General features: G+C 67.0%; 110 protein-coding genes (1 of these 110 cut by a window edge). 41 read left to right on the top strand and 69 right to left on the bottom strand.

Features of this window, described 5'->3' with window-relative positions; all coding sequences use genetic code 11:
- Together ABR323_RS00550 and ABR323_RS00545 are read left to right on the top strand one after the other, a co-directional pair.
- Positions 1-1,602, top strand: the 3' portion of a protein-coding gene (locus tag ABR323_RS00550; RefSeq protein WP_439447848.1) for a TonB-dependent receptor. It extends 537 nt beyond the left edge of the window; 1,602 of the gene's 2,139 nt are visible here — the last part of the coding sequence; its start codon lies beyond the left edge, outside the window; it ends in the stop codon at positions 1,600-1,602.
- A gap of 11 nt (positions 1,603-1,613) precedes the next feature.
- Complete coding sequence (locus ABR323_RS00545; protein WP_439447847.1) at positions 1,614-3,119, top strand: PepSY domain-containing protein; 1,506 nt, start codon at positions 1,614-1,616, stop codon at positions 3,117-3,119.
- Positions 3,120-3,128: 9 nt separating this feature from the next.
- Here ABR323_RS00545 and ABR323_RS00540 read toward each other — a convergent pair whose 3' ends face one another.
- Positions 3,129-4,262 carry an MFS transporter gene (locus ABR323_RS00540; RefSeq protein ID WP_439447846.1) on the bottom strand — a complete coding sequence of 378 codons (1,134 nt, stop codon included), beginning with the start codon at positions 4,260-4,262 and terminating at the stop codon, positions 3,129-3,131.
- Between the two features lie 11 nt (positions 4,263-4,273).
- Entirely contained in the window at positions 4,274-5,050 is a 777-nt protein-coding gene (locus ABR323_RS00535) for a DeoR/GlpR family DNA-binding transcription regulator (protein ID WP_439447845.1), read from the bottom strand.
- Between the two features lie 159 nt (positions 5,051-5,209).
- Between ABR323_RS00535 and smqnr the strand changes: the two genes are divergently transcribed.
- On the top strand, positions 5,210-5,857 hold the full coding sequence (gene smqnr, locus ABR323_RS00530) for a SmQnr family pentapeptide repeat protein (RefSeq protein ID WP_439447844.1): 648 nt from the start codon (positions 5,210-5,212) through the stop codon (positions 5,855-5,857).
- Positions 5,858-5,860: 3 nt separating this feature from the next.
- Here smqnr and ABR323_RS00525 read toward each other — a convergent pair whose 3' ends face one another.
- On the bottom strand, positions 5,861-6,535 hold the full coding sequence (locus ABR323_RS00525; protein WP_439447843.1) for a methyltransferase domain-containing protein: 675 nt from the start codon (positions 6,533-6,535) through the stop codon (positions 5,861-5,863).
- 186 nt (positions 6,536-6,721) lie between these two features.
- Positions 6,722-8,149 carry a PLP-dependent aminotransferase family protein gene (locus ABR323_RS00520; RefSeq protein WP_439447842.1) on the bottom strand — a complete coding sequence of 476 codons (1,428 nt, stop codon included), beginning with the start codon at positions 8,147-8,149 and terminating at the stop codon, positions 6,722-6,724.
- Between the two features lie 132 nt (positions 8,150-8,281).
- On the opposite strand from ABR323_RS00520, the gene ABR323_RS00515 reads away from it, so the two are divergent.
- The 3 genes from ABR323_RS00515 to ABR323_RS00505 all read left to right on the top strand — a co-directional run bounded on the left by ABR323_RS00515 (position 8,282) and on the right by ABR323_RS00505 (position 11,102).
- Positions 8,282-9,145, top strand: a complete 864-nt coding sequence (locus ABR323_RS00515; protein ID WP_439448162.1) for a DMT family transporter — start codon at positions 8,282-8,284, stop codon at positions 9,143-9,145.
- Between the two features lie 158 nt (positions 9,146-9,303).
- Positions 9,304-10,185, top strand: coding sequence for an SDR family NAD(P)-dependent oxidoreductase (locus ABR323_RS00510; RefSeq protein WP_439447841.1), 882 nt, complete (start codon positions 9,304-9,306; stop codon positions 10,183-10,185).
- 38 nt (positions 10,186-10,223) lie between these two features.
- On the top strand, positions 10,224-11,102 hold the full coding sequence (locus tag ABR323_RS00505; RefSeq protein WP_439447840.1) for a LysR family transcriptional regulator: 879 nt from the start codon (positions 10,224-10,226) through the stop codon (positions 11,100-11,102).
- A gap of 13 nt (positions 11,103-11,115) precedes the next feature.
- Here ABR323_RS00505 and ABR323_RS00500 read toward each other — a convergent pair whose 3' ends face one another.
- Entirely contained in the window at positions 11,116-12,015 is a 900-nt protein-coding gene (locus ABR323_RS00500; RefSeq protein WP_439448161.1) for a LysR substrate-binding domain-containing protein, read from the bottom strand.
- Positions 12,016-12,121: 106 nt separating this feature from the next.
- On the opposite strand from ABR323_RS00500, the gene ABR323_RS00495 reads away from it, so the two are divergent.
- Positions 12,122-13,639, top strand: a complete 1,518-nt coding sequence (locus tag ABR323_RS00495; protein ID WP_439447839.1) for an MFS transporter — start codon at positions 12,122-12,124, stop codon at positions 13,637-13,639.
- Here the strand turns inward: ABR323_RS00495 and ABR323_RS00490 are convergent.
- The 3 genes from ABR323_RS00490 to ABR323_RS00480 all read right to left on the bottom strand — a co-directional run bounded on the left by ABR323_RS00490 (position 13,623) and on the right by ABR323_RS00480 (position 17,859).
- The gene (locus ABR323_RS00490) at positions 13,623-15,716 is read right to left on the bottom strand and encodes a TonB-dependent siderophore receptor (RefSeq protein WP_439447838.1); all 2,094 of its coding nucleotides are present in this window, start codon (positions 15,714-15,716) and stop codon (positions 13,623-13,625) included. The two genes, ABR323_RS00495 and ABR323_RS00490, sit on opposite strands and share 17 nt — an antisense overlap.
- A gap of 99 nt (positions 15,717-15,815) precedes the next feature.
- Entirely contained in the window at positions 15,816-17,198 is a 1,383-nt protein-coding gene (locus ABR323_RS00485; protein WP_439447837.1) for a sensor histidine kinase, read from the bottom strand.
- Complete coding sequence (locus tag ABR323_RS00480) at positions 17,176-17,859, bottom strand: response regulator transcription factor (protein WP_439447836.1); 684 nt, start codon at positions 17,857-17,859, stop codon at positions 17,176-17,178. Before ABR323_RS00480 ends, ABR323_RS00485 begins: the two co-directional genes overlap by 23 nt.
- 152 nt (positions 17,860-18,011) lie before the next feature.
- On the opposite strand from ABR323_RS00480, the gene ABR323_RS00475 reads away from it, so the two are divergent.
- Positions 18,012-19,190: an efflux RND transporter periplasmic adaptor subunit gene (locus ABR323_RS00475; protein WP_439447835.1), complete on the top strand. Its 1,179-nt coding sequence runs from the start codon at positions 18,012-18,014 to the stop codon at positions 19,188-19,190.
- A gap of 4 nt (positions 19,191-19,194) precedes the next feature.
- A complete protein-coding gene (locus ABR323_RS00470) occupies positions 19,195-22,296 on the top strand; it encodes an efflux RND transporter permease subunit (protein ID WP_439447834.1) in 3,102 nt (1,033 codons plus the stop codon).
- A gap of 274 nt (positions 22,297-22,570) precedes the next feature.
- Here the strand turns inward: ABR323_RS00470 and ABR323_RS00465 are convergent, their stop codons facing one another.
- The gene (locus ABR323_RS00465; RefSeq protein WP_439447833.1) at positions 22,571-22,975 is read right to left on the bottom strand and encodes a GFA family protein; all 405 of its coding nucleotides are present in this window, start codon (positions 22,973-22,975) and stop codon (positions 22,571-22,573) included.
- A gap of 172 nt (positions 22,976-23,147) precedes the next feature.
- On the opposite strand from ABR323_RS00465, the gene ABR323_RS00460 reads away from it, so the two are divergent.
- Positions 23,148-24,122 carry an Lnb N-terminal periplasmic domain-containing protein gene (locus ABR323_RS00460; protein ID WP_439448160.1) on the top strand — a complete coding sequence of 325 codons (975 nt, stop codon included), beginning with the start codon at positions 23,148-23,150 and terminating at the stop codon, positions 24,120-24,122.
- Positions 24,122-26,143, top strand: coding sequence for an esterase/lipase family protein (locus tag ABR323_RS00455; RefSeq protein ID WP_439447832.1), 2,022 nt, complete (start codon positions 24,122-24,124; stop codon positions 26,141-26,143). Before ABR323_RS00460 ends, ABR323_RS00455 begins: the two co-directional genes overlap by 1 nt.
- Positions 26,144-26,235: 92 nt before the next feature.
- Here the strand turns inward: ABR323_RS00455 and ABR323_RS00450 are convergent, their stop codons facing one another.
- On the bottom strand, positions 26,236-27,657 hold the full coding sequence (locus ABR323_RS00450) for an MFS transporter (RefSeq protein WP_439447831.1): 1,422 nt from the start codon (positions 27,655-27,657) through the stop codon (positions 26,236-26,238).
- Positions 27,658-27,686: 29 nt separating this feature from the next.
- Here ABR323_RS00450 and soxR point away from each other — a divergent pair, with 29 nt between their 5' ends.
- Positions 27,687-28,121, top strand: a complete 435-nt coding sequence (gene soxR / locus ABR323_RS00445; protein ID WP_439447830.1) for a redox-sensitive transcriptional activator SoxR — start codon at positions 27,687-27,689, stop codon at positions 28,119-28,121.
- 50 nt (positions 28,122-28,171) lie between these two features.
- Here soxR and ABR323_RS00440 read toward each other — a convergent pair whose 3' ends face one another.
- On the bottom strand, positions 28,172-28,774 hold the full coding sequence (locus tag ABR323_RS00440) for a short chain dehydrogenase (RefSeq protein WP_439447829.1): 603 nt from the start codon (positions 28,772-28,774) through the stop codon (positions 28,172-28,174).
- 99 nt (positions 28,775-28,873) lie between these two features.
- Here ABR323_RS00440 and ABR323_RS00435 point away from each other — a divergent pair, with 99 nt between their 5' ends.
- Positions 28,874-29,749 (top strand): LysR family transcriptional regulator, encoded by an 876-nt coding sequence (locus tag ABR323_RS00435; RefSeq protein ID WP_439447828.1) that lies wholly within the window; start codon positions 28,874-28,876, stop codon positions 29,747-29,749.
- Positions 29,750-30,192: 443 nt separating this feature from the next.
- Here the strand turns inward: ABR323_RS00435 and proC are convergent, their stop codons facing one another.
- Both proC and ABR323_RS00425 read right to left on the bottom strand, forming a co-directional pair.
- Entirely contained in the window at positions 30,193-31,014 is an 822-nt protein-coding gene (gene proC / locus ABR323_RS00430) for a pyrroline-5-carboxylate reductase (protein ID WP_439447827.1), read from the bottom strand.
- A gap of 18 nt (positions 31,015-31,032) precedes the next feature.
- Complete coding sequence (locus ABR323_RS00425) at positions 31,033-31,710, bottom strand: YggS family pyridoxal phosphate-dependent enzyme (protein ID WP_439447826.1); 678 nt, start codon at positions 31,708-31,710, stop codon at positions 31,033-31,035.
- Between the two features lie 87 nt (positions 31,711-31,797).
- Here ABR323_RS00425 and ABR323_RS00420 point away from each other — a divergent pair, with 87 nt between their 5' ends.
- From ABR323_RS00420 to ABR323_RS00410, 3 genes are all read left to right on the top strand, one after another.
- The gene (locus ABR323_RS00420; protein WP_004147099.1) at positions 31,798-32,835 is read left to right on the top strand and encodes a type IV pilus twitching motility protein PilT; all 1,038 of its coding nucleotides are present in this window, start codon (positions 31,798-31,800) and stop codon (positions 32,833-32,835) included.
- 100 nt (positions 32,836-32,935) lie between these two features.
- Complete coding sequence (locus ABR323_RS00415) at positions 32,936-34,078, top strand: PilT/PilU family type 4a pilus ATPase (protein WP_197583698.1); 1,143 nt, start codon at positions 32,936-32,938, stop codon at positions 34,076-34,078.
- A 187-nt stretch (positions 34,079-34,265) separates the two neighbouring features.
- A complete protein-coding gene (locus ABR323_RS00410; RefSeq protein WP_439447825.1) occupies positions 34,266-35,249 on the top strand; it encodes an aldo/keto reductase in 984 nt (327 codons plus the stop codon).
- 59 nt (positions 35,250-35,308) lie between these two features.
- On the opposite strand, the gene ABR323_RS00405 is transcribed toward ABR323_RS00410, so the two are convergent.
- Positions 35,309-36,205, bottom strand: a complete 897-nt coding sequence (locus ABR323_RS00405) for a LysR family transcriptional regulator (RefSeq protein ID WP_439447824.1) — start codon at positions 36,203-36,205, stop codon at positions 35,309-35,311.
- Between the two features lie 136 nt (positions 36,206-36,341).
- On the opposite strand from ABR323_RS00405, the gene ABR323_RS00400 reads away from it, so the two are divergent.
- The 3 genes from ABR323_RS00400 to ABR323_RS00390 all read left to right on the top strand — a co-directional run bounded on the left by ABR323_RS00400 (position 36,342) and on the right by ABR323_RS00390 (position 37,899).
- Positions 36,342-36,554: a DUF4287 domain-containing protein gene (locus ABR323_RS00400; RefSeq protein ID WP_439447823.1), complete on the top strand. Its 213-nt coding sequence runs from the start codon at positions 36,342-36,344 to the stop codon at positions 36,552-36,554.
- A 95-nt stretch (positions 36,555-36,649) separates the two neighbouring features.
- The gene (locus ABR323_RS00395) at positions 36,650-37,099 is read left to right on the top strand and encodes a GNAT family N-acetyltransferase (RefSeq protein WP_439447822.1); all 450 of its coding nucleotides are present in this window, start codon (positions 36,650-36,652) and stop codon (positions 37,097-37,099) included.
- Positions 37,100-37,191: 92 nt separating this feature from the next.
- Positions 37,192-37,899, top strand: coding sequence for a YitT family protein (locus ABR323_RS00390; protein ID WP_024956077.1), 708 nt, complete (start codon positions 37,192-37,194; stop codon positions 37,897-37,899).
- Positions 37,900-37,984: 85 nt separating this feature from the next.
- On the opposite strand, the gene ABR323_RS00385 is transcribed toward ABR323_RS00390, so the two are convergent.
- Complete coding sequence (locus ABR323_RS00385; protein ID WP_439447821.1) at positions 37,985-38,530, bottom strand: DNA-3-methyladenine glycosylase I; 546 nt, start codon at positions 38,528-38,530, stop codon at positions 37,985-37,987.
- Positions 38,527-40,314, bottom strand: a complete 1,788-nt coding sequence (locus ABR323_RS00380) for a DUF4153 domain-containing protein (RefSeq protein ID WP_439447820.1) — start codon at positions 40,312-40,314, stop codon at positions 38,527-38,529. Before ABR323_RS00380 ends, ABR323_RS00385 begins: the two co-directional genes overlap by 4 nt.
- Positions 40,315-40,405: 91 nt before the next feature.
- On the opposite strand from ABR323_RS00380, the gene ABR323_RS00375 reads away from it, so the two are divergent.
- The 4 genes from ABR323_RS00375 (at position 40,406) to ABR323_RS00360 (ending at position 43,083) form a co-directional block, all read left to right on the top strand.
- A complete protein-coding gene (locus tag ABR323_RS00375; RefSeq protein WP_135272588.1) occupies positions 40,406-40,972 on the top strand; it encodes a YqgE/AlgH family protein in 567 nt (188 codons plus the stop codon).
- Positions 40,965-41,459, top strand: coding sequence for a Holliday junction resolvase RuvX (gene ruvX, locus ABR323_RS00370; RefSeq protein ID WP_439447819.1), 495 nt, complete (start codon positions 40,965-40,967; stop codon positions 41,457-41,459). Before ABR323_RS00375 ends, ruvX begins: the two co-directional genes overlap by 8 nt.
- 15 nt (positions 41,460-41,474) lie before the next feature.
- Positions 41,475-42,425: an aspartate carbamoyltransferase catalytic subunit gene (locus ABR323_RS00365; protein WP_439447818.1), complete on the top strand. Its 951-nt coding sequence runs from the start codon at positions 41,475-41,477 to the stop codon at positions 42,423-42,425.
- 166 nt (positions 42,426-42,591) lie between these two features.
- Positions 42,592-43,083: an REP-associated tyrosine transposase gene (locus ABR323_RS00360; RefSeq protein ID WP_439447817.1), complete on the top strand. Its 492-nt coding sequence runs from the start codon at positions 42,592-42,594 to the stop codon at positions 43,081-43,083.
- A 102-nt stretch (positions 43,084-43,185) separates the two neighbouring features.
- Here the strand turns inward: ABR323_RS00360 and ABR323_RS00355 are convergent, their stop codons facing one another.
- The 16 genes from ABR323_RS00355 to ABR323_RS00280 all read right to left on the bottom strand — a co-directional run bounded on the left by ABR323_RS00355 (position 43,186) and on the right by ABR323_RS00280 (position 56,397).
- Positions 43,186-44,007 carry a prolyl oligopeptidase family serine peptidase gene (locus tag ABR323_RS00355; RefSeq protein ID WP_439447816.1) on the bottom strand — a complete coding sequence of 274 codons (822 nt, stop codon included), beginning with the start codon at positions 44,005-44,007 and terminating at the stop codon, positions 43,186-43,188.
- Between the two features lie 71 nt (positions 44,008-44,078).
- Positions 44,079-44,345: a hypothetical protein gene (locus tag ABR323_RS00350; RefSeq protein ID WP_057499388.1), complete on the bottom strand. Its 267-nt coding sequence runs from the start codon at positions 44,343-44,345 to the stop codon at positions 44,079-44,081.
- Between the two features lie 63 nt (positions 44,346-44,408).
- Positions 44,409-45,770, bottom strand: coding sequence for a magnesium transporter (gene mgtE / locus ABR323_RS00345; protein WP_135272592.1), 1,362 nt, complete (start codon positions 45,768-45,770; stop codon positions 44,409-44,411).
- Positions 45,771-45,954: 184 nt separating this feature from the next.
- Positions 45,955-47,724 (bottom strand): phosphoenolpyruvate--protein phosphotransferase, encoded by a 1,770-nt coding sequence (gene ptsP, locus ABR323_RS00340; protein WP_439447815.1) that lies wholly within the window; start codon positions 47,722-47,724, stop codon positions 45,955-45,957.
- A gap of 2 nt (positions 47,725-47,726) precedes the next feature.
- Complete coding sequence (locus ABR323_RS00335; protein WP_439447814.1) at positions 47,727-47,996, bottom strand: HPr family phosphocarrier protein; 270 nt, start codon at positions 47,994-47,996, stop codon at positions 47,727-47,729.
- Positions 47,989-48,381: a PTS sugar transporter subunit IIA gene (locus ABR323_RS00330; protein ID WP_010483657.1), complete on the bottom strand. Its 393-nt coding sequence runs from the start codon at positions 48,379-48,381 to the stop codon at positions 47,989-47,991. The genes ABR323_RS00335 and ABR323_RS00330 overlap by 8 nt, the downstream gene beginning before the upstream one ends.
- 272 nt (positions 48,382-48,653) lie before the next feature.
- Positions 48,654-49,538, bottom strand: a complete 885-nt coding sequence (gene rapZ, locus ABR323_RS00325) for an RNase adapter RapZ (RefSeq protein WP_135272595.1) — start codon at positions 49,536-49,538, stop codon at positions 48,654-48,656.
- A gap of 27 nt (positions 49,539-49,565) precedes the next feature.
- Positions 49,566-50,516, bottom strand: coding sequence for an HPr(Ser) kinase/phosphatase (gene hprK, locus ABR323_RS00320; RefSeq protein ID WP_004147299.1), 951 nt, complete (start codon positions 50,514-50,516; stop codon positions 49,566-49,568).
- A complete protein-coding gene (locus ABR323_RS00315) occupies positions 50,513-50,965 on the bottom strand; it encodes a PTS sugar transporter subunit IIA (RefSeq protein WP_032130191.1) in 453 nt (150 codons plus the stop codon). The genes hprK and ABR323_RS00315 overlap by 4 nt, the downstream gene beginning before the upstream one ends.
- Positions 50,966-50,986: 21 nt before the next feature.
- On the bottom strand, positions 50,987-51,304 hold the full coding sequence (gene hpf / locus ABR323_RS00310; protein WP_004147311.1) for a ribosome hibernation-promoting factor, HPF/YfiA family: 318 nt from the start codon (positions 51,302-51,304) through the stop codon (positions 50,987-50,989).
- A 58-nt stretch (positions 51,305-51,362) separates the two neighbouring features.
- The gene (locus ABR323_RS00305; protein WP_439447813.1) at positions 51,363-52,793 is read right to left on the bottom strand and encodes an RNA polymerase factor sigma-54; all 1,431 of its coding nucleotides are present in this window, start codon (positions 52,791-52,793) and stop codon (positions 51,363-51,365) included.
- Positions 52,794-52,833: 40 nt separating this feature from the next.
- Positions 52,834-53,553, bottom strand: coding sequence for an LPS export ABC transporter ATP-binding protein (gene lptB, locus ABR323_RS00300; RefSeq protein ID WP_135272597.1), 720 nt, complete (start codon positions 53,551-53,553; stop codon positions 52,834-52,836).
- Entirely contained in the window at positions 53,553-54,104 is a 552-nt protein-coding gene (gene lptA, locus ABR323_RS00295; RefSeq protein WP_135272598.1) for a lipopolysaccharide transport periplasmic protein LptA, read from the bottom strand. The genes lptB and lptA overlap by 1 nt, the downstream gene beginning before the upstream one ends.
- A gap of 104 nt (positions 54,105-54,208) precedes the next feature.
- Positions 54,209-54,784, bottom strand: a complete 576-nt coding sequence (gene lptC, locus ABR323_RS00290) for an LPS export ABC transporter periplasmic protein LptC (RefSeq protein WP_439447812.1) — start codon at positions 54,782-54,784, stop codon at positions 54,209-54,211.
- Positions 54,781-55,329 (bottom strand): KdsC family phosphatase, encoded by a 549-nt coding sequence (locus ABR323_RS00285; RefSeq protein ID WP_439447811.1) that lies wholly within the window; start codon positions 55,327-55,329, stop codon positions 54,781-54,783. Before ABR323_RS00285 ends, lptC begins: the two co-directional genes overlap by 4 nt.
- Positions 55,330-55,395: 66 nt before the next feature.
- On the bottom strand, positions 55,396-56,397 hold the full coding sequence (locus tag ABR323_RS00280; protein WP_439447810.1) for a KpsF/GutQ family sugar-phosphate isomerase: 1,002 nt from the start codon (positions 56,395-56,397) through the stop codon (positions 55,396-55,398).
- A 54-nt stretch (positions 56,398-56,451) separates the two neighbouring features.
- Between ABR323_RS00280 and ABR323_RS00275 the strand changes: the two genes are divergently transcribed.
- Genes ABR323_RS00275 through ABR323_RS00265 form a run of 3 tightly spaced genes read left to right on the top strand, consistent with a single transcriptional unit; the run spans position 56,452 to position 58,298 of the window.
- Positions 56,452-56,682, top strand: a complete 231-nt coding sequence (locus ABR323_RS00275) for a BolA family protein (RefSeq protein ID WP_005408396.1) — start codon at positions 56,452-56,454, stop codon at positions 56,680-56,682.
- 21 nt (positions 56,683-56,703) lie between these two features.
- On the top strand, positions 56,704-57,975 hold the full coding sequence (gene murA, locus ABR323_RS00270) for a UDP-N-acetylglucosamine 1-carboxyvinyltransferase (protein WP_439447809.1): 1,272 nt from the start codon (positions 56,704-56,706) through the stop codon (positions 57,973-57,975).
- Positions 57,972-58,298 (top strand): EF-hand domain-containing protein, encoded by a 327-nt coding sequence (locus ABR323_RS00265; RefSeq protein WP_439447808.1) that lies wholly within the window; start codon positions 57,972-57,974, stop codon positions 58,296-58,298. Before murA ends, ABR323_RS00265 begins: the two co-directional genes overlap by 4 nt.
- A gap of 113 nt (positions 58,299-58,411) precedes the next feature.
- Here ABR323_RS00265 and ABR323_RS00260 read toward each other — a convergent pair whose 3' ends face one another.
- The 7 genes from ABR323_RS00260 to purM all read right to left on the bottom strand — a co-directional run bounded on the left by ABR323_RS00260 (position 58,412) and on the right by purM (position 63,335).
- Entirely contained in the window at positions 58,412-59,095 is a 684-nt protein-coding gene (locus ABR323_RS00260) for a DUF3108 domain-containing protein (RefSeq protein ID WP_439447807.1), read from the bottom strand.
- A 2-nt stretch (positions 59,096-59,097) separates the two neighbouring features.
- On the bottom strand, positions 59,098-59,919 hold the full coding sequence (locus tag ABR323_RS00255) for a DUF3108 domain-containing protein (RefSeq protein WP_439447806.1): 822 nt from the start codon (positions 59,917-59,919) through the stop codon (positions 59,098-59,100).
- A gap of 67 nt (positions 59,920-59,986) precedes the next feature.
- Positions 59,987-60,646, bottom strand: coding sequence for a phosphoribosylglycinamide formyltransferase (purN, locus tag ABR323_RS00250; protein ID WP_439447805.1), 660 nt, complete (start codon positions 60,644-60,646; stop codon positions 59,987-59,989).
- Positions 60,643-61,305, bottom strand: coding sequence for a DUF2238 domain-containing protein (locus ABR323_RS00245; protein ID WP_439447804.1), 663 nt, complete (start codon positions 61,303-61,305; stop codon positions 60,643-60,645). Before ABR323_RS00245 ends, purN begins: the two co-directional genes overlap by 4 nt.
- 41 nt (positions 61,306-61,346) lie before the next feature.
- On the bottom strand, positions 61,347-61,769 hold the full coding sequence (locus ABR323_RS00240; protein WP_135272608.1) for a hypothetical protein: 423 nt from the start codon (positions 61,767-61,769) through the stop codon (positions 61,347-61,349).
- Positions 61,766-62,254, bottom strand: coding sequence for a hypothetical protein (locus ABR323_RS00235; RefSeq protein WP_126930498.1), 489 nt, complete (start codon positions 62,252-62,254; stop codon positions 61,766-61,768). The genes ABR323_RS00240 and ABR323_RS00235 overlap by 4 nt, the downstream gene beginning before the upstream one ends.
- A 22-nt stretch (positions 62,255-62,276) precedes the next feature.
- Complete coding sequence (gene purM / locus ABR323_RS00230) at positions 62,277-63,335, bottom strand: phosphoribosylformylglycinamidine cyclo-ligase (RefSeq protein ID WP_135272610.1); 1,059 nt, start codon at positions 63,333-63,335, stop codon at positions 62,277-62,279.
- A 99-nt stretch (positions 63,336-63,434) separates the two neighbouring features.
- Between purM and ABR323_RS00225 the strand changes: the two genes are divergently transcribed.
- Genes ABR323_RS00225 through hda form a run of 3 tightly spaced genes read left to right on the top strand, consistent with a single transcriptional unit; the run spans position 63,435 to position 66,447 of the window.
- Entirely contained in the window at positions 63,435-64,574 is a 1,140-nt protein-coding gene (locus ABR323_RS00225) for a DUF2066 domain-containing protein (protein WP_439447803.1), read from the top strand.
- A complete protein-coding gene (locus ABR323_RS00220; protein ID WP_135272612.1) occupies positions 64,571-65,740 on the top strand; it encodes an AI-2E family transporter in 1,170 nt (389 codons plus the stop codon). The genes ABR323_RS00225 and ABR323_RS00220 overlap by 4 nt, the downstream gene beginning before the upstream one ends.
- Positions 65,740-66,447, top strand: coding sequence for a DnaA regulatory inactivator Hda (hda, locus tag ABR323_RS00215; protein ID WP_439447802.1), 708 nt, complete (start codon positions 65,740-65,742; stop codon positions 66,445-66,447). The genes ABR323_RS00220 and hda overlap by 1 nt, the downstream gene beginning before the upstream one ends.
- Positions 66,448-67,054: 607 nt before the next feature.
- Here the strand turns inward: hda and murU are convergent.
- The 4 genes from murU to ABR323_RS00195 all read right to left on the bottom strand — a co-directional run bounded on the left by murU (position 67,055) and on the right by ABR323_RS00195 (position 70,685).
- A complete protein-coding gene (gene murU / locus ABR323_RS00210; RefSeq protein WP_439447801.1) occupies positions 67,055-67,765 on the bottom strand; it encodes an N-acetylmuramate alpha-1-phosphate uridylyltransferase MurU in 711 nt (236 codons plus the stop codon).
- A complete protein-coding gene (locus tag ABR323_RS00205; RefSeq protein ID WP_439447800.1) occupies positions 67,762-68,787 on the bottom strand; it encodes an aminoglycoside phosphotransferase family protein in 1,026 nt (341 codons plus the stop codon). The genes murU and ABR323_RS00205 overlap by 4 nt, the downstream gene beginning before the upstream one ends.
- Before the next feature lie 64 nt (positions 68,788-68,851).
- The gene (locus tag ABR323_RS00200; RefSeq protein ID WP_439447799.1) at positions 68,852-69,121 is read right to left on the bottom strand and encodes a GlsB/YeaQ/YmgE family stress response membrane protein; all 270 of its coding nucleotides are present in this window, start codon (positions 69,119-69,121) and stop codon (positions 68,852-68,854) included.
- Between the two features lie 70 nt (positions 69,122-69,191).
- Complete coding sequence (locus ABR323_RS00195) at positions 69,192-70,685, bottom strand: M20 family metallopeptidase (protein WP_135272822.1); 1,494 nt, start codon at positions 70,683-70,685, stop codon at positions 69,192-69,194.
- A gap of 199 nt (positions 70,686-70,884) precedes the next feature.
- On the opposite strand from ABR323_RS00195, the gene ABR323_RS00190 reads away from it, so the two are divergent.
- The 4 genes from ABR323_RS00190 to ABR323_RS00175 all read left to right on the top strand — a co-directional run bounded on the left by ABR323_RS00190 (position 70,885) and on the right by ABR323_RS00175 (position 74,035).
- Entirely contained in the window at positions 70,885-71,211 is a 327-nt protein-coding gene (locus ABR323_RS00190; RefSeq protein WP_439447798.1) for a ComEA family DNA-binding protein, read from the top strand.
- Positions 71,212-71,563: 352 nt separating this feature from the next.
- On the top strand, positions 71,564-72,649 hold the full coding sequence (locus ABR323_RS00185) for a L,D-transpeptidase (protein WP_439447797.1): 1,086 nt from the start codon (positions 71,564-71,566) through the stop codon (positions 72,647-72,649).
- 17 nt (positions 72,650-72,666) lie between these two features.
- Positions 72,667-73,392 (top strand): murein L,D-transpeptidase catalytic domain family protein, encoded by a 726-nt coding sequence (locus ABR323_RS00180; RefSeq protein ID WP_439447796.1) that lies wholly within the window; start codon positions 72,667-72,669, stop codon positions 73,390-73,392.
- Between the two features lie 34 nt (positions 73,393-73,426).
- Positions 73,427-74,035, top strand: coding sequence for a HutD/Ves family protein (locus ABR323_RS00175; protein ID WP_439447795.1), 609 nt, complete (start codon positions 73,427-73,429; stop codon positions 74,033-74,035).
- Between the two features lie 445 nt (positions 74,036-74,480).
- On the opposite strand, the gene ABR323_RS00170 is transcribed toward ABR323_RS00175, so the two are convergent.
- From ABR323_RS00170 to ABR323_RS00110, 13 genes are all read right to left on the bottom strand, one after another.
- Positions 74,481-76,085 (bottom strand): sulfite reductase subunit alpha, encoded by a 1,605-nt coding sequence (locus tag ABR323_RS00170; RefSeq protein WP_439447794.1) that lies wholly within the window; start codon positions 76,083-76,085, stop codon positions 74,481-74,483.
- Positions 76,082-77,053: an FAD:protein FMN transferase gene (locus ABR323_RS00165; protein ID WP_439447793.1), complete on the bottom strand. Its 972-nt coding sequence runs from the start codon at positions 77,051-77,053 to the stop codon at positions 76,082-76,084. The genes ABR323_RS00170 and ABR323_RS00165 overlap by 4 nt, the downstream gene beginning before the upstream one ends.
- A 54-nt stretch (positions 77,054-77,107) precedes the next feature.
- Positions 77,108-77,911, bottom strand: coding sequence for a DUF4198 domain-containing protein (locus tag ABR323_RS00160; RefSeq protein ID WP_197644143.1), 804 nt, complete (start codon positions 77,909-77,911; stop codon positions 77,108-77,110).
- Between the two features lie 120 nt (positions 77,912-78,031).
- Positions 78,032-78,550 carry a DUF2271 domain-containing protein gene (locus ABR323_RS00155; protein ID WP_004147429.1) on the bottom strand — a complete coding sequence of 173 codons (519 nt, stop codon included), beginning with the start codon at positions 78,548-78,550 and terminating at the stop codon, positions 78,032-78,034.
- Between the two features lie 39 nt (positions 78,551-78,589).
- Positions 78,590-79,228, bottom strand: coding sequence for a PepSY-associated TM helix domain-containing protein (locus tag ABR323_RS00150; RefSeq protein ID WP_295553257.1), 639 nt, complete (start codon positions 79,226-79,228; stop codon positions 78,590-78,592).
- Between the two features lie 232 nt (positions 79,229-79,460).
- Positions 79,461-81,881 (bottom strand): TonB-dependent receptor domain-containing protein, encoded by a 2,421-nt coding sequence (locus ABR323_RS00145; protein ID WP_439447792.1) that lies wholly within the window; start codon positions 81,879-81,881, stop codon positions 79,461-79,463.
- 146 nt (positions 81,882-82,027) lie between these two features.
- Positions 82,028-82,426, bottom strand: a complete 399-nt coding sequence (locus ABR323_RS00140) for a hypothetical protein (RefSeq protein ID WP_439447791.1) — start codon at positions 82,424-82,426, stop codon at positions 82,028-82,030.
- A 164-nt stretch (positions 82,427-82,590) separates the two neighbouring features.
- Positions 82,591-83,268 (bottom strand): Fe2+-dependent dioxygenase, encoded by a 678-nt coding sequence (locus ABR323_RS00135; protein ID WP_439447790.1) that lies wholly within the window; start codon positions 83,266-83,268, stop codon positions 82,591-82,593.
- Positions 83,269-83,278: 10 nt separating this feature from the next.
- Entirely contained in the window at positions 83,279-83,998 is a 720-nt protein-coding gene (locus tag ABR323_RS00130) for a tetratricopeptide repeat protein (RefSeq protein WP_439447789.1), read from the bottom strand.
- A 68-nt stretch (positions 83,999-84,066) separates the two neighbouring features.
- Positions 84,067-86,367, bottom strand: coding sequence for a TonB-dependent receptor (locus ABR323_RS00125; protein ID WP_439447788.1), 2,301 nt, complete (start codon positions 86,365-86,367; stop codon positions 84,067-84,069).
- Positions 86,368-86,517: 150 nt separating this feature from the next.
- The gene (locus tag ABR323_RS00120) at positions 86,518-86,922 is read right to left on the bottom strand and encodes a hypothetical protein (protein ID WP_439447787.1); all 405 of its coding nucleotides are present in this window, start codon (positions 86,920-86,922) and stop codon (positions 86,518-86,520) included.
- Between the two features lie 203 nt (positions 86,923-87,125).
- A complete protein-coding gene (locus ABR323_RS00115; RefSeq protein WP_135272630.1) occupies positions 87,126-87,458 on the bottom strand; it encodes a non-heme iron oxygenase ferredoxin subunit in 333 nt (110 codons plus the stop codon).
- Positions 87,455-87,994, bottom strand: coding sequence for a GNAT family N-acetyltransferase (locus ABR323_RS00110; RefSeq protein WP_439447786.1), 540 nt, complete (start codon positions 87,992-87,994; stop codon positions 87,455-87,457). Before ABR323_RS00110 ends, ABR323_RS00115 begins: the two co-directional genes overlap by 4 nt.
- 102 nt (positions 87,995-88,096) lie before the next feature.
- On the opposite strand from ABR323_RS00110, the gene ABR323_RS00105 reads away from it, so the two are divergent.
- Entirely contained in the window at positions 88,097-88,549 is a 453-nt protein-coding gene (locus ABR323_RS00105) for a hypothetical protein (protein ID WP_439447785.1), read from the top strand.
- A 54-nt stretch (positions 88,550-88,603) separates the two neighbouring features.
- Here ABR323_RS00105 and ABR323_RS00100 read toward each other — a convergent pair whose 3' ends face one another.
- The 5 genes from ABR323_RS00100 to ABR323_RS00080 all read right to left on the bottom strand — a co-directional run bounded on the left by ABR323_RS00100 (position 88,604) and on the right by ABR323_RS00080 (position 93,906).
- Entirely contained in the window at positions 88,604-89,860 is a 1,257-nt protein-coding gene (locus tag ABR323_RS00100; protein WP_439447784.1) for a cysteine desulfurase, read from the bottom strand.
- Entirely contained in the window at positions 89,857-91,119 is a 1,263-nt protein-coding gene (gene sufD, locus ABR323_RS00095; protein WP_439447783.1) for a Fe-S cluster assembly protein SufD, read from the bottom strand. The genes ABR323_RS00100 and sufD overlap by 4 nt, the downstream gene beginning before the upstream one ends.
- Positions 91,119-91,883 carry a Fe-S cluster assembly ATPase SufC gene (sufC, locus tag ABR323_RS00090; protein ID WP_135272634.1) on the bottom strand — a complete coding sequence of 255 codons (765 nt, stop codon included), beginning with the start codon at positions 91,881-91,883 and terminating at the stop codon, positions 91,119-91,121. Before sufC ends, sufD begins: the two co-directional genes overlap by 1 nt.
- A gap of 74 nt (positions 91,884-91,957) precedes the next feature.
- Entirely contained in the window at positions 91,958-93,433 is a 1,476-nt protein-coding gene (gene sufB / locus ABR323_RS00085; RefSeq protein ID WP_439447782.1) for a Fe-S cluster assembly protein SufB, read from the bottom strand.
- A 17-nt stretch (positions 93,434-93,450) separates the two neighbouring features.
- Positions 93,451-93,906, bottom strand: a complete 456-nt coding sequence (locus ABR323_RS00080) for an SUF system Fe-S cluster assembly regulator (protein WP_012510324.1) — start codon at positions 93,904-93,906, stop codon at positions 93,451-93,453.
- A 210-nt stretch (positions 93,907-94,116) separates the two neighbouring features.
- On the opposite strand from ABR323_RS00080, the gene ABR323_RS00075 reads away from it, so the two are divergent.
- A complete protein-coding gene (locus ABR323_RS00075) occupies positions 94,117-94,584 on the top strand; it encodes an SET domain-containing protein (protein WP_010483549.1) in 468 nt (155 codons plus the stop codon).
- A gap of 72 nt (positions 94,585-94,656) precedes the next feature.
- On the opposite strand, the gene ABR323_RS00070 is transcribed toward ABR323_RS00075, so the two are convergent.
- The 4 genes from ABR323_RS00070 to ABR323_RS00055 all read right to left on the bottom strand — a co-directional run bounded on the left by ABR323_RS00070 (position 94,657) and on the right by ABR323_RS00055 (position 96,889).
- Entirely contained in the window at positions 94,657-95,253 is a 597-nt protein-coding gene (locus ABR323_RS00070) for a DUF1439 domain-containing protein (protein WP_012510326.1), read from the bottom strand.
- Between the two features lie 81 nt (positions 95,254-95,334).
- Positions 95,335-95,871, bottom strand: coding sequence for a hypothetical protein (locus ABR323_RS00065; protein WP_439447781.1), 537 nt, complete (start codon positions 95,869-95,871; stop codon positions 95,335-95,337).
- 56 nt (positions 95,872-95,927) lie between these two features.
- Positions 95,928-96,236 (bottom strand): DUF3861 family protein, encoded by a 309-nt coding sequence (locus ABR323_RS00060; protein ID WP_135272637.1) that lies wholly within the window; start codon positions 96,234-96,236, stop codon positions 95,928-95,930.
- A gap of 254 nt (positions 96,237-96,490) precedes the next feature.
- Entirely contained in the window at positions 96,491-96,889 is a 399-nt protein-coding gene (locus ABR323_RS00055) for an HU family DNA-binding protein (RefSeq protein WP_012510328.1), read from the bottom strand.
- Positions 96,890-97,259: 370 nt separating this feature from the next.
- Here ABR323_RS00055 and ABR323_RS00050 point away from each other — a divergent pair, with 370 nt between their 5' ends.
- Complete coding sequence (locus ABR323_RS00050) at positions 97,260-97,691, top strand: OsmC family protein (protein WP_014646276.1); 432 nt, start codon at positions 97,260-97,262, stop codon at positions 97,689-97,691.
- 46 nt (positions 97,692-97,737) lie between these two features.
- On the opposite strand, the gene ABR323_RS00045 is transcribed toward ABR323_RS00050, so the two are convergent.
- Together ABR323_RS00045 and ABR323_RS00040 are read right to left on the bottom strand one after the other, a co-directional pair.
- Positions 97,738-98,616, bottom strand: a complete 879-nt coding sequence (locus ABR323_RS00045) for a PhzF family phenazine biosynthesis protein (RefSeq protein ID WP_439447780.1) — start codon at positions 98,614-98,616, stop codon at positions 97,738-97,740.
- A gap of 94 nt (positions 98,617-98,710) precedes the next feature.
- A complete protein-coding gene (locus ABR323_RS00040) occupies positions 98,711-99,583 on the bottom strand; it encodes a PhzF family phenazine biosynthesis protein (RefSeq protein ID WP_439447779.1) in 873 nt (290 codons plus the stop codon).
- Between the two features lie 75 nt (positions 99,584-99,658).
- Between ABR323_RS00040 and ABR323_RS00035 the strand changes: the two genes are divergently transcribed.
- From ABR323_RS00035 to murD, 3 genes are all read left to right on the top strand, one after another.
- A complete protein-coding gene (locus ABR323_RS00035; RefSeq protein ID WP_439447778.1) occupies positions 99,659-102,253 on the top strand; it encodes a bifunctional aspartate kinase/diaminopimelate decarboxylase in 2,595 nt (864 codons plus the stop codon).
- An 87-nt stretch (positions 102,254-102,340) separates the two neighbouring features.
- The gene (gene murL / locus ABR323_RS00030; protein ID WP_439447777.1) at positions 102,341-103,693 is read left to right on the top strand and encodes a UDP-N-acetyl-alpha-D-muramoyl-L-alanyl-L-glutamate epimerase; all 1,353 of its coding nucleotides are present in this window, start codon (positions 102,341-102,343) and stop codon (positions 103,691-103,693) included.
- Positions 103,674-105,083 carry a UDP-N-acetylmuramoyl-L-alanine--D-glutamate ligase gene (murD, locus tag ABR323_RS00025; RefSeq protein ID WP_439447776.1) on the top strand — a complete coding sequence of 470 codons (1,410 nt, stop codon included), beginning with the start codon at positions 103,674-103,676 and terminating at the stop codon, positions 105,081-105,083. The genes murL and murD overlap by 20 nt, the downstream gene beginning before the upstream one ends.
- 60 nt (positions 105,084-105,143) lie before the next feature.
- Here the strand turns inward: murD and ABR323_RS00020 are convergent, their stop codons facing one another.
- Entirely contained in the window at positions 105,144-105,728 is a 585-nt protein-coding gene (locus ABR323_RS00020; protein WP_439447775.1) for an SMI1/KNR4 family protein, read from the bottom strand.
- Between the two features lie 132 nt (positions 105,729-105,860).
- Here ABR323_RS00020 and ABR323_RS00015 point away from each other — a divergent pair, with 132 nt between their 5' ends.
- Positions 105,861-106,652: a dienelactone hydrolase family protein gene (locus tag ABR323_RS00015; protein ID WP_439447774.1), complete on the top strand. Its 792-nt coding sequence runs from the start codon at positions 105,861-105,863 to the stop codon at positions 106,650-106,652.
- 96 nt (positions 106,653-106,748) lie between these two features.
- Here ABR323_RS00015 and ABR323_RS00010 read toward each other — a convergent pair whose 3' ends face one another.
- Entirely contained in the window at positions 106,749-107,747 is a 999-nt protein-coding gene (locus ABR323_RS00010; protein ID WP_135272645.1) for a polyprenyl synthetase family protein, read from the bottom strand.
- Between the two features lie 213 nt (positions 107,748-107,960).
- Between ABR323_RS00010 and ABR323_RS00005 the strand changes: the two genes are divergently transcribed.
- Positions 107,961-109,574, top strand: a complete 1,614-nt coding sequence (locus tag ABR323_RS00005; protein ID WP_439447773.1) for an alpha-glucosidase — start codon at positions 107,961-107,963, stop codon at positions 109,572-109,574.
- Positions 109,575-109,804 lie beyond the last annotated feature (230 nt).

Raw genomic sequence — 109,804 nt, 5'->3', positions numbered from 1 at the left:
GGCGCCATCGAGAACGAGATCAGCGTAACCGTGGGCAGCGAGGACACCGCGCGCCTGGGCTTCGGCAGTGGCGGTGCGTTGACCCCGGACCTGGCCTATCGGCTGGATGTGAGTGGCAACTACAGCGGTGGCTGGGTTGATCGTGGGCGCAACAGCGACGCGACTTTTTCCGGTGCGTTGCTGTGGCAGCTGCGCCCGGACCTGCAGCTGACCCTCACCCATGCGCAGGGCTACCAGAAGCCGATGCGCTACTTCGGCACGCCGTTGGTCGAGGGTCGCCAGCTGGAGGCGTTGCGCCACCGCAACTACAACGTGGACGACAGCGAGATCCGCTACCGCGACCGCTGGACCCAGCTTGATGCGCTGTGGACACCGAACGCGAACGTGGAATGGCGCACGCGCCTCTACCAGATCGACAGCCAGCGCGATTGGCGCAATGCCGAGGCCTATGTCTACAACCGCGCTACCGGCTTGATCGATCGCTCGGGCAATACCGAGATCACCCACAACCAGGACCAGACCGGACTGACCTCGACGCTGCGTGTGCAGGGCAATGTGGGCGGATGGGCGAACAACTTCGCGGTGGGCCTGGACGCCAACCGCGCGCACTTCAAGCACACCAACAACACCTATGCCGGCAGCTCGGGCCCGGTCGATCCGTTCGATCCGGTGCCAGGCCAGTTCGCCAGCGATGCGCCCAACCTGCCGCGCTACCGTAACCGTGCCGAGCAGTACGCGTTGTTCGTGGAAGATCGTCTGGCGTTGAGCGAACGCTGGTCGGTACTGGGTGGGCTGCGTCACGACCGCGCGCGCATCGATCGCACCGATCTGATCAGCGGCCAGAACGCGTTCTCGAAGACCTATAGCAGCACCGGCTGGCGTGCAGGCACGGTGTTCGCGCTGCAGCCGACGCTCAGCCTCTATGCGCAGTATTCGCAGGCGGCGGACCCGGTCAGTGGCCTGCTGATGATCAGCCCCGCCAATGGAGCGTTCGATCTGGCCAAGGGGCGGCAGATCGAGGTGGGCCTGAAGCAGGCCTTCGATGGTGGCGAGTGGACGCTGGCGGCGTATCGCATCCGCAAGACCGGGCTGCTCAGCCGCGATCCGCTGGTCCCGGATCGCCGGGTGCAGGTGGGCGCGCAGACCTCGCGTGGCATTGAGGCGTCCTTGAACTGGAACTTCGCGCCGCACTGGTCGCTGGATGCCAATGCCACGGTGCTGAAGGCCGAGTTCGAGGACTTCCTGGAAACCACCGGTTCGCCGGCGGTGCTGGTGTCGCGTGATGGCAACGTGCCACCGAACGTGGCCGAGCGCCTGGCCAATGCATGGTTGAGCTGGCAGTTCCTGCCCGACTGGAGCGCAGCGGCGGGCATCCGCTATGTCGGCAAGCGTTACGCCGACAATGCCAACACACTGGAATTGCCCGGCTACAGCACCACTGACGTTGCGCTGACCTGGCAGGCGGCACCGCGCACGCGGCTGTCCGCGCGGCTGTTCAACGTGTTCGACAAGGCGTACTACGCCACCGCGTACTACACCAGCACGCAGTGGCTGCTGGGTGCAGACCGCCGCGTCGAATTCACCGTCGATCATCGCTTCTGAGGACGCCGGCCATGACGCTGCGATCCACCGCCAAGCGCTGGACCTATCTGGTGCATCGCTGGCTGGGCATCGGTGGGTGCCTGCTGATGCTGCTGTGGTTCGTCAGCGGCATGGTGATGCTGTTCATCGGTTACCCGAAGTTGACGCCGGGTGAGCGGCTGGCGGCGTTGCCGGTGCTGGGGGATGCGCGCCACTGGCAGGGGCTGTCGGCATTGCCGGCCGCCGTGCAGAACGAGCCGGAGGCCGTGGCACTGACGACGCTGCGTGGCGAGCCGGCGTATGTGGTGCGAAGTGGCAGCAACGTGGGCGCCTGGTCGGCGTACACCGGCCAGGCCCTGCTGCCGGTGTCGGCACAGCGCGCCGAAGCATCCGCTGCGCAGTTCGCCGGCGGTCAGGCGTTCGTCGGCGCGATGCGTGTGGACGAAGATCGCTGGACGCATTCGCGTGCGCTGGATGCGCATCGGCCGCTGTACCGGGTGGAGGTGGGCGGCGCGCAGCCGGGTGATCTCTATGTGTCCTCGCGTACCGGCGAAGTGGTGCTGGACGCACCGCATGTGCAGCAGCGCTGGAACTATGTGGGTGCCTGGCTGCACTGGCTGTACTTCCTGCGCATGCAGTCGGTGGACCCGGTGTGGACGTGGGTGGTGATCGTGCTGTCCGCGCTGTGCACGCTGGCGGCGATCAGCGGCATCGTGGTGGGGGTGTGGCGCTGGCGTTTCCGTGGGCACTATCGTTCCGGTGCGAAGACGCCGTACGTCGAGCCGTGGATGCGCTGGCACCATCTGATCGGATTGTGTGCTGCGGCCTTCGTGTTCACCTGGATCTTCAGCGGCCTGATGTCGATGAACCCGCTGCAGGTATTCAGCACTACGGCAGGTGCAGTGGATGCCGCGCGCTATCGCGGCGGGGCTGTGTCGCTCGATACCGCCGTCGCGCAGCCGCAGGATCTGCTGCGTGCAGCGGCGAAGCAGGGCTTCGCGCCGGTGGAGATCCAGTGGCGTCGCATCGGCGGCGAATTGTTCGCGGTGCTGCTGGACGGGCAGGGCGGTACGCGCATCGTTTCGCAGGCAGAGGGGCGGCTGCAGGTCGCCCAGACCCTGTCGACCGCGTGGCTGCAGCAGCACGCGCAGGCGATGGCGGCGGCACCGTTGCTTGGGTTCTCGATCCTGCGCACGCCCGACGCGTATTTCTACCCGCGCGCCCCCGAGGCGATGAACGGTGCGGCGGTGCGACGCTTCCCCGTAGCGGTGGCCGATTTCGGCGACGAGCACGCCACGCGCGTCTACTTCGATCTGGCCACCGGCGATCCGTTGCTGACCATGGGGCATCGCGAGCGGGTGGGGCGCTGGCTGTTCTATTTCCTGCACAGCTGGGACCTGCCTGCGATGCTGCGTCATGACACCACCCGGCTAGGTATATTGCTGCTGCTGAGTGTTGCGGGTACTGCATTGTGTGCGACGGCCACGGTGATCGGCTATCGGCGTTTGCGGATGAAGCTGCGGCGTGGGCGGCGCTGATGCCCTGGACTACACCCGCAACCAGCGCGTGGACACTGCAACCAGCAACAATGCCGTGGCCACGCCGATGAACGCGGCGATCAGGCCGAAGTGGTTGGCAGCAAAACCGATCAGCGCCGGTCCGGCAAGGATGCCGGCAAAGCCCAGCGTGGAAACGGCGGTGATTGCCAGGGCCCCGGGCATGCGGGTCTGGTGGCCGGCCAGCGAGAACAGCGCGGGCGCGATGTTGGCGCAACCGAGGCCGACCAGCACATAGCCGATCAGCGACGCCTGCCACGGCGTGACCAGAGTCAGCACCAGCACCCCGGCAGCGGCGAGCAGAGCACCGAACACGATCGCGCGCTGGCGACCCACGCGTGCCACCAGTGCATCGCCGAACAGTCGTGCGACCGTCATGGTCAGGGTGAAGGTCACATAGCCGATACCGGCGAGGCTGGCGTCGACGCGACGCACATCGCTGAGAAACACCGCGCTCCAGTCCAGCATCGCACCTTCGCCGAGAAAGGCGACGAAGGCCAGCACACCGATGAACAGCACAATGCCATGCGGCAGGGCCAGCATCGGCGTGTCATGTGGCATGCGCTCGCTATGCCAGTACGATGCCGACAACAGCATCACCAGCAGCATGGCGCCCACGCCGATCAGCACCGATGTCAGTGGCGACAGCTGTGCGGACAGCAGCACGGTCATGGTGGCCGCGCCGAGGAAACCGCCGATGCTGAAGAAGGCATGGAAACCGGACATCATCACGCGCCGCGCTTCGCGCTCGACGATGACGGCCTGTACGTTCATCGTGCAGTCCATCGCGCCCACGGCGGCACCAAACACGAACAGCACCAACCCCAGCGCCCAGGACGAACCGGCCAGGGCCAGGCCGGGCACAGTCAGGCAGATCAGCAGGCTGCTGGCCACCATCACCCGGCGGCAACCGAGGCGCGCGGCCAGCACGCCGGACAACGGCATCGCCAGCAGCGAACCGGCACCGAGGCAGAGCAGCACCAACCCCAGCGTGGCGTCGTTGATCTCGGTGCGTGCCTTTGCGAACGGCACCAGGGTGGCCCACAGCGCGGTGGCGAAGCCGGGAATGAAGAATGCAGCGCGGGTCGCGTGCTGTTCGGCACGCGCGCGGTTGGCAAGGGACATGAGCGGTACGGTCAGGGGGGAGTGGGGTGCACTGCGATACCGGCGGCGCGGAAGCGTGCTGCCAGGGCGGGCGGTGCGGTGGTGGTCAGCACCAGGTCGTCAATCTCGTCCAGGCTGGCGATCTGCCAGTTGCCACGGGCACCGAGCTTTTCAGTGGTGGCGGCGACGATGACGCGGCTGCTGCAGGCCACCATCGCGCGCTTCAGCGTGGCTTCTTCCGCATCCATCGCCCACACGCCGGTGTCGCCGTCCACCGCGCAAGGGCCGGGCAGGTACACATCGGCACGCAGGCGCTGCACTTGGGCCAGCGCTTCAGCGCCGACGGCACCGCCACCGCTGGCCAGGCGGCCGCCGATCAGCTGCACCGAGGTACCTTCAAGCAGGCTGGCGGCGGTGGCGATCTGCGGGGCATTGGTGATCACCGTCAAGCCGAGGGCGGTCGGCAACTGCTGGGCGATCGCCAGGTTGGTCGAGCCGGCATCGAGCAGTACGACCTGGCCGGGTTGCAGCAGCGCGCAGACGCGGGCGGCCAGCTCGGCCTTGTCGCCGCGGTCGCGGGTGAGCCGCTCGCGCAGCGGCCGTTCCTTTGGCGGCGGCAGCACGGCGCCCCCGTAGACACGCTGGCACAGCCCCTGTGCGGCCAGTTCGCGCAGGTCGCGGCGGATCGAATCTTCAGAGACGGCATAGCGGCGCGCCAGTTCGGCGGCGACCACGCGGCCCTGCTGGCGCAGTTCCTCGAGGATCTGCCGGGTGCGCTGGGCGGGGAGGGGGCTGGGATCGGAGCTCATGATGCAAGTCTGCATGTTCGTGCATCAACGTGCAACAACGTGCATTGGGTGAAAGCGGGCACAGGACGGCTGGACTGCTGGTGAACCCGCCCGCGACCGGGTCTATGGATCACCCTCGCGGCCCGGCATCATGGCAGGGCACCTGGCATGGAATCCCTGATGTCCCCCACCGTTCACCGCAAGCTGCGCATCGGCGCGGACCAGTACACCGGCCAGAAAGTGGTCGATCAGCAGTTCCACGAGTGCGATTTCTCCGGCGCGGACCTGACCGCCACCGAGTTCATCAACTGCAGCTTCTACGATGCGGACAGCCGCGCCGGCTGCCGCTTCAACGGCGCCACGCTGAAGGAAGCCAGCTTCCGCAGCTGCGACATCAGCATGTGCCACTTCAACTTCATCAAGGCGTTGGGCCTGGAGATCAGCGAGTGCCGCGCGCAGGGCGCGGATTTCAGCAACGCCAGCTTCATGAACCAGATCACCACGCGCAGCTGGTTCTGCAGCGCCTTCATCAAGAAGTCGAACCTGCGCTATGCCAATTTCTCGCGGGTGACGTTGGAGAAGTGCGAGCTATGGGAAAACCGTTGGGATGGCGCGAATGTGAGCGGCGCCAGCTTCGCCGGCTCGGACCTGTCCGGCGGCCAGTTCGAGGGCATCGACTGGAACAGCGCCAACTTCACCGACTGCGATCTGACCAACTCCGAGTTGGGCGAGCTGGACCTGCGCAGCACCAACCTGCGTGGCGCCACGCTGGATGTGCAGCAGGTGGCGCAGTTGATGCAGCGCATCGGCATCACCGTGGTGCCGTAGGCATCACCCGGCGTACGCCACCCAGCCCTTGAAGCTGAAGCCGGCATAGAACAGTTCCATGCCGTCGAAACCGGCCTCCTGCAGCAGTGCGACCTCCTGCTCGGGCGCCAGCAGCGGCAATCGTTCGGCAATGGCTTCGATCGCGCGCTGCGCATCGGCGCGGGCAACCCCCGAGGCTTCGGCGAACGCTGCGTAGCGCTGCAACCAGCGCAGCTTGCCGACCGGATCCTGCGGCACGCTGTGGTGCGCCACTACCAGCGGCGCGCCGGGCTGCAGGCGCCGGTGCAGTTCGCGCAGTGTGTGCAGGCGCTGCCCGGCATCGAGAAAGTGCAGGGTCAGCAGGCAGCTGGCGCCATCGAAGCGCAGGTCGGGGGCATCATCGATGTACCCCTCCAGCAGCTCCACGCGCGCCATCAGCGGACCCAGTGTCTGTTCGGCCAGGGCCAGCATCGGTGCAGCCGGGTCCACGCCCAGCAACTGCCAGCCCGGTTGTGCTTCAGCGAAGGCCTTCAGTTCCAACCCGCCACCGGCACCCAGCACCAGCACGCGACCCTGCGCAGGGACTCGTTCGGCCAGCAGCAGCCTGCTCATCTGCTGCAGGGCGAGGAAGCCCGGCACCTGGCGCAGCGGCGCTTCGGCATAGCGGGCCACTGCCTGCGGGTCGGAGAACGTGGACATGCGCGGATTCCTGCGGCGGGGGACATACCACTGTAGCGCGACGCGCAAGGGGCATCGTGCGCCGGCGCCGCGTTTCCCAGGGTGCGCGCCTGTCTGGAACTGCAGGACACTGCGAATGGAACATCGCCCACCGCCAATGCCCTCGACCGGGGCCTTCGGACTTGCGTTGTCGTTGCCGGCGGAAACCTACATGAGTGACGACTGACAGACGACGCTGACCGGCCGCTGGTCAGCTCGGCGTAGTTCCCGCGCCAGTACCTGCCAGATCCGCGGGTCCTGGCACTGCGAGACGTTGAAGCGCAGATAGTCGGCCGCGCGCTGCGACTGGCTGAAGGCATTGCCCGGGGCCAGTACGATGCCTTCGCGCAGGCATTGCCGCGCCAGTGCGGCGGCATCGCGACCATCGGGCAGCTGGCACCACAGGAACAGGCCGGCTTCCGGTTGCAGCCAGGGTGTGATGCCCAGTGGCTGCAGCTGCCGCAGCGCATGCTTGCGGGCATCGGCCAGCCGCGTGCGCACCGATTGCATGTGGCGACGGTAGCCGCTGTCGGTCAGCGCGATGTGCATCAACTGCATCGCCAGGTGACCGCCACCGAAACTGGTGGCCAGCTTCAGATCGGTCAATGCCTCGATCCAGTCGTGGCGTGCAGCGATGTAGCCGCAGCGCGAGGCCGCCGACAGCGTCTTGGAGAAGCTGCCGACGTGGATCACCCGTGACAGTCCATCAAGCGCGGCCAGCCGTGGCGCGGGGCGCAGCTCGAAATCGGCGAAGATGTCGTCCTCGACGATGATCAGCTCACTGCGTTCGGCCATGCCAAGCAGACGATGGGCGGTGCTGGCCGAAAGTACTGCGCCGGTCGGGTTGTGCAGGCCGGAGTTGGTGATGTACAGCCGTGGCGAATGGTCCTGCAATGCGCGTTCGAACGCTTCAAGGTCCGTGCCGTTGTGCGTGTACGGCACGCCCACCGCCTGCACCTGGTGTGCCTTCAGCAGTGCGTGGTAGTTGAAGTAGCTGGGATCGTCGACCAGCACGCAGTCGCCCGGCTTGAGCAGGAAACGACAGATCAGCTCGACCGCATGCGTGCCCGATTCAGTCAGCAGGATCTGTTCCATCGGCGCATCGATGCCTACTGCGGCTGAGCGCCGCTGCAGCAACTGGCGCAGCGCTGGCAGACCGAGCGGACCGGCGTAGTCGACCAGGTGCGATGCATTGGCGCGCGCCAGCTGGCGCAGGCCGCGGCGCATGCCGTCGTGGTACAGCCAGTCGCTGGGCATCCAGCCGCAACCAGGCTTGAGGTGCCCTGGCGGCGTTTCCAGCGACTGCCGCGACACCCACAACGGGTCCACCGCGCGGTCCGGCCGTGGATCCATCTCGGCCAGCGCCAGCGGCGCGGCCGGTCCGCTGACGTAGAAACCGGAACCCGCACGCGCGCTGATCACGCCTTCAGCGGCCAGGCGTTCATAGGCCTCAACCACCGTGGAGACGGAAACCCCCATGGCGGTGGCCTGTGCACGGACCGAGGGCAGGCGTGAGCCGGGGCCATCGATGCGCGCGCTGATGCGGGTACGCACCGCCTGGATGACCGAATCGATGCGGGTGAGGGGGCGGGCCATGGCAGGACTGTAGTGGAAGTGTGGGCAGTACAGTTTCTTGCGACTGTACTGGATTGTAGCTGGGGCCGTGCGGTCGCGGATGCTTCCATGGAGATCCCGCCGGGCGCCGCCCGGCACGACAGGAGTGCAGGTGTGGAACGGTCGGCGAGTGGTTGGGTCAATGGCTTCATCGGCGTGGTGATTTTCGCGGGCTCGTTGCCCGCCACCCGTCTGGCGGTGCTGGAGCTGGATGCCGGATTCGTCACTGCTGCGCGAGCCACCATCGCCGCTGTGCTTGGCGTCAGCTTGTTGCTGCTGCTGCGCCAGCCGCGTCCGCAGCGCAGCGACCTCGCGGGCTTGGCCGTGGTCAGCCTCGGCGTGGTGGTTGGCTTTCCATTGCTGACCGCACTGGCCCTTCGCCACGCATCGTCGGCACACACCATCGTGTTCCTCGGCCTGCTGCCGCTGAGCACCGCGGTATTCGGTGTACTGCGCGGTGGCGAGCGGCCACGCCCCGCTTTCTGGTTGTTCTCGCTGCTGGGCAGTGCCTGCGTGGTCGGCTACGCGGCACGCAATGGCATCGAAGCGTCGCTGCAGGCCGATCTGCTGATGCTGGCGGCGATTGTGGTGTGCGGGCTCGGCTATGCCGAAGGCGGGCGACTGGCACGTCACCTTGGCGGTTGGCAGGTGATCAGCTGGGCGCTGCTGCTTGCGCTGCCGGTGATGTTGCCGCTGGCGGTGCTGATGCGCCCCGCGTCGTTCGCGGCGGTCGGTGCCTCCGCATGGTGGGGACTGGGTTATGTGGCGGTGTTCAGCATGCTGCTCGGCTTCCTGTTCTGGTATCGCGGCCTGGCCCAGGGCGGCATTGCCGCCGTCGGCCAGCTGCAACTGCTGCAGCCCTTCTTCGGCCTTGCGCTGGCCGCGCTGCTGCTGCATGAGTCGGTCAGCCTCAGCATGGTGCTGGTGACCGTGGTCGCAGTGATCTGCGTGGCGGGCGCACGCCGCTTCAGCCGCTGAGCGAAAAAGGGGACGGAGGGGATTAAGTCGTTTCAGGCACGGTAGGGCGAGTTACGACTTAATCCCCTCCGTCCCCTTTTCCGGTGATAGCCGGGGCGTATCGTGGGCTGTGGTCAACGGTATTGGCCGGGGCGGTGCGCTTGGCCGAAGCTGTGCGCATGAAGCCGATTTCCCGTATTTCCTTCGAGGGCCAGGTGGGCCTGGTGACCGGTGCCGCCGGTGGGCTGGGCCTGGCCTACAGCCGCCTGCTGGCCGAGCGCGGTGCGCAGGTGGTGATGCATGACGTCGGTGCCGGTACCGATGGGCGTGGCTGTGACCCACAGCGCATCCTGCGCAGCGTAGAAGCGCTGCAGGGGCAGGGTCTGCCGGTGCGGGCCGCAAGTGGTCCCATCGACCATCGCGCGGGTTGCCACGCGCTGGTGCAGGATCTGTTGCAGCTACATGGCCGCATCGATTTCCTGATCCACAACGCGGGCTGGGTCGAGTACCAGACGCTGGAAGCGATCGAGGACGCAGCGCTGGAGCAGATGCTGTGCCTGGCGGCGAAGACGCCGCTGTGGTTGGCGCAGGCGGTGTGGCCGGCGATGCGCGAGGCGGGTGGCGGGCGCATCGTCATCACCACCTCCGATCGCGCGCTGTATCCGCAGTACGCACAGCGCGGACTGTCCGCCTATGCGATGGGCAAGCTGGCCGCGCTTGGCCTGGTCAATGTGCTGGCGCTGGAAGGTGCCGAGCACGGCATCGTGGTCAATGCGGTTTCGCCGGTGGCGAAGACGCGCATGTGGGGCATCGACGGTGAGCCCGACGAACTGCATCCGGACGCGGTCGCGCAGGGCGTGGCCTATCTTGCGTCCACGCGCTGCCACGAGGGTGGCTGGGTGCTGCGCGCAAGCAATGGCCAGTTCCATGCGTTGCGCCTGCAGGAGGCCGAGCACGTGGCGTATCCGCGTGATCTGCGCGCAGTCAGCGCCGACAGCATCGAGTCGGTGGCACTGCAGTGGCCGGCCATTGCCCGCGCCAGCGTGGACGCGCGCGGCTGAGGGCGTACTCTAGGTGGGTTCCCATTGCTTGCATCGAGATGATCGACCTGCGCCTGCTTCGCCAGTTCGTGGCCGTGGCCGAAGAGCTGCATTTCCACCGTGCCGCAGCCCGCCTGCATATGTCGCAGCCACCGCTGACCGCGGCGATCCGACGGCTGGAAGACGAACTCGGAAGTGAACTGATCGTGCGCGGCAACCGTACTCTGGGCCTGACCGTGGCCGGGCAGACGCTGCTGGTGGAGGCGCGGGCAACGCTGCAGCAGGCCGAGCAGGCGTTGCAGCGCACGCGCGAGGCTGCTGCCGGGCAGTCCGGCAGCCTGCGCGTAGGCTATGTAGGCAGTGCGCTGTATGGGCGCCTGCCAGGCTTGATCCGCCGCTTCCGCCAGCAGTACCCGCAGGTACAACTGCACCTGCAGGAAGCCACATCGCGCCAGCAGCAACTGTGGCTGCGTGAGCAGCGCATCGACGTCGGCGTGCTGATTCCACCGATTCCCTCCGCCGAGCTGGTGCTGCACGACTTCGACCACGACCGCCTGGCCATCGCGCTGCCGCGTGCACATGCGCTGGCCGACGCGCCGGACGTCGGTGTGGCGATGCTGGCTGACGAGCCGTTCGTTTCATGGCCTGCAGGCGAGGGCATTGGCTTCCACGCGCAGGTGCTGGGCCTGTGCACCGCGGCGGGCTTCACCCCGCGCGTGGTGCAGGAAGCGCAGGGCATGCACGCGGTGCTGTCGCTGGTGGCGGTGGAGGCGGGGGTGGCGATCGTGCCAGCCAGCATGGCCAGTTTCCGCCCGGAAGAAGTTGTGTACCGCCTGATCGACGGCGCCGAGGCCGGCTTCGAACTGCAGTTCTGCATGCGTCCGGAGGCACCATCACCCGTGCTGGGAAATTTCCTGGATGTTGCCACCGCGAGCTGATCCGGCGGATCAGCTACGCCTTACCGCCGCGGAACAGATGCGCAACGGCATAGTCGATGAACACCCGCAGGCGTGCACTGGGATGCCGCCCGCCGGGCCATAGCAGCGAGAACTGCCCTTTGTGCGTGGGCAGTGCAGGCAGCACCTGTTGCAGGCGACCATCGGCCAGCGCGTCGGCTGCGAGGAAGTCAGGCATCCAGGCCAGGCCCATGCAACCGATCGCAGCGGCCAACAATGCCTCCATGTTGTTGCAGGTCATCGCCGTGGGAAGGCGCGCTCCGGCATCGCCTTCGATGCCCGGCAGCTGCCACGGATGCAGTTTTCCGGTGGTGGGGTAACGGAAGCGCAGCGCGGTATGCAGGCGCAGGTCGCCCACATCGCCGGGAGTACCGTGCGCCTGCAGGTAACCAGGCGCCGCACAGAGCACGAAACGAAAGCCGCCCAGCCGCCGTGCAGTCAGGCTGGAATCGGCCAGTTCACCACTGCGTATCACCGCGTCGAGACCTTCGCTGACCACATCGACGATGCGGTCGTTGAAGTCCAGTTCCAGCTGCACCTGCGGGTAGCGCTGCTGGAAGCCGGGAAGCACTGGTAGCAGGAAACGGTAGCCGATGGTGGGCAGGCCGATGCGCAGCAGTCCACTGGGCGCGTGCTGTCGCTGTGCCAGGTCTGCCTGTGCTTCGGAAAGTTCGTCCAATGCACGCCGGCAGCGCTGCAGCAGCAGTTCGCCTTCGTCGGTGAGATGCACGCGGCGGGTGGTGCGCTGGAACAGGCGCGTGCCGAGTTCCTGTTCAAGGCGGGCGATGCGCTTGCCGACCGCCGACGCGGACAGGCCGAGTACACGTGCAGCACCAACGATGCTGCCGGCCTCCGCGGTGCGGACGAAGGCGAGCAGGGCAGAGATGGAGTCCATGTAGGCATGATTGCGGAACATCTGGCCGTAATCAACGTCCATCCAGCCTGTTTTTCAGGAATAGCGGCCTGCTCATCATCAATGCCCCTGATGGATGGAGGCCCGCATGGCCCCGGTTTCGATGCTCCCCGTACCTGTCCAGACGCAGCAGCGCTGGACGCTGCTTGCCGTCTGCCTGGCCGCACTGGCGTTGCCGTTGTCCTTCTCGGCCGGTGCGGTCGCGGTGCCCGCGCTGGCCCGCTCCGCGGCGTCGTCGCCAACGGCGCTGGCCTGGGTGACCAACGCCTTCATGCTCACCTTCGGCAGCTTGTTGCTCGCTGCCGGTGGCCTGGCCGACCGCTATGGCCGACGGCGATTGTTCCTGCTGGGCACGGCGGGTTTCACCATCGCCACGGTTGTCGTCTGCCTTGCTCCCACGCTGCCCTGGCTGGATCTGGCGCGCGGGTTGCAGGGCGTTGCCGCCGCAGCGGCGTTGGCATCGGGCACGGCTGCGCTCGCGCATGCCTGGCAGGGGCCGGTGCGTGTTCGCGTCTTCGCTCTGCTGGGCACCACATTCGGTGCGGGGTTGGCGCTGGGGCCGCTGCTTGCGGGTCTGCTTCTGCAGGCGTTGGGATGGCGCAGTGTGTTCGCCGCGGGCGGAGTGCTGACGTTGGCGGCCTTCGCACTGGGCGCGCGCGTGTTGCCCGAAAGCCATGGCGAACGCGGGCGGTTGGATATCGGCGGCATGCTGGGCTTCAGCCTGATGCTGGCGGCATTGACGCTGGCCCTGCTGTGGCTGGGGGAGTTTGGCCCGCACGCCGTGCGCGTGCAGTTGGCGCTGTTGGCGACGCTGCTGATGGGCGGGGCGTTCGTCTACATCGAACGACTGCACCGCTCACCCTTGCTGGACCTCTCGTTGTTCTCGCAACCGGCCTTCCTCGGTGTCCAGCTGCTGCCGGTGGCGACCTGCTTCGGCTACGTGGTGCTGCTGGTCGTACTGCCGCTCCAACTGCTGGGCGTGCATGGCCAGAGCGCGACGCTGGTGGGGCTGCAGATGCTGGCGCTGTCCGCGCCGATGCTGGTGCTGCCGATGCTGGCCGCGCGCTGGGCCGAGCGCGTGGGAAGTGCGCGGCTGTGCACGCTGGGACTGCTGGTCTGTGCCTCTGGCCTGTACCTGTTGTCGCGCCACGCGTCGCAGCCGTCGCCGTCGCAGTGGGTGCCGTTGCTGATGCTGGTCGGTGCGGGGACGGCCTTGCCATGGGGGCTGATGGATGGGCTGTCGGTGAGCGTGGTACCGGTGCAACGTGCGGGCATGGCCGCGGGCATCTTCGGAACCGTGCGCGTGGCCGGTGAAGGCATCGCATTGGCCGCAGTCACTGCCTTGCTTGCGCTGCTGATCGGCCACCAGCTGCAGGGGGCGTCGCCCGCGTCACTGGCGCGTGCCGGTGCCTATCTGGCCACGGGGGCGCAGGCACAGGCGCAGGCACTGCTTCCGGCGATGAGCGGCGCGCAGCTGCAGCAGGCCAGTGCCGAGGCGCTGGCGATACTGCTGCGTGTCCTGGCGCTGCTGACCGCCGCATGCGCGGTGCTGCTGCACCTGCTGCTGCGGCGGTCAGCGCTGGGAATACTCAGAACCGATAGCTGATGGTGCCGGTGACCACGCGCGGGTAGCCGGCGAAGCAGTCGCCAAACGTGCGGCACGGGGCGTAGTAGCGCTTGTCGGTGAGGTTGGTGATGTTCAATGCCATCGTCCAGTCGGTCACCTGCACTTCCACCAAGGCATCGGCCAACGTGTAGCTGGGGGTGATGATGCGCCCGCCATTACCCAGCGACGCCGTGTTGCCGACATGGCGCACGCCCAGCCCCAGGCGCAGGCGTGCGGCATCGTCCAGCTGGAAGCCCTTGGACACCCAGGCCGAGGCCAGGTCCTGTGGGGTGTCGTTGAGGCGCTGGCCCACTTCCAGCGCGAAGTTGCTGCGGCTGACCTCGGCCTCGTTGCGCGCAACGGCGGCGGTGATCGTCAGGTCGTTGGCGAACTGGAACTGGCCTTCCAGTTCCACGCCCTTGGAGCGGATCTGCCCGGTCTGCACCACGTTCAATACGTTGTCCGGGTCGTTGGTCTGCCGGTTGGTTTCTGTGATGCGGTATGCCGCCATCGTCAGCAGCAGGTTGCGTGCCGGTTGCCACTTGATGCCGGCTTCGCTCTGGCGGCCACGCATCGGCTTGAAGGCCTGGCCGAACAGATCCTGGCCAGTAACCGGCAGGAACGATTCGCTGTAGCTCAGGTAGGGGGAGACCCCGCCGCCGAGGTCACCGATCACGCCGGCGCGGTAGGTGGTGGCGTTGTCGGTCTGGCTGGGTTGGCCTTCGGTCCTGGAGCGTGCATGGTCGCGGCGTGCGCCCAGCACCAGCGAGACGCGGTCGGCCCAGCGGATCTGGTCCTGCACATAGACACCCAGCTGGGTGGAGGTCTGGTCCGGCTGACGATCCCAGCCACGCACGATCGGTGCGACCGATAGCGGGGTGTAGATGTCGATCGGCGTGCCCGTGGCGTCCAGCCGCTGCAGCTGCTCCTTGTACTGGCTGTAGTCCACCCCGGCCAGCAGCAGGTGCTGGAAGGCACCGGTGGCGAAGTCGAACTGCAGCGCATTGTCGGCACTGAAGATCTGCACGTCGGGGCGGGTGCCGTAGGCGGTGCGGTTGACCACGCGGCGGCCGGCATCGATGAAGGGATCTGCCGGATTGCTGTAGCTGTCCACGTACATCTGCTGCAGGGTGGTCCTGCCGTCGATGTAGCGCACCGCCGAGCGCAGGCTGAGCACATCATTGAAGCTGTGGTCGAACAGCGCGGTCAGGCTGTAGACGCGCGAATCGATGCGATCAAAGCCGGGGTGGCCGATGAAGGTGGAGGTGTCCAGGCGACGGCCCGGCGGTGCCAGCAGGGTCGCTGCCAGTGGCAGGAACTGCTGGCTGGAGCCGGTCCTGTCGTGCTGGTAGCTGGCCAGCAGGGTCAGCGTGCTGCGTTCGCCGCGCCAGCTGATCGACGGCGCAAGGTAGATGCGATCGTCCTTCAGTACATCGGTCTGCATGTTCGATTCACGCACCAGCCCGACGAAGCGGCCGGCAAGCGTACCGGCATCGTTCAACGCGCCGCCGATGTCACCCTGAAGCTGCCTGCGGTCGAAGCTGCCGAACTGCACGCCCACCTCGCCAGTGAGGGCGCCGAAGGTCGGGCGCTTGCTCATCGCATTGATGATGCCGCCGGTGGCGCCGGCACCGTACAGCACCGAGGACGGGCCGCGCAGTACTTCCACCCGTTCCAGGCCATAGATTTCCGGGCGGGCGAGCGGGCTGAACCCGTAGCTGCGGCGCAGGCCATCCTGGTATTGCACCGGGTCCAGGCCGCGCACCGAGGTCGCATCGTTGCGGGTATCCAGGCCCCAGGCATCGGCGGTGACGCCGGCGCTGTAGCGCAGCACTTCCTGCAGGTTGTGCGCACCGCGATCGGTGAACAGCTGCTGGGTGACCACGCTGATCGCCTGAGGCGTTTCGGTCAGGGCGGTGTCGGTCTTGGTTGCGGTGCTGGCCCGCTCGGCCACCACGGTCACCTTGTCCAGGGTGCGTGCCGCCGAGCCGTCCTGGGCGTGGGCGATGGCCGAGGCCAGCAGAGTGGGCAGGGCGAGCGTGTACAGCAACGGGCGGCGCGGCGACAGGGCGGGCATCGTCAGGAATCCGGGAAGGGCGGTGACGGCGGATTATCCGGATGCCTGTTCGTAAATACAAATGATTCCCAAGTGCGATTGCGCCTGCCGGGCCTTGTCTCAGGGCAGGCCGTCTGTTGCGCAGCGGATGCTCATCCAGGCGCCGCCGCCGGGGGCGGTGCCGGCACGGACGCGGTAGCCGTGCAGGCCGGCAATGGCGGCCACGATCGACAGGCCCAGGCCGAATCCAGGTCCCTGGCCGGCGCTGCTGCCACGGAAGAAGCGCTGGTAGATCAGCGTGCGGTCCTTCGGCGGAATCCCCGGCCCGTTGTCGATCACATCGACCCTGGGGACGCCATGGTCATCGACTGCGCGCAGCAGGATGCGGCCCTGCGCCGGTGTGAACTGCAGGGCGTTGGACAGCAGGTTGGCCAGCGCTTCGAACAGCAGTTCGCGGTCGCCACGCAGTGGGCCGATCTTCGGGTCCACCTGCAGCTCCAGCAACTGCTGCTTTTCTTCGGCCAGCGGCAGGTAGAACTGGTGGAGTTCCTGCAGCAGATCGGCAATGTCGACCTCGTCGAAGGCCGAGCGCCGCTGGTGGCTCTCAAGCTCCGACACCCGCAGCAGCGCAGCGAAGCGCGCCATCAGCATGTCCGTCTCGGCCAGTGCTTTGTCCAGGGGATCGGCATGCGGATTCAGTTCGTCCAGACCCACGCGCATGCGATAGAGGTGCGCGCGCAGGCGGGTGAGCGGGGTGCGCAGATCGTGGGCGATGCTGTCGCACACGCCCTTGACCTCGGTCATCAGCTGTTCGATGCGCTCCAGCATGGCGTTGACGATGCTCGACAGCCGATCAATCTCGTCGCGGCGGTCGGATACCGGCAGGCGCTGGCTGAGATCGCCGGCAACGATGCGGTTGGTGACCGCTTCGATCTGCTGGATCCGCTTCAACGGGCGCCGGCGCAGCAGATGCCAGCCCACCAGGCCGGGGATGATGGTCAGACACACGCCCCACAGCAGTGCATCGAGGATGATGCTGTTGACCGCCATGAGTTTGCCGTTCTGGCGCACGAACACCAGCGACCGGCCGTCCCGGGTTGCCACGCCGAGCGCACTGCCTCCGTTCTCGTGGCGGCCATTGGCCAGCGTCCAACCGTCCACCGGATGTGAGTTGCCATCCAGCGGCAGTCCTTCGGGAATGGCCGTCAGCGGGCCCGCCATCGGCAGGCCGCGGTTGTCGAACAGCCCGTACGTATAGACCTGGTGCAGATCGAAGCGCTGGCTGTCGCGCAGCGCGTCGTCCAGCGCCGGGCCTTCGAAGCTCATGAACAGATGGGCGCGCTGCTGCAGGCCCGACTCGGTCAGGTCGTTCAGGTAATCCGAAATGCGCCAGTACATCACGCCCAGCAGCAGGCTGGACCAGGCCACGAACAGGATGCAGTACAGGCCCAGCAGCCTGCTGCTGGAGGAGCGCCAGTGGTCAGGATTGCGCGTCGAAGACATAGCCGGTCCCACGTACGGTCATGATCGGTTGCGGCCTGCCGGGTTGCTCGATGCGCTTGCGCACACGGCCGATGTGCACGTCGATCAGGTTGGTGCCCGGATCGAAGTGATAGCCCCAGACTTCCTGGAACAGCATGCTGCGGGTGACCACCTGGCCGGCGTTGCGGACCAGGAATTCGAGCAGCTTGAACTCGGTCGGCAGCAGCGCAATCTCATGGCCGCCGCGTCGTGCTGAACGGGTCATCAGGTCCAGTTCCAGGTCGCCGGCGCGCAGCACGTTGTCGATGGCAGAGGCCTGCCCCTGGCGCCGGATCAGTACTTCCACGCGTGCGGCCATCTCATCGGAGGCGAAGGGCTTGGTCAGGTAGTCATCGCCGCCGGCGCGCAGGCCACGCACGCGTTCATCCACGTCCGACAGCGCACTGATCATCAGCACCGGCGTGGTGATGCCTTCGCGGCGCAGCGTGGTGACCAGGGCCAGGCCATCGATGCCGGGCAGCATGCGGTCCAGGGTGATCACCGCGTAGTCGCCTGCACGTGCCAACGCCAGGCCATTGCTGCCGTCGCTGGCCAGGTCCACGTCGAAGCCGTGGCTGCGCAGTTCAGTGGCGATTTCCTCTGCGGTGACAAGATCGTCCTCGATGGTGAGTACGCGCGGCATGGGCCAGTGTGCAGAGTGGGACAGGGGCATCCTCGCAATCGCGGGCAGCGACTGCAAATGAAAAATGTTTCATGCGCCATTTAGCAGGATCGTGCCGCCGCGTCTTCTATATTCGGCGCCGAACGCTCCCCCACGCGTGGAACCTGCAGCCGATGATCCTTCCGAACCCCTCCCGTCCGTATCGCGCCTGGTGGCTGCCCCGAACCGCCGGTCTTCCGCTGCTGGCGCTTGCCCTGGCCGGCCTGCTGAGCGCCTGCGGAAAGGATGCACCCAAGCCGGGCGCGACGACGCCTGAGGTGACGGTGCTGACCCTTCGCAGCCAGCCGCTGGCACTGCAGCAGGAACTGCCTGGGCGCAGCGTCGCCTCGCAGGAATCGGATGTGCGCCCGCAGGTGGATGGCGTGCTGGTGAAGCGGCTGTTCGAGCAGGGCCAGTGGGTGAAGGCCGGGCAGCCGCTGTTCCAGATCGAGCCGGCGCTGTACCAGGCGGCACTGAACGAGGCACAGGCCAACCTGAAAACCGCCGAGGCCGCGGCGGTGACCGCGCGCCTGCGGGCGCAGCGCATGCAGGCGCTGGGCAAGGACCAGCTGGCCGCGCGCCAGGACGTGGACGATGCGATCGCCGGCAACCAGCAGGCCGCCGCCGCCGCGCAGGCCGCACAGGCCGCACGTGACACGGCCAGCACACGGCTGGGATTTGCCACGGTGACGTCGCCGATCGCCGGGCGCATCGGCCGCGCGCTGTTCACGCCAGGCGCGCTGGTCACCTCCGGCCAGGCCGATCCACTGGCACGGGTGCAGCAGATGGACCCGATGAACGTGGACATCACCCAGTCCAGCAATGAGTACCTGGCACTGCGCCGCGCCATCGCCGACGGTGGCGTGCAGGCCGATACGGCGCCGGTGCGGCTGCGCCTGTCCGATGGCACCGATTACCCGTTGCCGGGGACGCTGGAATTCGCCGATATCGATGTACAGCAGGAAACCGGCAGCATCACCCTGCGTGCACGTTTTCCCAACCCGGACGGGCAGCTGCTGCCGGGCATGTACGTGCGTGCACTGGTGGGGCAGGGCACCCGTCAGCAGGCGCTGCTGGTGCCACAGGCGGCGGTGGACCGCAGTCCGAAGGGCGAGGCGCAGGCGTGGCTGGTGGACAAGGACGGCAAGGCCCGCCTGCGCCTGTTCCGCACCGCACGTGCGGTCGGCGACCAGTGGCTGGTGCTCGACGGCCTGGCCGCCGGCGAACAGGTGGTGGTGGCCGGCGCGCAGGGCCTGGCCGATGGCATGACGGTGCGGGTGAAGGCTGCGCCAGCACCGACCGGAAAGGGCTGAGCAGATGCTGCCGCGCTTCTTCATCCATCGCCCGGTATTCGCCTGGGTCCTGGCGATCTGCATCATGGCCTTTGGCACCATCGCGGTGACCCAGCTGCCGGTGGAGCAGTACCCGGACATCGCACCGCCGCAGGTCAACATCACCGCGAACTACACCGGTGCCTCGGCGCAGACCGTGGAAGACAGCGTCACCCAGGTGATCGAGCAGCAGATCAAGGGCATCGACCACCTGCTGTACTTCTCGTCCACCAGTTCGTCGTCCGGGCAGGCGCGGATCACGGTCACCTTCGACCAGAGCGCCAATCCCGATATCGCCCAGGTGCAGGTGCAGAACAGCGTCAACCAGGCCATCAACCGGCTGCCGCAGGAAGTGCAGCAGCAGGGCGTGACCGTGGCCAAATCGCAGGGCGACTCGCTGATGGTGGTGTCCCTGTACGACACCAGCCGGCGCATGGAACGGGTGGACGTCTCCGATTTCCTGGTCAGCAACGTGCAGGACCCGATCAGCCGCATTCCCGGTGTTGGCGAGATCAACGTGTTCGGCTCGGCCTACGCGATGCGGGTCTGGCTGGACCCGCACAAGCTGCGCGCCTATGACCTGATGCCCTCGGACGTGCGCAGCGCGATCCAGGCGCAGAACACGCAGGTGACCGCCGGCGAACTGGGCGCGATGCCGTCCAGCCCGACGCAGAGTCTCAACGCCACGGTGACCGCGCAGTCGCGCCTGCAGACTCCCGAACAGTTCCGCGCCATCATCCTGCGCACCTTGCCGAACGGTGCAGCAGTCGTGCTGGGGGACGTCGCAAGGGTCGAGATCGGCGCGGAAAACTACCAGACCAGCAGCTATCTCAACGGTTATCCCGCAGCCGGTTTCTCGGTGACCCTGGCCTCCGGCGCCAATGCGCTGGCCACCGCCGACGCGGTGCGCGCAGAGATCGAGCGGCTGCGGCCAACGTTCCCGCCGGGGCTGCAGGTAGCCTATCCGCGTGACAGCACGCCGTTCGTGCGGGTCTCGATCGAGGGTGTCATCCACACCCTGATCGAAGCCATCGTGCTGGTGGTGGTGGTGATGTTCCTGTTCCTGCAGAACCTGCGCGCGACCTTGATTCCGGCGATCACGGTGCCGGTGGTGCTGCTGGGCACCTTCGGCGTGCTGGCCGTCGCCGGATTCACCATCAATACGCTGACGCTGTTTGCGATGGTGCTGGCGATCGGCCTGCTGGTCGATGATGCGATCGTGGTGGTGGAGAACGTGGAGCGCATCATCCACGATGAGCATCTGTCGCCACGGGAAGCCACCGAGAAATCGATGGGCGAGATCACCGGCGCGCTGATCGGCATCACCGTGGTGTTGGGCGCGGTGTTCCTGCCGATGGCCCTGTTCGGTGGTTCCACCGGCATCATCTACCGCCAGTTCTCGATCACCATCGCCTCGGCCATGGCGCTGTCGGCGCTGGTCGCGCTGACCCTCACGCCGGCTTTGTGCGCGACCCTGCTCAAGCCGTCTTCGGCGCAGAAGCCGCAGGGCCGCTTCTTCAGGGCATTCAACCGTGGGGTCGAGCGCAGCCAGTTGGCCTACCAGGGAAAGCTGGGTGGCGTCGTTACCCGACCGCGGCGCTGGATGGCGTTTTACCTGCTGTTGGTGATCGCGATGATTGCCTTGTATGCGCGCATGCCGACCGGCTTCCTGCCGGTGGAAGACCAGGGCCAGGTGACGTTCCAGTTCTCCACACCGGAGGGCACGCCGATGGCGCGCACCGAAGCGCTGGGTGAGCAGATCAGCCGCTACTTCATGGAGCACGAGAAGCAGAACCTGGACGTGGTGTTCGTGGTGGTCGGGCGCAACAATGCCGGCACCGGGCAGAACGCAGGGCAGGGCTTCCTTGCACTCAAGCCATGGGATGAGCGCAAGGGTGACAACACCGCTGCGGCGATCATCACCCGTGCCAATGCCTACTTCCGTGCGCTTCCCGATGCCAAGGTCAATGTGCTGGCACCGCCAGCAGTGCGTGGGCTGGGCCAATCCAGTGGTTTCGAGCTGTGGTTGCAGGACACCAGCGCTGCCGGTCGCGTGGCCCTGCAGGCGGCGCAGGAACAGGTGGTGCGCGCAGCCGGCGAAGACGATGGACTCACCTCGGTGCGCTTGAACGGGCTGGGCGACAAGGCCGAATTGCGGCTGGACATCGACCATGCCCAGGCCAGCGCGCTGGGCCTGGCCCAGGCCGACATCAATTCCACGTTGTCCGCAGCCTGGGGCGGCAGCTACATCAACGACTTCCTCGATCGTGGCCGGGTCAAGCGGGTCTACATGCAGGGCGACCAGCCCTACCGCAGCGTGCCCGACGACATTGGCCAGTGGTACGTGCGCGGTGGCAATGGCCAGATGGCCTCGTTCGCCAGCTTCGCCATCAGCCACTGGGCGCGCGGCCCGCAGCTGCAGCAGCGCTTCAACGGCCTGCCGGCGATGCAGATCCAGGGCAGTGCCGCCGAAGGTCGCAGTTCGGGTGAAGCGATGCAGCGGATGCAGGCGCTGGTTGCCGATCAGCCCGGATTCGACCTGCAGTGGAGTGGCCTGTCCTACCAGGAACAGTTGGCCAGCAACCAGACGTTGTGGCTGTACACCGCCTCGATCGCCTTCATCTTCCTGTGCCTGGCCGCGCTCTATGAAAGCTGGACGGTGCCGGTGGCGGTGGTGCTGGTCATTCCGCTGGGCGTGATCGGAACCGTGCTGGCGACCACGGCGGCGGGCTTCGTCAACGACATCTACTTCCAGGTGGGTCTGCTGACCACCATCGGACTGTCGGCCAAGAATGCGATCCTGATCGTGGAGTTCGCCGAAGCCCGCTATCGTGCCGGCAGTTCTGCGGTGGAGGCCGCACTGCAGGGCGCGCGCCTGCGCCTGCGTCCGATCGTGATGACGTCGCTGGCGTTCGTCGCCGGCGTCATTCCGTTGGCGCTGGCCACCGGTGCTGGTGCGGTCAGTCGCCGTGAGATCGGCATGAGCGTGATCGGCGGCATGGTGTCCGGCACGGTGCTGGCGGTGGTGCTGGTGCCGCTGTTCTTCGTGCTCGTGCGCCGCCTGGGACGGTCAAGGCCGCTGCACTGACGGGGGCGGCGACTGTCATCTGACTGCCGCACGGCCCTCACCGGTTCTTTGCCCATGCATCGCTAGCGTACAGGTCCCCGTCCCCCACGGAGACCCGCCATGTGGCTGTTCGACCATCTCTGGCCAGGCCGCAGGCCGTTACCTGTCCCGGTCGAAGCACCGCCACAGGCTGCGCCCCGCCGGCCTTGGCTGAAGCGCCCGGTACGCGCCGGGCGCAGTGGCATGGCACCGTGGCAGAAGGTTGCCGCACCGCCACGGCGCACGCGCCACTAGCCTAGTCGCTGCGGTCGGCCGGGTGGTTGACCCCATCGTTGACCGGAATGATGCCCAGTGCGAACGGGTCGATGCCTTCCAGGCACGCCACGTTGTAACCGTACTGGTCCGGGTTGGAGCGGCGCCGGTGGTGGGTGTAGATGCCGCACACACCGCAGAAGTAGTGTTCGGCTACATGGGTGTTGAACTGGTACAGCCGCAGGTGATTCTGCCCGCGCACCACCTGCAGGCCGTCGCGGCTGACGCTGGCGGCAATGGCGCCACGGCGCCGGCACATCGAGCAGTCGCAGCGGCGCGGTTCGACAATGCCGTCCGGCAGCTCCAGCAGCAGCTCGACCGTGCCGCAGTGGCAGGTCGCGCGGTGCTGGGGTTGGACCGGAACGCCGGCCACGGAAGTAATGCCCATCAGTGCTCCTGTGAGGTGAAACGAAGCCGCAGAGGCCGCCGCCGACGGTGCGCCGGCCTGCCTGAACGGGCCGTAGATGCCACGGTGAACCCGCTTGTGGCTAACTATGCGGCTTCAAGACCGCGACAGGATGCCAGTGAAAGCCGCAGGACGATGGATGACAGGAAGTGCCATGGCGCTGCTGGCGCTGTGGATGACCGGGCTGCTGGCCTATCAGTTGCCGGGGCCGGGCTGGCTGGCCACCGGCGTCGCCGGGCTGTGGCTGCTGGTGGCGCTGTGGGCGTCGTGGCGGGTCGCGCGGGGCCGTGCCTCGCGCCGCCTGGGCCTGGTCTTCGGTGCGGTGCTGGCGCTGGCTGGCCTGTGGTGGCTGCTGCTGACCCCGCGGCAGGACCGCGAGTGGGCCGATGATGTGGCCCAGCGCCTGCATGTGGTGTCCTTCGATGGCCGCCACGTGGTGCTGGACAACGTACGCGACTTCACCTGGCGCAGCGAAACCGACTACGACGCGCACTGGGTGCGTCGCGAATACGACCTGGACCAGCTGCGCTCGGCCGACCTGGTGCTGTCGTACTGGATGGGCCCGGCGATCGCCCACACCCTGATCTCGTTCGGCTTCGACGACGGTCGCCACGTGGTGTTCTCGCTGGAGATCCGCAAGGAGCGTGGCGAGTCGTTCTCTGCACTGGGCGGCTTCTTCCGCAAGTTCGAGATGACACTGGTGGCCTCGGAAGAGACCGACATCATCCGCACCCGCACCAACGCGCGCGGCGAGGATGTCTATCTGTACCGCCTGTACGGCATGGACCGTGCGCAGCTCAAGGAACTGTTCGCCGCCTACATCGCGCAGGCGCGGGAGCTGGATGCCAGGCCGGGCTTCTACAACACGCTCACCAGCAACTGCACCACCATCGTGTTCGACCTCGCCCGGCATATCGCGCCGCGCCTGCCGCTGGATTACCGCCTGCTGCTGTCCGGTTACCTGGCCGAGTACGCGCAGGAGGTCGGCGCGCTGGCGCCGGGCGTGCCGTACGCCGAGCTGCATGACAAGGGCCGCATCACCCAGCGTGCGCTGGACCTGGGTGACGGCGACCACTACTCCACCGTGATCCGCCAGGGCGTGCCCGGCACCGAGCAGGACCCGCAGTAATGACTCGACTCCTCATGACCCGCTGGCAGCGTGCGCTGCCGGTGTTGTTCGCCGCCTTCCTGCTTCTGGGCAGCAGCGGCTGCGCGATGGTCACCGTCAAGCAGGTGAAGTCCAGCGATTCGCTGGTCAACAAGCGTGCCGACGTGCTCAACACCGGCAAGCTCAGCCCTGCTGCGCGCGAGACGCTCAGCGCCGCAGGCCTGGACGAATCGCAGTGCGACAAGGACTTCCTGGTCTGCCGCAGCACGTTGCTGATGACCGACGATCTCAATGTCGAACAGCGGCTGTCAGCGCTGTCCGAGCTGTGGGTGAAGGCCGCGCTGGCGATGACACCGAAGAAGACCGCCGCTGGCGAACCGCCGATGAGCGACGCGGCGCTGGATGCGTGGCTGGAAGCCGCGCGCTATGCGTATGCGTACCTGTTCTACAGCGGCCGCTCGCCGTCCGACCGTGCCTTCGAGGACCGGCAGACGCAGGTGCGTGACTACTACAACTACGCCGCTGAAAAGGCGGCGGTGGTGCTGTTCGTGCGTGCGCGTGCGGCGGCACTCGCCGGCGAGGACTACACGAAGCCGATCTCGGTTGGCAGCTGGTCGCTGGCGTCCAACTACCAGCAGCTGGGTCTGAAGAGCATCCCCGCGCAGCTGGTGCCGGCCGGTACCGTCAGCTTCGTCGGCCTGCGCAGCACCTATCGCCGCGATGGTTTCGGTGCCGAGCTGGTGATGGTGATGGATCCACCGAAACTGGTCGCCCCGGTGATCGCGCCGGATGGTCCGAAGGCTGAAACCACGCAGGACGACGAAGATGGCGCACGTCGTGGTCGCCATCGCCATGACGATTCGGTGCCCGAGTTCAGTGAGATGTCCTCGATCAACGTCACCGCGCTGCTGCGTTTCGAAGGCAGCAGCCTGGAAGACGTGATGCGTACGCGCCGGGTCGAGCTGGATGCCTACTCGCCGGAAGCCACCGAGCGCATCACCCTGCACGGCGAGCAGGTGCCGCTGGCCGGCAACTTCACTGCGGCCTACGGTCTGTGGCTGGCACAGAGTGGCTTCGCCCGGCAGTCGCTGCGCACCCTGTTCGGCATGAGCGAAGGTATCGGCGAGCCGCACATCTACCTGATGCAGCCGTGGGATCCGAACCGCCGCATCATCTTCATGCTGCACGGCCTGGCCAGCAGCCCGGAAGCGTGGGTGAACCTGGCCAATGAGATCATGGGCGACCCCGAACTGCGCCAGCAGTTCCAGGTGTGGCAGGTCTATTACCCGACCAATGCACCGATCGCGTTGAACCGTTACGAGATCGCCAACGCGTTCAACGATACGCTGGAGCACTTCGATCCCAACGGCAGCACGCGAGCATCGAAGGACATGGTCTACATCGGCCACAGCATGGGCGGGGTGCTGGCACGCCTGCTGGTGAGCGATTCGGGCGACGTGCTGTGGAATGACCTGCTGGCCAACTACGACCTGAAGGGCGAGCGCCTGAAGCGGGTGCAGAACAAGCTGGGCCCGCTGCTGCATTTCAAGGCACAGCCAAACGTGGAACGCGCGATCTTCATCGCCGCGCCGCACCAGGGCACGGATATCGCCGGCAACAAGGTCGGGCGCCTGATCGGTCGTCTGGTGCGCCTGCCGCTGACCATCCTCGGCAAGTTCGAGGACGTGTTCATGGCACTGGCGCAGGCCGAACAGCAGGTCGATGGCACGGCCAAGCCGAAGATTCCGAACAGCATCGACAACCTGAAGGCGAGCGACCCGTTCGTGAAGGCCGCCGCGCAGCTGCCGATCGAAGCGGGCCTGAAGTACCACTCGATCATCGCCCAGCGCAAACCGGAGCTGCCGGTGGAGAAGTCCGATGACGGGCTGGTGCCGTACTGGAGCGCGCACCTGCCGGGCGCGCTGTCGGAAAAGGTGATCATTTCCGGCCACAGCGTGCAGGAGACCCCGCAGGCGGTGCTGGAAGTGCGGCGCATCCTGCATCGCGACGTCGATGACGTGGGGACCGCTGCGACGCCCTGACCGCTGCGCTCGCCGGGCAGGGTCCGGCGCTACCACGCGCGCATCCATCGGTAGCGCCGGGCCATGCCCGGCGGAAGCGCAATGCTGAGGCGCTAGACGCGTCGCGCGATCACCGTGGCCAGCACCGCCAGGCCGAAGGTGATGGCCAGGCACAGCAGGTAGCCGGTGTGGGGCGCGGCTTCAACGAACAGCGCGAACAGCGCGCCGGAGACCGCCAGCGCGGTGGTCACCGACAACGCCTCGCTCAGCTGCAGGGCCGAGGTGTTGGCCCCCTGCTCATGCGCTGCTGACAGCGACAGGGTCAGCACCGACAGGCTGGCGTAGATCATGCCCATGCCGAAGCCGGTCACCGCCCAGCCGACCAGGGCGACCGGCAGCGGTACCGCGTTGAACAGTACCGCCAGGGTGGCAGCGATACCAATCATCATCAGCGGCGTGCCCACGCGCAGCAGTTGCTGGCGCGACCAGCCGCGCTGCTGGTGGCCCTGCAGCCAGGAACCGGCAAACCAGCCCAGCGCACCGAGGCTGAGCACCGCGCCGGCCCAACTGGGCGAGAGCCCCCGCTCGCGCTGCAGCAGCAGGGGCAGGTAGGCCTCGCAGGCGAAGAAAGCCGCTGCAGCAATGCCGCGCAGCGCGATCACGCTGGGCAGACCGCGGCGTAGCAGCAGCGTGCCGGCCGGCAGCAGCCGGTGCACGCAGAACAGCAGCGCCAGCAGTGCCACGCCGATGCTGAGCAGGGCCGGCACACCGCGTTGCTGGCCACCGAAGTACAGCAGCAGCGCCGCCAGCGAGGCGCCACTGGCCCAGCGCACCACGTTGCCACGCCCGTCGTCGCTGCTGCCCGCGCCGGTGGGCTGCTTGCGTGCCAGCGCCGGGCGCAGCAGCAGCGCGGCCGGTATCGCCAGCAGCGGCACCGCCAGGAACACCCAGCGCCAGCCAAGGTGCTGCACGATCAGCCCGCTCAACGCTGGGCCGATCATCGACGGCACCACCCAGCCTGCGGAGAACGCGGCAAACACCTTGGGCCGCAGGTGCTCGGGGTAGCTGCGCCCCACCATCACGTATAGAGATACCGAGATCGCGCCTGCGCCCAGGCCCTGCAGCAGGCGGCCGGCCACCAGCATGCCCATGCGTATCGCAAAGCCGGCCAGCAGCAGGCCCAGCACAAAACAGGCCAGGCCATGCCACAGCGGTCGTGCCGGCCCCTGGCGGTCGGCCCAGCGCCCGGCCAGGGTCATGCCGATCACGCTGGTGGCCAGCGTTCCACCGAACGCCAGCGCATACAGGCGCAGGCCATCCAGCGCCTCGGCCACGGTCGGCATGGCCGCCGCCACCGCCAGGGCTTCGAAGGCATGCAGCGCCACCAGCGCGACCATGCCGATGGTGGTGGCGCGGTAGCGTGCGGACAGGATCGAAGTGTCGGCCGGCGCATTGGCGTCGGCGGGGGAGAGGGTCGGGGTCATACGGGTCAGATGCGGGCCGCGCTTGTCAACTGGCGGCGAAGATAGCAGCATGACACCTCAACAGCAGTTGAGGTCAAGCAATGGTGTCCCAGGAACTGAGCGTGGGCGACGTCGCCGAGCGCAGTGGCGTGGCCGTTTCCGCGCTGCATTTCTACGAGCGCAAGGGCCTGATCAGCAGCCTGCGTACCTCGGGCAACCAGCGCCGCTACAGCCGCGACGTGCTGCGCCGGCTGGCGGTGATCCGTGTGGCGCAGCGGGTGGGCATGCCATTGGAAGCGGTCGGCCGCGCCTTCGAGAGCCTGCCTGAAGGTCGCGCGCCGACCAAGGCGGACTGGGCCAAGCTGTCCGCGCGCTGGCGTACCGAACTGGAAGAGCGCATCCACATGCTGCAGCTGCTGCGCGACGAACTGACCGGCTGCATCGGCTGTGGCTGCCTGTCGCTGCAGCATTGCCGCCTGGCCAACCCTGGCGACGTGCTTGGCGAACGCGGCGACGGACCGATGCGTTGGGAATGACGCACGGGAAAGGGCCCGGCTCCGGGTAGCGCCGGGCCATGCCCGGCGGATCACCAGACGGTGATCGTCTCGCCGCTCAGGATGCCTTCCACTGCACGCTGGAAGGCCAGCGCCGCACGCTGTGCGCTCACCGCTTCAAAGCCCGGGAAGTAGGGTCCGTAGGCGTCCAGCGCTTCGATCAGCACGTTCGGGCTGACCACGTTGATGCGCAGGCCGCGTGGCAGCAGTTCCAGTGCCGCCGCACGCACGAAACCTTCCAGCGCTGCATTCACCGAAGTAGCGTTGACGCCATCACGGATCGGTTGCGCGCTGATGATGCCGCTGGTCAGAGTGATCGAGCCGCCGGCGTTGATGTGGTGCTGGGCGGCCAGTGCCAGGCGCACCTGTCCCAGCAGCTTGTCCTGCAGGCCGATGCTGAACTGCGCCGGCGTCATTTCCTTCAGTGGGCCGAAGTGCACCGAGCCGGTGGTGGAAATCACCGCATCCACCGGGCCTGTGCGCGCGAACAGCTCGGCAACGCTGGCATCGTCGGTCAGGTCCACGCGCAGCTCGCCGCTGTGGCGGCCGGCGCTGAGGATCTGATGCTGTTGGCCGAGCTGGCGCGCGACTGCCTGGCCGAGAGTGCCGCTGGCACCGACGAGGAGGATCTTCATGGCCGTTCCTTGTGAAGGGGGAATGGATGCAGTCTGCGCTCTCACATTGAGGTTAGGTAAGCGGCGTATGCTTCGCAGATTCCTAACTCTGGATTCGTAATGGATACCCTTCGCTGCATGCAGGCCTTCGTTGCCGTAGCCGAGTGCGGCAGCTTTGCCGGCGCCGCCGAGCAGCTGCAGGTCTCGGCGGTGATGGTGGGCAAGTACATCCAGCAGCTGGAAGCGCATCTGGGCACCGCGCTGCTGCAAAGGAACACCCGCCGCCAGCGCCTGACCGAAGCCGGCGGTGCCTACCTGGCCGGATGCCGGCAGGTACTGGAGCAGGTGCAGCAGGCCGAGGCCGATGTGGCCGGTCTGCAGGTACAGCCACGCGGCCTGCTGCGGGTCAGTGCGCCGACCACCTGGGGCAGCTGCGTGCTGGCGCCGCAGCTGGCGGGACTGCTGCGTGCACAGCCGCAGTTGAACATCGAACTGGACCTGAGCAATCGTCGTGTGGATCTGATCGAGGACGGCTTCGACGTGGCGATCCGGGTCGGGCCGCTGCCATCGCAGGAGGTGGTGGCGCGGCCGTTGCCGCCGTATGCGATGAGCCTGTGCGCGGCGCCGTCTTATCTGCGCAGGCGTGGCACGCCACGTACACCCGGGGATCTGCAAGGGCACGACTGCCTGAGCCATCTGGCCTGGCGCGGCGGCCACGGTTGGCAGCTGGCCAATGGTCACCAAGTGGACTGGGAGGCGCGGCTGAGCTGCAACGATGGCCTTGCGCTGCGAGAGGCTGCCGTGGCCGGCGCGGGGCTGGTGCTGCAGCCGACCGCGCTGCTGGCCGGCGAGATCGCGGCAGGGCGGTTGAAGCCGCTGCTGCGCGACTACCTGCCCGAACCGCGACCGATGCATCTGATCTATCTGCCCGATCGCAGGCCGCGCCCACGATTGCAATGCTTCGTCGATTTCATCATGACCACATTGGGGCAATGAGCATCCACGCATGGCGTGGATCTACCGAAGAGCACCGTGCATTCCAGCGTGGATGACGGTGTGTGCCGACCGTTGGTCGGCACGCATCGGGATAAATCATTCGCCGCAGACAGCAGAGCGCGGTGCATTCCAGCGGCGACAGGTATCAGTAGATCCACGCCATGCGTGGATGACGTTGTGTGCCGACCGTTGGTCGGCACACATCGGGATCAATCATTCGCCGCAGACAGCAGAGCGCGGTGCATTCCAGCGGCGACAGGTATCAGTAGATCCACGCCATGCGTGGATGACGGTGTGTGCCGACCGTTGGTCGGCACACATCGGGATCAATCATTCGCCGCAGACAGCAGAGCGCGGTGCATTCCAGCGGCGACAGGTATCAGTAGATCCACGCCATGCGTGGATGATGGTAGGTGCCGACCGTTGTTCGACACACATCGGGATCAATCATTCGCCGCAGACAGCGCCTGCCCACGCACCTGCGCGGCACGCAGTGCGGTGTCCACCAGCGCTTCGAAACCACCGGCCTGGAAGCTCTCGATCGCGGCCTGCGTGGTGCCGTTTGGCGAGGTCACGCGGCGGCGCAGTTCGGCCGGGCTCTCGCCGGCCTCATCCAGCATGCGCGAGGCGCCCAGCAGGGTCTGCACCACCAGCGTGCGCGCGGCGTCGGCCGGCAGGCCCTGGGCAATACCCGCCGCTTCCATCGCTTCTGCCAGCAGGAACACATAGGCCGGTCCGCTGCCGGATACAGCAGTCACCGAATCCATCAGCGACTCGCTGTCGATCCACACCGTGCGCCCGGCACTGGCCAGTACCTGTTCGGCCTGTGCGTGCTGCTGCGCATCCACCGATGGTGTGGCGTACAGGCCGGTCACGCCGGCGCCGAGCAGGGCGGGGGTGTTGGGCATCGCGCGCACCACCGGCAGGTTGCCGCCCAGCCAGCGTTCCAGCTGCGCGCTGGTGATGCCGGCGGCGATCGACACCACCAGCGGCCGGTCCGCCTGTGCCAGTGCCTGCAGTGACTGGCAGACATCGCGCAGCACCTGCGGCTTCACTGCCAGCAGCCAGGTGCGGCCCTGCGCGGCGGCATCGGCCGCGTTGTCGTGCACCTGCACGCCGAAGTCCGCAGCCAGCGACTCGCGCAGTGCGGCCACCGGTTCGGCCACGTGGATGTGCGCGGCGGGCACGCCCTGGCGGATCAGGCCGGCGATCAGGCTGCGGGCCATGTTGCCGCCGCCGATGAAAGTGATGGAATCAGCTGCCATGGAAATCTCCTTGGAAAATCAGGCCGGGCGCGGGCGCGCGCCGAACAGGGCGGTGCCGATGCGCACCAGGGTGGCGCCCTCGGCGATGGCTTCGGCGTAGTCGCTGCTCATGCCCATCGACAGCGTGTCGACCTGTGCGTGCCGGGTGGCCAGCGACTGGAAAAGTGTGCGCATGCGCACGAACGCATCCCGACGGCGCTCTGCCTCGGGCCACGGTGCGGGAATTGCCATCAGGCCGCGCAGGCGCAGCAGGGGTTCGGCGGCAATCGCGGCGGCCAGCGCGTCCACATCCTCAGGAGCACAGCCGTGCTTGCTGGATTCGTCGTCGATGTTGACCTGGATCAGTACGTTCAGCGGGCCGCGCGTGGCCGGGCGATGGCGCGCCAGTGCGGTCACCAGCTTGGGCCGGTCCACGCTCTGCACCCAGTCGAAATGGCTGGCCACGGCATCGGCCTTGTTCGACTGCAGGTGGCCGATCAGGTGCCATTCCAGTGCCAGGTGCTGCAGCGCCTGCATCTTGGCCAGCGCTTCCTGCACGTAGTTCTCGCCGAAGGCGTGCTGGCCCTGTGCGGCCAGCGCGGCCACGGCGTCGGCCGGCTGGGTCTTGGACACCGCCAGCAGGCGTGGATCGGGCCTGCCCGCGGCCTCGGCGGCGGCATGCAGGTTGCTCAGGATCTGGGGCAGGGGAGTGGCCACGTAACGCGTTCCATTGAATCAGGAGGCTATACTGCCGCCCGGGGAAAGATCCTTCCAGTCGAAGCCGTTATTGGGGAGTAGCCGCTCATGGATATCGCCGAGCTGTTGGCGTTTTCCGTAAAGAACAAAGCGTCCGACCTGCATCTGTCCGCAGGCCTGCCGCCGATGATCCGCGTGGACGGCGACGTTCGCCGGATCAACATCCCAGCCCTGGACCACAAGCAGGTCCATGCGCTGGTGTACGACATCATGTCCGACAAGCAGCGCCGCGACTACGAGGAATTCCTCGAAGTGGACTTCTCCTTCGAGATCCCGTCGCTGGCGCGCTTCCGTGTGAATGCGTTCAACCAGAACCGTGGCGCCGGTGCGGTGTTCCGTACCATTCCGTCCGAGGTGCTCACCCTCGAGGACCTGGCCTGTCCGCCGCTGTTCCGCGAAGTGATCCAGCAGCCGCAGGGCCTGATCCTGGTGACCGGGCCGACCGGCTCGGGCAAGTCGACCACGCTGGCGGCGATGATCGACTACATCAACAAGAACGAATACGGCCACATCCTCACCGTCGAGGATCCGATCGAATTCGTGCACACCTCGCAGAAGTGCCTGATCAACCAGCGCGAAGTGCACCGCGATACGCACGGCTTCAATGAAGCACTGCGCTCGGCGCTGCGTGAGGATCCGGACATCATCCTGGTCGGCGAACTTCGCGACCTGGAAACCATCCGCCTGGCGCTGACCGCCGCCGAAACCGGCCACCTGGTGTTCGGTACCCTGCACACCAGCTCGGCGGCCAAGACCATCGACCGCATCATCGACGTGTTCCCGGCCGGCGAAAAGCCGATGGTGCGCTCGATGCTGTCCGAATCGCTGCGCGCGGTAATCTCGCAGGCGCTGCTGAAGAAGGTCGGTGGCGGTCGTACCGCAGCCTGGGAAATCATGGTCGGCACCCCGGCCATCCGCAACCTGATCCGTGAGGACAAGGTGGCGCAGATGTACTCGGCCATCCAGACCGGCCAGCAGTACGGCATGATGACCCTGGACCAGCACCTGCAGGACCTGGTCAAGCGCAGCCTGATCACCCGCAACCAGGCCCGCGAGTACGCCAAGGACAAGCGCCTGTTCGAGTAAGGCGGGGCAGCAACGGGGCGGCGTGCGCCAGTGCGCCGCCGTTCCCGCGCCGTTTCCTCAACCGACCGTTTCCTGGTACATGCCCCATTGGGAGCCCGCCGTGAACACCACCGCGACCACCATCGATTTCACTTCGTTCCTCAAGCTGATGGCGCACCAGCGCGCCTCGGACCTGTTCATCACCGCCGGCATGCCGCCGGCGATGAAGGTCAATGGCAAGATTTCGCCAATCACGCAGACCCCGCTCACGCCGCAGCAGAGCCGCGACCTGGTGCTGAACGTGATGACGCCGGCACAGCGCGAAGAGTTCGAGAAGACCCACGAATGCAATTTCGCCATCGGCCTGTCCGGTGTCGGCCGCTTCCGCGTGAGCTGCTTCTACCAGCGCAACCAGGTGGGCATGGTGCTGCGTCGCATCGAGACGCGCATTCCGACCGTGGAAGAACTGAGCCTGCCGCCGATCATCAAGACGCTGGCGATGACCAAGCGCGGCATCATCCTGTTCGTCGGCGCCACCGGTACCGGTAAATCGACCTCGCTGGCGGCGATGATCGGTTACCGAAACCACAACTCGACCGGCCACATCATCACCATCGAAGACCCGATCGAGTTCGTGCACAAGCACGAGGGCTGCATCATCACCCAGCGTGAAGTCGGCATCGATACCGACAGCTGGGAAGCCGCGCTGAAGAACACCCTGCGCCAGGCGCCGGACGTGATCATGATCGGCGAGGTGCGTACCCGCGAAGGCATGGACCACGCCATCGCGTTCGCCGAAACCGGCCACCTGGTGCTGTGCACCCTGCATGCCAACAACGCCAACCAGGCGATGGACCGCATCGTCAACTTCTTCCCGGAAGACCGCCGCAACCAGCTGCTGATGGACCTGTCGCTGAACCTCAAGGGCGTGGTCGCGCAGCAGCTGGTGCCATCGCCCGATGGTCGCTCGCGCAAGGTGGCGATGGAAATCCTGCTGGGCACGCCGCTGGTGCAGGACTACATCCGCGATGGCGAGATCCACAAACTGAAGGAAGTGATGAAGGACTCGGTCCAGCTGGGCATGAAGACCTTCGACCAGAGCCTGTTCGAGCTGTACCAGGCCGGCGAGATCAGTTACGAGGACGCGCTGCGTTACGCCGACTCGCAGAACGAGGTGCGCCTGCGCATCAAGCTCAGCCAGGGCGGCGACGCGCGCACCCTGTCGCAGGGGCTGGATGGCGTGGAGATCTCCGAGATCCGTTGATTCGTTGACCTGCGTTTTTCGCAGAGTCGAGCTTCCTCGACCCGGGAAGAACAGTCGAGCAAGCTCGACTCTACGGGCAGCACCTCCGCACATTGATGAATTCCAGTCATGACCGACTGCCATCCAGTCGGTTCAATCCATCGCCACTGCAGGCGTATCGTCAGCGTTCCCCCTCTGGAGCGCGACGATGCAGACACGTGAACTCGGCCGCAGTGGCCTGAAGGTTTCCGCCCTCGGCCTGGGTTGCATGGGCCTGAGCCATGGCTACGGCCAGCCGGTGGAGCAGGGCCAGGGTATTGCCCTGTTGCACGCCGCCGTCGAGCGCGGCGTGACCTTCTTCGACACCGCCGAAGTGTATGGCCCGTACACCAATGAAGACCTGCTCGGCCAGGCGCTGGCGCCGTACCGCGACACGCTGGTGATCGCCACCAAGTTCGGCTTCAAGGACGCGCGCGTCGATACCGGACTGGACAGCCGCCCGGAGAACATCCGTGCAGTGGCCGAAGCCAGCCTCAAGCGCCTGCGCACCGACCATATCGACCTGTTCTACCAGCACCGGGTCGATCCGAACGTGCCGATCGAGGATGTGGCCGGCACCGTGCGCGACCTGATCGCCGAGGGCAAGGTCGGCCACTTCGGCCTGTCCGAGGCCAGTGCCGCCACCGTGCGCCGCGCGCATGCGGTGCAGCCGGTCACCGCCGTGCAGAGCGAGTACTCACTGTGGTGGCGTGAGCCGGAGCGCGAGCTGCTACCGACCCTGCAGGAGCTGGGCATCGGCTTCGTGCCGTTCAGTCCGCTGGGGCGCGGCTTCCTGACCGGCGCGATCAACGCCGACACCACCTTCGACGCCAACGACTTCCGCAACACCGTGCCGCGTTTCGAGGTGGAGGCGCGCCGCGCCAACCAGGCACTGGTCGATCGCATCAGCACCATTGCTGCCGCACGTGGTGCGACCCCGGCGCAGGTAGCGCTGGCTTGGCTGCTGGCGCAGGCGCCGTGGATCGTGCCGATTCCGGGCACCACCAAGATCCATCGCCTGGAAGAAAACCTGGGTGCGGCCGACCTGCAGCTGGCGCCTGAGGAGCTGCAGCGCATCGCGCAGGCGCTGGAAGAAGTATCGATTGTCGGCGAGCGCTACAACGCCCAGCGTGCAGCCCAGGCCAAGGGCTGACCATCAGGTGAGGGTGGACCGCAGGTGGGTGCGGACCGTTGGTCCGCACTCCTCAACCCTCACCCCATGGGCCCACGCAGCGCATCAAGCACCGTGCGCATCGCCACGGTGACGTGGCGGCGCGACGGGTAATACGCGTAGTAGCCATCGAAGTGCGGGCACCAGTCGTCCAGCACCGACTGCAGGCGGCCGTCGTCCAGCATCGGTTGTACCTGGTCTTCCGGCAGCCAGGCCAATCCGCTGCCGGCCAGCGCAGCCGCGCGGGTCATGCCCATGGTGTTGAAGGTCCACTGGCCGCTCACGCGCACGCTCAGTTCGTTGCCGTCCTGGCCGAAATCCCACGGCATCAGCCCGCCATGCGTGGGCAGGCGCAGGGTCACGCAGTTGTGGTCTGCCAGCTCGTTCGGATGCCGTGGCACCACATGCTGGCGGAAGTAGCTGGGTGCACCAACCACGTGCATGCGCAGCGGCGGGCTGATCGGTACCGCGATCATGTCGCGCGCCAGCCGCTCCCCCAGGCGGATGCCGATGTCGTAGCGCTCGGCCACGATGTCAGCCAGCCCGTAGTCGGCGGCCAGTTCCACCTTCAGATCCGGATACTGCTGCAGCAGAGGCGCCAGCCGTGGCCACGCGATGTACTCGGCGGCATGGCCGGTGGCATTGATGCGGATGGTGCCGGCCGGGCGTTCGCGATACTCGGCCAGCGCGGCCAGCCCGTCCTCGATCTCGGCCAGGCGTGGGCCAAGTGTTTCAAGCAGGCGGGCGCCGGCTTCGGTGGTGGACACGCTGCGGGTGGTGCGGGTCAGCAGGCGCACGCCCAGGCGCTGTTCCAGGCCGCGCATGGCATGGCTGAGCGCGGACTGGGACACCCCCAGCTGGGCGGCAGCCTTGGTGAAGCTGCCCTCGCGGGCGACGTGGACGAAGGCCTGCAGGTCGTTGAGGTTTTCGCGGGGCATGCTGGGATCATACGGCTCCCTGGAACCTGTAGATCCACGCCATGCGTGGAGGGATGCCAACGCACACTCGACAGGCCTGTCGATTTCCCGTACTCCGGTTCGTCGTACCGGTACATCCAACGCAAGGAGCTTCCGCATGAGCACTGACACCCAGCCCAAGGGCCCGGCCTCGTACTTCCCCTCCATCGAGAAGACCTATGGACAGCCGGTCGCCCACTGGTTCGGGCTGCTGGCAGGGAAGAAGGGCCTGAAACACATGGAACTGGTCAGCTTTCTGAAGAGTGAACATGGGCTGGGCCATGGCCATGCCAACGCGCTGGTGGCGCACCATCTGGCCGGCAAAGGCTGAGCAGGCAACCCCGCGCTGAACGATTGTCGGCGGCCTCGCCCCACGGGATGCAGGGGCGGGCAGACTGGGTGCCCATCCTCAGGCAGGACGCCCGCATGCAGGTCACGCTGGAAGCGATCACCCCCGACAACTACGAGGCGGTGTGCGACCTCGACGTCAGTGAGGCGCAGCAGGGCTTCGTGGCCAGCAATACCTGGTCGCTGGTGCAGGCGGCGTTCCATCCCGGCTACCAGACCCGCGCCATCCGTGCCGATGGCGAGTGGGTCGGATTCTTCATGTGGGTGCCGGAGACGCCGCAGCGGATGTCGATCTGGCGCTTCATGGTCGATCAACGCTGGCAGGGCCGTGGCATCGGTCGACGCGCGCTGGAACTGGCGCTGGCGCAGATCCGGGGCACACCCGGGCTGGCCGAGATCGAGATCTGCTACAACCCGCGCAATCCGGTGGCCGGCGCCTTCTACGGCAGCTTCGGATTCGTCGAGACCGGGATGGACGACGACGGAGAGGACATGCTGGCCGTGCTGCCAGCAGTTGTCCCGAAATAACCTGAATGGGCGAGGGTGGCTGAACGATTTCATCTGCAACTGTCATGCAGATCGTGTCTAATACCGCTCCCCACCTGCTGTTCCCCACCCGAATGTCCCTTCCTTCCCATGGCCCAGCGCCGTGCGACGACGCTGACGGCCACCTGGTCACCGCTGGTCCGCTGACCCCGCCGCCCGACAGTGCCGGCACCACCGCCGATGAGAAAGCGCTGCGCCACTCGATCGCCGAGGACGTGCAGGGCATGGTGCTGGCCACGATGGTGGCCTCGCTGGGCCTGGCCATCTTCGCCAAGGGCGGGCTGATGATCGGCGGCATGGCCGGCATGGCGTTCCTCCTGCACTACTCGATGGGCTGGAACTTCGGCCTGGTGTTCGTGCTGGTCAACCTGCCGTTCTACTGGGTGGCGTTGCGACGCATGGGCTGGGAATTCACCCTGAAGACCTTCGCTGCGGTCACCGCCTGCGGTGTGCTGACCGATCTGCTGCCGCGCTGGATCGACTTCTCGCACATCAACCCGCTGTATTCGGCGATCGTGGGTGGTGCGTTGTCCGGCCTGGGCATCCTGTTCTTCATCCGCCACCGTGCAAGCCTCGGTGGCATCGGCATCCTGGCGGTGTACCTGCAGCGCACCCGTGGCTGGAGCGCGGGCAAGGTGCAGATGTCCTACGACGCCTGCCTGATGGTGGCCGCGTTCTTCGTGTTGTCGCCGTCGAAGGTGCTGTACTCGGCCATCGGCGCGGTGGTGCTCAGCCTGGTGCTGATGTTCAACCACCGCCCCGGTCGCTACATGGGCGTGTGACTGCGGGTACCGCGTTCGCCGGGCATGGCCCGGCGCTACCACGTGGTGGTTCCGGTAGCGCCGGGCCATGCCCGGCGGATATCCATCAGCGGGCGTCGGCCTGCACCCACGGCGGCGACAACTTCAGCAGCCGCGCATGCACCGGGCAATCCTCGGCGTGCGCACCGGGCAGGTAGCCCAGGCTCATCAGGAACTCGCCGGTGATCTCGCCGCCGGTGAAGCGGAACGTCTTCTTGAACAGCTTCACCCAGTCGGCCTTGCTGCGCGGGTGGTGCGCGTCCAGCCACGCCGCGAAGCTGCCATGGCTGGCCCGCAGCTGCTGGATCACCTGCGCATTGTGGATCGCCGCCAGCACCTTCAGCCGGTTGCGGATGATGCCCGCGTCCGACAGCAGGCGTTCGATGTCCTGCTCGGCATACGCCGCCACGCGGTCCACATCGAAGCCGTCATAGGCGGTGCGGAAGCCCTCGCGCTTCTTCAGGATCGTCTCCCAGCTGAGGCCAGCCTGGTTGATTTCCAGCACCAGCCGCTCGAACAGTTCGCGCTCGTCACGCTGCGGGAAGCCGTACTCGTTGGCGTGGTAGTAGTCGTGCACCGGATGGCCCGGGGCGATGAGGCAGTAGCCGCTCATGGGGAAGACTCGTTGGATTCGGGCTCGGGATCGATGGCCAGCGCAGGGCGCCCGCCGATGGACAGCATCGGCCAGCGCGGCGGTTCGAGAGTGAGTTCGCCATCACGCAGGGCCTGGTTGATCGCAATGGCCTGGCCGCTGACGGTGCCGAACAGCGAACCGGCCCGGCGCCAGTGGGAATCCCTGCCACGTGCGTACAGCACGCAGTCCGGGCCACGGTGGGTGTACAGCTCGCACAGCAGCACTTCGCCGGTACCATCGCCGTCCAGGTCGCGATGCACGATCAGGCAGTCACGCTCGCTTCCGGCACAGGATTCGCCGTTGATCGCGCGCGTGGCCAGTGCCTTCCACCAATCGTCCGGCGGCGAAGTGGATCCCTTGGCCACCTTCAGCGCGCGCTGCAGGGCGGCGACGTCCTGCGGCCCCTTGTCGAGGCGGTGCCCGTCGTCCCAGCGCGAGGTACGCGCCAGCGCTGCAGCGATCACCTGCGGCGCGTTGGCATCGGCGGCGATGGCCGGATCATGCTGTAGTTCGCGCAGTGCCTGCACGCCACGGCGGCCGAGATCGAAGCGCAGCACGTTGACGTCGCTGCTGGTGATCGCCGGCGGGTCCGCACGCAGGCGCGCCAGCTGGCTGGACAGGGTCAGGTGCACCGGGTCCAGCAGCGGCGAGTTGCCCAGCAATGCCAGTGCCAGCACCCCCCAGCACATCCAGCGGTTGACCGGCTCCAGCGTCTGCAGCCAGCGCCCCTGTCGGCGCAGCACCGCCAGTGCGTATCCCACCGCATAGCCGGCCATGGCCACTGCGGTCAGCACCGCCCAGAAGCGGTCCACGGTCCAGCCGTACTGCACCACGCGCAGGCCCAGTGCATACAGCGCCAACGCCGCGTAGACCGGCAGCGCCAGCAGGCTGGCTTCAACCAGCCTGCGCAGCAGGACCGGATAAGGCGCGGTGTCGTCGCCCTGCTGGTAGACCGCATTGGTGAACGACACCAGCAGCAGCGACAGCACCAGCAGCAGACTGGCGGCCGAACGGGTCTTCCACAGCGGCTCGAGCCCGGTGAGCGGCAGGCTCAGCACGAACAGCACCGCGATGAACGAGAGCAGCGGCAGCAGCCCGCGGCAGATCGCGAACAGCACCTGGCGGGTGATCTGGATCGCGCGGTGCTGGGTGCGCCCGATCAGCACGCCAAACCCTGCCAGGCTGCCCGTGGCCAAGGCGATGAACGCGTCCTGCCGGAACAGGTCGCGGAAGAACGTCACCTCCAGCAGCTGGAACAGCGCCGCCCACAGCCACAGCAGCAGCCAGGTCAGCCCGGTGAACAGTGCGGCGAGGGCCAGGGTCAAACCGTTCTGCCAGGCGCGCTCGAACAACTCCGGGTAGCTGGCACGCCAATGCCCGTGCTGCAGCTGGAACTGCCACCAGGGCAGGGCCACGAACACCGCCACGGCCATGCCCAGGGTCAGCGGGAACTGCAGCGCGCCCGATTCCAGTGCGGTCTCGCCGTTGAGGTTCCAGCCGATCCAGGCGGCCAGCAGCAGTACCACCGAAGAGCCAAGCGCGGCCTGCAGCCACAGGCGGCGCTGGCCCAGCTCGACCAGGCTCAGCGCCACCGCGCTGGGAATGGCCAGCACCCAGGCGTACCAGCAGTAGCGCCAGCCGATATCGCGGAACGGCCATGCATCGGACAGCTCCTGCGCGGCGTACAGCATCAGGCCCTGCAGCAGGGCGATCAGGACGATGGCGCTGCGTGCCGGCAGGGTCAGGGGTGAAGAGGGCTGCATCGATGACCTTCCATGGCAAAGCGCCATCCTAGCCCATCGCTGCACGCGCCCATCGCGCGACCATATCGGCCCCAGCAGGTAGAATGGGCCCATGCCTGTAACGCCGACCTCCCTTGCCGATCACCTGCTCGTCGCGCTGCCGTCGCTGCTTGACGCGACCTTTGCCCGCAGCGTCGCGCTGATCTGCCAGCACGACGAGAACGGTGCGATGGGCGTGCTGGTCAACCAGCCTTCCGAGTACACGCTGGGCGAAGTGCTCGCGCAGATGGACATCACCACCGGTGATGGCAACCTGCAGGCACGCATGGTGCTCAACGGCGGCCCGGTGCATCCCGAACGCGGCTTCGTCATCCATGACGATGCACGGGCGTGGGATTCCAGCCTGTCCGTGGGCGACGGCCTGTACCTGACCACCTCGCGCGACATCCTCGAAGCGATGGCGCGCGGCGAAGGTCCGGCCAATGCCGTGGTCACCCTCGGCTGTGCCGGTTGGGGCGCAGGGCAGCTGGAAAGCGAATTGTCCGAGAACAGCTGGCTGACCGTGCCGGCCGACGCCGAACTGGTATTCCAGTTGCCGCTGGAGCAGCGCTGGCAGGGCGCGGCCGCACGCATCGGCGTGGACCTGTTCCGCCTGACCGATTACAGCGGCCATGTCTGAACCCATCACGCCCGCGCCGGATTCTGCTGCCCCGGCGATCCGCCGTGATGGCACCGTTTTGGGTTTCGATGTCGGCTCGCGCCGGATCGGCGTAGCCATCGGCAGTGCCTTCGCCGCACATGCGCGTGCGGTGGCGGTGGTTGATGTGCACGGCAACGGCCCGGACTGGACCGCCATCGAGCGCCTGATCAAGGAATGGAAGCCCGACGGCGTGGTGGTCGGCGACCCGCTGACCCTGGACGGCCAGGACCAGCCCAACCGCAAGCGTGCGCAGGGCTTCGCCCGCCAGCTGCGGGAACGTTTCAAGCTGCCGGTGGTGATGATCGACGAGCGTTCCAGCTCGGTCGAGGCCGCCCGCCGCTTCGCCGTCGAGCGCGCCGAAGGGCGCAAGCGCCGCCGCGATGCGGCCGCCCTCGATGCCGTGGCCGCGGCGGTGATCATCGACCGCTGGCTGTCGTCGCCGGACGACGCCACCCCCATTCCCTGACTGCCCGACACCGCCATGACCGCCCAGCAACTCGATGCCTCCGGACGCCTGCGCCACCTGCTGACCCTCGAGGGCCTGCCGCGCGAAACCCTGCTGCAGCTGCTCGACCGCGCTGGCCAGATCCGCGACGCGGCCGTCGGTCGTGTTGGCAACAAGCGCCACGTGCTGGCCGGTTCGGCGGTGTGCACGCTGTTCTTCGAGCCGTCCACCCGCACTCGCAGCTCGTTCCAGCTGGCTGCACAGCGACTGGGCGCCGACGTACTGAACTTTGATGCCTCGACCTCGTCCACGCGCAAGGGCGAAACCGCCTGCGACACGCTGCGCAACCTGGAAGCGATGGGCGTGCGCGGTTTCGTGGTGCGTCACCCCGATGATGGCGCCGTTGCCGCACTGGCCGAAGCGGCGGGCGAGGGCACTGCACTGATCAACGCCGGTGACGGCCGCAGCGGGCACCCGACCCAGGGCCTGCTGGACATGCTGACCCTGCGTCAGGCCAAGGGCCCGGATTTTTCGAAGATGAAGGTGGTGATCGTCGGCGACGTGAAGCATTCGCGCGTGGCCCGCACCGACCTGCATGCGCTGCGTACGCTGGGCGTGGGCGAGATCCGCGTGTGCGGCCCGCAGTCGCTGCTGCCGGACGATGAGACCCTGAAGGGCTGCGTGGTCGGCGATGATTTCGACGCGATGCTGGAAGGCGTCGACGCGCTGATGATGCTGCGCCTGCAGCGCGAGCGCATGGAAGAAGGCCTGGTGCCGTCGCTGGAGCAGTACCACGCACAGTACGGCCTGAATGCTGCACGCCTGGCGCGGGCCGGCAAGGATGCAGCGGTGCTGCACCCGGGCCCGATCAACCGCGGCGTGGAAGTGACCGACGAGGTGGCAGATGGCCCGCAGTCGTGGGTGCTGCGCCAGGTAGCCAACGGCGTTGCCGTGCGCATGGCCGTGCTGGAAACCCTGCTGGGCTGATCTGCCCTGGTGGGTGCCAACCTTGGTTGGTACTGCTGGTGTGGTGGGTGCCAACCTGGTTGGTATTGCTGGTGTGGTGGGTGCCAACCTTGGTTGGCACTGGCCTACCCGGGCGAAGGTGATTTCCCTATGTTCAGGGATCATGCGCCCGCCCATGCTCTTCTGCATGAACAGCACCCGCCTCCTGCTAGGCCGTCATTCCAGTATCGGCCAGAGCTACATCCTCACGACGAACGTGCATGGCCGGGCGGCTCTGTTTGCCAATGACACCGTTGCGGTTACCGCCATGCAGGAGTTCCAGCGTCTGGATCTGGAAGGTCTGACCCATTCGATCGCCTACGTGGTCATGCCGGATCACGTCCACTGGTTGATGCAGCTGCGTGCGGCATCGCTCGACGTTGTCATGAAGCGCTTCAAATCGCGTACGGCCGTGCACGCAAACCGGGTACTGGGAAGGGTGGGGCGCTTCTGGCAGTCCTGCTATCACGATCACGCGATCCGCTCTGATGAATCGCTGTTCCGGCACGCAATGTATGTGATGGCGAATCCGATCAGGGCGGGGCTGGCAACGCAGCTTGGCGAGTACCCGCATGCGTGGTGTAAGTGGGAACTCGAAGGTTCCTGTGCCAAGGCGGAGGTCATGGGCGCGGATAGATAGTGCCAACCAAGGTTGGCACCCACCGAAACCAGGTTCCAACCTTGGCGGTCACCCACCGAAGCCAGGTTCCAACCAAGGTTGGCAACTACCAGAAGCTGTGGCTCAGCGCTTCTGCGCGAACAGCCATTCCCACATCGCCGGGTCGGCGTAGGTGGCGTCCCAGGCATTGTGGTTGCCTTCCGGGTATTCGGTGTAGCGCACGTCGCGTGCAGTGGCGTTCTGGAATGCGGCGTGCAGCCTGCGGTCGTCGTCCGGTGGCACCACATCATCCAGCGCGCCGTGGAAGATCCAGATCGGCGTGTGCTGCAGTCGCTTGGCGATCACCGTATACGGGTCGGCCTCCTGCGCGACCTGCTCGACGAACAGGGTCGGCCGCTTCGCGCGTGGTGCCAGCACGGCGCCACACACTGGCACGATCGCGGCGAAGCGGCGTGGGTCGTCCAGGGCGATGTTCCAGCTGCCGTAGCCGCCCATCGACATGCCGGTCAGGTACTGCCGTGCCGGGTCGGCGCCGAATTCAGCGATCGTCGCGTCCAGTGCGGCCACCGCCATGCGGTTGTTGCGGCCGCTCCACTCCGAATGGCGCGGTGCCTGCGGGAAGACCACCAGCGCCGGGAAGTCAGGGTGCTCACGCAGGTAGGGCCCCAGTCCGGAATAGGTCTGCTTGACGCCATCGGCGCCGCGCTCGCCCGAGCCGTGCAGGAACAGGACGACCGGGACATTGGAGGCTGCAGGCGTCTGCTCGCCAGGGCTGCGAGCACTTAGCCCTGCGGGAATGAACACCTGGTAGTAGGCCGTCTGCCCGTCCACCTTCACTGCGCGCGCTTCGAAGCGGCCGCGCGCGCTGTCCGGCAGCGATGTGGCGCAGCCGGTCATCATCAGAATGGCCAGCCATGGCAGCCAGCGCGACATCGAACGGACCATGGGATTTCCCGAGGGGGCAGGTGTAACTGCATCCTAGTCCGCCACACGTCAATGCGGCATCGTGCGCCGCGTCACTGCGGGCGCGGGAAGCTGGCGATGATGTCCAGCTGCTCCTGCGCCTCGGCGTTGCCTTCGGCCGCAGCTGCCTGTACCTGCGTCATGTCCGGATGCAGAACCACCAGCATCGGGTTCTCGCAGACCGGGCAGTCGTACTCGGTGGCATCCTCGTCCAGCTCCATCACCATGGCACGCGAGCAGCCCTTCCATTCGCAGGCCGGGCAGGTGTGCTGCTGGTCGCGCCAGCCGGGCTGGAAGTAGTTTTCGATCGTTGTTGCCATGGGATGTTCCAGGAATGGAGGCGGGTCGGAGCCCTGCGTCGCAGGAATCCGGCCCTGCAGGAATCAGTGCAGCAGGACCATGGTGGCCAGGCCGAGGAAGGTGAAGAAGCCCATCGAGTCGGTCACTGCAGTCAGGAAGATGCCGCTGGCCAGTGCAGGATCGAAGCCGAAGCGCTTCAGCGTCAACGGCACCAGCACGCCGGCCAGGGCCGCGAACAGCAGGTTGCAGGTCAGCGCGATGGCGATGACTGCCGATAGCCCGGGCGAGTGGAACCACGCCAGCACGATCAGGCCCAGCACCGAGCCGAGCACCACGCCGTTGAGCAGGGCGACCCGCACTTCCTTCCAAAGCAGTGTGCGCGCGTTGGAGCTGCCGACCTGGCCCAGTGCCAGGCCGCGCACCATCAGCGCCAGCACCTGGGTGCCCGCATTGCCGCCGAGGCCGGCGACGATCGGCATCAGTACGGCCAGCGCGACCAGCTTGTCGATCGTGCCTTCGAAGTGACCGACCACGCTGGAGGCCAGGAAGGCCGTGCACAGGTTCACCGACAGCCACATCAGGCGGCGGCGCATGGCACGCCAGACCGGGCTGAACAGATCCTCGTCCTCGTCCAGGCCGGCGGCGCCCAGCGCCTGATGCTCGGCCTGGCCGCGGATGATGTCGACCACGTCATCGATGGTGATGCGGCCGATCAGGATGTTGTTGTCATCCACCACCGGGGCGGAGATCCAGTCATGGTCGGAGAACTGGCGGGCCACTTCCTGGTCGCTTTCGCCGACATCGATGGCCGGCTGCTCGTCGTCGATCAGCCGGTTGATCGGGGTGGTGTCCTCGTGGGTCACCAGCGAGGCGAGCGACACGCGGCCCAGGTACTGGTGCCGGCGGCTGACCACGAACAGGTGATCGGTGTGGTCGGGCAGTTCGCCGCGCAGGCGCAGGTAGCGCAGTACCACGTCGACGTTGACGTCGGCGCGCACGGTCACCACGTCCGGGTTCATCAGGCGGCCGGCACTGTCCTCGGGGTAGGACAGCACCTGTTCCAGGCGCTCGCGGTTCTCGCGGTCCATCGACTTGAGGACTTCGTCGATGACCGTGTCCGGCAGGTCTTCGACCAGGTCGGCCAGGTCGTCGATGTCCAGGTCTTCGACCGCGGCGATGATCTCGTCCGGGTCCATGTCCGCGAGCAGGCTCTCGCGCACGTCGTCACCGACGTGGACCAGCACCTCGCCATCGTCTTCCGGATCGACCAGGCCCCAGACGATTTCGCGTTTGCCCGGCGGCAGCGATTCGAGCAGGTTGCCGATCTCGGCCGGTGCCAGGGTATTGACCAGGCGGCGTACCGGGCCCAGCCGGCCACTGTCCAGTGCATCGGACAGCATCCGCAACTGGCGCGCAGTCTTGTCGTGGCGTACAGCCTCAGCCATCGCAGCTCCCGCGGGGATAAGAAATGCCGCGATCCTGGGAAGGATGCGGCAACAGGGGTGTTCAGCGCGTCATTATCGCAAGCGGATGTTGCAACGCATACCCCGCCGGGCATGGCCCGGCGCTACCGGGGACGCGTTGCGGTGGTAGCGCCGGGCCGTGCCCGGCGAGCGCGTAGCGCGGCGCTCAGGCGGTTTCGGCCACCAGCGCCAGCCAGCGCTCGATGGCGCGGCGGTCGCGGGCGGCCAGCAGTTTCGGCGCGCGGGCGCGCAGCACCGACAGGTCGGCCTCGCGGATCGCACGACGCACCTCCAGCAGGGTGCCGGGGTGCAGGCTGAACTCGGTCAGGCCCAGTGCCAGCAGCAGCGGGGTCATCCGTGCGTCGCCGGCGATCTCACCACACACCGCCACCGGGATACGGTGGCGCGCGCCCGTCTCGATCACCATCTGCAGCAGCCGCAGTACCGCCGGGTGCAGCGGCGAGTACAGCTCGCCCAGCGCTTCGTTGTTGCGATCGGCAGCCAACAGGTACTGCACCAGATCGTTGGTGCCGATCGACAGGAAGTCGACCAGATCGATGAAGCTCTCCAGCGCCAGCGCAGCGGCGGGTACCTCGATCATCGCGCCCAGTGGCACATGGTCGGACACCATGTGGCCTTCGCCGCGCAGCTGCTCGGTCAGCTTGAGCATGCGCCGGCGCACCGCCAGCAACTCTTCGCGGGTGCTGACCATGGGCACCAGCACGCGCAGCTTTCCATAGGCCGAGGCGCGCAGGATCGCGCGCAACTGGGTGTCGGCCACCTTCGGCCGCGCCAGCGACAGGCGCACGCCGCGCAGGCCCAGTGCCGGGTTCTCTTCATTGCTCAGGGTCAGGCCGGTGCGATCGGCCTTGTCCGCGCCCAGGTCGAGGGTACGGATGGTCACCGGTCGTCCGCTCATGCCCAGTGCGGCATCGCGGTAGGTCTGGAACTGTTCTTCTTCGTCCGGCAGCTCGTTGCGCTGCAGGAACAGGAATTCGGTGCGGTACAGGCCGAGCCCGTGCGCGCCCAGCGCATGCGCCTGGGTCACGTCCTCCAGCGATTCGGCATTGGCCAGCAGGGCGATGTCGACCTGGTCGCGGGTGCGGCTGGGCTTGCTGCGCAGGCGGCCGAGCTCGCGCTGTTCGCGCGCGTGCTCCTTCAGGCGTGCACGGTAGTCGCGCAGGTTGTCGGCCTGCGGGTTGGCGGTGATGCTGCCGTCGGCGCCGTCGATGATCAGCACGTCGCCATCGGCGATGCGGCTGAGCAGCTGCGGCACGTTGACGATCAAGGGCAGGTGCAGGCTGCGCGCCAGGATCGCACTGTGCGACAGCGCGCTGCCGGCGGCGGTGACGATGCCGACCACACCCTGCGCCTGCAGCTGCGCCAGTTCGGAAGGCGCGATGTTGTCGCAGACCAGAATTTCGCCCGCCAGGCCTTTCACGGCTGGCGGCCGCTCGGGCTGCAGGAAAGCGTGGATGCGGCCGATCACATGGTCGAGGTCGTCCATGCGGCTCTTCAGATAGGCATCGTCCATGCCATCGAAGACCTTGGCCAGGCGATCACGCTGCAGGCGCAGCGCATAGCCAGCGCTGTAGGGGCCACTGCGGATCAGCTCGTCCAGCCCGAACAGCAGCTCGGGATCGTCCAGCAGCAGCGCATGCAGGTCGAGGAATTCGCCCACTTCCTGGTTCAGTGCACCATGCAGGCGCTGTCGCAGCTCGTGCATTTCCATGCGTGCGGCATCCACCGCACGATGCAGGCGGGCCAGTTCGGCCTCGACCTGGTGGGCGGCGACGCGTTGTTCGGCGACTTCAAGCGCATGTGGCAGGCGTACGCGGGCCCGGCCCATCGCGGTGCCACGGGCCGCACCATGGCCGGCCAGCAGCTGTACCGGCCGTTGGCCGGAAATGACCTGGCCGGCGCGTGCGCGTGGCACGCTCAGTTGTCCTCGTCGAAGCGGCGCTCGAACAGGCCGACCACTGCGTCCATGGCCGCGGCTTCATCCTCGCCGTTGATGCGCACCGTGACCGGGGTGCCCTGGCCGGCGGCCAGCAGCATCACGCCCATGATGCTCTTGGCGTTGATCTCACGGCCCTTGGCGGCCATGGTCACGTTGCAGCGGAACGGCGCCAGGGTCTGCACCAGCTTGGCGGTGGCCCGGGCATGCAGGCCCAGGCGGTTGCTGACGGTGAGTTCTCGTTCAAGCATCGTCGACTATCGCTCCATTACGGGTACCCGCCGCGGCTGTGGCGGGCAGTTGATCCAGTCCCTGTTCCGGATAATTCATCACCCGCAGCAACATCGGCAGGCTCAGCGCCGACACCCGGCGAACCGGGGTCCCCAGCCGGGCCAGCTGCCCGGCAAGGTTGGCGGGGCTGGCACCGTACAGGTCGGTCAGGATCAGCACGCCTTCCCCTCCATCGACCCGCCGCAGGGCGGCCGAGGCGAGCGGAAGCAAGGCGTCCAGGTCTGCGTCGAACGGTACTTCGAAAGCTTCTGTTTTCAGCGGCAACTGCCGCAGGAGCCGGGTCGCCACGTCAAGCAGGGCGGTCCCGACCCCAGGATGTGTTACGAGGAGAATGCCACAGGTCATTACTGCACGTTAACAGGTCAAGGTGAATTGGCGATAGCAGCAGAAGAGGGGCACTGTGTCCCGTATTCATGTATTCCGCCCAGTAGATCCACGCCATGCGTGGATGGATCCTGCGCGCAGGGTCCAAACGCCCCGGAGCAGCTCCGGCAGGCGATCAACTTCGGCCAAAAGGGGGCGTGGACAGCAGCCGGCTACGGATGCTTGTGCCGCCCTGTGGGCGGTCTCCACGCATGGCGTGGATCTACGCCCATTGTTCCGTCTTCGCCCGAAGGTCAATCCTGTTCGCGGTGATAGGTCGCCACGTCTTCCCAGCCCATCTCACGAGCGTGGCGCGCCATGCGTTCGGCCAGGAACACCGAACGGTGCTTGCCGCCGGTGCAGCCGAAGGCCACAGTTACGTAGCTGCGGGTGCCATCACCCAGCTTCGGCAGCCACGTGTCGAGAAAATCCATCAGCTGGGCCAGGTAGCGCTGCACGTCCGGTTGCGCTTCCAGGTAATCACGCACGCCCGGTTCGCGGCCGCTCAGCGCGCGCAGGTCCGGGTCCCAGTGCGGGTTCGGCAGCACGCGTGCATCAAACACGAAGTCCGCTTCAGCCGGCACGCCACGCTTGTAGGCGAACGATTCGAACAGCAGCGACAGGCGTGTGGCGTGGTCCAGCGCGAACTCGGTGATGATCCGCCGCCGCAACTGGTGCACGTTGAGCGCGCTGGTGTCGATCACCGCATCGGCTTCACGGCGCAACGGTGCGGTCAGCTCGCGCTCGCGTGCGATCGCTTCGGGCAACGAAAGGCCCAGTTGGCTCAGCGGGTGACGGCGGCGCGTGTCGGCATAGCGCTTGAGCACCGTTTCGTCGCTGGCTTCGAAGAACAGCACCTTCACTTCCACGCCGGCGTCGGTGGCCAGCTGCCGCCAGTTGCCCAGCTGGCTCAGGTCGGACTGGCCGCGCACATCGATACCGACTGCCAGGCGGCGCCGGCCGGCACCGTCATGGTTGACCAGCACGCTGCGCACGAAGTCCGGCAGCAGCTGGATCGGCAGGTTGTCCGAGCAGTAGTAGTCCTGGTCCTCGAAGGTCTTCAGGGCGACGGATTTACCCGAGCCGGACAGGCCGCTGACGATGATCAGGGTCGGGGCGGAGGGGGTTGCGGTGCTCATGGACAGGCTCTTCGAGGGACAGGGGAATCAGGGCGTTCGCCGTTCCAGCAGGTTGCTGTGGCGGGCGATGAACATGGCCGCTGGATCGATGCCTTTGGTGCGCAGGATGTGCAGGCGGGTGGCCGCCTCGGTCAGCACGGCCAGGTTGCGGCCGGGCATCACCGGCAGGGTGATCAGCGGAACATCCAGGTCCAGCACATGGCGGGTTCCGGAATCGCCGGTCAGGCGTTCGTAGCCATGCGGGGTCGGTTCGGTCATCGGCTTGGTCAGGTGGACGATCAGCCGAAGGTACTTGTTCTTCTTTACAGCCGTGTCGCCGAACATCTCGCGCACGTTCAGCACGCCCAGGCCGCGCACTTCCAGCAGGTCCTGCAGCAGTTCGGGGCAGGTGCCGTCCAGCACGTCCGGGGCGATCTGGGTGAACTCCGGTGCATCGTCGGCAACAAGGCGGTGGCCGCGGCTGAGCAGTTCCAGCGCCAGTTCGCTCTTGCCCGAACCAGCCTCACCGGTGATCAGCACGCCGATCGAGTAGATCTCCATGAACACGCCATGCAGGATCACCCGTGGTGCCAGCGTGCGTGCCAGATGGTAGGACAGGTGGTTGAGCAGTTCGTGGCCGCGCTTGGGCGACAGCCACAGCGGCGTACCGGATTCGTCCGCCGCAGCGCGCAGGTCTTCCGGGCAGGGCTGGTTGCGGGTCAGCACCAGCGCCAGCGGATGCGACTGCATGATCTTCTCGATGGTCTCCCAGCGCTGGCGCGGTTCCAGCGCATCCAGCCAGGACAGTTCCTCGGTGCCGAGGATCTGCACCTTGTTGGGATAGATCGCGTTGAGGTAGCCAGCCAGCGAGGGCCGCCGGGAGACCGTATTGCCGGCCTCCAGTTCACGCTTCTCGCCGGACTTGCCCGCGGCCCAGCGCAGCCCCAGCCGCTCGCGCTGCTGTTCGAACAGTTCACGGGCGGTGATGCTGGTATTCATGCGGCGCTCGCAGGTGGGGTCATGTCCAGCGCCTCGCGCAGTGCCCGTGCATCCCCCGCTTCGCGCAGCGCCTGGCGGATATCCGGCGCGGAAAACAGCTCGGCAAGTTCAGACAGCAGCATCAGGTGCTGGTGGGTGTAGTGGGCGGGGACGGCCATGGCGAACACCAAGTCCACCGGCTCGTCGCCACCGAAGTCGACCGGGGTGGCCAGCCGCAGCAGGGCGCCACGAGGGCGGTCCAGGGTCGGCGCGCGGCCGTGGGGAATGGCGATGCCGTGTCCGATCGCAGTGCTGCCCAGCGCTTCGCGCTGGCACAGGTTCAGGTAGATCTGTTCGGCGTTGGCCTGGCGGCAGGCCAGCAACCCGGCGGCGGCCTGCAGGACGCTGTCGCGGTCGGTGGCCGTGCAGAGCTGGGTCTGCACGGCCGCCAGGAGGTCAGTCAGGGGCATGTCTGCGGGGAACGGTGGCGATCAGCCACCATTGTCGCCCACCGGCAGCGGCGCGTGCTGCTGTTTTTTCTCCTTGTGCTTGATCACCAGGCGGTCAAGCTTGTCCGCAAGCAGGTCGATCGCGGCATACATGGTCTGGGCATTGGCCTCAGCGTGCAGGGTCTGGCCGGGAATGTTGAGGCTGGCGTCGACGTGGTGTTCGGTCTTCTGCAGCTTGAGGGTCACCCGCGCTTCGCAGTGCTGGTCGAAGTGTTTGCCGATCCGGGCCAGCTTCTCCTCTACATAGGACTGCAGGGCCGGGGTGACTTCGACATCTTTGCCAAACGTTTCGATGCGCATCGGGTTTCTCCTGTGTTCGGATGTGCCAATGAACCTCTCCGCCGGGCGCGGCGGCGCGTCAAGCGATTCTGACCCTTTCGTGCGAGGCGGAGATGTTCATGGCTTCACGATACTTCGCCACGGTGCGCCGCGCTACTGGAATTCCCGACGATTTGAGCAGGTCAGCCAGCTTGGCGTCAGAAAGCGGCTTGCGCGGGTTCTCGTCGTCGATCAGGCGCCGGATCATCGCCTGGATGGCCGTGCTGGACGCCTCGCCACCGCCTTCGGTGTCGATGCCGGAGGCGAAGAAGGCGCGCAGCGGCAGGGTGCCGCGCGGTGTACGCACGTGCTTGCGGGCGATCGCGCGCGACACCGTCGATTCATGCAGGCCGAGCTCGGCGGCGATCTCGCGCAGGGTCAGCGGGCGCAGCGCCTGTTCGCCGAATTCAAGGAAACCGGCCTGCTGCAGGATCAGGCTGCGTACTACCCGCAGCAGGGTGTCGCCGCGCTGCTGCAGGCCCTTCAGCAGCCAGCGTGCTTCCTGCAGCTGCGCACGCAGGTAGCCGGCATCGGCCTCGCCACAGCGTCGGATCAGCTGTTCGTAGCCGCGATGGATCACCACCTTCGGCCCGGCATGCGCGGCCAGCGCGGCGCGCCACACGCCGTTCTGCCGCCATACCACCACGTCCGGCACCACATAGGTGTCCTGCGACAGCGGTGCGATCTGCGTGACCGGGCGCGGGTCCAGCGAGCGCAGCAGCGTCACTGCGGTCTCGACCTCGGCCAGCGGCTGCTTCAACTCGTGGGCCAGCCCGGCGACGCCGCTGCGCGGCAAACGCTCCAGTGGGCCTGCGGCAATCTGTCGCGCCAATGCCAGGCCCGGCGTTGCGTCGGCCAGCACGTCCAATTGCAGCAGCAGGCATTCACCCAGCGTGCGTGCAGCCGTACCCACCGGGTCGAAGCGCTGGATGCGATGCAACACCGCGAGAATCTCGTCCTCGTCGGCGTGGATTGCCGGCAACAGGGTTTCGGCGATGCCGGCCAGCGGCTCGCGCAGGTAGCCGTCATCGTCCAGTGCATCGATCAGCGCAGCGCCGATGCTGCGATCACGGGCGGACAGATGCGACAGGTGCAGCTGCCACAGCAGATGGTCGGCCAGCGTTTCGGTTTCGGCGACGCGCTCGGCCGCGCTGCCGTTGTCGTCGTCATCGTCGAAGCTGCCGCCGCTGCCGGTGGCGCTCCAATCCAGTTCGGCCGGCGCCCAGTCGTCGCCGTTGTCGGCACGCTCCGCAGGGGCGTCGCCGTCGTTGCCATCAGCATCGCCGCCTTCGTTGGCGGCACTGCTGCTGTCACTGCTGTCGGCCCAGTCCAGCAGTGGATTGCTTTCCACTGCCTGCGCGATCTCCAGTTCCAGCTCGGTGCTGGACATCTGCAGCAGCTTGATCGCCTGTTGCAGCTGGGGCGTAAGCACCAGCTGCTGTCCCAACGATGTCTGCAGCCGAGTCTTCATGCCTGTGCCGAAAGGAAGGAGAGGGACCCGGCGCTTGCCGTCACAGCTTGAAGGAATCCCCAAGGTAGACGCGACGCACGTCGGCGTTGTCCAGGATCGCTTCCGGCGAGCCCTGGGCCAGTACGCTGCCCTCGGCGAGAATATACGCGCGGTCGCAGATTCCCAAGGTCTCGCGCACGTTGTGGTCGGTGATCAGCACGCCGATGCCGCGCTGCTTGAGATGGGTGACGATGCGCTGGATCTCGCCGACCGAAATCGGATCGACGCCGGCGAACGGTTCGTCGAGCAGGATCAGGCGCGGTTGTGCGGCCAGTGCACGGGCAATCTCGCAACGGCGCCGCTCGCCGCCGGACAGGCTGGCACCGAGCTGGTCGGCGACATGGCCCAGCTGCAGTTCGTCGAGCAGGCTGTTCAATTCGCGCTCGCGGCCCTTCGAATCGAGGTCCTCGCGCAGTTCCAGCACCAGGCGGATGTTGTCGGCCACGCTCAGCTTGCGGAACACCGACGGTTCCTGCGGCAGGTAGCCCACGCCCTGCTTGGCGCGGGTGTACATCGGGTCGCCGGTGATGTCCTTGCCATCGAGCACGATGCTGCCGGCATCGGCGGCGACCAGGCCGACGATCATGTAGAAGCAGGTGGTCTTGCCGGCGCCGTTGGGGCCGAGCAGGCCGACCACTTCACCGGCATCCAGGGTCAACCCGAAGTCCTTGACGACTTCGCGCTGCTTGTACTTCTTGCGCAGGCCTTTGGCGACAAGCATTACTTCTTGCTCCCGGCCGATGCTGCCGGCGTGGTGGCCTTGGGCTGTGCCGCAGGCGCCGCCGGGGTCTTGTTCTTCGGCGGAATGACGGTACGCACGCGGCTGCCGTCGCCGCCGGAGTTCATTTCACCGCTGCGGGTGTTGTAGACCATGCGCTGGCCGGCATTGGTGCCGCGCGCGCTGGTGACCTTGTAGTTGCCGGTCAGGGTGATGATCTCGGTCTTGATGTCGTAGTCGATGCGGTCGGCCAGCGCGTCCATCCAGGTGCCGTCATCGAGCTGCTGCTTCATCTTGGCCTGTTTGCCGGTGAACACCACCCGCACCGCTTCGCCATCCTTGAGGTAGATCTCGGCCTCGGACGAACGCAGGTCCAGTGTGCCCTGGGTGATGACCACGCCCTGCGACAGCACGGTCTTGCCGTCGCCGGTGAGCATGCCCGACTGGGCGCCGGAATCGATATGCATGTCTTCGTTGCGGTCGGTGGACTTGGCGAAGGCGGCGCTGGGAGCAAGAAGACCAAGCGCGAGTACGGCGGCAAAGGGAATCTTCATCGGGGTCCGTTCTACCGGTGGGGGCCTCCCGGCTGGACCGGGGGCGTGCGGGTGGGGCTGCCGGCCTTGCGCCTGTCCGGAGACGTCGCAGGCTGGCGGCGGAATCAGCGCTTGGGCGTGTAGCGGCCCTTGGACTGGCTGAGGAAATGATACGTGTTGTTCTTCGAATCCACTTCGAAACCGACGCCGGACTGTTCCATGCCCGGGCGGGTCATGGTCACCAGTGCATCGGTGCGGGCGCGGTTTTCCTTGGGGAACACGTCCAGATGATCGGTGCGGAAGGTGGTCGGCACCGTGCCCGGGCCGGCCGGGCTGTCGCCGGCGACATTGCCGCGCAGCTTCATCTCATCGCCCTTGGCGCTGAGCCAGCCGGTCTCGGCCCGCAGGGTCCAGTGCTTGCCATCCTTGTCCGGCATCTCGAACAGCGGGGTGGCGATGTTGATGGTCTGGTCGCCGCGCTGGCGCTCCAGCAGCGGTGCGCGCAGGGTGGTCGATTCCTTGCCGTGCTCATCCAGGGCGACGATCTGGAAGTCATGCAGGATGTAATCCACGCCAACCTCCTGACCGTCCTTGGCGGGCCCCTTGTCACGGTTGCGCAGCGCCGCCCAGCTGCTGAGCAGGGCGGCCAGCAGCAGGCCGATACCGAGGATCGTGCGCCAGTTGAGCGAAGGAGCATTCATGCGCCAAACCTCGCCAGGACCGCATCCACGCGGCCCTGGGCGGCCAGCAGGATGTCGCACAGCTCGCGCGCGGCCCCCCGCCCACCGTCGGCACGGGTCTGCCAGTGCACGCGTTCGGCGATCCACGGATGGGCGTTGGCCGGGGCGACGGCCAGCCCGACCGCGCCCAGCGGTGCCAGGTCCGGCAGGTCATCGCCCATGAAGGCCACCTGTTCCAGGCCGATGCCATGCTGGGCACACAGGGCCTGCACGCTGGCCAGTTTGTCGCCCACGGCGATCTGGGTATCGATGCCGAGGTCGGCGCCGCGCTTGAGCGCGGACTGGCTGTTGCGCGCGGTGATCAGCACCGGATGGATGCCGTGCTGCTGCAGCAGTTTCAGGCCCAGACCGTCCTGCACGAAGTACGCCTTGCTCTCGTTGCCGTCCTTGTCGTAGTACAGCCGACCGTCGGTGAGGGTGCCGTCCACGTCGAAGCAGGCCAGGCGGATACGGGCCGCGGCGGCATGCAGGTGGGCGGGGAAGGCGGGCAGGGGGGACCAGGGCATCAGGGCGGCAGGCTCGTTGGGGGCAGGTGCGGCGTTACAGACTGAATGGGGTCTACGGACTGTCGGTTAAACCACCCGGGCCCGCAACAGGTCATGAATGTTCAGGGCGCCGACTGCCCGGCCCTGGCCATCGACCACGATCAGGCCGGTGATCTTGTGGGTCTCCATCAGGCGGGCGGCCTCGACCGCCAGCTGGTCGGCACCGATGGTGCGCGGGTTGCGGGTCATCACATCGGCGATCTTCGCCGTGCGCACGTCCAGCGCGCTGTCCAGGGCACGGCGCAGGTCGCCATCGGTGAACAGGCCGATCAGGACGCCGTCTGCGTCGACCACGGCGGTCATGCCCAGCCGTTTGCGGCTCATTTCCATCAGCGCTTCGCTGAGACTGGCGTCGGCGCCCACGCTTGGCAGGTCATCGCCGGTGTGCATGACGTCGGTGATGTGCAGCAGCAGGCGGCGGCCGAGGCTGCCGGCCGGGTGCGAACGGGCGAAGTCGTCGGCGGTGAATCCACGTGCATCGAGCAGGGCCACGGCCAGCGCATCGCCCATCGCCAGCGAGGCGGTGGTGCTGGAGGTCGGTGCCAGCGCCAGCGGGCAGGCCTCGGCTGGCACGCTTACGTCCAGATGGATGTCGGCGGCCGTACCCAGGCTCGACTGCGGCCGGCCGGTCATGGAAATCAGCACGTTGCCCTGGCGCTTGAGCACCGGCAGCAGCATCAGCACTTCGTCCGATTCACCCGAGTAGGACAGGGCCAGCACCACGTCGTCTTCGGTGATCATGCCAAGATCGCCGTGGCCGGCTTCGCCGGGGTGCACGTAGAAGGCCGGGGTGCCGGTCGAGGCCAGCGTGGCAGCGATCTTGCGCGCAATGTGCCCGGACTTGCCCATGCCGGTGGCCACCACCCGGCCGCGGCTGGCCAGGATCGCCTGGCAGGCCTGCTGGAAGGCCTCGCCGAGGCGGTCTGCCACGGCATCCAGCGCCTGCCTCTCGATCTCGAAGACGCGGCGGCCGCTGGCGACCAGGCCTGCAGGGTCGACGGAACGGGGGGGCAACAGGGATTCGGCCATGCGGACGCCACGCAGCGGAAGTAGAATGGACGCACATTTTATTAGGAAAGCCCGTTGGACGCTGACACCATCCGCAATCTGATCGAAACCGGCCTGCCTGGCGCCCGCGCCGACGTGCAGGGCGATGATGGCGTGCATTTCGAAGCGACCGTGGTCTGCGAGGCCTTCGCCGGCAAGATGCCGCTGGCCCGCCACCGGATGGTCTATGCGACCCTGGGCGACCTGATGGGCGGCGCGATCCACGCACTGGCGCTGAAAACCGTGACCCCGGCCGAAGCCGGCTGAACCGCAGAAGATCCCGAATACATGGCCAAGATCGTTGTGACCGGCGGCGCTGCGCTGCACGGTGAAGTGAGCATCTCCGGCGCGAAGAACGCCGTCCTCCCCATTCTCTGCGCGACCCTGCTGGCCGATGAGCCGGTGGAGATCACCAATGTGCCGCACCTGCACGACGTGGTCACCACGGTGAAGCTGCTGGGCGAACTGGGCGCCAAGGTCACCATCGACCAGGGCACGCTGTCGCGCGGCAGCGCGATCGTGGTCGACCCGCGTTCGGTCAACCAGCACGTGGCACCGTATGAGCTGGTCAAGACCATGCGCGCCTCGATCCTGGTGCTGGGCCCGCTGCTGGCCCGCTTCGGTGCGGCCGAAGTGTCGCTGCCCGGCGGCTGCGCGATCGGCTCGCGTCCGGTCGACCAGCACATCAAGGGCCTGCAGGCGCTGGGTGCCGAGATCGTGGTCGAGAACGGCTTCATCAAGGCCACCGCCAAGCGCCTGAAGGGTGGCCACTTCACCTTCGACATGGTCAGCGTCACCGGTACCGAGAACGTGCTGATGGCAGCGGTGCTGGCCGAAGGCACCACCATCCTCGACAACGCGGCGATGGAACCGGAAGTGACCGACCTGGCGCACTGCCTGATCGCACTGGGCGCGAAGATCGAAGGCCTGGGCACCGCCCGCCTGGTCATCGAAGGCGTCGAGCGCCTGTCCGGTGGCCGCCACGAAGTGCTGCCCGACCGCATCGAGACCGGTACCTTCCTGGTGGCCGCGGCGATGACCGGCGGCAAGGTCACGGTCAACCGTGCGCGCCCGAACACCATGGACGCCGTGCTGTCCAAGCTGGTCGAAGCGGGTGCGACGATCGAGACCACCGAAGACACCATTACCCTGGACATGCAGGGCAAGCGGCCGAAGGCGGTCAACCTGACCACCGCGCCGTACCCGGCGTTCCCGACCGACATGCAGGCGCAGTTCATGGCGCTCAACTGCGTGGCCGATGGCGTCGGCGTGATCAACGAAACGATCTTCGAGAACCGTTTCATGCACGTCAACGAACTGCTGCGCCTGGGTGCGGACATCCAGGTCGAAGGGCATACCGCCATCGTGCGTGGCAATGAACACCTGAGCGGTGCACCGGTGATGGCCACCGACCTGCGTGCGTCGGCCTCGCTGATCCTGGCCGGGCTGATGGCCAGCGGCGAAACCACCATCGACCGCATCTACCACCTTGATCGTGGCTACGAGAACATCGAAGAGAAGTTGTCTTCGCTCGGCGCCACCATCCGGCGCGTGCCATGATCCTGCGCGGCAAATTCAGCCCGCGTCGCAAGGCGCTGCTGGCGCTGGTGCTGATCGTGCTGGCGTGGCTGGGCTATGCCTGGTACGCCAACCTTGCCATCACCCAGGGCATCGAGCAGAAGGACATGGACTGGAACGGCGACGGCACGGTCTCGCGCGATGAGATCATCCAGTCGTTCTATGCGGTGTCGGTGAACGACAGCCAGGACAGCAACCGTCATTGCCGCACCTTCATCTGGCGCAGCAGCGGCGAGCAGATCCGCGTGGACTGCCGCACCGAGTTCAAGGCGGCCGAAGAGAAACCGGCCGAAGCGAAGAAATAAGAGAACGCCCGCGCAAGCGGGCGTTTTTTTGGGATACACCCATCCACGCATGGCGTGGATCTACTGGAACGTGAAGTAGATCCACGCCATGCGTGGATGACGTGGATCTCCGATCAGTTCATCGCCCTGATGGTCAGGTCCAGCGCATCGCGGCCGCCCTCACGCTGCAGCATGCGCGCCGGTACCGGGAACTCCGGCACGATCCAGGCGATCAGCTCCTTGTTGCCGTCGGCGCGCGAAACCTTGGTGGCTTCATAGCTCTTGCCGCCCACGGTGATCGACTCCTTGCCGATCACGCGGTAGGTCATGTTCTTGATGCGGCCTTCGTCGACCATGCGATAGGTCAGCGGCTTGCCGGCGGCGAGGTCACGGGCGATCGCCAGGTTGATCAGCAGCGCGTCCATGTCGCCCGCCTTCAACGCGATCGGCCCTGCGCGGTCCGGCTTGATGTCGCCGGTCCAGGTGGCCTGGTTGCTGGTCCAGTTGTAGTTGGCCTGCACGTTGCGCTTCTTCACCAGCAGCGCCGAACGGTCCTGGCTGCTGAGCGGGCGCAGCTGGCCGCGCACTTCCTCGAACACCGTGCTCTGGCTGAGGTCGGCCAGCTGGTTCTTCACCTGCAGGCTGTAGCGCCATTTGTTGGCCCCTTCGCTGGCCAGGGTCATGGTGCCGTTGGCCTGCATGCCCATGTAGCTGGCCAGGTAATCGGCCTTGAACGGTTCCAGCGCCATGGCTGGCAGGCTGGCCACAGTCAGCGCGGCCGCTGCGATCCAGGTGAGGGGGCGGGTCAGGGTGTTCATGCTCAGACTCCTTGGTATTCGATCAGGCGCAGATCGACGCGATCTTCGCCGTCTTCGCGTTGCAGGATGCGCACCGGGGTGGGGACACCGTTGGCGATCCAGAGAATGGTTTCGTTTCTGCCACCGTTGGTCCGGTAGACCCGCAGTGCGTTGTAGGACAGGTCGCCGACCTCGACGTTTTCGGTCTGCGCCGCGGCCTGGTAGTCGTGTTCGCGGACCTTGCCCATGTCCACGTAGCGATAGTGCATTGCGGCGCCGGGGCGGGCATCGCGCATGATCGCCAGGTTGATCAGCAGCGCACTCTGGTCGCCCGCCTGCAGCGGAATCGGCTGCGCACGTTCCTTCTTGACGTCACCGGTCCACTGCGCGGTGCCGGCCTGCCAGTTGTAGGTGCCCACGGCCTTCTTGCCAAGGAACAGGCCCTTGCGCACGGTGCTCTGGCTCAGCGGCGCATAGATGCCACTGCGCTCCTCGAACACCGTGCTCTGCTCGATGTTCAGGCCGAGCACGCTGGCGAAGCCGCGGCGGCCGACCACCTGCATGTCGACCCGCCACTGGCTGCCGCCGGTATGGGTGACCTGCATGCTGGCATCGCCGGCCTCCTTGCCCTTGTAGAAGGCCTGGTAGGTGGCGCTGAACGGCTGCAGCGGCGGCGGCTCCCACGCCAGCGCCGCCGGCATGGGTACGGCCGGTTCAGCCGGCGGCTGTACGACGGGCACCGGTGCAGGCGAAGCGGCAGGTGCCTGCGCCTGGCCCCTGCCCACGGCGGGAAGCACGGCAAGCGACAGCAGCAATGAAGTGGACAGCAGCGTCGTGGTCTTCATGGAGGACAGGGACCGCAGGGGGGAGCAGGATGCCAGCCCCGCAGTCAGCAGGGCGTGTGCACGGGGACTACCGGTTCAGGTTCCCGGCGGAATCTAGGGCCAACGGGCTAAACAGGGGGTGACCGTCGAGCCAGGGCTGTCCTTCCCGTTCAGCCAGGCGGCCGCCACACAGCAACTGCAGCGTGGCGATCAACAGTGAGTGCTCCACCGCCAGCACGCGCGCGGCCAGGCGGTGCGGGTCATCGCCAGGCAGCACCGGCACCCGCACCTGGGCCAGCACTGCGCCCGCGTCCAGCTCGGGCACGACCAGATGCACGCTGGCACCGTGCTCGGCGTCGCCGGCCTCCAATGCCCGCGCATGCGTGTCCAGGCCCTTGTGCAGTGGCAGCAGCGACGGATGGATGTTGACCAGGCGGCCATTGAAGCGCTGCACGAAGGCCGCGCCGAGGATGCGCATGTAGCCGGCGCAGACGATCCAGTCCGGCTGTACTGCGGCAAGCGCATCGCCGAGCGCCTGCTCGTAGCTGGCGCGGTCGCTGAATTCTTTCGGTGCATGCGCCCAGCGCAGGCTCGGTGCGACGCGCTGCAGGGCCTCCGCGGCGGGGCGGTCGGAAAACACGCCGACTACCTCGGCGGGCAGGCGGCCGTCGGCAATGGCATCGAGGATGGCCTGCAGGTTGCTGCCACGACCGGAGGCGAGCACGGCAATGCGGGTGGGCGCGGTCACGGCTGGGTGCTCCGGCGGATCAGCGGCCAGACCAGTAGGCTGCCGAGGGTGGCCATCAGCATGTCGGCGTGCGCGTCCCACATGTCGCCCTGCTGCCCGTTGTAGGCCTCGGCGGCATCGGGCGACAGGGCAAGCGCGATGGCCCACTCGAACCATTCGTAGACCAGGCTGGCACACATCACCGTCATCACAGCCAGGGTGAAGGCCTGGCCCAGGCGCAGCGCAGGCCACGCATGACGGGCCAGCTGCAGCAGCGCGGGGGTGAAGCAGACACCGAACAGGAAGTGGATCAGGCGGTCGAAATGATTGCGCTGCCAGCCGAAGGCCGCATTCGGCGACCAGCCGGTCAGCGTCTGCGCCCAGGCGTCGTAGGGCACGTTGGAATACAGCCAGCGCGCAGCCACGCAGTGCAGGGCGATGAAGCCGCAGATGGCGATGAAGGCGCCGTTGCCCAGCCAGCCGCCGCGACGGTCGACCCACAGCAGCGCGGCCAGCCCGATCACGGTCAGGGTGCTGTGCAGGGCCTGCTCGGTGGGCCACAGCGGGTGGATCCAGCTGATCGCGAACACCGCCAGCACGGCGGCAAAGGCCAGCTTCTTGGGGGCCGAGAAACGGGAGGCGGTGGGCGAAGCGATCGTCGGGAGGGCAGGCGCGGACATGGGAAATCGATCAGAAAAGGACGGGGCGTCTGCCGGCAGGTTCAGACACTGAGGTGGTCGCCGCGGTCGAACAGCGCGGCCATTCCAGGCTTGGACAGGAACACCCAGGCATAGGCGGCCAAGGCCATGCCCAGCGGGCCGGCCAGCACACCCAGCCAGGCCGCGCGCTGGCACCAGCCCAACCCGGTGCGATGCGACAGCTGGCGCGCGGTGTACAACTGCACGATCCCCAGTACGGCTGCCAGCACGGCGATTGACGCATAGACCGTAGTCAGCATCCAGGCATCGTCCAGCCCGCGGGACTGGGCCACCCAGCCGCTGAGACCGAGGAAGGCCACCGTGGCGACCCAGTGGAAGCCGGCCAACGCGTAGAACAGCACGGTCAGCGTCTGCAGGTGGCTGGCCAACTGCAACTGCGCCAGGGCCTGATGCGGCAGCGGTGGCGGATTGCCGGGGGCGGTCATGCGGTCGCGGCAGGAAGGTCGAAGGCGGCCTTGACCTGCGGGCGCACCAGGGTGATCAGGCTGAACACCCCCAGCGCGGTGCCGATCGGCGCGAACAGGCAGGCCAGGCCGGCCACGATCAGGCACAGCAGGTAGCGGCGGCGCCGGGTCAGGCAGCGGCCGGCGTAGGCCACGAACGCGCCCAGGGTCACGCCACCGAACACGATGACGCAGCCGACGATGGTGAACATCCAGCCGAACAGGCGCTCCTCGGCCGGCGACGACGGCTGGCCGCCGGAATTCAGCGGCAGGTTGCCGGTGAGCGCGGTGATGCCCAGCACGATGTGGATGATGAAGATCAGCGAGAACAGTGCGATCAGGGCGCCGACCACGTAGTGCGCGATGGCCAGCATGCGCAGGTGGTCGGCATCCTGCGCGCTGAACACCGGTACCGTCGCCAGCGGCGGCGGCACGGGGGCGGGTGACAAGGGGGGCGTTGCGTCCATGCGGGCTCCTGGGTTGCCGGGATCAGCCGATGTGGACGCGCTCGGCGCCTTCGGCGGTGACCACCTGGCCGATGGTCCAGTGCTCCAGGCCCTGCGCCTTGACCGCATCGGACACTGCAGCCACCTGGTCCGCTGCGACGATCAGCACGAAACCGATGCCGCAGTTGAAGGTGCGCCACATTTCGCTGTCGGCCACCGCGCCTTCCTTCTGCAGCCACTGGAACACCGGCGGCAGGGTCCAGGACGAGGCCTGGATGTCGAGGCCGAGGCCTTCGGGCACCACGCGGATGATGTTCTCGGTCAGGCCGCCACCGGTGATGTGGGCCATGCCGTGGATGGCCTCGCCGTGCGACTTCAGCAGCGACAGGATCGGCTTGACGTACAGGCGGGTCGGCGCCATCAGCGCATCGACCAGCTTCACGCCGCCTTCCAGTTCCAGCTCGGCCGGGCGGCCGGCACGGTCGTAGATCCGGCGCACCAGCGAGTAGCCGTTGGAGTGCGGGCCGGACGAGGCGATGCCGATCAGCACGTCACCGGCCGTCACCTTGGCGCCGTCCTTCAGCTCGCTCTTCTCGACCGCGGCCACCGTGAAACCGGCCAGGTCGTACTCGCCCGGGGCGTACATGTCGGGCATTTCAGCGGTTTCGCCGCCGATCAGCGCGCAGCCGGCCTCGGTGCAGCCGTTGGCGATGCCGCCCACGACCGCCGCAGCGGTGTCGATGTCCAGCTTGCCGGTGGCGAAGTAGTCCAGGAAGAACAGCGGCTCGGCGCCCTGCACCAGCACGTCGTTCACGCACATGGCGACCAGGTCGATGCCGATCGTATCGTGGCGGTTCAGCTGGTGGGCCAGCTTCAGCTTGGTGCCCACACCGTCGGTGCCCGACACCAGCACCGGCTCGCGGTACTTGTTGGACAGGTCGAACAAGGCGCCGAAGCCACCCAGGCCGCCCATCACTTCCGGGCGGAAGCTGCGCTTGACCAGGGGCTTGATCCGCTCGACCAGCTCGTTGCCGGCGTCGATGTCGACACCCGCATCACGGTAGGTGAGGGGGGAAGGGGCGGAAGACGGGCTGTTGGTCACGGGCGTCGGCGCTGGCAGGGGTTGAACGGGCGATTTTAACAGGCCGCATTGGCGCAAAGGCCGTATTCGGGCAACAATTCCCCCGGATACGTCGAGCCAATGGATGTCCTGATGCGCCGCAGCCTGATTTTGACCCTGCTCCTTGCGCTGAGCCTGCCGGTGGCCACGATGGCCCAGAGCGGCCTTCGCACCGAGGGTGATGTCGCCACCGCCAGTGGTGCGTACGAGGCCGAAGTGCCCGTCAACAGCCAAGCCGAAGCCGATCGCAACGGCGCCCTGGCCCGCGCGTTGAGCGTTGTACTGGGCAAATTGTCCGGCGATCGCAGCGTGATGTCGCGCCCGGGCGTGGCGCAGGCGTTGCGCAATGCCAAGGATTACGTGGCCAGCTACGACTACAAGCAGGACCAGAGCGTGGGCGCTGGCGGTGCCCCGAGCTTCCGGACCCTGCTGGTGGCCCGCTTCCGCGAGGATGACGTTGATTCGCTGGTGTCGGCACTGGGCCTGCCGCTGTGGCCGCAGCCGCGGCCGAAGCCGGTACTGTGGCTGGCCGTCGACGATGGCAGCGGCCCGCGACTGGTCAGCGTGCAGCAGGCCAACGCCGCGCGCCCCTTGCTGAACCGCGCCATCGAGCGCGGTTACAAGCTGGGCCTGCCCACGGGCGGCGCCGCCGAACAGGCCCTGGCCGGTGCCATCTGGCGCCAGGACAGCGCCGCCGTGGCCCGCGCTTCCTCGCGCTACTCGCCGCCGATGCAGCTGATCGGCAAGCTGTACCGCGCCAACGGTGGCTGGCAGGCAGACTGGGTGTTCGTCGACAACGGCCGTGAGCTGAACAAGTGGACCAGCAAGGACGCCAACGCCATGCGCGCGATGGCAGCCGGTGCCGATGGTGCCGCCGATGCGCTGGTCAAGCGCTATGCCAAGGCCGGCGCGGCCGTCGGCCAGGCCGGAACCTACCGGGTGCTGGTCACCGGCATCAACAGCGCCGATGACTACCTGCGCCTGGCCGCCGGACTGCGCGAGGTGCCGGTGGTGCGCAACGTCACCCCGCTGCACGCCTCGGCCGGCCAGCTGGAGCTGAGCCTGGAGATGACCACCGGCCTGGCCGGCTTCAACCGCATGCTGGGCGACAACGGCGTGCTGGTGCCGAGCGCACCGCTGCCGGCCCTGCCGACGCCGATCGACGACACCACCGGCGCCCCTGTGGCCGCACCGGTCAGCAACGAGTACCGACTGCGATGATCCTGTCCCCGGAAGCTGAGATCGCGCAGTTCCTGCGCCGGCTGAAGTACATCCTGTTCGCCGGCCTGATCGGCTGGATCGTCTGGCTGCTGGCACCGATCCTGACCCCGTTCGTGCTGGCGCTGGCACTGGCCTGGCTGGGTGACCCGCTGGTGGACCGCATCGAGGCCACCGGCCGCTCGCGCATGACCGGCGTGGTGCTGGTGTTCGCGGCGATGGTGCTGGTGATCGTGGCGCTGCTGCTGGTGCTGGTGCCGATGATCGAGCGCCAGATCACCACCCTGATCGCGGTCGCGCCGCAGGCACAGGCGTGGTTGATGGAAAAGGGCATCCCCTGGTTCGAGCAGAAGACTGGCCTGGAAGTGATGCAGTGGATGGATCCGGACCGCCTGATTGAATGGGTGCGCAGCCACTGGCAGCAGGCCGGCGGCTTTGCCACCACGTTCATGGGCTACGTCTCGCGCTCGGGTTTTGCGATGGTGACCTGGGTGGTCAACATCCTGCTGCTGCCGATCCTGGCGTTCTACTTCCTGCGTGACTGGGACAAACTGGTCGAGCGTGTCGCGTCGGTGATTCCGCGCAACCAGATCGGTACCATCAGCGCGTTGGCGCGTGAGTCCAACGAGGTGCTGGGCGCGTTCATCCGAGGCCAGTTCCTGGTGATGCTGGCACTGGGCGTGATCTATGCCGGCGGCCTGTCGCTGGTCGGCCTCAAGCTGGGCCTGCTGATCGGCCTGATTGCCGGCCTGATCAGCTTCATTCCCTACCTGGGCGCAACCACCGGCATCCTGATGGCGATCGTGGCCGCATTGGTGCAGGCGCAGGGCTTCGACCTGAAGCTGCTGATACTGGTCGGTGTGGTGTTCACCGTGGGCCAGCTGCTGGAGAGCTATGTACTGACGCCGCGTATCGTCGGCGACAAGATCGGCCTGCATCCAGTGGCGGTGATCTTCGCAGTGATGGCCGGTGGCCAGCTGTTCGGCTTCCTCGGCATGCTGCTGGCGCTGCCGGTGGCGGCGGTGACCAATGTGCTGCTGCGCTATGCGCACCAGCGCTACCGTCAGAGCGAGCTGTACGTGGGTGAGAAGCCGGCGATCGTGCTTGATGGCGTGGTCGACCAGCCCCATATCATCCTCCCGACCGACAAGGGCCCCGACCTGAAGTGATGGGTGTGCCGCAACTGCCGCTGGCCCTGCATTACCCGCGGGACCAGCGCCTGGAGACCTTCATCGGCGCGCCGGATGGTGCGCTGGCGCAGCTGCGTGCGATCGCGGTCGGCGCCAGCCATGACTGGATCTACCTGGAAGGCGCGGCGGGCACCGGTAAAACCCATCAGGCGCTGGCGATGTGCTCCAGTGCCGAGCAGGCCGGGCGGCTGCCGACCTACGTGCCGCTGGCCAGTGCCGCCGGCCGCGTGCGTGCGGCACTGGATGGGCTGGAGGTGCGCGAACTGGTGGCACTGGACGGCCTGGATGAGATCGCAGGCAATCGCGAAGACGAGATCGCGCTGTTCGATTTCCACAACCGTGCGCGCGCTGCGGGCGTGACCGTGCTGTACACGGCGCAGAAGGCGCCGGGCGAACTGGGCCTGGTGCTGCCGGACCTGCGTTCGCGGCTGGGCCAGTGCGTGCGTGTGCTGCTGCAGCCGCTGGACGAGGAGGGGCGTGCAGCGGTGCTGCGCGAACGCGCGCTGCGCCGTGGCCTGGCGATCGACGAGGCGTCCATCGAGTGGCTGCTGTCGCACACCGGGCGCGAGCTGGGTGGGTTGATCACGCTGCTGGATTGGCTGGATCGCGAGTCGCTGGCGGCGAAGCGGCGGATCACCGTGCCGTTCCTGCGCCAGGTGCTGGAAGAAGGCCGGCCTCGTTACTGAGGGATGTTGTTCGGCAGGGCTGCGCCCTGCACCCGCAGAAGCCGAAGCAACGTCAACGTCAACGTCAACGTCAAAAGCTGGCTTCCTGAGGGGATGCGGGGCGCTGTGGGCTTGCGGGGCCGCCGTAAACCCGTCCATGGGGGCTTGGTCGCCGCATCCATGCGGCTCACACCCCGCAAGCCCACAGCACCCCGCCTTCGACAGTTGGCCGGTGGCCCTGAGATTCGACCTTGAATCTGATGTGCTCCGCTCTTGGTAGGTGTCGACCTTGGTCGACACACACGAGCGAGCGCAGCGAAGCGATCCGCTTTTGATTTTCTTTTTCTTTTTCGTGGCTGGACGCGCACGGAAATTGTCCGTGGCCGGGCGGGATGGGTTGCGCAGGGGCGTGAGCCGCATGGATGCGGCGACCGAGCTTACAGGGGTGAGGGCGCTTTGCTTGCGAAGCATTGCTTCGCAAGCGACCGAACGCACAGCCGCTAGCGGCTGGGCCGGGCCCCGGAGGGGTACTTGCAGCGTTCCCTGCGCAGCCCATCCGACCGGCCAAGCACGGCTTTGCAGTCGAGCAAGTTCGACTCTACCGACCACGCATCCAGCCACGAGGGGCTCAGCCGTTCGCCGCCAACTCAACGTCCAGAGCGCGCAGGCGATCCACGGTCCCCACATCGGTCCAGCGCCCGCGATGGTGCTGACCGGTCATCAACCCCTGCGCCATGAAATGCTTCTGCAGCGGCACCACCGAGAACTTCGGCGGCAGCCGCTCGCTGCCCGGTGCATCGCCGATCACCGCGCGCCAGTCGGCTACGATCGAAGGACGGTACACGCCGATGCCGGCATAGGTCAGGCACGGCCCTTCGCGGTCGTGGTGCAGTAGCCCCTGCGCATCCATGCGGTAGTCACCGTTCGGGTGTTGCGCCGGATTGTCGACCAGCACCAGGTGCGCCTGGCCCTGCGGTTCGCGGGGCAGCGTGGCGAAATCGAAGTCAGTCCAGATGTCGCCGTTCACCACCAGGAACGGGGCGTCGCCCAGCACCGGCAACGCGTTGAGGATGCCGCCGCCGGTTTCCAGCGGGGTCTGCCCTTCGTACATGAAATGCAGGCGCTGGCGCCATTGGCTGCCATCGCCCAGCGTCGCAGGGAACTGCTCGGCGAGCCATGCGGTGTTGATCACCACCTCGCGCACGCCGAGTGCGGCCAGGCGTTCCAGGTGCCAGACGATCAGCGGTTTGCCGGCCACGTCCAGCAGTGGCTTGGGCGTGTGCAGGGTCAGCGGGCGCATGCGCTCGCCGAGGCCAGCAGCAAAGATCAGTGCCTTCATCGAGCCACGCGCATCGGTGCGGCCAGCTCGGCCAGCGCTGGCTTGATGCGGTCCTCCAGCAGCTGCTGCAGTGGTGCCAGTTCCCGGTAGCGCGGCAGCACTTCATCCAGGTAGCCGATGAAGCGCGGCGCGTCGTCGAGGTAATGGCCCTTGTTGTCGCGATAGCGCAGGCGGCAGAACAGACCAAGGATCTTCACGTGGCGCTGGATGCCCATCCAGTCGGCATCGCGCAGGAAGGTGGCGCGGTCGGGCACCGGCAGGCCGGCGTCGCGGGCACGCTCGTGGTACTGCGCCAGCCACTCGTCCACACGCTGCAGCGGCCAGCTCAGGAACGCGTCCTTGAACAGGCTCACTGCGTCGTAGGCGATCGGACCACGCACCAGATCCTGGAAATCCAGCACTGCAGGGCCTTCGTCGACCGGCATCAGGTTGCGCGGCATGTAATCGCGGTGGGTCATCAACTGCGCCTGGCCCAGCGCGTTGTCCATCAACCGGCGATGCACCAGCTGCAGCCCTTCGAGCTCACCGCAGTCCAGTTCCAGTTGCAGGTGGCGCTGCAGGAACCACTCGTCGAACAGGCCGGCATCACGCTGCAGCAGCGCTTCGCCGAACTGGCCGAAGTCGGCGGGTACCGGAATCGCCTGCAGGCGCAGCAGCTGTTCGATCGCGCGGCCGAACCATTCATCGGCATTGCGCTCGTCGAGGATCTTCGCCAGCGTCGGGCCGCCGAGGTCTTCCAGCAACAGGAAACCGGCATCCAGATCCTGCGCCAGCAGCGCGGGCACGCGCAGGCCATGGTCGTGCAGCAGGCCGCGCATGCGCAGCCAGGGGCGTGGATCTTCCAGCCCGGGAGGCGCGTCCATCACGATGTGGCTGCCGCGCGTACTGATGGTGCGCCAGTAACTGCGCATGCCGGCGTCGACCGAGGCGCGCTCGACCACGGCATTGCCATCGTCGAGCCGGGTGCGGGCCCACTGCAGGCGCTGCGCGCTGCGCTGGGGATCGGAGGCGGGTTCGGTCATGCAGGCATATCCGGGCGCGCCGGGCGCGCCAACGTCGGGAACAGGAAGGGAAGGGCGGTCAGGCTCAGCGACGACCGCTGAACAGGCGCAGGATGGCCAGCACAACGACCGCGCCGAGCACCGCGCCGAGGAAACCGGCCGGCTCGCCGGGGGCATTCCAGCCCATGTACTGGCCAAACCAACCGGCCAGCAGCGCACCGAGGATGCCCAGCACGACGGTCAGCAGGCAGCCCATGCGGTTGTTGCCGGGCATGAAGAAGCGCCCGAGCAGGCCGACGAAGAAGCCGACCAGGATGATGTAAAGCCAGCTGCTGCTGCCGAACAGACCATTCATGCGCGCGATTTCCACCAAGGGTGGACGCAGCCTAGCAAGGCCAGGCTGCGTCCGTCACGGTGTGCCGTAATCAGCAGCAGCCGTGGTCGCCGTGGCGGGTGCCACTGTCAGCAGCCACCGGCGAACCACTGGTCTCGCCACGCAGGCTGGCCGCGTAGTGCTCGCTGATCACCTTGGACACGCAGGACGTGACCTTCTTGCCCATCGGGATGTGCAGGAACTCGTTCGGGCCATGCGCGTTGGAATGCGGACCGAGCACGCCGGTGATCATGAACTGTGCACCCGGGAACTTCTCGCCGAGCATGCCCATGAACGGGATCGAGCCGCCTTCGCCCATGTACATCGCCGGCTTGCCGAAGAAGGTCTGGCTGGCATCGTCGATCGCCTTGGTCAGCCACGGCGCCATCGCCGGTGCATTCCAGCCGGTGGAGGCCTTTTCCAGGTCCAGGGTGACCTGCGCGCCGTTCGGCGGGTCGCGCAGCAGGGCGTCCTTCAGAAGTTCGCCACAGGTCTTGCCATCGGCGGTCGGCGGCAGGCGCAGCGACAGCTTCACCGAGGTCTGCGGGCGCAGCACGTTACCGGCCGATTCCAGTGCCGGCATGCCACCCACACCGGTGACCGACAGCGCCGGGCGCCAAGTGCGGTTGAGCACCAGCTCGGTCAGGTCCTCGTTCATCGGGCGCAGGCCGTCGACCATCGGGAACTTCTCGAAGATCTCGGTATCGACCACTTCAGCGGCACGCTTGGCCTGCGCCTGACGCTCGGCCGGGATCTCCACGTTCATGCCGTCGATCAGAATACGGCCGGTGTCCTGGTCCTCGATGCGCGAGAGCAGCTGGCGCAGCAGGCGGAAGCTGGACGGCACCACGCCGGAGGCATCGCCGGAGTGCACGCCTTCGTTGAGCACCTTCACGGTGAAGTTGCCGCCGGTCAGGCCGCGCAGCGAGGTGGTGCACCACAGCTGGTCGTAGTTGGCGCAGCCCGAATCCAGGCACACCACCAGCGACGGCTTGCCGATGCGGTCGGCCAGATGGTCGACGTAGGCCGGCAGGTCGTAGCTGCCGGACTCTTCACAGGCTTCGATCAGCACCACGCAGCGGGCGTGTGGCAGGCCCTGGGCCTGCAGCGCCAGCACCGCGGCCAGCGAGCCGAAGATGGCGTAGCCGTCGTCGGCGCCGCCGCGGCCATACAGCTTGTCGCCGCGCAGGACCGGGGTCCACGGGCCCAGGTCGTCGTCCCAGCCGGTCATTTCCGGCTGCTTGTCCAGATGGCCGTAGAGCAGGATGGTGTCGTCGCCGGTTTCGGCGCCGGTGGCCGGAATTTCCAGCAGAATCAGCGGGGTACGGCCTTCCAGACGGACCACCTCGACCTTCAGGCCGGGCAGCTGCTGGGCCTTGGCCCAGTTCTCCATCAAGGTGACCGCCTGTTCCATGTAGCCGTTCTGCACCCAATTGGCGTCGAACATCGGCGACTTGTTGGGAATGCGGATGTAGTCGACCAACTGCGGGACGATTTCGCTGTCCCACTTGTCATTGACGAATTGGCCGAGCTTGGCGCTGTCCATCTGAAACTCCGGTTGCATGGTCTGATCCAGCCATTCTACGCCTGTGCCTCGGGTAGGGTTTTTCCTACATCACGTCGGGTATTTGGCTGGCTTTTAGAAATCCAGGAAACCGATAGGCTGTGTGCATGTGGTGACGGACACTGTTCCTACCGACGGGATTGCCGGTCGGGACGGCCAGAATCACAAGGAGATACACGTTGTGCCTTGGTATGTCGTGTTGAGGGCACTGGTGCTGGTCATGGGGATCGCTGGGGCGCATGCCGCCGAACCGATCGACATCAACCGCGCCGATGCCCAGGCGCTGCAGCAGGGATTGACGATGGTCGGAGCCGCCAAGGCCGAGGCAATCGTCGAGCACCGGCGCAGACACGGCCCGTTTCATCGCGTCGAGGACCTGACGCAGGTGAAGGGGATAGGGAAAGCAATCGTCGAACGGAATCGACAGCGGATCACCGTAGGCAACAGGTTGTTGCCGGCGGATCCGGTACCCGGATCGGTACCGGTGCGAACCGTACCCAGGCGCTGACAGCAGGAATCGTCGGAACCGGCAGGAGGCTGGTTCACCGGACACGGACAGGACGTCCGTGACCACCGACCGCCGCAGGATGCGGCACCAATCACCAGGATGGTGGCATCACAGACCTGTGGAAGGGGCTGAGATACAAACAGGACAGACGCGGCCGCGTGCAGGATGCAACGCTTCCCCCACAGCGCAGGATGCGAGGGGGCGGCAGCAGGCCGACAAGGACGTAACGATTGCCCGGTACGACACATGGCTGTGTCGCCGGGCAGTTTCATTTCCGGCGCCTGGTTTTGCCGCGGCCACCACGTGCCGATGGTGTACGGTGGCCGCTCCGCATGGAAAGGACACCCGCTGGATGCTTCTGCACCGCCCCACGACCCTGATGCTCGCCCTTGCACTGGCCCTGCCGCTGCTGGCCCACGCCGCTGCGCCGACGCCGGCTGCCAAGCCTGCAGCTGCCGCAGCCAGCACCGCCGAAGTGCGTGGACCGACCGACCTCAAGCCGGGCGAATACCTGTGGCATCCGGAAATCTCGCCGACCGGCCCGATCGTGCTGGTGGTCAGCCTCGATGAGCAGCGCGCCTACGTGTACCGCAACGGTATCGCCATCGGCCTGACCACCATCAGCTCGGGCAAGGCCGGGCACGAGACGCCGACCGGTGTGTTCACCATCCTGCAGAAGGACAAGGACCACAAGTCCAACCTCTACAACAGCGCGCCGATGCCGTACATGCAGCGGCTGACCTGGGACGGCATCGCCCTGCATGGCGGCAGCCTGCCCGGGCATCCGGCCTCGCACGGCTGCGTGCGCCTGCCGCAGGCCTTCGCGCAGAAACTGTTCAGCGAAACCCAGCGCGGCGATACCGTGGTCGTGGCCGATGCCAAGAGCTCACCGATGACCCTGGCCTATCCGTCGGTGCTGGCGCCGGTGAACGCGCGCGGCCAGGCCCTGCCGGAGACCGAGGGCGGGGCGCCGGCGCAGGCCTGGTGGGACGATGCCGCGGCCCCGGCCGGGCAGGTCGGCATCCTGGTCAGCCTGCACGACCAGCGCCTGTACGTGCTGCGCGATGGCGTGATGATCGGCGAGTCGCCGCTGAAGGCCGACGCCCTGCCTGCGTTCCAGGGCACTACGCTGTTCGTGATGGGGCAGGGATACAGCGATACCCCCAGCCCGCTGGACGTGAACCAGCGCCTGCACCAGTGGACCGCCTATCCGCTGCTGGGCCAGGACCGGGCCCAGGCCACACCGGACCTGCTGGCCACGCCTTCGTTGCCGATGGCGCTACCGGCCGACTTCGCCCGCCAGCTCTACCAGGTCCTGGTGCCGGGCACGACCCTGCTGGTGACCTCGCTGCCGGCAGTCCGCCCAAGCCCGGCTGAATCCGGAATGCAGCCGGTCTTGGAATCCGAGCCGCCAGGGTCCACCCTCAAAGGCAACTGAGTCCCCTCGTTGTGCCCATGACTGCATCCCGCCTGTGCCGGCTGGCCGCGTTCGGCCTGCTGGCGACCTCGGCCAGCGCCCCGGCGCTGGCACAGACGCCCGCCCTTGCCACCAGCGCCGATGACCTGGCTGCCCTGCTGTCGCGCAGTGCGCCCAAGGCCGACCGCCACGTCTTGCAGCTGGCGGCGCACGCCATGCGCTGTGCGCTGCAGCGGCCGGAACTGGGCATCAATGGTGATCGGCTCAGCGTGATTGATTACTCGCGGCCATCCACCGAGCCCAGGCTGTGGGTGTTCGACCTGGCCCACCAGCGCCTGCTGTTCGAGGAGTGGGTGGCGCATGGCCGCAACAGTGGCGAGAACCGCACCGAGCACTTCTCCAACCGTGATGGCAGCTTCATGTCCAGTCTCGGCGCGTTCACCGCGCAGGAGACCTACATGGGTGGCAATGGGTATTCGCTGCGCCTGGCCGGGCTGGAACCGGGCTTCAACGACCGCGCGCGTGACCGAGCGATCGTCATCCACGGTGCGCCGTACGTGAACCCGGCTACCGCGCAGCTGCAGGGGCGGCTGGGCCGCAGCCTGGGTTGCCCGGCGGTGCGGCTGTCGGTGGCCAAGCCGCTGATCGATGCGTTGCGTGGTGGCACGATGGTGTTCGCCTATTACCCCGACCAGGAATGGCTGAAGCACTCGCAGCTGCTGGCCGGCGGGTGCGGTGGCCAGAGCACACTCGCTACGCGGTGATGCACGACGGCGCGCGGCATGATGCAATGCGCCGATGAACATCGACTCCCTGCTGCACACTCCAAGCCAGGTCATTTCCAGCCTGGACTATCGCCGCGAGCGCTGGCGCAACGGCCTGGGCTGGACCCGCGAGATCCTGCGCCTGCCCGCGCAGGGCGATGACTGGGCGCTGCGCCTGTCGGTGGCCGAGATCGAGCAGGACGCCGCGTTCTCCGCCTTCCCCGGCGTGGAGCGCGAACTGGTACTGCTGCAGGGCAATGGCGTGCGCCTGCGCTTTGAGGATGGCCGCGTGGCCGAGGTGCTGCCGCCACACGGACGGGTGCGGTTTGCTGGTGAGGAGGCACTGCACGGCGAGCTGGTCGATGGCACCACCCACGACTTCAACCTGATGTGGAAGCGTGAATGGCTGCAGGCTGAACTGCTGCACCGGCCGCTGGTGGGCGCCATGTTCTTCTTCTGCGAACCGGGCGTGGCCTGGGCGCTGCATCTGCTGGCCGGTCAGGCGGAGTTCGGTGCCGACAGCGGCCTGCCGGCGCTGCAGGCGGGCGATACCGCGTGGTTGGCGGCCGGCGAACGTCAGCGGCACGCGTTGCAGGGCGGTGGCGAGTTGTTGGCGATACGGGTCAGTGCGGCGGGGGAATGATTCCTGGGCGCCGGTGGGCGCTATCCACGCATGGCGTGGATCTACTGCAAAGCGGTTGCCACCATGCCTGGACACGCCATTCGGTAGATCCACGCCATGCGTGGATGCGGCCACCGACACCGCGTCATGGTGCGAACCAAGGTTCGCACCCACCAGAAAGCGGTTCGCACCCGCCGAATCCGTCCTGTAGATCCACGCCATGCGTGGATGCGGCCACCGACGCCGCGTCACAGTGCGGACCAAGGTTCGCACCCACCAGAAAGCGGTTCGCACCCGCCGAATCCGTCCTGTAGATCCACGCCATGCGTGGATGCGGCCACCGACACCGCGTCATGGTGCGAACCAAGGTTCGCACCCACCAAGAGGCGGGCCGCACCCACCAGAAAGCGGTTCGCACCCGCTGAATCCGTCCTGTAGATCCACGCCATGCGTGGATGCGGCGACCTCAATACACATCGCGCCGGTAACGACCGGCCAACAGCAACGCTTCCTTGCCCGCGCCACCCAGCACCTGCTCGATCACCGCATCCACCGCCGGGGCCATGCCCTGCAGGCTGCCGCAGACCAGGATCGTGGCGCCTTCATCCACCCACTGCCGCAGCGTTGCCGCTTCGGCCAGCAACCGGTCCTGCACGTAGCGATGCGCGCCAACGTCGCGGCTGAACACGGCATCCAGCCGCGTCAGCGAGCCGTCGTCCAGCATCGCCTGCAGTTCTTCACCGAAGTGGAAGTCGTGCGCAGCGGTGCGCTCACCGAACAGCAGCCAGGTCCGTCGTGCGCCGTTGCGTGCGCGTTCGTGCAGGTGTGCGCGCAGGCCGGCGATGCCGGTGCCGTTGCCGATCAGCAGCAGCGGCACCTCTGCGGGCACGCCGTGGAAATTGTCGTTGCGGCGCAGGCGCAGCTGCACTGGCTCACCCAGTGCGGCGTCATCGCACAGCCAGCCGCTGCCGATGCCGGGCGTGCCATCGGCGCGTAGCTGGCGGCGCAGCAGCAGTTCCACCGCACCGTCTGCCATCACCGAGGCGATGGAGTACTCGCGATGCGGCAGCGGTTGCAGGGTCGCCTGCAACGCGGGCAGATCACCCGGGGGAACCAGCGAGGGCAGGTGCGAGCGCGCGACGCGTGCCAGCAACGTCTGCCCGTCATCCAGCACGATGTCCGCGTCGAAGCGTTGTGCGTCCAGCCAGGCACGCACGATGTGCGATGCGTGCTGTGGGCCGATCTCGGCGATGTCACCGGCCTGCCACTGCGCATTTGCATCGGCCGGGGGCTGCAGGCGCAACCAGTACACGGGGCCGCCGGGGCTGCCCGGGTTCAGATGCTCGCGTTGCAGCAGCATCCACGGCTGATAGTCGGCCGGACTCCAGTCGGGCAGTTCGCTGGCGTTACCGCCGAGTTGTCCCAGCAACTGCTGCCAATGACGCAGCGCCGCCGGATCGGCGTTGTCGACCTCGATCGCATCGAACAGCGGATGCGCGCCGTGCTGGCGCAGCCATTGGTCGAGCTGGTGGCCGAATCCGCAGAAGTGGCCATAGCTGCGGTCGCCCAGTGCGAGCACGCCGTAGTGCAGATGCTGCAGCGAGGGCGGCGTGGCCATCACCCCGCGCAGGAAGGGCAGGGCGTGGTCGGGGGGATCACCTTCGCCGGTGGTGCTGGCAATGAACAGCGCACGCTGGCTGTCGGCCAGCAACGCGGCGTCGACGTCATGCAGTCCGCGCACACGCACTGGCACGCCGGCACCGCGCAGGGCCTCGGCGCTGCGTTCGGCCAGCTCACGCGCGAAGCCGGTCTGGCTGGACCAGACCAGCAGGATCGGTGCGGTGTCTCCAGATGCGGCATCGTCGCGCGGGCGCCCACGCCACCACAGTGCAGCACAGGCAAACGCATACAGCACCGTGGCGAACACCGCGATCTGCGATTGCCGTGCCGGTGGCGCGCCCTGCCACCACGCTTCGCCGAGGTGCAGTCGCAGCAACGTCCAACCGATCAGCGCCAACAGAAGCAGGGCCAGAGCGTTGCCAAGCCACGCGCGCGACGGACGAGTGCTCATGCGCTCTGCTCGTCGAGCAGGCGCTGGAAGGCGCTGCTGAGGAATTCGTGGGGACCGTCCGCTGCGCGTTGCAGGTAGCGTGCAGCCAGCCCTTCGCGTTCGGCCAGCGCCATGCCCTGTTCGCGACCGAGCACGGTCAACGCAGTGGCCCAGGCATCAGCATGCATCGCGTCATCGGCAACCACCGTCACTGCCGCCGCAACCTGCCGCACCGGGGTGCCGGTACGTGGGTCGAGACTATGGCTGTAGGCCTCGCCATCGGCCTGGTACTGGTGCCAGCGATCGCCGGAGGTGGCCACCGCCTTGCCATCCAGTGCGAGCACCCGTGGTGGCGTATCGGTCTGCGCGTCTTCTTCCGGTGCCGATTCCACCAGCACGCGCCACGGCTGGCCGTCCGGTTTTCGGCCGTAGCCGGCCAGTTCGCCACCCACTTCGATCAGCGCTGCAGCAATGCCTTGTCCGCGCAACCAGGCGGCGACGTGATCGACGCCGAAGCCCTTGGCGATTGCAGAGAGATCCAGTTCCAGCCCACCCGGTTGCAGCAGCGCATCGTCCTGCCACTGCAGGCGCTGCCAACCGCAGCGATCACGCGTGACCTGCAGGGTAGCGGTATCGGGCTGGCGGCGTTCACCGGCATGTGCACCGAAGCCCCACAGGGCAACCAGCGGACCTAGGGTGGGATCGAAGGCGCCATCACTGGCGGCGGCGATGGCCTGTGCGCAGGCCAGGACGTGGCGGGTTTCGAACGGCAGCGCGCACCATTGCCCAGCGCCGGCGCGGTTGTAGTGGCTCAGGTCCGAACCGGGCTCCCAGGTACTCATCTGCGCGACCACCTCGTCCAGCCGCGCCTGGATGCCAGCGTGCAGCGGGTGCAGGTCGCGCTGGCGCGGCGCGACCAGCGACACACTCCAGGTGGTGCCCATGGTGGTGCCGCCGAGGCGGGCGATGTCGAGCAGGGAATCGGTCATGGTGATGCGTTGCGGGTGCGATGCCGGGGCTGCCCGGCATCGCAGTCCACGTCATTACTGCGGCAGCACTTCCAGCGTGGCGACGTAGCTCAGGCGGCGCTTGGCGGCCTGCTTCACCGACGTCTTGTTGTCTTCGGTACCGGTTTCCAGCCAGTACATGCCGGCTTCCGGCCAGGTCACCTTGATCTCGCCCTTGGCATCGCTGGTGACCTTCAGTTCGTCCTGCGCGTTGCGGTAGCGGGTACCGCCACGCACGATCTCGAATTCCAGGCCGGCGGCGGGCTTGCCGTCGACCAGCACGCGGAAGGTGGCTGCCTCGCCGGCGAACAGATCGTTCGGGTGACCCACGGCAACCAGCTCGATGCCACGGTTGGTCGGCTTCAGCGCGGTGTCGTTCGGCGCACCGTTGGTGACGAAGGTCTCCACGCGGCCGACCGACTGGCTCACTTCCAGCTTCTTCGCGTCCTTGGGCAGTTCGCCGAAGGTGGCGACGCTGCCGCGCCAGCGCTTGCGCTCGCCGTTCTGTTCGTAGGTGGCGAACAGGCCGTCATTGACCGACGCGATGCGGTAGGTGCCGGGCTGCTTGAGCTCGATGTCGAACACGCTGCGGTACTTGCCGGTGGACGCGTTCTGCGGCTGCACGGTGCTGCCGTCCGGCGCGGTGATCACCAGCGATTCCAGGCGCAGCGGCACGTGGTTGAAGTAGAACAGGTCGTTGGAGACCGCACCGTCGACGGTGATCCACGGCGCATTGCCGGCGATCACGGTCTGCGAGGGCAGCAGCCAGGCCTTGTGGGCCAGGGCGGAGAAGGGAAGGGCAGCGGCCAGAGCGGCGGCGAGGACGAGCGTGCGCTTCATGCGGAAGACTCCAGTTGGAAGGGGTCGGATCCCTTTCCAACGGAAAGGGCTCTGACCCCGGGGACAGGGCGATGGGGTCAGAGCCCTTCCTGCGGAAGGGATCCGACCCCGGTCAGGCGATCAGGGTTTGACGGCGAGGGTGACCTGGCCCAGTTCGGTGGCGCCCTGCGCCTTGCCGTTCTGTGCGGCGGTGGCCGGCCAGGTGAAGGGGATCTTCAGCAGTTCACGGCCGCCCACTTCGCGCACCGCTTCCACCACCAGGGTGTAGTTGCCAGGGGCGAGCTGCTTCAGTGCCGGCTGCTTGTCGTTGAACGACAGTGCGTGCTTGCCGGCGGGGCGGGTCGGGCCGGTCACGCCGTCCACCGGCACCTGCAGGGTGCGGCCGCTCTTGCGCCACCACTGGCGCAGGTCGGGCAGCCACTTGGTGCCGTGGCCTTCGCTGTTGCTGGTCTGCTGGTACCAGACCGACAGGTTTGCTGCGACCTTCTGGTCGGCGCCTTCCAGCCACACCGCCACGTACGGGCGGTGGTACTCGGCCACGTTGAGCTTGGGCACTTCGACGTTGATGTCGAGGGTGGTGGCATAGGCCGGCGAGGTGGCCAGCAGGCCGCTGAGGGCGATGGTCAGGGTGACGCGCATGGGGCGGCTCCGAAGGAACAGTGGAAAGTCACGGGGAAGTCAGTGGATCAGCAGCAGGGCGATCAGCAGCGGGATCATCAGGCCGAGGCCGACCAGCGGCCAGGTCATGCGCCGCTGCCGTGCATGCAGGTGCAGCAGGAACAGGCCGGTGATGCAGAACACCAGGCAGGCCACGGCGAACAGGTCCAGGAACCAGCCCCACGCCGGGCCCGCGTTGCGGCCCTTGTGCAGGTCGTTGAGGTAGGACACTGCACCACGGGAGGTCGATTCGTACTCCACCGCGCCGGTCTCGCGATCGATGCTCAACCAGGCGTCGCCACCCGGTCGTGGCAGCGACAGGTAGATCTCTTCGGGCGACCATTCGGCCGGGCGCCCGCCGATGGCGATGCCCAGCTGCGTGTCCAGCCATTGCCGGGCCGGGCGCGGAATCGGCGCGTTGCCGTCTTCGCGCGTGCCCAGCTGGCCCAGCAGCGCGGCCGGCAGTTCCAGATGCTGGTTCTGCACCTGCGGCTTGGCTTCGATCTTCGCGGCGTGGTTCAAGGTCAGGCCGGTCACCGCGAACAGCAGCATGCCGATCAGGCACACCGCCGAGCTGATCCAGTGCCACTGGTGCAGCGTCCGCAGCCAGAAGCCACGGTTCTGTTGCTGCTGCACGGTGGAGGAGGCAGGACGGCTCACGGCACGGTTCGAGGCGGATGGGGACTGCCCATTACATCATTGATGAGAATAGCTCGCAATTGCGTGTCGTTCTGTATCCCAGGAGGGGTATTACCGGTTGCCGGCCAGCGGCCGGCACCGTCGCTGATCAGTAGATCCACGCCATGCGTGGATGAAGCGGTGCCGACCGTGGTCGGCACCCACCGGGGCAGGGCAATGCCGGCCAGCGGCCGGCACTACCGGTGCGCGGCGATCAGAACTTCGCGTTCAACGAAATCCAGTAGCTGCGGCGCTGGTCCTTGGTCGCGTAGTCGTCAACGCAGCTGAACTCGCTGGGATTGAGCAGCAGGCACGACTGCGAAACGAAGTCCTTGTCGAACAGGTTGTTGACCCGTGCGTTGACCGTCAGCCACGGCGTGGCCTTCCAGCTGCCGCCGAGATGGAAGATCGTGTAGTCCTCGTAATAGCGCACGTGGCGGGTGCCGGCACTGTCGATGAGGGTGTCGCGATAGCGGTCGTAGCGGCCCTCGCCAATCAGCGACACGCTGACCGCGTCATTGATCTGCCAGTTGAGGCTGGCGTTGGCCATGTGCTTTGCCGGCGTGGTGCCTGCGATCGGACGTCCCTTGTCGGGACCGCTGGTCTGCTCGCTCTTGGTCCAGGTGTAGTTGCCGCGCAGCTGCAGGTTGTCGAGCAGGTCGACATGACCGGCCAGCTCGGCACCGCGGGTCTCGGCCTTGTCGATGTTCACGCTCTGGGTGAAGGTGCTGTAGCCCAGCGTGGCCCAGCCCGGACCGATGTCCACGCAGTAACCGCTGCCGGCTGGCGCCACTTCGCAGTTCGGGAACGTGCCGCCGCTGGCGATCTTGTCTTCGAACTTGTTGAAGAAGCCAGTGACATTGAAGCCCCAGCGCTGGCCTTCGTAGTAGGCGGCCAGCTCGTAGTTGGTGCTGGTTTCAGGCTTGAGGTTCGGCGAGCCCACCAAGGGCAGCACGCCCTGGCCACCGAAGCCGGTGATGCCCGGGAACAGCTGGTCCGGACGCGGGGTCTTGTAGCCGGTGCTGACGCCACCCTTGAAGGTCCACGCGTCGCTGGCGTTCCACACCAGGTAGCCGCGCGGGCTGACATGGCTGCCGAACACGTTGTGGTCGTCGTAGCGCAGGCCGAAGGTAGCGGTGAGGGTATCGGTCAGCGCCCAGTTGTCCTCGGCGAACAGGGCCCACATGCGGTGCTTCTGCTTGGTGTTGCTGCGGTAACCGGCGCCATCCATGCCGAACACGCCGTCGATCATGTCGGTGTTGTTGTACTGGCCACCAACGGTCAGCTTGTGCGCGCCGAAGTCCAGATCGAGCATCGTGTCGAGCACGTAGCCTTCCAGCTCCATGGTGCGCAGCGGACGCGGCAGGAACGCCTGCAGGCGTGCCATCTCGCTCGGGTTGAGCGCGGTCAGTGCATTGCCGCGGCCGGCCGCACAGTTGTTGGCGGCACCGGTGCGGCGGCAGACGTCGTTCCACAGCGTCTGCAGGTTGGCGCGTTCGTCCAGGGTCAGCGGCAGCGAGCGGCCCAGGTTGCTGCTCTTGCTGTGGGTCAGCGAGGTCTGCCAGGTGCCGAAGCTGTAGCGGCCCTGATGGGTCAGCGACAGCTGATCGCGCTCGTAGCGCTGGTAGGCGGTGTAGCCCACGCGCGGCTGCACCACGCGGCGGGTGACGGTGCCGCTGCCGTTCGGGTTGGGGATGACCGCATTGCCGACGCGCCACAGGCTGGCCAGGCTGTCCAGCGTGCCGGTCTGGCCTTCGCTGTTGTCGTACTTCTGCCGCGACACGTCGTAGTCCAGCCACAGTTCGTGATCGTCGTTGACGCGGAAGTCCAGGCGTACGCCGGTGTTCCAGTTGGTGTTGGCCACCGACTTGCCACCACCGCCGAAGCCGATGCTGCGCTCCCACAGGCTGCCGTCGGGCAGGGTCAGCGCATCCCACTCCGGATTGGAGGCCTTGGCATCGTAGTAGCTGCCGCGCACCGCCAGGCTGAGGCGGTCCTTCAGCAGCGGGCCGCTGAGGTACAGGTCGGTGGTGCGCGCATCACCGAACTGGTCATCCTGCTGCACGGTGAAGCCCTGGGTCACGGCGCCGTGCCAGCTGTCCTGGTTGCGTCGGGTGATGATGTTGATGACGCCACCCATCGCGTCCGAGCCGTACAGCGTGGACATCGGGCCGCGTACGACTTCGATGCGTTCGATCGCGTCCAGCGGCGGCAGGTAGGCGAACTGGCCGCCACCGAAGTTGTTCGGATACAGCTGGCCGACATTGCTCTGGCGGCGGCCGTCGATCAGCACCAGGGTGTACTCGGACGGCAGGCCGCGCATGGAGATGGTGGCGCGACCGTTCTTGTCGCTGGCTTCCAGGCCGACATCGATGCCTTCGACGTCGCGCAGCGCATCGACCAGGTTGGTGTACGGGCGCTTGCTCAGTTCTTCGCGGCTGACCACGCTGATGCTGGCCGGCGCATCGATGACCTTCTGTTCGAAACCGGAGGCGGTGACCACCACCTTGTCCAGGGTCTGCGGCGCGCCGGAAGCGTCACCGTGGGCGAAGGCCGGGAAGGACAGGGCGGCCAGTACGGCGCTGGTCAGCAGGGGGCGGGACAGGGACGAACGGACACGATGGCGCTGGGCCATGGCAGTAACCTCGAGGGGGTGCAGAGTAATGCGATGCCAGGCGCGAGCGGCGCGGCATGCACGGAAGGCCCGGTCAGGGGCGGCAGGGATGAAGCAGGCAGCGGCGCGCTGACGCGACCGCGCGGGCGGTCACGTGGTGCCGTGGATCAGGCGAGCGGCGGCGCCTGGCCGCGTTGCTGGCGGCGCCCGGGCGCATCGGCCCAAGGCGTGTCTGGAGCGGCCAGCGGCCAGTCCAGGCGCACGCCGGGCGCGGCCGGCGTGGTGGGTACGAGTTCGAGTTCAGTGCGCAGCCATTGGCTGGCCAGCAGCGGCGCGGGGGCCTTCTCGGCCGATTTCACCGGAGCGGAAGCGCAGCGGCGCAGCTTGGCCGGTGCTTCTTCCTGCAAGGGGCCTTCGCCACCGCGCTCTTCCAACGGCATCTGCACGGCCATTCCGGCCTGGCCGTGTGGCAGCAGCGGCAGGGTACCCATCAGCAACACCAGCATCGCCACCCACGCCAGCAGGCTGGCCAGCGCAGGACGCTGACCGCGCATGGCGGTGCCCATCTTGCGATGGATAAGTGGGCGAGGGCGGAGCGGGCGCAGCAAGCAGGGGTCCCCAGGGGTCTGCCGGCAGCGGCCGGCATCAACGGGGCGTGATTGTAATGAGAGCTGTTAGCTGTTGCAAATGAGAATGATTGCCAAAATGTCGCAGGCTGGCCGGATGGGGCTCAGACTTCGCTCCAGCGCCGCAGCAGGTTGTGGTACACGCCGGTCAGCTGCAGCACCGCCTCGGCGTCGCCGCCGGTCTGCCGCAGGCGCTCGATCGAACCGTCCATTTCCCACAGCAGGCGGCGCTGTGCATCGTCGCGGATCATGCTCTGCACCCAGAAGAACGAGGCCACGCGTGCGCCGGCGGTGACGGGGCGCACCTGATGCAGGCTGCTGGACGGGTACACGATCAGGTCGCCGGCGGGCAGCTTCACTTCATGCTCGCCGTAGGTATCGCTGATGATCAGTTCGCCGCCTTCGTACTCGTCCGGCGCCGACAGGAACAGGGTGCAGGAGATGTCCGAGCGCAGCTGTTCGCCATTGGCCAGGTTCATCACCGCGCCATCGACATGGAAGCCATAGGTGCCCCCACCGCTGTAGCGGTTGAAACGCGGCGGCAGGTATTTCAGTGGCAGCGCGGCGCTGAAGAACAGCGGATGCCGGGCCAGCGCGACGAGGATGATCTCGCCCAGTTCGCGGCGCAGCGGCGAAGCCTCGGGCAGCTGCTGGTTGTGCTTGGCCTGCGCGCCCAGATGGCCGACGGTTTCGCGGCCATCGGTCCAGTCGGCGGCATCGAGGCGGCGGCGAAAGTCGGCCACCTGGTCGGTGTTGAGGACATCGGGGATGTGCAGCAGCATGCGGGACTCCTCAGAGGGACGGCGGTGCGACCAGGGCGCGCACCTGTGGATGCGGCGACGCGGCCAGTTCCGGCACGATGTGCGCCATGAACGCCGGGCTGCCGTGGGCCAGTGCGAGCCGCAGCCAGTGCACGGCCTGCTCGATCTGACCGGCCTGCAGCAGGATGGAGGCGTAGTTGGCCTGGCCGCGGAAATCGCCGGTCTCGGCCGCGCGCCGGTACCAGCCCAGGGCGGCCTGCGGATCGCGCTCGATCTCCAGGCCGTCTTCGAGGTGGCGGGCCAGCAGGTTCATCGATTTGGCATGGCCCAGGTGTGCGGCACGGGTGTACAGGGCCAGTGCCTGTGCGCGGTCCTGGGTCACGCCGCGGCCGGTGGCCAGCAGGTTGGCCAGGTTGTACAGGCCCCAGTCCAGGCCGGTGTCGGCCGCGCGCCGGTACCACACCGTGGCGAGTGTCGGGTCGGGCGCGGTGCCCTGGCCCAGTTCGTGGCAGCGGCCAAGCATGTTCATCGCCATCGGCGCGCCGTTGTTGGCGGCGGTTTCGTACCAGAGCAGTGCAGCCGAGGCGTCCTGTGCGGTGCCTTTGCCTTCCATGTGCATCTGCGCAAGCAGTAGTTGTGCCTCGACCTGTCCGGCCTGCGCGGCGTCGCGCACGCGTGCGAAGGCAGCCTGCGGATCGTGCTGCAGCAGCTCGGCCAGAGCGTCGCTGTCGATGGGGGTAAGGGTTGCCATGGGGTGAGTATCGCCGGAAACAAAAACGGCGGCAGGAGAGCCTGCCGCCGTGGTGGAGCGGAGTTACATCAGAACTTCACGTTCAGTGCCAGGGTGGCCGAGCGACCCGGGGCGATGCTCGCGTAGTGCGAGGCATAGGCCTTGGTGAAGTAGGTCTTGTCGGTCAGGTTCTGCACGTTGAGCTGCAGGCTGATGTTGTCCTGGATCGCGTAGCTGGCCATCGCATCGAAGCGGGTGTAGCTGGCAATCCACTTGGTGTTGGCCACATCACCGTACTGCTTGTCCGAGTAGAACGCACCGGCGCCGATGGTCAGGCCGATCGGGAAGCGGTAGGTGGTCCACAGGTTGGCGCTGTGCTTGGCGGTGTTCGGGAACACGTTGCCGTTGTTCGGGGAGACCACGTAGGTCGGGCAGGGCTGGCCACGCGGTACGCTGACGCCGCAGACGAAGCCGTTGTCCTGCAGTTCCGAATCCAGGTAGGTGTAGCCGCCGTACAGGCTCCAGGCATCGGTCAACTGGCCATTGAAGCCCAGTTCGAAGCCGTTGATCTCCTTCTTGCCGGCGTTCTGGCTGGTGCCGTTGTCGATGGTCACACGTGCATTGTTCATCACGGTGTGGAAGATCGCCGCGGTCAGGTTCAGGCGGTTGTCCAGCAGGTCCCACTTGGTGCCGAGTTCGAGGTTCCTGGTGTCCTGCGGCTTGAGGTCGGCGACGCCGGCATTCAGTCCGTCCGAACCGTCGCCGCCGTCCATGCCCGGCGGGGTCGAGGAGGTGCCCCAGGACAGGTAGATGCTGCCGTTGGCGGCCGGCTTGAACACCACGCCCGCCTGGTAGTTCAGGAAGTCGTTGTCGTTGCGCACACGGGGAGTGGCGCTGCCCGGAGTGAGCAGGGTGGTGGAGTAGTCGTCATAGCGCAGGCCGACGTTGAAGCTCCACTGCGCATTGAGTTCGATGGTGTCGAACAGGTAGGCCGACTTGGTCTTGGTGCGCTGTTCAACGTCCTGCGCCTTGTTGCTGCGATAGACGATCTGACCGGCCGCCCACGGATCGTTCGGGTTCGGATTGTTGAAGTCGGTGCAGTTGTAGTTGGTGGCGGCGCCGGACACCCGGCACACCGAGCTGTTGGCGGTGGTTTCCAGCGGGTTGGCGGTGCCCGGCGTCATCAGGTAGCTGCCGCGGGTCATCTTCTCGTCGCTGTATTCCACGCCGGCGCTGTAGCTGTGCTTGAGCGCGCCGGTCTGGAACGCACCGGTCAGGCCGAGCTGGTCGGCGAAGCTCTTGACGTCGACCGCACGGGTGTTGGTGCGGCGCCACAAGGTGCCGTACAGGTTGGGGTTGCCCTTGCTGTCGTCCGGCTGGGTCCACAGGTAGTCGTTGCTGGTGTTGCCCAGGCGCGCGATGTTGCGCAGCTTGTGGCCGCCGAAGTCGTAGCTGGCGTCCAGGGTGCTGATGTCGGCGCGGGTACGCTGGAAATCACGGTCGACCAGGCCGTAGTAGTTGTTGCGGTCCGGCACCATCGGGCGGCCATCGCCGTTCTTGGCCACGTTCGGGCCGCTGGTGAACGGGTTGTTGTACGGGAAACCGCCAGCGTCCGGCAGGTCATCGCTCTGCATGTGGTAGTGGCTGGCGATCAGCTGCGCCGGGCCGTTCAGGCCGAACGCGATCGACGGCGCGATGCCCCAGCGGCTGACATTGGCGGCGTCGCGGCCGGCGATGTCCGACTCGTGCTTCATCAGGTTCAGGCGGGCGGCGATGCCATCGCCCAGCACGTAGTTGGCGTCCACGGTGCCGCGCGCGTAGCTGTCGGTACCGATGCCCATGCTGGCGCTGGTCTCGTTCTTCAGCTTCGGCGTCTTGCTCACCAGGTTCAGGCTGCCACCACCGGAATCACGGCCGCCGTAGGCCGAGCTCGGGCCCTTGACCACTTCCACCTGCTCCAGGTCGAAGATTTCGCGGGTCTGCGAGCCGACGTCGCGCAGGCCGTCGACGAAGACGTTGCTCTGCGAATCGAAGCCACGGATGAAGGGGCGGTCACCGGTCGGGTTGCCACCTTCGCCGGCACCGAAGGTGATACCGGGGACCATGCGCAGCGCATCCTGCAGGTTGGTCGCACCGGTTTCGGCGATCAGCTTCTCCGACACGATCGACACCGACTTCGGGGTGTCCAGCAGCTCGGCGGTGAACTTCGGCGAGGACGGATTGAACCAGCTGCCGCGCACCTGCACCTTGTCCAGGTCGGTGGCCTTGCGGGAGCTGGCATCGGCGCTGTCGGCGGCCTGTGCGACCAGCGGTGCGAAGCCGGCGGCCAGGGTGGCGGTAGCGAGCAGGGAAACGCGCGGGGCGTGCTTGCGGGACGTGATGTGGGTCATGGTCTGGGTGGCGGTGGCTTGGATCAGGAAAGGGCGAGGGCCGAAGCGCAGGCAGCGCGACGACACGTAGAAGGCTGTTTCTGTAGAGCCGTGCCGATGCTCGGCTACGCGGTGAACGACTTCAGGCGCACGGCAACGGCCGCAGGCGCCTCAGCTGGCGTGCGGTGCGGGAGGTGCGTGGCCGGGATTCAGGCGCAGCGAAGGGTCATGCAGCTGCCAGCGCAGGGCGTCGGAGCGCCACAACGGGATATGCGCGACCAGGGTGGCACGCGGGGGGGCAATGCCGGCACAGGGCGCGTTGCCCTCGCCATCCAGCGGCGGCTCCGGTGCCGGTGCGGCATGGTGCGGGCACTCGTCCGCCGGCGGGGCCGGCATCGGCATGACCTGCTGCAGATCGTCAGCGTGTGCCTGCCAGCCGTGGGCAGCAGAGCCGTTGCCGCGTCCTTCGTGCAGTGCCGACCAGCCCAGCAACAGCGTCAGCAGCGCGGCCACGAGCAGCGGCCACCCTTGACGGGCGAGCTGGCGCAGCGTGGCGGTGGGCGCGGGCGAAGCCATGGCGCGGAGGCGGAGTCGTTACGAAGATGTTACGTAGAATAACATCAACGATAATGATTCGCATGTGCGGGGCGTGGCGGGCCGCCAGGGTGGCCCCGGAGCGGCCTGAGAAGGCCCTCATGGCCTTCTGGTAGATCCACCCCGTGGGTGGATGCTCTCTGGCGGGGCGCCCCGTGGGCGATCCCTCCGGGCGTGGCGCCGCCTCAATCCCGGTCGTCGCGGGTCCAGACGGCGTCGTGTTCGCGCTTCACCGGAAACTTCGGTACAGGGCTGTAGGCCGGGGCGCACAGGGCACGGCCGTCACGCACGTCGAAGCGCGCACCGTGCAGCACGCACTCCACGCTGCCTTCGGCGGTGTTGAACTCGCCCGAAGACAGCTCGAACTCCTCATGCGTGCACTGGTCTTCCAGGGCGTACAGCTCGCCGTCGAGGTTGAACACCACGATCGGCGTGCCGGTCACCTCGTCGAACACACTCTTCATTTCACCCGGCAACAGCTCGGCGCCGGCACAGACAAAGGTCCAGGCCTCGCTCACGCGGCGGCTCCGGCCAGCGGCTTTTCCAGGATCTCGAAGCGCAGGTCATCACGCTTGGGAATGCCGAAGCGTTCGTCGCCGTACGGGAACGGCTTCTTGATGCCGGTGCGCTGGTAGCCGCGGCGTTCATAGAAGGCGATCAGCTCGTCGCGCACGTCGATCACCGTCATCTGCATCACCGGCACGCTCCATTCGCGCGCGGCATGCGCTTCGGCAGCCTCCATCATCTGCTTGCCGACACCGCCGCCCTGTTGGGCCGGGTCGACCGAGAACATGCCGAAGTAGCCCTTGCCATCGATATCGGCAACGTGGGCGCAGGCCACCAGCTGGTTCCCGCGCTCGGCCAGCAGGATGGTGGAACGCGGGCGGTCCAGGTCGGCCTGGATGCCTTCGGCATCGATGCGGGCGCCGTCCAGCAGGTCGGCTTCAGTGGTCCAGCCAACGCGGCTGGCGTCACCTCGGTAAGCCGAGGTGACCAGGGCGATCAGGGCGGGGATGTCGGCCGGCGTGGCGGCCCGGTAGGTCAGGGTGGTCATGGGCACATTCTAGGTGGGGTGGGGGCGGGCGCAAATGGGGCGCCCCGGCAGCTCCGGCAACGGTATGCTCGCGCTTCATCAATTGTCATACAGGGCCGTGGCGTGGACGTGTCGAGGGGAATCGCGCTGGCGTTGACCGCGGGGATGATGATGGCCCTGGTACGTCTGCCGGCGCATGTGGACGGCGGCGGCATTGCGCCCAACGGCCTGGGGTGCCCGGGTTTCAGTCCGTCCCGTGCGTTGCCGGTCACGCTGGAGGCGCTGCGGTCCGATCCCATGCGCTATCACGGGAGATTGGTACGCGTGCGGGGTGCCTACGTTGATGGTTTTGAAATGTCCGCACTGCATCCCGGGCCGCCGGTACATGACCCATGGGCGGCTGAGGGCGTGTGGGTGAATGGAATTCCCATCCTGGTGCTGCCGCCGGAGCAGGCGGTTGAACTCACCGGAATCGTAGCGGCGGGCCGGCCCGTTTTCCCTTTCGGCAAGGGGCATCTTGGGCAATGGTCTGCGGAGCTCTGCGTGTCTTCGATCCTGCCATTGGCGCCGCAATAAAAAACGCCGCGGTTTCCCGCGGCGTTCTCGATGCTTCCGGCTGGCCCGGGAATCTCACCCCAGCAGCTTGCGCACCTTGGTCAGCGCGGTCATGAAGCGTTCGATCTCGGCGTGCGTGTTGTAGAACGCCAGCGAGGCACGGCAGGTAGCCGCGACGCCGAAGTACTGCAGCAGCGGGTGCGCGCAGTGCTGGCCCGAGCGTACGGCCACGCCTTCCAGGTCGAGCAGCGTGGCCAGGTCGTGGGCATGTGCACCGTCGATCAGGAACGAGACCACGGCGGCCTTCTCCGGCGCTTCGCCGATGATGCGCAGGCCGTCAACGCGGTGCAGCTCTTCGGTGAAATGCGCCAGCAGTTCGGCTTCGCGGGCTTCCACGCTCTCCTGGCCGAGCTGCTGCAGGTAGTCGGCGGCTACGCCCAGGCCGATGAAACCTGCGATGTTCGGGGTGCCGGCTTCGAACTTGTGCGGGGCATCGTTGAACACGGTGCCCTCGAAGCTGACTTCCTTGATCATTTCGCCGCCACCGAGGAACGGTGGCATCGCATCCAGGTGCTCGCGGCGGGCCCACAGTGCGCCAGTGCCGGTCGGGCCGCACATCTTGTGGCCGGTGATCGCATAGAAATCGCAACCGATCGCAGCGACGTCGACCTTGCGGTGCGGTACGGCTTGCGAGCCATCGACCACGGTGATGATGCCGCGCTTGCGCGCTTCACGGCAGATCTCACGCACCGGGTTGACCGTGCCCAGCACATTGGATACGTGGGTGACGGCCAGCAGCTTGACCTCGGGGGTCATCGCCGCACGCAGTGCATCCAGATCGAGTGCGCCGTCAGGCGTGATCTCTGCCACGCGGATGGTGGCGCCGGTACGCTGCGCGACCAGCTGCCACGGCACGATGTTGGCGTGGTGCTCCATGCGCGTGATCAGGATCACGTCACCGGCCTTCAGCCGCGGCAGGGCCCACGAATAGGCCACCAGGTTGATGGCGAAGGTGGTGCCGCTGCACAGCACCAGATCGCTGGCGCGCACGTTGAGGAAGCGCGCCAGCTTGTTGCGCGCACCTTCGTAGGCGTCGGTCGCTTCGCTGCCCAGTGCGTGCACCGCACGGCTGACGTTGGCGTTGTAGCGGCGGTAGAACTCGTCCACCGCACCGATCACCTGCACCGGTTTCTGGCCGGTGTTGGCATTGTCGAAATAGACCAGCGGCTTGCCGTGCACTTCACGCATCAACAGCGGGAAGTCGAGGCGGATGCGGTCCCAGTCGGGGGTGCCGGTGGGTTCTTCGATCGGGCGCGGCGTGGACAGGTTCATGCCACACCTGCCTCGGCCAGGGCCTTGTCCAGGCGGCGTGCCAGCTGCGCACGCAGTGCCTCGGGCAGCACCTTCAGTGGCTCGTGGCAGAACGCGGCGCTCAGCAGTGCCTGTGCCTGCGCCTGTGGCAGGCCACGCGAGCGCAGGTAGAACAGCGCGTTGGCGTCGAGCTGGCCGACGGTTGCGCCGTGCGCAGCCTTCACTTCGTCGGCGTCGATCACCAGCGTCGGCTGGGTGTCGATCTCGGCATCGGCCGACAGCAGCAGGTTCTTGTTGGACAGGTTCGCATCGGTGCCGTCGGCGCCTTCGCGGATCTGGATACCGCCATGGAACACCACGCGGCTGCGGTTGGCGGCCACGCCGCGCCACAGCAGTTCGCAGTTGGTATCGCGTGCGATGTGGTCAATGCCCAGGCGGGTTTCGACATGGCGGCGGCCATTGCCGAGCAGCACGCCATTGGCGGTCAGCTGGGCGTTGTCGCCTTCCAGGCGCACGTTCAGTTCATGGCGGCTGAGCGCGGCACCCAGTTCCAGGTCGACGCGGTGGTACTGCGCGTCGCGGGCCAGCACCGCATCGGTGCGCAGGAAGGTGGTCTGGCGCGCGCTGCCGGCCTGCACGCGGGCGTGCTGGAGCACCGCATCGTGGGCGACGTGAGCGTGCAGCACGGTGTTGTCCAGGTGGGCGGAGTCGCCGACGCTGAAGCGGTGCTCGACCACGCCAAGGCTGGCGCCGGCACGCAGTTCGATCAGGTGGCGATGATGCCAGGCCAGGTCGGTGTCGCCGGCGACGCTGGCGAACACCAGCTGCAGCGGTGCCTCGACCTGCACGCCTTCGTCCACGCGCAGGACCACGCCTTCATCGGCCAGGGCGGCATTGAGGCGGGCGAAGATCTCTTCGCTGCGCTCGTAGCGGCGGCCGAGGAAACGCACGGTGTCTTCGCCAGCGGCCAGTGCGGCCGACAGCGGCTGCAGCTGCACGCCCGCAGGCAATGCCTGCACGTCGCTCAGCGCGGTATCCAGGCGACCGTTGACGAACACCAGGCGCGGCGCCGGGATGTCTTCCAGCAGTGCTGCATCCAGGGCCGGGCCCTGCAGCGGTGCGGCCGCGAATGCACGACGCTCCAACTGGCGCAGCGAGGTGTACTTCCAGGCTTCGTTGCGGGCAGCCGGCAAGCCGTCACGCAGGGCCGCGTCCAGCACTTCGCGGCGTGCATCGCTGCCGCAGAAGGCCTGGGCCATCGAATCGAGCAGGGCGCTCATCAGACTGCCGCCTCGCGCACCACGCGATCCTTCAGGAAATCATAGCCGTGTGCTTCCAGTTCCAGTGCCAGCTCCGGGCCGCCGCTCTTGACGATGCGACCATCGGCCAGCACATGCACCACGTCCGGCTTGATGTAGTCCAGCAGGCGCTGGTAGTGGGTGATGACCAGGAACGAGCGATCGGCGGCGCGCAGTGCGTTGACGCCGTCGGCCACGCTCTTCAGTGCGTCGATGTCCAGGCCCGAGTCGGTCTCGTCGAGGATCGCCAGCTTCGGTTCCAGCACGGCCAGCTGGAAGATTTCGTTGCGCTTCTTCTCGCCACCGGAGAAGCCTTCGTTGACGCCACGGTGCAGCAGCTCGTCCTTCAGGTGCAGCACCGCCAGCTTCTGCCGCACCAGCTTGAGGAACTGCATCGAATCGAGCTCTTCCTCGCCGCGCGCCTTGCGCTGGGCGTTCAGTGCCGCGCGCAGGAAGTAGGTGTTGTTCACGCCGGGGATTTCCACCGGGTACTGGAACGCCAGGAACAGGCCGGCGGCGGCACGCGCCTCCGGATCCTGGTCGAGCAGGTCAGTGCCTTCGAACTGCACGCTGCCTTCGGTCACGTCGTAGCCGTCGCGGCCGGCCAGGACATTGCCCAGGGTGGACTTGCCGGCGCCGTTGGGGCCCATGATGGCGTGCACCTGGCCAGGCTTCACGTCCAGGGACAGGCCCTTGAGGATTTCCTTGTCGCCGATGCGGGCGTGGAGGTTTTCGATCTTCAGCATGGTGGGGGTTTCCGTGGGGCGGGCCGCGGCCCGCCGGTAAAGAGAATGCGTTTGCGAGGGGCAGGGGCGGGCGGTCAGCCCACCGAACCTTCCAGCGAGACTTCCAGCAGCTTCTTGGCTTCCACCGCGAATTCCATCGGCAGTTCGCGGAACACCTGCTTGCAGAAGCCGTCGACGATCATCGACACCGCGTCTTCCTGGTTGATGCCACGGGCGCGGCAGTAGAACAGCTGGTCGTCGGAAATCTTCGAGGTGGTGGCCTCGTGCTCGACGGTGGCGCCCGGGTTCTTCACCTCGATGTAGGGGAAGGTATGGGCGCCGCATTTCTTGCCGATCAGCAGCGAATCGCACTGGGTGTAGTTGCGTGCGCCATCGGCATTGCGGTCGATCCGGACCAGGCCGCGGTAGGTGTTCTGGCCGCGGCCGGCGCTGATGCCCTTGCTGATGATCTTGCTCTTGGTGCGCTTGCCGACGTGGATCATCTTGGTACCGGTGTCGGCCTGCTGACGATGATGGGTGAGTGCCACAGAGTGGAATTCGCCCACCGAGTCATCGCCCAGCAGCACGCAGGACGGGTACTTCCAGGTGATCGCCGAGCCGGTCTCGACCTGGGTCCAGGTGACCTTGCTGCGCGCGCCACGGCATTCGGCACGCTTGGTCACGAAGTTGTAGATGCCGCCCACGCCGTTCTCGTCGCCCGGGTACCAGTTCTGCACGGTGGAGTACTTGATCTCCGCATCGTCCAGCGTCACCAGTTCGACCACGGCGGCGTGCAGCTGGTTCTCATCGCGCATCGGCGCGGTGCAGCCTTCCAGGTAGGACACGTACGCCTTCTCTTCGCAGATGATCAGCGTGCGCTCGAACTGGCCGGTGTGGCCGGCGTTGATGCGGAAGTAGGTGCTCAGTTCCATCGGGCAACGCACGCCCTTGGGAATGAACACGAAGCTGCCATCGGAGAACACCGCCGAATTCAGCGCAGCGAAGTAGTTGTCGCCGACCGGCACCACGGTCCCCAGGTACTGGCGTACCAGTTCCGGGTGTTCCTTGATCGCCTCGGACATCGAGCAGAACACGATGCCCTTCTCGGCCAGTTCCTTGCGGAAGGTGGTGCCGACGGAGACCGAGTCGAACACGGCATCCACGGCCACGCCGGCCAGCTTGGCGCGCTCGTGCAGCGGCACGCCCAGCTTGTCGTAGGTGTCCAGCAGCTCCTTCGGCACGTCATCCAGCGAGGCGTACTTCGGGCCCTTCGGCGCGGAGTAGTAGCTGAGCGCCTGCAGGTCGATCGGGGCGATTTCCAGCTTGGCCCAGTCTGGCATCGGCATGGTCAGGAAATGACGGTAGGCGTCCAGGCGCCACTGCGTCATCCATTCCGGCTCTTCCTTCTTGGCCGACAGGGCGCGGATGGTGTCCTCGTCCAGGCCCGGCGGCAGGGAATCCGATTCGATGTCCGTGATGAAGCCGGCCGAATACTTGCGGCCAAGCTGCTCATGGATCTCGCGGTTGGGGGTGTCGTCGCTGGCGACGTTTTCGATGGTTTCGGTGGCCATGGGGGGCTGCCTACGGATCAGGAGACGACGTCGACAGCGATGGTGCGGCGCTGTTCGTCATCGGCAAGGGGAAGGGGGGGCAGGATCTGCGCAAGGGTGACATCGCGCAGCGCCTCGGAAACCACGTCGTTGATCAGCCGCCAGCTGCTGCGCGCGCCGCACTTGGGCGCCATGCCGCACTGGTGGTGGTCGTGGCTGCATTCGGTCAGGGCCAGCGGCCCTTCCATTGCTTCGACCACTTCGAACAGCGAGATCTCGATGGCTGCGCGGGTCAGGCGGTAGCCGCCACGGACGCCACGCAGGCCTTCGACCAGGCCGGCCTGGGCCAGCGGCTTGAGCACCTTGCTGACGGTCGGCGGTTCCAGACCAGTGAATTCGGCCAGCTCAGTGGCACTGAGCACCTCGCCCGGGCGGGCGGCGAGCACGGTCAGCACGACGGTGGCGTAATCGGTAAGTTTGGTGACGCGCAACATGGGGATGCGAGTGGTTCTTAAAGCGGACTGAAATTGTACGCTTTTATTCGCTGCCATCCAACCCGGGCATTCAGCCGGCGCTGGGGCCGGACCGGGAGCATTCACCGGGGCCATCGCCAGGGCGCCAATGCTGCGCCAACAGGGTGATTTTCGCAATCACCCGGAATGGGCGAGAATCAACGTTCCTTTTGCTGCAGACCTCCCTTGCCGATGCCCAAGAAGATCCAAGCCCGCAAGTCCGCCATCCACGGCAACGGTGTGTTTTCCGTGGCCCCGATCAAGCAGGGCGAGCGCGTGATCCAGTACAAGGGCCTGCTGCGCAGCCACGGCGACGTTGATGCCGATGACAGTGGTGACGTCGAAAGTGGCCATACCTTCCTGTTCACCCTCAACGACGATTGGGTGATCGATGCCAACTACAAGGGCAACGACGCGCGCTGGATCAACCACAGCTGCGACCCGAACTGCGAGGCGGTGATCGAGGAAGACGAGGACGGCGACAGCCGTGGCGACAAGGTGTTCATCGAGGCACTGCGCGATATCAAGGCCGGCGAAGAGCTGACCTACAACTACGGCATCACCCTGGCCGAGCGCCACACGGCCAAGCTGAAGAAGATCTGGGAATGCCGCTGCGGTTCGCCCAAGTGCACCGGCACCATGCTGCAGCCCAAGCGCTGACCCGCAGTGGGTAGTGCCGGCCGCTGGCCGGCATCTGTCTGAGGGGATTGCCGGCCAGCGGCCGGCACTACCTTATTTACCCAGCACGCCTGCCGGCACCAGGTTGCCCAGGTTCTGGTTGAAGGTGACCACCAGCTTGCCGTTCTTCACCTGCGCCGACTGCACCTGCAGGGCGCCCAGCAACCCGGCCACGGCCGGATCCAGCTTGTAGATCGGTTCGCGTTGGGCGTAGTCGCTCAGCCAGGCATTGAGCAGGCCACGGGTGCGCGAATCGAGGCGACCGCCCTGGTTGGCCGGGGTGAAGTCATCCACGCTCGGCTGCTGCAGGTGGAAGCCCTGGGTCTGCGCGTCGTAGCGCAGGCCACTACTGAGCTTCACCGTGCCCAGTTTGGCCGGGTTGCCGCCGGCTGTGGCCAGTGCCACATCCATGCCCAGGTTCAATCGTTCGCCGGCCGGAAGGCTCAGCTGCGGATGGCTCATGGTCAGGGCGATCAGGCCGCCCAGCGCGTCCTGGGTGCGTGGGAAGCTGCCATCGAGGTACTGCTGCACGTCGCTGGCACCAACCGACAGTTCGCGGCCGGAGATGGAAGGGGCGGCCTGAGCGCCGATCGCAGCAGCGATCAGCACGGTGGAGGCGGCGAGGCGGGTCATCAGGGAACGCAGGCGCATGGCGGTGACCGGTGGGTATGAATGGACGAATCAAAGAGTAGCCGTGCCGGCTGAATCGTGCGTGCATGCCGCTGCAACGGTTCAGTCCAGCGTTGGCCGCAGTTGCGCCGACTGGATCTGCCAGGCACGGCCGTCACTGCTGGGCTGCACGCGGTACCAGCCACCGAAGCGGAAGGTGCCCTGTGCGGTGACCGCGCGGATCCGCACAGGCACCTCCAGCAGGCGCGGCGGTTGTTGGCCGTCACGTGCGAGCGGGGTATCGCTGTCCAGGCGCAGCGTGCGCAGATCCTGCAGCTGTCGCAATGCCGCGTCGTCTGCGCGGTGTGGATCGGCCGGCGGAATCGCCCATGCCGCGTCGCTTGCGGTGCGGTTGCGGTTGAGCAGCGCGATCACATAGCGGTTGAGCATGATCGAGGGCGATTCGGCGTCGGCGGCCACCGCGGCGAACAGCGGGTCGATCGCCGGTGGCTGCAGGGCGGCTGCGTCAGTATCCGCAGCGGACGATGCTTCGGTGCTGGCGGTGGACCCGGCCGGGGCCATCGCGGGCTCCGGCTGTGGCGCCGGCCGGGAACAGCCCAGCAGCACCAGCGGCGCAATCAACAACAGGAACCTGCGCATGCCTGTCTCCTCCCCGAGGCGACGTGAAGGAGGTCAGTGTATCGGTTGCGCTGCTGTCAGCGGGAGGCGGGCAACTGCTCCAAGGCATCCAGTGCCGGCAGTACCTGTGCTGCGATGGCGGCCAATGCGTGGCCTTCGGTTTCGGCATGTCGCTGCACGATGTCGCGCAGCAGCTGGGTGGCGATCACCACCGTCGCACGCTCGTCGCCGCTGAGGCCGGCGGTGCGTGGGGCTGCCTCCAGCAGGCGCATCAGGTCGCGGCTGGCGCGGTGTTCAAGTTCGATGGTGCAGCGCCCGGTGCACTGCACCCCGTCCTTTTCGATGGGGGTCACCGAGATCCGGTAGCGGGTGGAGGGGCTGGCCATGAGGGTGTGCTCGCCGTAGCTGTGGAGGATGTGCCCACGATAGGCAAGGCCACGGCCGGCGGCGACGGCCGGCGCTGCACGCAGTGTTCCACCCGGTACGTTCCGCGGTCGGAACAGACCGCCTCCGGCCAATGGCGACGGGCCTCAGCGGGCATTTCCCGGAAAGCGGCAACGCTGTGTTGCGGGCCGTGGTTGGGACAAAAAAAACGGGACGGCCAGAGCCGTCCCGTCGGAATCCGCTTTGGGGCGCGCGCTTAGAGCGCGGCGTCCTTCAGCTTCTTCAGCGGACGCACCTTCAGCTTGGTGGTGGCCGGCTTGGCAGCGAACCACTGCTCTTCCTTGGTGAACGGGTTGATGCCCTTGCGCTTCGGCTTGGCCGGCACATTGACGGTGGAGATCTTCAGCAGGCCCGGCAGGGTGAAGGAGCCAGCGCCCTTCTTGTGCACCGAGGAGGCGACGGCGCTTTCCAGCGAGGCCAGCACAGCGCGGACGTCCTTGGCGATGACGCCGGAGGCTTCAGCGATGTGTGCAACCAGGCCGGACTTGGTCAGCACTTCCTTGATCGGCTTCGGAGCGGCCGGCTTGGCGGCTGCCTTCGTCGCGACTTTCTTCACTGCCTTCTTCGGGGCAGCCTTCTTAGCGGTCTTTGCCATGGTTTCCTGTTCCGTGAACGGTTGGTTGTTTGGTCGGCGCCGAACCCCGTCGGCAAGCGCAATGTAGGGCAACTCTCGGGCGCCGCCAATAGCCCGGAGCGCGGAAAGTGCATGTTTTTTCATATCCAGGCCGATTCAGCACATGGCCGCTGGTGGGGGATGGGGTGTCGCGACGCGGCCGGTAATACCTGTCCCGGCAGCACGGGGATGCGCGAAATCACTGAAAACAAGGGAAAAATGCGCGTTTCCCTGGCGAGGAAGTGTCCACGTGCCTGCATCCAGGATGACGTCCGGCGTGCGGCGGAGCGACGCAGGGCTAACGCGTGCCGTGCGAGGGTGAACGTTCATCACCGCCACGCAGGAGCAGCACATGGGAATCTCGCGACACGCCACCGCGCACTGGGAAGGCGATCTGAAGTCCGGCAAGGGACAGTTGAGCACGCCGCAGAGCGGGCTGCTGGACAAGACCCGCTATGGCTTCAACAGCCGTTTCGGCGACGAAAAAGGCACCAATCCGGAAGAACTGATCGCCGCTGCGCATGCCGGCTGTTTCACCATGGCGCTGTCGGCCAAGCTCGGCGAAGCCGGCTTCACCCCGACCTCGCTGGATACCGAGGCCAAGGTCGACCTGTCACTGGAAGGCGGCCCGCAGCTGTCGCAGATCCGGCTGAAAGTGAAGGCTGTGGTGCCGGGCATTGATGCAGCACAGTTCCGCGCCATTGCCGATGACGCCAAGCAGAACTGCCCGGTGTCCAAGGCGCTGAGCGCGGTACCGATCAGCCTGGAAGCCGAGCTGGGCTGATAGGCGGTAGCGCCGGGCCATGCCCGGCGCTATCGCGTACAGGCGATCACCAGTCGAGGGTGCCGGTAATCACCGTCTGCACCTGGCCGCCGGACCAGACCTCGCCATCGGCGTCGACCCGCAGGGTCAGGCGCGCATCGTGGCCGACTTCGCGGCCCTGGCTGACTTCGAACGGTGCACGGCCCCGTGGCAGCGCATCACGCAGATCCAGCCATGCGGCCAGCACGGCATTGGCGGCCCCCGAGGCAGCATCCTCGAAGCGCCGGCCATTGCCGACGAAGGCGCGCACGGCCAGGTCGAATCCCTCGCTGCCATCGCTGAAGGCATAGGCGAACACGCCCATGCTGTCGGTGGACTCGGCCAGTGCGGCCACCGCGTCCCAGTCCGGATGCAGGGCGCGCAAGGCGGCTTCATCGGCAACCTGCACCACCCACCAGCTGCGCCCGCCCTGCATGCGTGCCGGCGGCAGCGTGCCAAGCGGCCATCCCTTCAACGCCGCCTGCAGGCGTGGATCGATCGCCTCGGCGGTTTCGGCCAGCTGCGCGCGCGGAGTACGGATGGCAATCCGCTGCTGCGTGCCTTCGCCACTGACGCGCAGCGGCAGCGCACCGGCGATGCCGTCCTGCACCAGCACGCCATCGACCGCTGTCGCCAGCCCTGCCTGCAGTACCGCATGTGCGGTGCCTACGCTGGGATGGCCAGCAAACGGAACTTCCTTCTGCGGGCTGAACATGCGCAGGCGGTAGCTGGCGCCGGATGCCTGCGGAGGGAACACGAAGGTGGTTTCCGGCAGACGCGTCCAGCGGGCGATGGCCTGCATGCTGGCGTCGTCCAGGCCTTCGGCATCGAGCACTACGGCCAGCGGATTACCCGCGCCGGGGCGCGGGGAAAACACATCCAGCTGCAGGAAACGGCGGGTGGTCATCGGGGCGAAACTCCAAGGATGAAGGGGAATACGGTAGCGCCGGGCCATGCCCGCGAGCGCGCAGCGCGGCCAAGCTTCCGGGCATGGGCCGGCGCTACCAGCGAAGGTGTCCATCGATGACCGGCTGCACCTGGCCGCCGATCCACACCGTGCCCTGCGCATCGACCTCGACCTGCACGCGGCCATCGCGACCGACCTCGCGACCCTGACTCGCTACATAGCGACCCTCGCGGCCGGGCAGGGCAGTGCGCTGCCGCAGCCAGGCACCGATCAGGGCGTTGGCGCTGCCGGTCACCGGATCCTCGGGTACGGCGGCCGCATCGGCGGGGCAGAAGGCGCGCACCACGCGGGTGTGGTCGGCGCCGGCCTCGTCGGCGAACACGGCCAGACCGGTAGCGTCGGTGGCCAGGCTCCAGTTGCGCAGGGCCGCCATATCCGGCGCCAGGCCGCGTACGGCGGCGGCGTCGCGCAGCGGCAGCAGCCACCAGCGTGCGCCGTTGTCCCACAGTTCGGGTACCTGCCCGCTGGCAGCCAGCGCCAGCAGCTCCTTCGGCGCGGCGCCGGCCGTCGTCTCCAGTTGCCGCGCCGGTGGGCTGGCCAGCTGGATCTGCAGTGCCTCGGCCGGGCCGCTCACCCGTACCGGCAGCAACCCTGCCGCGCATTGCTGCAGCAGGGCGCCGTCGCGCGGTTGCGCCAGGTCGCAGGTCACCGCCGCCCAGGCGGCGCCGACACTGGGGTGGCCGGCAAATGCCAGCTCGCGGCTCGGGGTGAAAATGCGGATGTGGTAGTCGGCCCCGGGCGCGCTGGGGCGCAGGAAGAACACCGTCTCGGACAGGTTCAGCCAGGCGGCCAGGGCCTGCATCTGGCTGCTGGAGAGCCCGTCGGCGTCCAGGACGGCGCCCAGCGGATTGCCGGTGCCGGGGCGGGGGGCGAAGACATCGAGCTGCAGGTAACGGAGGACGGCCATCTACGGGGATATTGCGCTTAGAATCAAAGGTTCCGCCCCCGAGGGCGGCTTCCCCACATTCTACATAGCCAATCCATGTCAGCTTCCCCCCTTGTCGATCGTTGGATCGTACTGAAGTTCGGCGGCACCTCGGTGTCGCGTCGTCATCGCTGGGACACGATCGGGAAGCTGGCGAAAAAACGTGCGGAAGAGACCGGCGCGCGCGTACTGGTGGTGGTTTCGGCGCTGTCCGGGGTCACCAACGAGCTGACCGCGATCGCCGATGGCGCGCCGGACAGCCGTGATCGCGTGGCAGCGCTGGTCGAGCGTCATGAGGGTTTCCTGGCCGAGCTGGGCCTGGGCCGTGAGGTGCTGGCCGAACGTCTGGCTGCGCTGCAGGGCCTGCTCGACGATGCGCGTGCGACAACCCGCCCGCTGGAGTGGCAGGCCGAAGTACTGGGCCAGGGCGAACTGCTGTCGTCCAGCCTGGGTGCGGCCTATCTGCGCGCCAGCGGCCTGGATTTCGGCTGGATGGATGCCCGCCAGTGGCTGGATGCACTGCCGCCGCAGCCGAACCAGAGCGACTGGTCGCAGCGCCTGTCGGTGAACTGCCAGTGGCGAGCCGATGCCGAGTGGGCGCAGCGTTTCCGCGCGCAGCCGACCCGCCTGCTGATCACCCAGGGCTTCATCTCGCGGCATGCCGATGGCGGCACCGCCATCCTCGGCCGCGGTGGCTCGGATACCTCGGCGGCGTACTTCGGTGCGCTGCTCGGCGCCAGCCGCGTGGAGATCTGGACCGATGTGCCGGGCATGTTCAGTGCAAATCCGCGCGACGTGCCGGACGCGCGCCTGCTGACCCGGCTGGACTATTACGAGGCGCAGGAAATCGCCACCACCGGCGCCAAGGTGCTGCATCCGCGCTCGATCAAGCCGTGCCGCGATGCGGGCGTGCCGATGGCCATCCTCGATACCGAGCGCCCGGAACTGCCGGGTACCAGCATCGATGGCAATGCCGCGCCGGTGCCGGGAGTGAAGGCGATCAGCCGCCGCAACGGCATCGTGCTGGTGTCGATGGAAGGCATCGGCATGTGGCAGCAGGTCGGCTTCCTGGCCGATGTGTTCGGTCTGTTCAAGAAGCACGGACTGTCGGTGGACCTGATCGGTTCGGCCGAGACCAACGTCACCGTGTCGCTGGACCCGTCCGAGAATCTGGTCAACACCGATGTGCTGGCCGCGCTGTCGGCTGACCTGTCGCAGATCTGCAAGGTGAAGGTGATCGTGCCGTGCGCGGCCATCACCCTGGTCGGCCTGGGCATGCGCTCGCTGCTGCACAAGCTTTCGGACGTGTGGGCGACCTTCGGTCGTGAGCGCGTGCACATGATTTCGCAGTCGTCCAACGATCTGAACCTGACCTTCGTGATCGACGAGGCCGATGCCGATGGCCTGCTGCCGATCCTGCATGCCGAGCTGATCGACAGCGGTGCAATGCCGGTGGAAGAGACCGAGGTATTCGGTCCGCGCTGGCGCGAGATTGCCGGTACCGTGCGTCCGCGCGGTACGCCGTGGTGGCGGGGCCAGCGTGCGCACCTTTTGCAACTGGCCGATGCCGGTACGCCGCGCTATGTCTACCACCTGCCGACGGTGCGCGCCCGCGCCCGCGCGCTGGCGGCGATCAAGCCGATCGACCAGCGCTACTACGCGATCAAGGCCAACAGCCATCCGGCCATCCTGCAGCTGCTGGAAGCCGAGGGCTTCGGCCTGGAGTGCGTATCGCACGGTGAACTGAAGCACGTGTTCCAGCATCTGCCGGAGCTGTCGCCCAAGCGCGTGCTGTTCACCCCCAGCTTCTGCCCGCGCGAAGAGTACGAAGCTGCCTTCGCATTGGGCGTGACCGTTACTATCGACAATGTCGAAGCACTGCAGCGTTGGCCGGACCTGTTCCGCAACCGCGAACTGTGGCTGCGGGTTGATCTGGGCCGTGGCGAAGGCCACCACGCCAAGGTCCGTACCGGCGGCAAGGATTCCAAGTTCGGGCTGCCGATCGCCCGCGTGGACGAGTTCGTGCGCGCAGCCACCGAGCTGGGCACGCGCGTGGTCGGCCTGCATGCGCATCTGGGCAGCGGCGTGGAAACCGCGCAGCACTGGCGCCTGATGTGCGATGAGCTGGCCGGCTTCGCCCGCCGCATCGGCAGCGTGCACACCATCGACATCGGTGGTGGCCTGCCGATTCCTTACAGTGCCGAGGACGAGCCGTTCGATCTGGATGCCTGGGCCGAGGGCCTGGCCGAGGTCAAGGCGCTGCACCCGGCATTCCGCCTGGCGATCGAGCCGGGTCGCTTCCTGGTGGCCGAATCCGGCGTTCTGCTGACCCACGCCACCCAGGTGGTGGAGAAGGACGGCGTGCGTCGTGTCGGTCTGGATGCGGGCATGAACACACTGATGCGCCCGGCCCTGTACGACGCCTGGCACGATATCGAGAACCTCAGCCGCCAGGGCGGTTATGCCGAGGCGGCGTTCGATGTGGTCGGCCCGATCTGCGAATCCAGCGACGTGTTCGGCAAGCGCCGCAAGCTGCCGGTATCGACCGCGCCGGACGATGTGATGTTGATCGCCGATGCCGGTGCCTACGGCTATGTGATGTCCAACACCTACAACCAGCGGGCGATGCCGCGCGAAGACGTGATCGAGTGATCTGCGTCCGCGCCCTGCACCCGCCCACCGACATGCCCCGCGCCAACGCGCGGGTGCGTGCCTGACCGTGCTTGAACTGGATTCACCATGACTGCTTTTGACAAACACCAGGTTTCCCGCTTCCGCTTCGTTCGCTGCGAATTCGCCGCGGACACCGGCGTGGCCAAGCTGGTCTACGCCTTTGATGACGGCCCGGAGATGGTGGAAACCGTTACCGTGCCCGGCGCACCATTCGTGCTGGACGAGGCGCGCGCGGCCGCGGTGCAGCGCGCACTGCAGCTGCTGCACCTGATCGCCGGTGTCAGCTACTACAAGGCGGGCGTGCCGGAGACGGTCAGCATCGACAGCTACGCCATCGATGCCGATACCGCTGCACTGGTGGAAACGGTCTATCTCAACGGCCTGGGTGAATTCGCCTACCGCAACGGCCTGAACCTGCGCGGGCGTTTCCGCCTGCCGGTACAGGGTGAAACGGTGCAGGCGCTGGTGCTGGGCCTGCAGCCGCATGCGCTGGTGGCGATCGGTGGCGGCAAGGATTCGCTGGTCAGCATCGAAGCACTGCGCCGTGCCGGCGTGGACGAGACGGTGACCTGGATCGGTGGTTCGCAGCTGATCCGCGCCTGCGCCGAACGCACCGGCCTGCCGACGCTGAACCTGGGCCGCGCGCTGGCGCCGGAACTGTTTGAGCTCAACCGCCAGGGCGCCTGGAACGGCCATATCCCGGTCACCGCGGTGAACTCGGCGATCATGGTGCTGGCCGCGCTGCTGCAGGACGTGGACCAGGTGGTGTTCTCCAATGAGCGTTCGGCCAGCTATGGCAGCCAGATTCCGGGCACCGGCGAAGTGAACCACCAGTGGTCCAAGGGCTGGGCATTCGAGCAGGCCTTTGGTGAGTACGTGCAGAAGCAGGTGGCCGCCGACCTGCAGTACTACTCGCTGCTGCGCCCGATGTCCGAGCTGGCGGTGGCCCGCCAGTTCGCCAAGACCGATTTCTACGACGCGCACTTCTCCAGCTGCAACCGCAACTTCCACATCCTCGGCGAGCGCCCGGTGAATCGCTGGTGCGGCGTCTGCCCGAAGTGCCACTTCGTGTTCCTGGCGCTGGCCCCGTTCATGCCCAAGACGCGCCTGGTGCGCATCTTCGGCCGCAACCTGCTGGACGATATCGAACAGGCCGGTGGTTTCGACGCGCTGCTGGAATTCCAGGACCACAAGCCGTTCGAGTGCGTGGGCGAAGGCCGCGAATCGCGTGCGGCGATGGCGACCCTGGCGCAGCGCCCGGAGTGGAAGGAAGACGTGCTGGTGAAGCGCTTCTGCAATGAGATCCAGCCGCAGCTGGATGCCGCCGAACTGGAACTGGCACCGCTGCTGCAGCTGCAGGGCGAGCACCGCGTTCCGGCTGCGCTGTGGGAACGGGTGCGTGAAGATTTCGAAGCTTGAAGGAAAGCGCGTTGCGCTGTGGGGCTGGGGCCGTGAGGGCCGCGCCGCGTTCGCGGTGCTGCGTGAGCGCCTGCCCACGCTGCCACTGAGCCTGTTCTGCCCGGCGGCCGAAGTCGAGGCCGCGCGTGCGGAAACGCAGGGCGTGCTGGACGTGCGTGGTGAGCCTTCTGCTGAAGCGCTGGCCGCGTTTGACGTGGTGATCAAGTCTCCCGGCATCAGCCCGTACCAGCCGATCGCGCTGGCGGCGGCGGAGCAGGGCACCACCTTCATCGGTGGCACCGCGCTGTGGTTTGCCGAACATGCGGGTGCCGATGGCATCGTGCACGACACCGTGTGCGTGACCGGTACCAAGGGCAAGAGCACCACCACCGCGCTTGTCGCGCACCTGCTGCGTGCCGCCGGCCACCGTACCGGCCTGGTCGGCAACATTGGCCTGCCGCTGCTGGAAGTGCTGGACCCGCAGCCCGCGCCCGAGTACTGGGCGGTGGAACTGTCCAGCTACCAGACCGGCGAAGTGGCGCGCAGTGGTGCCCACCCGCAGGTGGCGGTGGTGCTGAACCTGTTCCCGGAACACCTGGACTGGCACGGCAGCGAACAGCGTTACATCGACGACAAGCTGCGGCTGGTGACTGAAGCCGCGCCGCGCATCGCCGTGCTCAATGCTGCCGATCCGCACTTGGCCGCGCTGTCGCTGCTCGACAGCGAAGTGGTCTGGTTCAACCAGCCGCAGGGTTGGCATATGCGTGGTGACATCGTGCATCGCGGTGAGCAGGCCGTGTTCGATACCCGTAACACGCCACTGCCGGGGCGCCACAACCGCGGCAATCTGTGCGCGGTGCTGGCTGCACTGGAAGCACTGGGCCTGGACGCGGTGGCGCTGGCGCCGGCGGTGCAGGATTTCTGGCCGCTGCCCAACCGCCTGCAGCGCATCGGCGTGTCCGATGGCCTGGCCTACATCAACGATTCAATCAGCACCACGCCGCACGCCAGCCTGGCCGCGCTGGAGTGCTTCGCCGGGCAGCGCATCGCGTTGCTGGTGGGCGGGCACGACCGTGGCCTGGACTGGACCGATTTCATGCAGCACATGGCGCACGATGTGCCGCCGGTGGAGATCGTGACCATGGGCAGCAATGGCCCGCGCATCCACGCGATGCTGCAGCCGCTGGCCGATGCCGGCCGCTTCGGCCTGCACGCGGCGGGCGATCTGCCCGAGGCGATGGCGCTGGCGCGTACTGCGCTGGGCGAGCAGGGCGGGGTGGTGCTGCTGTCGCCGGGCGCGCCGAGCTTCGGTGCCTACCGTGACTACGTGGCGCGTGGCCGTCATTTCGCCGAACTGGCTGGATTTGACCCGGACAGCATCAGCGCGATTCCGGGGTTGGGTATCGCTTGAAGGTAGTGCCGGCCGCTGGCCGGCAACCCACGGGGAAATTCATCCACGCATGGCGTGGATCTACTCTTGATCAATGAAGCTGTAATCGCCGTCAATCAGCTGTTGCAGGTACGCATCGAAGCTGGGCGCGATGACAACATAGCTGTCTGGATCGTGCAGGTAGCGCACCACCTGGCCGGCAACGCCGCCCGGTGCCGGATCAAAATCCAGATACAGCATCGAGGTACCGCCGTTGTTCATGCAGTGCGAGAAGCACAGGCGGCGACTCATCGGCAGGTCCGCGTCGATGCCTTCGCCGAGGATCTCCGGTTCGTCATCCAGCCACTCTTCGTAGATGGATCGGATGCTGTCGTCCCACTGCTGCTGGTCCTCGAAGATCTGTGCCACCGAGCGCAGGTAGTAGGGGTAGTCGCCCACGTCCGAGCCCAGCATCAGCACACAGACCTCGCCTTTCGGGTATTCGCGATAGTGTGTGCCATCCACGCGCGACAACAGTTCCACCAGGCTGTCAGGAACCTGCGGCCACTGCGCGCGCAGGCGTTGCAGGCCCTCGGCGCTGGCGCCCTGCACGTACGCCCACTGCGGGGCATCGTCGGCAGGCAGGCGTGGGATCAGGCCAGACAGAAAGCGATCAACTAGGTTCATGTGGCAAAAAGGGGACGGAGGGGATTAAGTCGTATCCAACCACACCTGCGTCACGCCGCCAATGCAGAATGCGACGCGTGAGGGGCGAATACGGCTTAATCCCCTCCGTCCCCTTTTTTGTGGAGCAGGCGCATGAATCGTTGGCGATGCGGTGTGGCGGTGATGCTGGGGCTGGCGGCGATGCCGGCGTGGGCGGCGATGAAGACGCAGCCGGTGGAGTGGAAACACCAGGGCACGACTTTCAGTGGCGTGCTGGTCTATGACGACGGCGACAACGACAAGCGCCCTGGCCTGGTGATGGTGCCGAACTGGAAGGGTGTGAACGAATCGGCCATCGAGAAGGCCAAGCAGCTGGCCGGCGATGATTACGTGGTGCTGGTGGCCGACGTGTACGGCAAGGGCGTGCGGCCGAAGACCGATGCCGAGGCGGGGCCGGTGGCGACCAAGCTGCGCAATGACCGGCCGCTGCTGCGCGCACGTGCGCTGGAAGCGGTGAACGTGCTAAAGGCCCAGGCCGGCAAGGCGCCGTTGGATGCCAGCCGGATCGGCGCGGTGGGCTTCTGTTTCGGCGGCACCACGGTGCTGGAACTGGCCCGTGCCGGTGCGCCGCTGGCCGGGGTGGTCAGCCTGCATGGCGGGCTGGGCTCGCCGCTGCCGGCACAGGTAGGTGGCAGCCATCCCTCGGTGCTGGTGCTCAACGGCGCCGACGACAAGAGCGTGACCGCCGAGGACATCGGCAGCTTCCAGAAGGAAATGGACGCGGCCAAGGTCGACTGGGAATTCACCAACTACAGCGGGGCGGTGCACTGCTTCGCCGAGCGCGATGCCAACAGCCCGCCGGGCTGCCAGTACAACGAACGGGCGGCCAAGCGCGCCTGGAAGGCGCTGGGTGAGTTCTTCGAGGAGCGCTTCGAGAAACGTTGATCCGTGAAGCGGTAGTGCCGGCCGCTGGCCGGCACCCTCATGATGCTGCGGATGTCATCGGGAATGCCGGCCAGCGGCCAGCACTACCGGATGCGGTCAATGCGAGCGCTGCACCGCGTAGCGGGCCAGGCCGCGCAGGGCAGCCACGGCATCGTTGTCGCCCAGGCCGTCAAGCGCGCGCTCGGCGGCTTCGGCATATTCCTCGGCACGCGCGCGGCTGTACTCCAGGCCGCCGGTGGCGCGGATCGCCGCCAGCACTTCCGGCATCGCCGAGGCATCACCGTCCTGCACGATGGTGCGCAGGCGCTCGCGGGTGGCGTCGTCGGAGTGGGCCATCGCGTGGATCAGCGGCAGCGTTGCCTTGCCCTCGGCGAGGTCGTCGCCCAGGTTCTTGCCCAGTTCCTCGGCGTTGGCCGAGTAGTCCAGCACGTCGTCGGCGATCTGGAACGCGTAGCCCAGGTGCATGCCGTAGTCGAACAGGGCCTGCTGGGTGGCTTCGTCCACGCCGCTGGCCAGCGCACCCAGACGGGTACCGGCAGCGAACAGCACCGCGGTCTTGCGCTCGATCACGCGCAGGTAGGCGGCTTCGTCGGTGTCCGGGTTGTGCACGTGCAGCAGCTGCAGCACTTCACCCTCGGCGATGCGGTTGGTGGCATCGGCCAGGATCTGCATCACCGACATGCGCTCCAGCTCGACCATCAGCTGGAAGCTGCGCGAGTACAGGAAGTCGCCGACCAGCACGCTGGGCGCGTTGCCCCACAGTGCGTTGGCGGTGCTGCGGCCACGGCGCAGGCTGGATTCGTCCACCACGTCGTCGTGCAGCAGGGTGGAGGTGTGGATGAACTCGATGATCGCCGCCAGCTGATGGTGCTCCGGGCCGGCCTGGCCGACCGCATGGCCGGCCAGCATCACCAGCATCGGGCGCAGGCGCTTGCCGCCGGCGGAAATGATGTGATCGGCGATCTGGTTGATCAGCACGACGTCCGAGGACAGGCGGCGCCGGATCAGGGCGTCGACGGCGGCCATGTCGGCCGCGGCAAGCGACTGGATCTGGGACAGGCCCAGGGCGGGACGGGTGTCTTCGGTGATGGTCATGCGATCAGGCTTTCAGGCTCATTGCTGATTATAGGCGCTGCCTGTGAATTCGGGCGCAAACCGGGCGGGTCGACGTCCGCGGCCCGGCCACGGCTGCCGCCTGCGTGAATACGTATGCAGGTTGCGCCATGCCCGTGGGGCCACCGCTAAGCTTGCGGCATCAGGATTTCGGCCCGCTCCCGGCGGGTCCCGCACGCCCGGAGGGGGCTGTCGATGTCGCACTATCCATGGTGGCGCGGAGCCGTCATCTACCAGATCTACCCGCGCAGCTACCTCGATGCCAACGGCGATGGGGTGGGCGACCTGCCGGGCATCATCCAGCGCCTGGACCACATCGCCGCGCTGGGCGTGGACGCGATCTGGATCTCACCGTTCTTCAAGTCGCCGATGGCCGACTTCGGCTATGACATCGCCGACTACCGCGACGTCGACCCGCTGTTCGGCAACCTGGATGACTTCGACCGCCTGCTGGCCAAGGCCCACGGCCTGGGCCTGAAGGTGATGATCGACCAGGTGCTGAGCCACACCTCGATCGAGCATGCCTGGTTCCGCGAGAGCCGCCAGGACCGCCGCAACCCGAAGGCGGACTGGTACGTCTGGGCCGACCCGCGCGAGGACGGCACCCCGCCCAACAACTGGCTGTCGCTGTTCGGCGGCGGCGCCTGGCAGTGGGAGCCGCGCCGGGAGCAGTACTACCTGCACAACTTCCTGGTGGACCAGCCGGACCTGAACTTCCATCACCCGGACGTGCAGCAGGCCACCCTGGACAACGTGCGCTTCTGGCTGGACCGCGGCGTGGATGGCTTCCGCCTGGATGCGATCAACTTCTGCTTCCATGACGCGCAGCTGCGCGACAACCCGGCCAAGCCGGCGGAGAAGCGCTTCGGCCGCGGCTTCAGCCCGGACAATCCGTACGCCTACCAGTACCACTATTACAACAACACCCAGCCGGAGAACCTGCCGTTCCTGGAGCGCCTGCGCGCGCTGCTGGACGAGTATCCGGGGGCGGTCAGCCTGGGCGAGATCTCCTCGGAGGACTCGCTGGCCACCACGGCCGAGTACACCCGCGATGGCCGCCTGCACATGGGCTACAGCTTCGAGCTGCTGGTGGACGACTACAGCGCGGCCTATGTCCGCGACACGGTCTCGCGGCTGGAAGCGGCGATGACCGAAGGCTGGCCGTGCTGGGCGGTTTCGAATCACGACGTGGAGCGGGCGGTCAGCCGCTGGGGCGGCCACCCGGCTGACCCGCGCCTGGCGCGGATGCTGGTGGCGATGCTGTGTTCGCTGCGCGGCTCGGTCTGCCTGTACCAGGGCGAGGAGCTGGGCCTGGCCGAGGCCGAGGTGCCGTTCGAGGCCCTGCAGGACCCGTATGGCATCACCTTCTGGCCGAACTTCAAGGGCCGTGATGGCTGCCGTACCCCGCTGCCGTGGACCGACGCGCCACTGGCCGGTTTCACCACGGGCCAGCCCTGGTTGCCGATCCCGGCCGAGCACCGGGCGGCGGCGGTGGCCGTGCAGGAGCGGGATCCGCACTCGGTGTTGTCGGCATTCCGCGCGTTCCTGGCCTGGCGGCATAGCCAGCCGGCGCTCCTGCATGGCAGCATCCGATTCATCGAAAGCGCCGAGCCAGTGCTGCTGTTCGAGCGTATGCTTGCAGATGAAACCCTCCTGCTGGCCTTCAACCTGTCGGCCGAGGCGGTGAGCCATCCGCTGCCGCCGGGCAACTGGCAGCAGGTGGCGGTACCGGGCCCGGATGCGGGCACGGTGCAGGGCAACGAACTCCAGCTGCCGCCGCGCGCGGTGTATTGCGCCCGACGCAGCTGACCGTTTTCTCCGGTGGCGGTACTTGCGGGGACGGGGCCGAAGCGCCCCGTCCCTTTTTTGTGGGTGGGATTCCGGTGCAGGGCATCCACGCATGGCGTGGATCTACCGGGATGTATCGAATGGATCCTCGCCATGCGTGGATGGGGCAATGCGGCGGTAGATCCACGCCATGCGTGGATGGGGCAATGCGGTGGTAGATCCACGCCATGCGTGGATGGGGCAGTGCGGTG

It is taken from the genome of Stenotrophomonas sp. ATs4, assembly GCF_051861585.1.
Taxonomy (GTDB): Bacteria; Pseudomonadota; Gammaproteobacteria; order Xanthomonadales; family Xanthomonadaceae; genus Stenotrophomonas; species Stenotrophomonas maltophilia_AS.
Note: the sequence above shows the minus strand (reverse complement) of the source record. Positions and strands in the feature narration are given on the sequence as shown.

What these genes read in the sequence shown, in the direction of transcription:
- ABR323_RS00185 (WP_439447797.1), top strand. Translation starts at nt 71,564, where the DNA reads ATGCTTCTGCACCGCCCCACGACCCTGATGCTCGCCCTTGCACTGGCC.
- ABR323_RS00060 (WP_135272637.1), bottom strand. Translation starts at nt 96,236, where the DNA reads ATGGCCAGCCCCTCCACCCGCTACCGGATCTCGGTGACCCCCATCGAA.
- ABR323_RS00525 (WP_439447843.1), bottom strand. Translation starts at nt 6,535, where the DNA reads ATGTCCACGTTCTCCGACCCGCAGGCAGTGGCCCGCTATGCCGAAGCG.
- ABR323_RS00175 (WP_439447795.1), top strand. Translation starts at nt 73,427, where the DNA reads ATGAACATCGACTCCCTGCTGCACACTCCAAGCCAGGTCATTTCCAGC.
- ABR323_RS00470 (WP_439447834.1), top strand. Translation starts at nt 19,195, where the DNA reads ATGCTGCCGCGCTTCTTCATCCATCGCCCGGTATTCGCCTGGGTCCTG.
- ABR323_RS00055 (WP_012510328.1), bottom strand. Translation starts at nt 96,889, where the DNA reads ATGGCAAAGACCGCTAAGAAGGCTGCCCCGAAGAAGGCAGTGAAGAAA.
- ABR323_RS00475 (WP_439447835.1), top strand. Translation starts at nt 18,012, where the DNA reads ATGATCCTTCCGAACCCCTCCCGTCCGTATCGCGCCTGGTGGCTGCCC.
- ABR323_RS00015 (WP_439447774.1), top strand. Translation starts at nt 105,861, where the DNA reads ATGAATCGTTGGCGATGCGGTGTGGCGGTGATGCTGGGGCTGGCGGCG.
- ABR323_RS00220 (WP_135272612.1), top strand. Translation starts at nt 64,571, where the DNA reads ATGATCCTGTCCCCGGAAGCTGAGATCGCGCAGTTCCTGCGCCGGCTG.
- ABR323_RS00005 (WP_439447773.1), top strand. Translation starts at nt 107,961, where the DNA reads ATGTCGCACTATCCATGGTGGCGCGGAGCCGTCATCTACCAGATCTAC.
- murL (WP_439447777.1), top strand. Translation starts at nt 102,341, where the DNA reads ATGACTGCTTTTGACAAACACCAGGTTTCCCGCTTCCGCTTCGTTCGC.
- ABR323_RS00305 (WP_439447813.1), bottom strand. Translation starts at nt 52,793, where the DNA reads ATGAAGACTCGGCTGCAGACATCGTTGGGACAGCAGCTGGTGCTTACG.
- lptC (WP_439447812.1), bottom strand. Translation starts at nt 54,784, where the DNA reads ATGAATGCTCCTTCGCTCAACTGGCGCACGATCCTCGGTATCGGCCTG.
- ABR323_RS00155 (WP_004147429.1), bottom strand. Translation starts at nt 78,550, where the DNA reads ATGCGCGTCACCCTGACCATCGCCCTCAGCGGCCTGCTGGCCACCTCG.
- ABR323_RS00410 (WP_439447825.1), top strand. Translation starts at nt 34,266, where the DNA reads ATGCAGACACGTGAACTCGGCCGCAGTGGCCTGAAGGTTTCCGCCCTC.
- ABR323_RS00135 (WP_439447790.1), bottom strand. Translation starts at nt 83,268, where the DNA reads ATGCTGCTGCACATCCCCGATGTCCTCAACACCGACCAGGTGGCCGAC.
- ABR323_RS00400 (WP_439447823.1), top strand. Translation starts at nt 36,342, where the DNA reads ATGAGCACTGACACCCAGCCCAAGGGCCCGGCCTCGTACTTCCCCTCC.
- ABR323_RS00495 (WP_439447839.1), top strand. Translation starts at nt 12,122, where the DNA reads ATGGCCCCGGTTTCGATGCTCCCCGTACCTGTCCAGACGCAGCAGCGC.
- ABR323_RS00205 (WP_439447800.1), bottom strand. Translation starts at nt 68,787, where the DNA reads ATGACCGAACCCGCCTCCGATCCCCAGCGCAGCGCGCAGCGCCTGCAG.
- hda (WP_439447802.1), top strand. Translation starts at nt 65,740, where the DNA reads ATGGGTGTGCCGCAACTGCCGCTGGCCCTGCATTACCCGCGGGACCAG.
- ABR323_RS00360 (WP_439447817.1), top strand. Translation starts at nt 42,592, where the DNA reads ATGAACAGCACCCGCCTCCTGCTAGGCCGTCATTCCAGTATCGGCCAG.
- ABR323_RS00240 (WP_135272608.1), bottom strand. Translation starts at nt 61,769, where the DNA reads ATGACCGCCCCCGGCAATCCGCCACCGCTGCCGCATCAGGCCCTGGCG.
- sufD (WP_439447783.1), bottom strand. Translation starts at nt 91,119, where the DNA reads ATGAGCGCCCTGCTCGATTCGATGGCCCAGGCCTTCTGCGGCAGCGAT.
- ABR323_RS00075 (WP_010483549.1), top strand. Translation starts at nt 94,117, where the DNA reads ATGCCCAAGAAGATCCAAGCCCGCAAGTCCGCCATCCACGGCAACGGT.
- ABR323_RS00170 (WP_439447794.1), bottom strand. Translation starts at nt 76,085, where the DNA reads ATGAGCACTCGTCCGTCGCGCGCGTGGCTTGGCAACGCTCTGGCCCTG.
- ABR323_RS00235 (WP_126930498.1), bottom strand. Translation starts at nt 62,254, where the DNA reads ATGGACGCAACGCCCCCCTTGTCACCCGCCCCCGTGCCGCCGCCGCTG.
- rapZ (WP_135272595.1), bottom strand. Translation starts at nt 49,538, where the DNA reads ATGAGCACCGCAACCCCCTCCGCCCCGACCCTGATCATCGTCAGCGGC.
- ABR323_RS00380 (WP_439447820.1), bottom strand. Translation starts at nt 40,314, where the DNA reads ATGCAGCCCTCTTCACCCCTGACCCTGCCGGCACGCAGCGCCATCGTC.
- ABR323_RS00140 (WP_439447791.1), bottom strand. Translation starts at nt 82,426, where the DNA reads ATGGGCACCGCCATGCGCGGTCAGCGTCCTGCGCTGGCCAGCCTGCTG.
- ABR323_RS00375 (WP_135272588.1), top strand. Translation starts at nt 40,406, where the DNA reads ATGCCTGTAACGCCGACCTCCCTTGCCGATCACCTGCTCGTCGCGCTG.
- ABR323_RS00535 (WP_439447845.1), bottom strand. Translation starts at nt 5,050, where the DNA reads ATGAGCTCCGATCCCAGCCCCCTCCCCGCCCAGCGCACCCGGCAGATC.
- mgtE (WP_135272592.1), bottom strand. Translation starts at nt 45,770, where the DNA reads ATGGCTGAGGCTGTACGCCACGACAAGACTGCGCGCCAGTTGCGGATG.
- ABR323_RS00065 (WP_439447781.1), bottom strand. Translation starts at nt 95,871, where the DNA reads ATGCGCAGGTTCCTGTTGTTGATTGCGCCGCTGGTGCTGCTGGGCTGT.
- ABR323_RS00520 (WP_439447842.1), bottom strand. Translation starts at nt 8,149, where the DNA reads ATGGCCCGCCCCCTCACCCGCATCGATTCGGTCATCCAGGCGGTGCGT.
- ABR323_RS00160 (WP_197644143.1), bottom strand. Translation starts at nt 77,911, where the DNA reads ATGAAGCGCACGCTCGTCCTCGCCGCCGCTCTGGCCGCTGCCCTTCCC.
- ABR323_RS00355 (WP_439447816.1), bottom strand. Translation starts at nt 44,007, where the DNA reads ATGGTCCGTTCGATGTCGCGCTGGCTGCCATGGCTGGCCATTCTGATG.
- smqnr (WP_439447844.1), top strand. Translation starts at nt 5,210, where the DNA reads ATGTCCCCCACCGTTCACCGCAAGCTGCGCATCGGCGCGGACCAGTAC.
- ABR323_RS00385 (WP_439447821.1), bottom strand. Translation starts at nt 38,530, where the DNA reads ATGAGCGGCTACTGCCTCATCGCCCCGGGCCATCCGGTGCACGACTAC.
- ruvX (WP_439447819.1), top strand. Translation starts at nt 40,965, where the DNA reads ATGTCTGAACCCATCACGCCCGCGCCGGATTCTGCTGCCCCGGCGATC.
- murU (WP_439447801.1), bottom strand. Translation starts at nt 67,765, where the DNA reads ATGAAGGCACTGATCTTTGCTGCTGGCCTCGGCGAGCGCATGCGCCCG.
- ABR323_RS00070 (WP_012510326.1), bottom strand. Translation starts at nt 95,253, where the DNA reads ATGCGCCTGCGTTCCCTGATGACCCGCCTCGCCGCCTCCACCGTGCTG.
- ABR323_RS00110 (WP_439447786.1), bottom strand. Translation starts at nt 87,994, where the DNA reads ATGACCACCCTGACCTACCGGGCCGCCACGCCGGCCGACATCCCCGCC.
- ABR323_RS00350 (WP_057499388.1), bottom strand. Translation starts at nt 44,345, where the DNA reads ATGGCAACAACGATCGAAAACTACTTCCAGCCCGGCTGGCGCGACCAG.
- ABR323_RS00045 (WP_439447780.1), bottom strand. Translation starts at nt 98,616, where the DNA reads ATGACCACCCGCCGTTTCCTGCAGCTGGATGTGTTTTCCCCGCGCCCC.
- ABR323_RS00395 (WP_439447822.1), top strand. Translation starts at nt 36,650, where the DNA reads ATGCAGGTCACGCTGGAAGCGATCACCCCCGACAACTACGAGGCGGTG.
- ABR323_RS00330 (WP_010483657.1), bottom strand. Translation starts at nt 48,381, where the DNA reads ATGACCTGTGGCATTCTCCTCGTAACACATCCTGGGGTCGGGACCGCC.
- murA (WP_439447809.1), top strand. Translation starts at nt 56,704, where the DNA reads ATGGCCAAGATCGTTGTGACCGGCGGCGCTGCGCTGCACGGTGAAGTG.
- ABR323_RS00125 (WP_439447788.1), bottom strand. Translation starts at nt 86,367, where the DNA reads ATGACCCACATCACGTCCCGCAAGCACGCCCCGCGCGTTTCCCTGCTC.
- ABR323_RS00545 (WP_439447847.1), top strand. Translation starts at nt 1,614, where the DNA reads ATGACGCTGCGATCCACCGCCAAGCGCTGGACCTATCTGGTGCATCGC.
- ABR323_RS00450 (WP_439447831.1), bottom strand. Translation starts at nt 27,657, where the DNA reads ATGCTGCTATCTTCGCCGCCAGTTGACAAGCGCGGCCCGCATCTGACC.
- ABR323_RS00280 (WP_439447810.1), bottom strand. Translation starts at nt 56,397, where the DNA reads ATGGCCGAATCCCTGTTGCCCCCCCGTTCCGTCGACCCTGCAGGCCTG.
- ABR323_RS00040 (WP_439447779.1), bottom strand. Translation starts at nt 99,583, where the DNA reads ATGGCCGTCCTCCGTTACCTGCAGCTCGATGTCTTCGCCCCCCGCCCC.
- ABR323_RS00440 (WP_439447829.1), bottom strand. Translation starts at nt 28,774, where the DNA reads ATGAAGATCCTCCTCGTCGGTGCCAGCGGCACTCTCGGCCAGGCAGTC.
- ABR323_RS00405 (WP_439447824.1), bottom strand. Translation starts at nt 36,205, where the DNA reads ATGCCCCGCGAAAACCTCAACGACCTGCAGGCCTTCGTCCACGTCGCC.
- hprK (WP_004147299.1), bottom strand. Translation starts at nt 50,516, where the DNA reads ATGAATACCAGCATCACCGCCCGTGAACTGTTCGAACAGCAGCGCGAG.
- ABR323_RS00165 (WP_439447793.1), bottom strand. Translation starts at nt 77,053, where the DNA reads ATGACCGATTCCCTGCTCGACATCGCCCGCCTCGGCGGCACCACCATG.
- ABR323_RS00260 (WP_439447807.1), bottom strand. Translation starts at nt 59,095, where the DNA reads ATGAACACCCTGACCCGCCCCCTCACCTGGATCGCAGCGGCCGCGCTG.
- ABR323_RS00100 (WP_439447784.1), bottom strand. Translation starts at nt 89,860, where the DNA reads ATGAACCTGTCCACGCCGCGCCCGATCGAAGAACCCACCGGCACCCCC.
- lptB (WP_135272597.1), bottom strand. Translation starts at nt 53,553, where the DNA reads ATGCTTGTCGCCAAAGGCCTGCGCAAGAAGTACAAGCAGCGCGAAGTC.
- ABR323_RS00195 (WP_135272822.1), bottom strand. Translation starts at nt 70,685, where the DNA reads ATGGACAGCGCCAAGCTCGGCCAATTCGTCAATGACAAGTGGGACAGC.
- sufC (WP_135272634.1), bottom strand. Translation starts at nt 91,883, where the DNA reads ATGCTGAAGATCGAAAACCTCCACGCCCGCATCGGCGACAAGGAAATC.
- ABR323_RS00080 (WP_012510324.1), bottom strand. Translation starts at nt 93,906, where the DNA reads ATGTTGCGCGTCACCAAACTTACCGATTACGCCACCGTCGTGCTGACC.
- soxR (WP_439447830.1), top strand. Translation starts at nt 27,687, where the DNA reads ATGGTGTCCCAGGAACTGAGCGTGGGCGACGTCGCCGAGCGCAGTGGC.
- hpf (WP_004147311.1), bottom strand. Translation starts at nt 51,304, where the DNA reads ATGCGCATCGAAACGTTTGGCAAAGATGTCGAAGTCACCCCGGCCCTG.
- ABR323_RS00465 (WP_439447833.1), bottom strand. Translation starts at nt 22,975, where the DNA reads ATGGGCATTACTTCCGTGGCCGGCGTTCCGGTCCAACCCCAGCACCGC.
- ABR323_RS00390 (WP_024956077.1), top strand. Translation starts at nt 37,192, where the DNA reads ATGTCCCTTCCTTCCCATGGCCCAGCGCCGTGCGACGACGCTGACGGC.
- ABR323_RS00420 (WP_004147099.1), top strand. Translation starts at nt 31,798, where the DNA reads ATGGATATCGCCGAGCTGTTGGCGTTTTCCGTAAAGAACAAAGCGTCC.
- ABR323_RS00540 (WP_439447846.1), bottom strand. Translation starts at nt 4,262, where the DNA reads ATGTCCCTTGCCAACCGCGCGCGTGCCGAACAGCACGCGACCCGCGCT.
- lptA (WP_135272598.1), bottom strand. Translation starts at nt 54,104, where the DNA reads ATGAAGATTCCCTTTGCCGCCGTACTCGCGCTTGGTCTTCTTGCTCCC.
- ABR323_RS00365 (WP_439447818.1), top strand. Translation starts at nt 41,475, where the DNA reads ATGACCGCCCAGCAACTCGATGCCTCCGGACGCCTGCGCCACCTGCTG.
- ABR323_RS00485 (WP_439447837.1), bottom strand. Translation starts at nt 17,198, where the DNA reads ATGTCTTCGACGCGCAATCCTGACCACTGGCGCTCCTCCAGCAGCAGG.
- ABR323_RS00020 (WP_439447775.1), bottom strand. Translation starts at nt 105,728, where the DNA reads ATGAACCTAGTTGATCGCTTTCTGTCTGGCCTGATCCCACGCCTGCCT.
- proC (WP_439447827.1), bottom strand. Translation starts at nt 31,014, where the DNA reads ATGGCAGCTGATTCCATCACTTTCATCGGCGGCGGCAACATGGCCCGC.
- ABR323_RS00225 (WP_439447803.1), top strand. Translation starts at nt 63,435, where the DNA reads ATGGATGTCCTGATGCGCCGCAGCCTGATTTTGACCCTGCTCCTTGCG.
- ABR323_RS00200 (WP_439447799.1), bottom strand. Translation starts at nt 69,121, where the DNA reads ATGAATGGTCTGTTCGGCAGCAGCAGCTGGCTTTACATCATCCTGGTC.
- sufB (WP_439447782.1), bottom strand. Translation starts at nt 93,433, where the DNA reads ATGGCCACCGAAACCATCGAAAACGTCGCCAGCGACGACACCCCCAAC.
- ABR323_RS00500 (WP_439448161.1), bottom strand. Translation starts at nt 12,015, where the DNA reads ATGGACTCCATCTCTGCCCTGCTCGCCTTCGTCCGCACCGCGGAGGCC.
- ABR323_RS00255 (WP_439447806.1), bottom strand. Translation starts at nt 59,919, where the DNA reads ATGAAGACCACGACGCTGCTGTCCACTTCATTGCTGCTGTCGCTTGCC.
- ABR323_RS00120 (WP_439447787.1), bottom strand. Translation starts at nt 86,922, where the DNA reads ATGGCTTCGCCCGCGCCCACCGCCACGCTGCGCCAGCTCGCCCGTCAA.
- ABR323_RS00335 (WP_439447814.1), bottom strand. Translation starts at nt 47,996, where the DNA reads ATGCTTGAACGAGAACTCACCGTCAGCAACCGCCTGGGCCTGCATGCC.
- ABR323_RS00480 (WP_439447836.1), bottom strand. Translation starts at nt 17,859, where the DNA reads ATGCCGCGCGTACTCACCATCGAGGACGATCTTGTCACCGCAGAGGAA.
- ABR323_RS00265 (WP_439447808.1), top strand. Translation starts at nt 57,972, where the DNA reads ATGATCCTGCGCGGCAAATTCAGCCCGCGTCGCAAGGCGCTGCTGGCG.
- ABR323_RS00510 (WP_439447841.1), top strand. Translation starts at nt 9,304, where the DNA reads ATGAAGCCGATTTCCCGTATTTCCTTCGAGGGCCAGGTGGGCCTGGTG.
- ABR323_RS00050 (WP_014646276.1), top strand. Translation starts at nt 97,260, where the DNA reads ATGGGAATCTCGCGACACGCCACCGCGCACTGGGAAGGCGATCTGAAG.
- ABR323_RS00460 (WP_439448160.1), top strand. Translation starts at nt 23,148, where the DNA reads ATGGCGCTGCTGGCGCTGTGGATGACCGGGCTGCTGGCCTATCAGTTG.
- ABR323_RS00505 (WP_439447840.1), top strand. Translation starts at nt 10,224, where the DNA reads ATGATCGACCTGCGCCTGCTTCGCCAGTTCGTGGCCGTGGCCGAAGAG.
- ABR323_RS00315 (WP_032130191.1), bottom strand. Translation starts at nt 50,965, where the DNA reads ATGCCCCTGACTGACCTCCTGGCGGCCGTGCAGACCCAGCTCTGCACG.
- ABR323_RS00285 (WP_439447811.1), bottom strand. Translation starts at nt 55,329, where the DNA reads ATGCCCTGGTCCCCCCTGCCCGCCTTCCCCGCCCACCTGCATGCCGCC.
- ABR323_RS00035 (WP_439447778.1), top strand. Translation starts at nt 99,659, where the DNA reads ATGTCAGCTTCCCCCCTTGTCGATCGTTGGATCGTACTGAAGTTCGGC.
- ABR323_RS00145 (WP_439447792.1), bottom strand. Translation starts at nt 81,881, where the DNA reads ATGGCCCAGCGCCATCGTGTCCGTTCGTCCCTGTCCCGCCCCCTGCTG.
- ABR323_RS00435 (WP_439447828.1), top strand. Translation starts at nt 28,874, where the DNA reads ATGGATACCCTTCGCTGCATGCAGGCCTTCGTTGCCGTAGCCGAGTGC.
- ABR323_RS00010 (WP_135272645.1), bottom strand. Translation starts at nt 107,747, where the DNA reads ATGACCATCACCGAAGACACCCGTCCCGCCCTGGGCCTGTCCCAGATC.
- ABR323_RS00245 (WP_439447804.1), bottom strand. Translation starts at nt 61,305, where the DNA reads ATGTCCGCGCCTGCCCTCCCGACGATCGCTTCGCCCACCGCCTCCCGT.
- ABR323_RS00490 (WP_439447838.1), bottom strand. Translation starts at nt 15,716, where the DNA reads ATGCCCGCCCTGTCGCCGCGCCGCCCGTTGCTGTACACGCTCGCCCTG.
- ABR323_RS00455 (WP_439447832.1), top strand. Translation starts at nt 24,122, where the DNA reads ATGACTCGACTCCTCATGACCCGCTGGCAGCGTGCGCTGCCGGTGTTG.
- ABR323_RS00130 (WP_439447789.1), bottom strand. Translation starts at nt 83,998, where the DNA reads ATGGCAACCCTTACCCCCATCGACAGCGACGCTCTGGCCGAGCTGCTG.
- ABR323_RS00180 (WP_439447796.1), top strand. Translation starts at nt 72,667, where the DNA reads ATGACTGCATCCCGCCTGTGCCGGCTGGCCGCGTTCGGCCTGCTGGCG.